The following is a 115,343-nucleotide window of genomic DNA, read 5'->3' on the forward strand; positions in this document are numbered from 1 at the left end:
CGCCTGCCCCTTCGACACGATGAAGCCGAGCCCGCGCACGATCTCCATCGTCGCGAGCGTCGTGATCAGCGCGTTGATGCGCAGATACGCGATCACCGCGCCGTTCACGAAGCCGATCGCCGCGCCGGCCGCGACCGCCGCGACGATCGCGACCAGCGTGTTGTCGGTCGCGTTCAGCACCATCGCGCACAGCACGCCGGAGAACGCGACGGTCGAGCCGATCGACAGGTCGAAGTCGCGCGACGCGAGACAGAACATCATCGTGCACGCGACCATCCCGATCTGCGAGATCGACAGCGCGAGGCCGAGCATGTTGTCGATCGAGAAGAAGTGATCGACCGTCAGCGACATCGTGATGAACATCACCGCGAAGATCGCGATCAGGCTGTATTCGGTGAGGTGCTGCCACCACTTCTGGCGATCGCTCTGCTGCGGCACCAGCGCGTCGGCCGACGGCTTCACGGCTGCGCTCGCGAGGTTTTCCCTGACTTGCATGGTTGTGTCTCCTGCTCCTGCTTCGCGCGGCCCGTGCCGCGCGTGATCGATTCGAATGTCCCGGCCGCGTGCGGCCGCCTCAGGCCGCCTGCGCGGCGCTCGTCTGCGGCAGAGCGAGGCTCAGCACCGCATGCTCGTTCGCGCGCTCGCGCGGCAGCTCGCCCGCGATGCGCCCTTCGCGCATCACGACGATGCGATCGGACACGCCCAGCACTTCGGGCAGCTCCGACGACACCATCACGATCGCGCAGCCGCGCTCGGCAAGCCGGTAGATCACGTCGTAGATCTCGTGCTTCGCGCCCACGTCGATGCCGCGCGTCGGCTCGTCGAGGATCACGACCTTCAGGTCGGGCTCCGCGAGCCAGCGCGACAGGATCGCCTTCTGCTGATTGCCGCCCGACAGGAAGCGGATCTTCTGCCGGCGGTTCGGCGTCTTGATCTTCAGCCGCTGGATGAAGCGGTCGGCCGTTTCGATTTCGGTCTTGCGGTCGATGAACAGCCCCGCGCGCAGCGAATGGCGGCGGCAGCTGATGTTGATGTTCTCCGCGACCGACGCCATCGCGATGATCCCTTCCTCCTTGCGGTCCTCCGGACACAGCACGATGCCGTGACGGATCGCGTCGCCGGTGCGCTTCACGTCGATGCGCCGGCCGTCGAGCGTCAGCACGCCCGCGCGCCGGCGGTCCGCGCCGTACACGAGCCGCATCAGCTCGCTGCGTCCCGCGCCCACCAGCCCGAAGAAGCCGACGATCTCGCCCGCGCGCACCGAGAAGCTCGCCGGCTCACGCAGCGCCGGGCCATCGACGCCTTCGGCCGAAAACCGCACGTCGCCGAGCGCGCGCGGCGCGTAGTGGTAGATGTCCGCGATCTCGCGCCCGACCATCTCGGCGACCAGCCGCTCGCGCGGCACGTCGGCAAGCGCTTGGTGCGACGCGATCTTGCGGCCGTCGCGGAAGATCGTGCACGCGTCGCACAGCCGGTAGATCTCGTCCATCCGGTGCGAGATGTAGATCAGCGCGCGGCCCTGCGCGCGCAGATCGTCGACGAGCTTGAACAGCACTTCCGTCTCGCGATGCGACAGCGAGCTGGTCGGTTCGTCGAGCGCGATCACGCGCGCGTTGCGCATCAGCGCCTTGCAGATCTCGACCATCTGGCGCTGCGCGATCGACAGCCGCCCGAGCTTCGCGTCGGGGTCGAGATCGACGCCCATCGCGGCGAGCCGCTCGCGCACGTGGCGCTTCGCCTCGCCCTTCTTCACCCAGCCGAGCGCGTTCGGCAGCCGGCCGAGCAGCAGGTTCTCCGCGACCGTCAGGTCGGGCACGTACTGCAGTTCCTGGTGAATCACCGCGATGCCGGCCGCGATCGACGCGGCCGCACTCGAAAAATGCACGGGCTGGCCGTCGACCAGCACGCTGCCCGCATCGGGCTGGTATTCGCCGCCGAGAATCTTCAGCAGCGTCGACTTGCCCGCGCCGTTCTCGCCCATCAGGCCATGCACCTCGCCCGCATGCACGTCGAACGAGATGCCGTCGAGTGCGCGCACGCCGGGAAATACCTTGCCGATATTGTCAAAACGCAGTGCCGCTGACACGTCGTCTCCCCACTTCCAGATCGATCGATCGCCGGCCGCCGCATCGCCGCGGCGGCCGGCATCCCGCTTGCTCGCTTACTTCGACGCGAGTCCCATCTCCTCGCGCACCTTCGCCACGTTCTCGCGCGTCGCGAGCATGCCCGTCGTCAGCGTGAGCGGCGGCGGCGCCTTGCCCTGCGTGATCCACGCGTACATCAGCTCCGAGGTTTCCTCGCCGTGGCGCTTCGGGCTGATGATCACGGTGCCGTAGAAGCCGGTCGGCTGCGGCTTCTTGAACTCGTTCAGCGCCGACTCCGAGCCGCCGATGCCGATCCCGATCATGTTGTCGGCCTTGAAGCCGCGCCCTTCGGCCGCGCGCACCGCGCCGAGCACGGCCTCGTCGTTCAGGCCGTAGGCGACCCAGTGCTTGAACTGCGGGTTCTTGGTGAGCGCGATGTTCGCCGCGTTGAACGCGTTCTCGGTGTCGGTCTTCGCCTGCGGCGCGGCGATCACGTTGGCCTTCGGGAAGCCGGCGGCGACCAGCGCGTCGGTCGCGCCGCTCGTGCGGTCGTGCGCAGTCGGCAGCTGCTCGTAGGTGATGTCGATCGCGCCGACTTCCTTCATGTTCCAGCCGCGCTTCTTGATCTCCGCCGCGATGCCGTCGCCGACCTGCTTGCCGATGTTGTACGCGGAGATGCCCATGTGCGGCACCGATTCGATCGGCTTGCCCGCGCCGTCGACGAGGCGGTCGTCGACCGTCATCATCTTCAGGTTGTGCGACTTCGCCTTGGCGACGATGCCCGGCCCGAGCTTCACGTCGGGCGTGCAGATGATGAAGCCCTGCGCCTTCTGCGCGGACAGGTTGTCGATCGCGCTCATCACCTTCTCGCCCGACGGCGCGCCGATCTTCACGAGCGTGAAGCCCTTGTCCTTGGCGGCGATCTCGGCGAACTTCCATTCGTCCTGGAACCACGGCTCTTCCGGCTGCTTCACGAGGAAGCCGATCTTGACCGGATCGGCCGCCTGCGCGAGCGGGCTGCCGAGCACCACCGCGGCCGCCGCGGCCAGCGTTACGAAGGTTCTGCGTTTCATGTCCAGTGTCTCCTTGTCTTCATCGAACGGGATGCAGCCGCTTGTTGGTTTCGACGCAGCGTGCGCGCGGCCGTCGCACGTGCGGTCTTTCGAATCGTTACGTCAGGCGCCTCAGTCGTGGTACAGCGCCGCGCGCCCGCCGTCGACGGTGATGCACGTGGCATTGATGAACGGCGCCTCGTCGGACGCGAGGAACACGGCCGTCATCGCGACTTCGTCCGGCTGGCCGATGCGCTTCATCGGCTGCAGCGCGAGCGTCTGCGCGCGTGCCGCCGCCGGGTCGTCCTGCGCCTCCCACCAGTCGCGGGTGAGCTGCGTGTCGATGTAGCCGGGCGCGATCGCGTTCACCCGCACGTTGTGCGCCGCGTATTCGATGCCGAGCGCACGCGTGAGCCCGAGCACGCCGTGTTTCGCGACCGGGTACGGAAAGCAGCCCGGAATGATGCTGAACGCATGCGTCGACGCGATGTTCACGATGCAGCCGCGGCCACGTTCGACCATGCCCGGCAGCGCCGCGCGGCTGCCGTGCCACACGCCGTCGAGGTCGACCGCGAAGCAGCGGCGCCAGTCGTCGTCGCTCATCGTCAGCGGATCGGCGAACACGTTGATGCCCGCGTTGTTCACCAGCACGTCGAGCGGGCCGAATTCGGCTTCGGTGCGCGCCAGCGCAGCGCGCACCGAGTCCTGGCGCGTGACGTCCGCATGCAGCGCGAGCACGCGCGCGCCGTCGACCTCGGCGGCGATCGCGGCGGCGGTGCGCTGCGCGTGCTCGACGTCGACGTCGAGTAGCGCGACGCACGCGCCCTCGCGCGCGAAGGCATGCGCGATCGCCGCGCCGATGCCGCGCGCAGCTCCCGTCACCGCGGCGACCTTGCCGGCCAGCCGCGCCATCACGTGGCTCCGCCGCGCGCCGCGCGCAGGCCGGCCTGGAACGCGCGCGCGTTCGCGGCCGTCGCGTCCGCCGTCTGGCCCGGCCGATACAGCGCCGAGCCGAGCCCGAAGCCGTTCGCGCCGGCCGCCAGGAACGGCTGCATGTTGTCCGGCGTGACGCCGCCGACCGGAATCAGCGGCACCGCGCGGTCGATCACCGCGCGCCACGCCTTCACGACCGGCACGCCGAGCTGCTCGGCCGGGAACATCTTCAATACGTCGGCGCCGTTCGCGAGCGCGGCGAACGCCTCGGTCGGCGTCGCGACGCCCGGCGCGCTGGCGAGGTCCAGCTCGCGCGCGCGGCGGATCACGGCGGCGTCCGAGTGCGGCATCACGATCAGCGCGCCGCCCGCGTCGCGCACGCGCTCGACGAATTCGGCGCGCAGCACGGTGCCTGCGCCGACGATCATGTCGTCGGGCAACGCGCGGCGCAGCGCGGCGATGCTGGCGAACGGTTCGGGTGAATTGAGCGGCACCTCGACGATCCGGAAGCCGGCTTCATGCAGCGCGAGCCCGTGATCGACGGCTTCCGCGGGCGTGATGCCGCGCATGATGGCGATCAGCGGACACGCGTCGAACGCACGCATCAAGGCGGGGTGCGGCGTGTACGGTGCGGGCAGCGTGAGGTCGGACGGCATGGACGGTTCCTCTTCAATCGGTTCGTTGGTCGGCGCACGCGTGCTCGCCGTCGGCGCGCACCAGCCCGGCGCGCGCGGCGATCCACCACAGGCCGCGTTCGGTCGCCTGCGCGACGACGCGCGCATGGGTGCAGCCGAACCCGCGCAGCGCATCGACGTAGCGGGCGCACAAGCCGTCGTCGCCGATCAGCAGCAGCGGCTGGTTCGCGAGCGCGACGCCGCGCTCGGCGAGCATCGCGTCGAGCGCATTCAGTTCATGGCCGATCAACAGGCCGGACAGGTAATCGCCCTGCGCATCGGGCGCAAGCCGCCCGGTCAGGCCGAGCGTGCGCGTGCTGAAGACGGTCGCGAGCAGCCCCGTGTGCGCCGCGCCGCGCGCGACCGCGACGCCGCGCTCGAACGCCGCGCGGTCGGGCGACGCGCTCGCGCGCATCGTGCGGCCGAGGATCGTGTGATCGCGCAGCGCCGCGTACAGCTCGCCGGTCATGAAGGTCTGGAAGCGCTCGATCAGCCCGTCCTTCACCCACGCCCACTTCGCATGCGTGCCCGGCAGCCCGATCAGTAGGCCTGAACGATCGGCATCAAGCAATGGATCGTTCGCGAGTGCGCCGAAGATCTGGGTTTCCTCGCCGCGCATCACGTCCGGCAGTTCGCCCGTCGCGATCACGCCCGGCACGATCGCCACCGTCGTGCCGCGCGCGGTGCTCACCGTGACGAGGCCGGCGACGAGCGCATCGGCGCCGGCCGGCACCGCGACGTACGGCGCCTCGCGCCAGCCCTGCGCGCTGCCGACCATCCCGGCGGCCAGCACCGGCACGCCGGGCGCGCGGTCGAGCCAGTCGCCGCACGCCTCTTCGAACACGTCGTCGAACGCACGCGCGCCGTCGGCGGGCACGTGCATCACGCCTGCCGCGCGGCTGCGCGTGTCGATGAGCGCGCCGTGCGCGTCGAACAGATAGGCGCGCAGCGACGTCGTGCCCCAGTCGAGCGCGATCAGCGACGGTGCGGAGTCCGGAGCGGTCCCGGTCGAATTGGTCATCGTTTGATCCTGCGGGTACCCTGCGGCGGGCTCCAGCCCAGCTCCGCGGAAATGGCTCGCGCTTCGCGCTGCACGAGCGGAATCAGTTCGTCCATCCGGTCGTGCGGCATGTACGGAATCGTGCTGGCAACCGACACGGCGGCGACGATCGCGCCCGATGCATCGCGGATCGGCGCGGCCACGCAGCGGATCGACGCCTCGTTTTCCTCGAGGTCGAACGTGTAGCCGCCGGCCGCGTAGTGCGCCATGCGCTGCAGGAACGCGCTCGTCTCCGGCCGGTTGTCCGGCTTGAAATTCACGCCGGCCAGCGCGCGCCGCGCGGCTTCGAACAGCGAGCGCCACAGGTCCGGGTCGAGGTCGAGCATCATCGCCTTGCCGATGCCGGTCGACGCGAGCGGCATCCGGTGGCCGACGCGCGAACGCATTTCCAGCCCGCGCGTGCCGGGGATCTTGTCGATGTACAGCACGTCGTCGCCGTCGCGCACGCCGAGATGGATCGTGTCGAGCGTCGCTTCGGCGAGCGCTTCGAGATGCGGGCGCGCGACCGCCGTCAGCGGCATCTGCTCGAGGGCGATCGTGCCGAGCTCGATCAGCTTCGGCCCGAGCAGATAGCCGCCCTGCACCTGACGCAGGTAGCGCGCCTGCACGAGGCTGCTGACGAGACGGTGCGTCGTGCTGCGCGTCGTGCCGAGCGCGGCGCCGATCGAACGCATGTCGCGCGCGCCGTTCGCGATCGCTTCGAGGATCGCGAGGCCGCGCAGCAGCGTCTGCGTGCCGGCCTGCTGCGCGGCGAGGTCGAGCGGCGTGCTGGTCGCGCCGATGCTGTCGGTCAGCGGCGCATCGTCCGGCGTCGCGCGCCGGGCGTCGAGAGCAAGGGTGTCGGGCATGTTGGTCATGGAACGGGCTTCGTCAACGGAATCGGTGAAGCCGCCGTCGCGACGCGCAAGCGAGCGCGGGCGTCGCGGCGACGCGGCGGTCGATGCACCGAGGAAAGCGCCCGGCGAAGGTCATGGAAGGTGTCTCCGTATGCGTCGGGCGCCGCGCGGTGCGTGGGTCCGAAGCTGTCGATGTGCTTCGGATTGTAGGAGCGCACGCACTCGTCTCCAATATTTGAATGCGTTGTCCAGATAATGAGAAGTACGCGCCGCCGTGCTGCCGGCGGCGCGATGCGCACGGGGGCGGAGCCCGCGCACCGCAGGCTCCGCCCCCGTTATTCGCCTGCGCCGCGCTTACTGCTGGCTCGTGCTGCGCGCCTGCATGTAGCGCTGCACGTCGGCGAACGACACGCGGCCGCTGCCGCTCGAATCGATCTGCCGGAAGTGGTTCGCGACGTAGCCGAGGCCGGCCGCGCGCGCCTGCGCTTCGGTGATCGAACCGTTGTTCTGCGTGTCGGCCGCGCCGAACTGCCGCGCGAGCTTGCGCACGACCTGCGCGTGCAGCGCGGCGCCGGTGGTCTGCGTGCCGGCGGTCGGCTTGCGCGCGGCCGGCGGCACGTACGGATCGCCGAGCTGCGCCTGGCGGGCCCGCGCGGGCGCGGCGGCCTCGCCGGCCTGCGCGAATGCGGCAGCGGTTGCTGACGCCGCCGCGCATGCGAGCGCGACGGCCACCACGAGGAAACGTTTGTTCATGTCAGGCTCCAGTCTGGAATGAGGTCGTCGACGGCCGGCGCCGTGCGCCGGCCCCGCACATCGCATCAGTGCGCGGCCGCGCCGTAGAAAGTCACGAGGTCGGCTTTCTCCTGCGGACGCGACGTGTCGTCGAGATAGACCATGTGCCCGCCCTGATAGTCCTTGATCGTCAGGTTCGGTTGCGTGCCGAGCCGCGCGAGGTCGAGCTCGGTCTGATAGAACGGCGTCGCGATGTCGTGATAGCCGTTCAGCGACAGCACCTTCAGCGACGGATTCAGCGTCAGCGCGGTCGCGAGATCGGGAATCGTGTCGGGCATCGCGAGGCCGTCGTGGGTCCAGTCCCACGTCTGGATCGCGTCGCTGCTCACCGAATACGCGGACTGCGCGCTGTACTTCAGCACGTTCGGCAGGTAGCTGCCGATCGTGTCGGTGAACGGCTTCGTGATGAAGGTGCTCGACGGATCGCCGTCCGCCGCGAGCGGACTCGACGACGGCACGTTCACGCGCGCGTCGTAGCGGCCGATCAGCGTGCCCGGGATCAGCGACACCTGGAAGCTGTTGTCGAAGAAGGTCGGCACCACGTTGAAGTCCGCGTTCCACAGCGCCTGCTTGACGCCGGTAGCATTGACCATCGTCGTGACGAGCGACGACGGCGGCGGCGTATGGCTCGCGAGATACGCGTTCACCGCGGGCGCGTAGCTGCCGGCGGTGAGCAGGCGCATCTGGTCCGCGTACTGCGGCAGGTTCGACGGGTTCGGATTGTCGAGCTGGTAGTACGCGCCGACGGTGCCGTAGGACGGCACGAAGCCCGCGCAGCTCACCGGGCTCGCGCCGTTGTTCGAGTTGCCGACATAGTCGCTCGCCATGTCGCAGTTGGTGTTGTAGTTCAGGATCGACGACTGCAGCACGATGCCGTCGAGCTTCACGCCGGCCGTCTCGAGCAGGTTCGCGAGCACGTCGGTGCGCGGCGTGCCGTACGACTCGCCGAACAGGTATTTCGGCGAAGCGTTGCGCTGGTTCACCGTGAGGTAGCGCGTGACGAAGTCGCGGAATGCGCCGGCGTCCTGATCGACGCCCCAGAACGTCTGGTTCGTGTTCGGCGCGATCGCCTCCGAGAAGCCGGTGCCGATCGCGTCGACGAACACGAGGTCGGTGGTGTCGAGCAGGCTCTCGGCGTTGTCGACGAACGGAAAGCTCGACGTGTTCGCGTTCGGATCGCCGGTCTGAATCCGCTTCGGGCCGAACGAGCCGAGATGCAGCCACACCGATGCGGAGCCGGGGCCGCCGTTGTACAGGAACGTGACCGGACGCTTCGCGGCGGGCTGGTTGTCGGCGGTGTAGGCGACGTAGAAGAACGACGCTTCGGGCGCGCCCGTCTGCGGATTGCGGGCGACGAGGTGACCGGCGCTGGCCGTGTAGCGGATGGTCTGGCCGTTCAGCGTGATCTGGTGATGGGTGACGGCGGCCTTTTCGACCGCGGCGGATGCGTCGAGCGACGCGCTCGCGCTGGACGAATAGCTGTTCGGATCGTTGTACGGCTGGTCCGTCTGGGCGGCGGGATCGGCCGAACTGGCGGCGCCTGCTGCGGCTGACGACGTCACGTCGTCGTTGCAGGCCGTCAGAATCAGCGAAGAGAACACGACCCCCAACAACAGCTTCGCTTTGCTCGCTGGCATCGTTGCTTTCCTTCTCTCGAATGTTTTTTGTGTCGAGCAGCCCGGTAAGCCGCCCCCCGCCTCGCTTGCGGCCGATGAGCCGAGGCGCTGGCCAATATACGCGAGCGTTCCGGCTTTGAAAAATTTGGAAATATTCGCCTGAAGTTCGGTGCGGCGCACACCTTTCATCAACGCTTCGATTACCGAACTGTCCGATTTCGTGCAGCTTTCAACGGCGTTCGCGCTGCGGACAAACTAGGAGAGGCGCACGGATTGCGTGCGACGCCCGCAACGAACGTCGCGGTGCGGAGGAGATTGCTCGGAAAAGCGAAATAGACGGATTCGTCTAACGGATTGCGCCCGGCCTACCGGCGGCCTGCTTGCGCTGCGCCGCAGCATCGGCGCATGAACGCCATGAGCGGCGCTGCGGCGGCGCGAGCGCGCCGCTTACTGCGATTGCGGCAGCTCGGCCGCGCCCATCCGGCGCGCGATGATTGCGGCGCGCTGCGCCTGATAGGCCGAGCCGCGATGCGCGTCGAACCAGCGCGGCTTCGGCAGCATCACCGCGAGGCGCGCCGACTGCCACGCGCCGAGCCGGCTCGCGGGGATCCGGTAGTAGTAACGGGCGGCGGCCTCGGCGCCGTAGACGCCGCGGCCCCATTCGACCGAATTCAGGTAGATCTCGAAGATGCGCTCCTTGTCGAGCACCGTTTCGAGCATCCACGTGATGATCAGCTCCTGCCCCTTGCGGATGTAGCTCTTCTCGCGCGACAGGAACAGATTGCGCGCGAGCTGCTGCGTGATCGTCGAGCCGCCGGCGACGATGTGGCCGCGCGCCTTGTTCTTCTCCCACGCCTGCAGGATCGCGTCGACGTCGTAACCGTTGTTGGTCGCGAAGGTCGCGTCCTCCGATGCGATCAGTGCGCGCTTCAGGTTGCGCGAGATCTGGTCGTACGGCACCCATTGATGCTGGATCTGCGCAGGCGGCTTGTCGTGCGACAGCCACCATGCGTCGGTGCGCATGAACGCGGTCGAACCGGGGTTGATGAACGACCACAGCGCGATCTGCACCAGATAGAACAGCTGCGTCGCGAGCCACGCGCCGGCGAATACCGAGCCCGCATAGACGATCCAGCGGGCCAGGCCCACCGTGCGCGTGCGCTGCGTACCGCTTGCCGCCACCATCTGCCGCGCCCCGTTCAGCCCGCCGCGAGCGCCTGGCGCAGCGCGGCCAGCACCGGCGCGCCGTCCGGCCGCACGCCGCGCCAGATGTAGAACGATTCGGCGGCCTGCTCGACCAGCATCCCGAGCCCGTCGGCCGTGCGCGCGCCGAGCGACGCCGCGTGCTGCATGAACACCGTCGGCTGCGCGCCGTACATCATGTCGTACGCGAGCGTGTGCGGCCCGAACGCGGCCGGGTCGCACGCCGGCAGCGCCGCGTCGAGGCTGCCGGCCGTCGCGTTGACGATCACGTCGTACGGTTCGGCGCGCACGACGTCCGGCCCGCCGCCCGACAGCACGCAGCCCGCGTCGTGCGCGGCCTGCGCGAACTGGCCGACCAGCGCCTCGGCCTTGCTCGCGGTGCGATTGACGATCGTGATCGACAGCGGCGCGCGCTCGAGCAGCGGCAGCACGACGCCGCGCGCGGCGCCGCCGGCGCCCAGCAGCAGGATGCGCGCGCCGGCGAGCGACACGCCGAGATTCGACTCGATGTCGCGCACGAGGCCGACGCCGTCGGTGTTGTCGCCGAAAATCCGGCCATCGGCATCGATGCGCAGCGTGTTCACGGCGCCCGCGGCTGCCGCGCGCGGCGACAGCGTGTCGGCGAGCGCATGCGCGTCGAGCTTGAACGGCACCGTCACGTTCGCGCCGCGGCCGCCTTCGGCGACGAACGCGCGCACCGCCGCCTCGAAGCCGTCGACCGGCGCGAGCCGGTGTTCGTAGACGAGCGCCTGGCCCGTCTGCGCGGCGAACTGCGCGTGGATGAACGGCGACTTGCTGTGCGCCACCGGGTTGCCGAACACCACGTAGCGGTCTGCCCCGCTCGTCGACGCCGTCGCGCTCATGATGCGCGTCCCGGTGCGCTTTCCGGCTCGCTTTCGTGCTCGCCGCCGGTTGCGGCGTCGCCGCCTTCGGCCACGGCGCCGTCCGATTCGGCCAGCGCCTCGGCTTCCGATTCCGCCGACGCATCCTGCGCGTCGACCAGCGTGTCGTCGCCGCCTTCGCCTTCGGCGTCGTCTTCTTCGTCGGCCCCATCGCCGCTCGTCACGGTCGGCGCGTCGAGCACGCTCAGCGGCCGCACCGACGCCTCGATCGTCAGCTCGTCGAGCGACATCACCTCGAGCAGCACGCGCGTGCCGCGCGCATGCACGCCCAGCCCCGGCACGTGCAGCAGCAGCGGAATTTCCTCGAGGCGCACGAGATCGCCCTTCACGACGCTCGCGACTACCTGCTTCTTCTGCTCCTGCGCGAGCCAGCGCAGGCACCAGAAGTATTCCATCCGGCGCTGGTAGTCGGCGTAGGCGCTATAGGTGTCGTCGAAGCCCTGCACGACCGCGTACAGGTCGGCGTCCTTCGGCTTGAACGGCGCGGCGAGCTTCGCGGTGACGCCGTGCTGCACGCAGGCGAGCAGCTGCCACTGGTTCACGAGGTCGACGTAGCGGCGCAGCGGCGACGTGCTCCACGCATACTGCGCGACGCCGAGCCCTTCGTGCGGCGCGGCCGTCGTCTGCATCCGCGTGCGCTTCGGGCCCGGCGCGCCGAAGCCGCGCTGCGAGCGGTAGATGCCCGGCACCGTGTGATCGTGCAGGAACGCGCCCCAGGTCGAGTTCGCGAGGATCGCCAGCTCCGACACGATCAGGTCGAGCGGCGAGCCGCGGCGGCGCGGCGTGATCGTCACGTGCTCGCCTTCGACGTAGAAGTTGTAGTCGGTATTGCGCTGCACCTCGCGCTTCAGGCCGTAGCCCGCGCGCGCGACCTGGCGCTTCTCGAACAGCGCCTGCGCGAGCGGCCACAGCACCGCGATGTCGTCCTTGTGCGGGTAATCGCCGGTGCCGGCCGCGAGCGTCTCCTCGTTGACCAGCTCGTCGAGCGTGTTGTGGCGCAGGTTGTTCTTCACGTACACGAGCTCGGCGCGCGTCTCGTTCGCGACGATCTCCTGCGTATCGCGATCGACGATGATGTACAACGACAGCGCCGGGCGGTAGTCGCCCTCCTTTAGCGTGAAGACGTCGACCACGTCGTCCGGCAGCATCGTGATCTTGTCGCCCGGCATGTAGACCGTCGACAGACGCGCGCGCGCGATCGCGTCGACCGCGTCGCCGCGCACGATGCCCAGCGCCGGCGCCGCGATGTGTACGCCGATCCGCACGCGGCCGTCTGCCAGATGCTCGACCGAGAACGCGTCGTCGATTTCGGTCGTCGTGATGTCGTCGATCGAGAACGCGTTGACGTCCGCGCGCGGCAGGTCGTCCGGCAGCGGGCCGACCGCGACGGGCGGAAAGCCCGTGCCGTGCGGGAAGAACTCGGCGAGAAAGCGCGCCTCGTGCAGCGCGCGGGCGGACTCGATGCCGCCGCAGTCGAGCATCAGCCGCGCGGGCGACACGCCGCGCGCCCCGGCCGCCGCCTCGAGCGCCTTGTATTCGATCGAATTCTTGTCCGGTCGCGTCAGCAGCGCGAGCACCTTGCCGGCGAACGCTTGCGGCAGCTTGCCTTCCTTCAGCTCCTCTTCGTACTGCGCCTGCACCAGCGCCTGCTGGCGCTTGCGCTCGAGCGACGCGAGCGCCATCTTCAGCTGCTCTTCCGGCGCGCGCTGATATTGGCCGCGGCCTTTGCGGCGGAAGTACACGGGCGAGCCGTGCAGCCGTAGCACCAGCGCCGCGCGCTCGACCGGGCCGTAGCCCGCGCCGAAGTATTCGGCGGCCAGCGTCGTATAGGCGAATTCCTCCGCCGGCGCGCATTCCCACAGGAAGTCGAGGTCGATCTGCTGCGCGGCCGTGTCGGCTTCCTGCATCAGCTCGCTCGCGGCCGGCTTCTCGAACTCGATCAGCACGTCCTTTGCGCGCACCTTCGCGCGCCGCCCGCCGGGCAACTCGACCTGAAACGCGTCGCCCTGGCGCGACAGCACGCTGCCCGCCTTGAAACTGCCCGATTCCTCGAAGAAAACGTTCACTCAGTACTCTCGTTCAGACTGCCGGGCGCCGCATCGGCGGCGCCGGATGATGATGGAAATTCGATCGGCATGACGCCGGATTCAAGACGTTTTTTGATCGCAAAAGGCGAGAACGTCGTCGACGTAGTCGGCAAATTCGCTGATCCCGTGATCGCTGCCTTCGATCACGCGGGTTTTCGCGCCCGGGTAATGGGCGAGCATCTCGCGGTAGTCGAGCACTTCGTCGCCGGTCGCCGCGAACAGATAGTAGCGTTCGGGCCGCGAAATCGCCGGCACGCGCAGCGCGTCGAGCTCCTGCAGATGGCGGCGCTCGACGACGATCGACCCGCCGCCGTGCCACAACGGCTGCTCGCCGAGATACTGTTCGAGATCGCGTTGCGGGACGATCGCCGGGTTCAGCAGCACCGCCTTCCAGCCGTGCCGTTCGGCGAGCCAGGTCGCGTAGTAGCCGCCGAGCGAGCTGCCGATCACCGTCACGTCCTGCGCGCCGGCCACCGCGGCCTCGGCGACGGCGATCGCCTCGAGCGGCGACACCGCCAGCGACGGACAGCGCCACTCCGCCGTGCGGCCCAGCGCCGCCATGCGCGCGGCCAGCAGCCGCGACTTCTGCGACTCCGGCGACGAGCGGAAGCCGTGCAGGTACAGGATCACGCGCGGCTCCCGAGCGCGTCGAGCAGCTGCTGGTGCACGCCGCCGAAGCCGCCGTTGCTCATCACCAGCACGTGGTCGCCCGGGCGGGCGGCGGCGGCGACGGCCTTCACCAACAGATGCAGGTCGTCGAACGCGTGCGCCTTCGCACCGAGCGGCGCCAGTGCGTCGCCGAGGTTCCAGCCGAGCGCGTCGCGCCCGCTCGGCGCGCCGTAGCCGAACACGAGGTCGGCATCGGCGAGGCTGGCCGGCAGCTGCGCCTTCATCACGCCGAGCTTCATCGTGTTCGAACGCGGCTCCAGCACCGCGAGGATGCGGGAATGTTCTCGGCCGATGCGCGCACGAAGGCCGGCGATCGTGGTTTCGATCGCGGTCGGATGGTGCGCGAAGTCGTCGTAGACGGTCACGCCGTCGACGCTGCCGCGCACTTCCATGCGCCGCTTCACGTTACGGAACGATGCGAGCGAGGCGGCCGCCTGCGCGGGCGGCACGCCGACATGGCGCGCGGCCGCGATCGCGGCCAGCGCGTTCATCCGGTTGTGGTCGCCCTGCACCTGCCACGCGACTTCGCCGACGCGCTGGGCCTGCGAATACACCGCGAAGCGCTCGTCCACCGGCACGCCGTCCTCGGCCGGCAGCGCCTGCCAGCCGCCGTCGACGCCGAAACGCTCGACTTCGCTCCAGCAGCCGCGCGCCAGCACGCGCTCCAGCGCGTCGGAACGGCCGTTCGTGACGATCCGGCCGACCCGCGGCACCGTGCGCACGAGATGGTGGAATTGCGTTTCGATCGCGGCGAGATCCGGGAAGATGTCGGCGTGATCGTATTCGAGATTGTTCAGGACGGCCGTGCGCGGCCGGTAGTGGACGAACTTCGAGCGCTTGTCGAAGAACGCCGTATCGTATTCGTCGGCTTCGATCACGAAGAAGCTCGAATCGGTCAGCCGCGCCGACACGCCGAAGTTCAGCGGCACGCCGCCGATCAGGAAGCCCGGATTCAGGCCGGCGTCTTCCAGCAGCCACGCGAGCATCGACGAGGTGGTCGTCTTGCCGTGCGTGCCCGCGACCGCGAGCACCCATTTGCCGGCCAGCACGTGTTCGCCGAGCCATTGCGGGCCGGACACGTAAGGCAGGCCGCGATCGAGGATCGCCTCCATCAGCGGATTGCCGCGCGTGACGACGTTGCCGATCACGAACAGGTCGGGTTTGAGGTCGATCTGCTCGGCGCCGTAGCCTTCGATCAGCGTGATGCCCTGCGCCTCGAGCTGCGTGCTCATCGGCGGATAGACGCCCGCGTCGCAACCCGTCACCGTGTGGCCCGCCTCGCGCGCGAGCACGGCGAGACCGCCCATGAAGGTGCCGCAGATGCCAAGAATGTGGATGTGCATAGATGAATGCTTTCGCGCCGCCGGGCGCCGTCGATTCGGAAAGGGACGTGTGCGGCATGCCGGACGCGCCGTCCGGGCCAGCGCTTTCGCCGCGCCACAAAGATCGTCATTGTAACTGACGGCCCGGGCCGAACGACGGCGCGCGAGGCCGTCCGGCGCGGCGGGCGGCACGCAGCCGCACCGCGGTCTGCCGCGGCGGCGATCGAGTATGATTGCCGGATCATGTCTCGCAAACCTCTTGTCGATCCGCGGCGTGCCCGCGAGGAAATCGCCCAGTCCGCCGCCCGCCTGATCGCGGAGGACGGCCTCGATTACGCCAGCGCGAAGCGCAAGGCCGCCCGCCAGCTGTTCGGCGATACGCGCGTAGCGGGCGAATGGCTGCCCGATAACGACCTGATCGAAGAAGAACTGCGCGAATACATCGCGTTGTTCCAGAGCGATACGCAGCCCGACGAGCTGCGCCGGCTGCGCGAAGCGGCGCTCGACTGGATGCGCCGGCTCGCCGAATTCAATCCGTACGTGACGGGCGCGGTGCTGAACGGCACCGCGAACGCGCATTCGGACATCCATTTGCAGATATTCACCGACAACCCGAAGGACGTCGCCATCTACCTGCTGAACCAGAACGTTCAGTACGACGTGTCCGAGACCCGGCATTTCGCCGGTCGCGCCGACGTCGAGACGCTCAGCTTCCTGTGGCGCCCGCGGCGCGACATGGACGCCATCGGCGTGCACGTCGCGCTCTATGCGAGCGACGATCTGCGCGGCGCGGTCAAGGCCGACGCGCGCGGGCGCGTCGCGCGGGCCGACGCCGCCGCGTTGCGCGCGCTGCTCGAAGCCGGCGACGCGCCTTCCGAACCGGAATGATTCCACGATGATGATGAAACGCATGTTGGCGGTGGCGCTCGTCGCGGCCGCGGCGATCGGCGGCGGGCTCGCCGCCGGCCATTGGTTCCGCGGCGGCAGCGCCGACGACGGTGTGGCGGCCGCCACATCGGCCACATCGGGCTCATCGGCCGCGCCGGCTCCGTCCGGCAGCCCGGTCGAGCAGCTGTGGGCCGCGGCGCTGACCGATGTAGACGGCAAGCCGGCGACGCTCGCGTCGTTCAAGGGCCAGAAGGTCGTGGTGAATTTCTGGGCATCGTGGTGCGGCCCGTGCGTCCAGGAGATGCCGGAACTCGTCGCGCTGTCGCATCAATATAAGGAGAAAGGCATCCGCTTCATCGGCATCGGCGTCGACTCCGACCAGAACGTGAAGAACTTCCTGCAGAAGGTGAAGGTCGACTATCCGGTATTCGTCAGCGGATATGCAGGTGCCGATCTGGCGCGTAATTTCGGCAATACGGCTGGTGCGCTGCCGTTCACTGTGGTCATCGACCAAACGGGCAAGATCCGCGAAACAAAATTGGGGCAAATCCAGCCCGCCGAGCTCAAAAAGACCCTCGACGCGTTGTGACATGCGCGAATGGGCGCCCGCACGTTCGCGGTGTTTTGCAGGTCGATCGCCGCAGTTTCACCGGAATTCGCGAATACTTCGCTTAGCTCCCGGTAATTCTTGCAGGCCCGGCGCCGTTGGCCGTTCGGCAAAACTAGACAAATTTCTCTAAATAGCGCTAAAGTTCGCGCAATTCCGCAGAAATAGAAGCGACCATGACACGATTGCTGGTGCTGCACGGCCCCAACCTGAACCTTCTCGGCACCCGGGAACCGGAGGTGTACGGCCGCGTCACGCTCGCGCAGATCGATCAGGCGCTTGCCGCGCGGGCGCAGGCTGCCGGCGCCGAACTGTCGTCGTTCCAGAGCAACCACGAAGGCGCGCTCGTCGACCGCATCCAGGCCGCGCGGGAGGAACAGACCGATTTCATCCTGATCAATCCGGCCGCGTACACGCATACGAGCGTCGCGATCCGGGACGCGATCGCCGGCGTTGGCATCCCGTTCGTCGAAATTCATTTGTCGAACGTGCACCGCCGCGAAGCGTTCAGGCACCACTCCTACTTTTCCGACCAGGCCGAAGGCGTGATCTGCGGGCTCGGCTGGAAAGGTTATCTGTACGCGCTCGAATACGCGCTCGACAAGCTGCAAGGCGCGTCGCGCGGCTGATTTCGCGATCTAGATTCAGCGCCGGTCTGACCGGCGCTTTCACGTATTGAAAGGGGAACTCCCGATGGATCTTCGTAAGCTGAAAACTCTGATCGACCTCGTCTCCGAATCCGGCATCTCCGAGCTGGAAGTGACGGAAGGCGAAGGCAAGGTGCGTATCGTCAAGAACGCGCCGCCGGTCTATGTCCAGCCGACGGGCGGATTTGCCCCGCAGGTCAGCGCCCCGGCCCCGTCGGTCGCGCTGCCGGCCGAAGGTGCGGCAGCCGCACCGGCCGCAGGCGCCGCGGCGCCCGCCGTGCCGCAAGGCCACGTCGTGACGTCGCCGATGGTCGGTACGTTCTATCGCGCGCCGTCGCCGGGCGCGGATCCGTTCGCGCAGGTCGGCGACACGGTCAAGGAAGGCCAGACGCTGTGCATCATCGAAGCGATGAAGCTGCTGAACGAGATCGAGTCGGACAAGGCCGGCGTGATCAAGGAAATCCTCGTCGAGAACGGCCAGGCCGTCGAATACGGCCAGCCGCTTTTCGTGATCGGCTAAGCCCGCCGCGCGGCCGTCCGGCCGCGCGCCGCCGATGCTCTCCAGGCGCCGTTCGCGCGCCCCTCGAAGAGACGAATACTCGCTATGTTTGAAAAAATCCTCATTGCCAACCGCGGTGAAATCGCGCTGCGCATTCAGCGCGCGTGCCGCGAGCTCGGCGTCAAGACGGTAGTCGTCTACTCGGAAGCCGACAAGGAAGCCAAGTACGTGCGCCTCGCGGACGAAGCCGTCTGTATCGGCCCGGCCCCGTCGAACCTCAGCTACCTGAACATGCCGGCGCTGATCAGCGCCGCGGAAGTCACCGACGCCGAAGCGATCCACCCCGGCTACGGCTTCCTGTCGGAAAACGCCGATTTCGCCGAACGCGTCGAGCAGTCGGGCTTCACGTTCATCGGCCCGCGCCCGGACACGATCCGCCTGATGGGCGACAAGGTCACGGCAAAGCAGACGATGATCAAGACCGGCGTGCCGTGCGTGCCGGGCTCGGAAGGCGCGTTGCCGGACGATCCGAAGGAGATCGTGAAGATTGCGCGCGCAATCGGCTATCCGGTCATCATCAAGGCGGCCGGCGGCGGCGGCGGACGCGGCATGCGCGTCGTGCACACCGAGGCCGCGCTCGTGAACGCGGTCAACATGACCCGCGAGGAGGCCGGCCGTGCGTTCGGCAACCCGCAGGTGTACATGGAGAAGTTCCTCGAGAACCCGCGCCACATCGAGATCCAGGTGCTGTCGGATGCGCACAAGAACGCGATTTGGCTCGGCGAGCGCGATTGCTCGATGCAGCGCCGTCACCAGAAGGTGATCGAGGAAGCGCCGGCGCCGGGCATTCCGCGCCGCCTGATCGACCGCATCGGCGACCGCTGCGCGGACGCTTGCAAGAAGATGGGCTATCTCGGCGCCGGCACGTTCGAATTCCTGTACGAAAACAACGAGTTCTACTTCATCGAGATGAACACGCGCGTGCAGGTCGAGCATCCGGTATCGGAGCTGATCACCGGCGTCGACATCGTGCAGGAACAGATCCGCATCGCGGCCGGCGAGAAGATGGCGCTGCGCCAGCGCGACGTGCAGTTCCGCGGACATGCGATCGAATGCCGGATCAACGCTGAAGATCCGTTCAAGTTCACGCCGTCGCCGGGCCGCATCACGTCGTGGCATACGCCGGGCGGGCCGGGCGTGCGCGTCGACTCGCATGCGTACAACGGCTATTTCGTGCCGCCGAACTACGACTCGATGATCGGCAAGCTGATCACCTACGGCGCGACGCGCGACCAGGCGATCCGCCGGATGCGGATCGCGCTGTCGGAAATGGTCGTCGAAGGCATCCAGACCAACATCCCGCTGCACCGCGAGTTGATGATCGATTCGAAGTTCGTCGAAGGCGGCACCAGCATCCACTACCTCGAACACCGGCTCGCGCAGAAGCAGCAGGTCGCACCGGAAGAAGCGTAAGCATGAGCTATCGCGAACTCGTCGTCGAACTGGCCCGCGAGCATGCGGAGGCGTTGTCCGACGCACTGCTCGACCTCGGCGCGCTGTCGGTGTCCGTCGAGGACGCCGACGCCGACACGCCCGACGAGCAGCCGCTCTTCGGCGAGCCCGGCCTGGTTCCGGAGCGCACCGCGTGGCAGCACTCGCGCGTGGTCGCGCTGCTGTCGCCCGATCTCGAACCGGCCGTGCTGCTCGCGGCGGCCGCGAACGAGATCGGCATTGCCGATACGCCGAAGTTCGACGTGCGTGAAGTCGAGGAGCAGGACTGGGTGCGGCTCACGCAGTCGCAGTTCGAGCCGATCCCGATCGGCGAACGGATCTGGGTCGTGCCGTCGTGGCACGATGCGCCCGATCCGGATGCGCTGATCCTCGAGCTCGATCCGGGCCTCGCGTTCGGCACCGGCAGCCACCCGACCACGCGCCTGTGCATGGAATGGCTCGAGCAGACGGTGAAGCCCGGCCAGTCGGTGCTCGACTACGGTTGCGGCTCGGGCATCCTCGCGATCCTCGCGCGCAAGTGCGGCGCGGACCCGGTGATCGGCATCGACATCGATCCGCAGGCGGTCGAATCGGCGCGGCAGAACAGCGAACGCAACCATGCGGACGTCACGTACGGGCTACCCGACGCGTGCCCGGACGGGGAATTCGACATCGTCGTCGCGAACATTCTGTCGAATCCGTTGAAGCTGATGGCATCGATGCTGGCGTCGAAGGTGAAGCCGGGCGGCCGCATCGCGCTGTCGGGCGTGCTCGCGCGCCAGGCGGACGAAGTCGCGGCGGTGTACGCGCGCTACGTCGACATCTCGGTATGGCGCGAGCACGAAGGTTGGGTTTGCCTCGCCGGAACGCGGCGGGAAAGCCATTAGAATAGCGCTGTCCTTCACTCTGGCCAGCAGGCCGCCCGGCTCGACATGCTTCTTGCGACGCGCTGCCCTCATTGCGAAACCGTCTTCCGGCTGCAGCAGGAGCAGCTGACGCTGCATGACGGGCTGGTGCGCTGCGGACACTGCCGGCAGGTGTTCGACGCGACGCGCTCGCTCGTTCCCGAGCCGACGGTGAGGGAAGCGGCGGGTGGAACGGCTTCGGTTGGAACGAGTCCGGTTGAAGCGGCTCCGGGTGAAGCAACACCGATCGAAGCAACGCCGGTTGAGGCAGCGCCGGCCGAAGCAGCGCAGGTTGAAGCAACACCGGTCGAATCAGCTCCGATTGAAGCAGCGCCGGCCGAAGCAGCGCCGGCCGAAGCAGCGCCGGCCGAAGCAGCACCGGTCGAAGCGGCGCCGATTGAAGCAACGCCAGTCGAATCAGCGCAGGTTGAAGCGGCACCGATTGAAGCGGTGCCCGTCGAATCAGCTCCGGTTGGAGCAACGCCGGTCGATACGGCCCCGCTCGAAGCACCGCAGTCCGCATCAACGCCAGCCGCGTCGGCACCGGTCGACTCAGCACCGCCCGAACCAACGCCCACCGCACCAGCGCTGGACGAAGCAACACCGGCCGACGCCGTCAGCGACACGCCCTCCCCGACCTCACCGGCGCGGCTCTTCACCGCCGACCTGCCGGCGCACGCGGCGACGGATGGCAACTTCAGGCCTGCGGGCTGGGACATGTGGGCGCCGTGGCTCGACGCCGGCGTCGATCCGTCGCTGCTGCACAACGCGCACACCATTCGCGCCGAACCGCTCGTGCCGGTGACGCGGCAAGAAACCACGGACGCCGGCACCGTTCGCCAGACCGGCACGCCCGCGCCGATTTCGACGGATGCTGCCGAACGCCGCGTCGTCGAAGCGGCCGCATGGCCGGCCGAACCGGCTGCGGCACCGCACGACACCGACGCGTCTACCCTGCCAGCCGCAGAAACCGACCCACGCGAACCGCGCTTCATCGCACCTGCGCAATCGATCGAGCAAGCGGGCGCCGATCCCGTCGACCCGACCGCGCCCGCAAACGCGGACGCGCACACGCACACGCACTTTCCGGAACCCGACGACGTTCCCCGCGAACCGCGGTTCGCCTTTACGCCGGCGCCGTCCGACGCAGCGCCCGACGCCAGCCACGCTGCCGAGCGTGGCGTCGCGGCCGCGGGCGAACCTGCAAACGCGCCCGACGACGCCCAATCGGCGGCAAAGCCACCCGCCCAACCGGCCGTCCCGTTCCCCGCCGCACTCACCGAAGACGACCGCCCCCACTTCGAGGTGACGCGCGAGACCCGCGCGCCGCAACGACGCGGCATGCTCGCCGGTTTTTTCGGCGGCGTCGTCGCGGCCACGCTCGGCGTGCTGCTGTTCGCGCAGCTGGCGTGGTGGCAGCGCGAATCCGTGATGATCTACTGGCCGGTCACGCAGAGCTGGTACCGTCAGGCGTGCGCGGCGCTCGGCTGCAAGGTCACGCCGCCGCGCGCGATCGACGGGCTGCGGCTCAACGCGACCGACCTGCGCCAGCTCGACGGGCCGCGCGTGCTCGAGCTGAAGGCGCCGCTGACGAACCGCTATCGCGTCGCGCTCGCATACCCGTCGCTCGAGCTGACGCTGCTCGACGACACCAATCACGTCACCGTGCGCCGCGTGCTCGCGCCGCGCGACTACGTCCGCCCGGGCACGCCGATCGACGCAGGGCTACCGCCCGGCACGACGCAGACGATGGTCGTGCGGCTCGACACGAACGGCGCGAGCGCATCGAATTTCCGCGTCCAGATCTTCTATCCGTGACGCATCGCGCGCGCGCATGCGCGCCGTCTCAACCCGCGCGCCGCACCGGCGCGCTATTTCGGAGCACGAACATGAGCAAAGTTACGCTGGGTGGCAACCCGATCGATATCGCCGGCACGTTCCCGGCCGTCGGCTCGCAAGCCCCCGACTTCAAGCTGGTCGGCAAGGACCTCGCCGATCTGACGCTCGCCAGCTTCGCCGGCAAGCGCAAGGTGCTGAACATCGTGCCGAGCCTCGACACGCCGACCTGCGCGACGTCGACGCGCAAGTTCAACGAAGCCGCGTCGTCGCTCGACAACACGGTCGTGATCGTCGTGTCCGGCGACCTGCCGTTCGCGGCCACGCGCTTCTGCACGACCGAAGGCCTCGCGAACGTCGTGACGGCGTCCACCTTCCGCGGCGGCCGCGCGTTCGCGAACGCGTACGGCGTCGACGTCACGAGCGGCCCGCTGAACGGCCTGACGGCCCGCGCGGTCGTCGTGCTCGACGCGCAGGACAAGGTGATCCACGCGCAACTCGTCGGCGAAATCAAGGACGAGCCGAACTACGACGCAGCACTCGCCGCACTGAAGTAATCCGCAGCCGCCCGGCCGCCGCGCGCAGCCCGACGGGCTCGCCGCGGCCGCCGGGCCGGCCGCTTTCCCTTTGCCCTCTACAGGAACCCACGCCTTGACTACGCTGATTTGCGGCTCGCTCGCCTACGACAACATCATGACCTTCGAAGGTCGGTTCCGCGAGCACATCCTGCCCGACCAGGTTCACCTGCTGAACGTGAGCTTCCTCGTGCCGACGATGCGTCGCGAATTCGGCGGTTGCGCGGGGAACATCGCGTACGCGCTGCACCTGCTCGGCGGCGACGCACGCATCATGGCGACGGTCGGCGCCAACGACGCGGACCGCTATCTCGAGCGTCTCGACAGCCTCGGCCTGTCCAAAGCCAACGTGCGGGTCGTGCCCGACGCGCACACCGCGCAGGCCATGATCACGACCGATCTGGAGAACAATCAGATCACCGCATTCCACCCCGGCGCGATGATGGAATCGCATCTGAACCGTGCGGACGAGGTGCCCGGCGTGAAGCTCGGCATCGTCGCGCCCGACGGCTTCGACGGGATGGTCCAGCACGCCGAACAATTCGCCAAGGCCGGCATCCCGTTCATCTTCGATCCGGGTCAGGGCCTGCCGCTGTTCGACGGTGCGACGCTGCGCCGCATCATTGAACTCGCGACCTTCGTCGCGGTCAACGACTACGAGGGCAAGCTCGTCAGTGACAAGACGGGGTGGTCCGAGAAGGAAATCGCCAGCCGGGTTCAAGCATTGATCGTCACGCGGGGCGAACACGGCGCTACCATTCTTCACAAGAACGGCGAAGAACAGATTCCGGTCGTGCAGGCAGAGCGGATCGTCGATCCGACCGGTTGCGGCGACGCCTTCCGTGGCGGCCTGCTGTACGGCATCGAGAACGGTCTGGACTGGGCAACCACCGGCCGCCTCGCGAGCCTGATGGGCTCGATCAAGATCGCCCATCAGGGCCCCCAGACTTACGCACTGACGCGCGCCGATGTCGACGCGCGCTTCGAGGCCGCCTTCGGTTACAGTCTCAAATAAATACTGTTGGAGAGCAAAGATGTTGACGAAGAAAACCCTCACGCTCGCGGCGATGCTGACGGCCACCCTGACTCTCGCGGGCTGCTTCACCGCGCCCGGTTCGGCCGACGTCTATAGCGTCGGCCAGGCGCAGCGCGAACAGACGGTTCGCATGGGCACGGTCGAAAGCGTGCGTGCGGTGCGCATCCAGTCGGACGGCGGCGGCAGCGCGATCGGCACGCTCGGCGGCGGCGCACTCGGCGCGGTCGCGGGCAGCGCGATCGGCGGCGGCAAGGGCTCGATCCTGACGGCGATCGCAGGCGGCCTGGTCGGCGCGGTGGCGGGCAACGCGGTCGGCGAAAACCTCAGTACCGCGAACGGCGTCGAAATCACCGTTCGCCTCGACAACGGCGACCTGCGCTCGATCACGCAAGCAGCCAGCGGCGAAGTCTTCCGCGCAGGCGAGCGCGTACGACTGCTGTCGAGCGGCGGCGTCACGCGCGTCACGCACTAACGAGCATCCTCAGCACGCGGCGCAAGCCGCGGTCGAACGCATGTGCGAAGTCGCACATGCGTTTTTTTTCGTCCACGCTCCGCGCATCACGTCCATGCCCGGCCGCGTACGGGCGAAAAAAATCCCGCCATCCAGGCCAGATGGCGGGACCGATTGAGTAGCGCTACTCAACCCGCGGACACCACATGAGTGTCCGGGTGATGCTGGTCAGCCGCGATTACGGACGGCTGCCCGTCGGGAACGGCCATGCCGCTGCCGGGTTGAGCGCCGTCTTCACGCCCGATGCCGGCGCAACCGATGCGGTCGACGCGGTGGTTGCCGGCGCGGCCTTCTTCACGACGGCCTTCTTCGGAGCAGCGGCCTTCTTCGCCGGAGCAGCAGCCTTCGGTGCGGCGGCAGCCTTCGGCGCAGCGGCCTTAGGTGCAGCAGCCTTCGGTGCGGCAGCCTTCTTCGCAGGCGCAGCCTTCTTGGCCGGCGCTGCCTTCTTCGCAGCAGCCTTCTTCGCCGGTGCGGCCTTCTTCGCTGCAGCCTTCTTGGCCGGTGCTGCCTTCTTTGCAGCAGCCTTCTTCGCCGGTGCGGCCTTCTTCGCAGCAACCTTCTTCACTGCGACCTTCTTGGCTGCAACCTTCTTCGCAGCGGCCTTCTTCGCCGGTGCTGCCTTCTTCGCAGCAACCTTCTTCACCGCGACCTTCTTGGCTGCAACCTTCTTCGCAGCGGCCTTCTTCGCCGGTGCTGCCTTCTTCGCTGCAGCCTTCTTCGCCGGCGCTGCCTTCTTCGCTGCAACCTTCTTCACCGCGACCTTCTTCGCAGCGACCTTCTTCACTGCAGCGGCCTTCTTCGCCGGCGCAGCTGCCTTCTTCGCAACGGTCTTCTTAGCAGCAGCCTTCTTGGCAGCCGGTTTCTTCTTGGCAGTAGCCATGTTGTTCTCCTTCAGGTTCAGATGAGAGTCAGTTCAAACTACACCCTTCGTCAAAACCCGCTTCCCGCGGACGCTGTTCAGGACGTGCGCTTCGAAGCGGGCTATTCATCGGCGTACGCGGATACTGCGCGCTTACGCTAATGAATACGGTATGGCGCGCGTGACCCCATGGCCTCGCGCGCCAAATCAAGTCGGTAGCCGGCGCACCCCGCGCCGCTACCCCTAATCGCTTGATCAAGCTGACGGCCACACGGCCGTCCGCTTTTTCCGGAGGGAAGTTTGCCCATCCCACTGAAGGGTTCGCAAAGTGCCGATGATGTCGTTGGGCCGTTAAGGCACCGGGCATGCTTTGCATCAGGCGTTCTTGCTCCTAAACCTTGGGCCGGGGCCGAGAGGCCGCCGGCTACTCCATCATGTGACGGGTTCGCTGCTGCGGGTTATTCCCAGGACAGCGCGCCGCCCGTCTGATACTCGATCACTCGCGTCTCGAAGAAGTTGCGTTCCTTCTTCAGGTCGATCATTTCGCTCATCCACGGGAACGGGTTTTCTTCGTTCGGGTACAGCGGATCGAGGCCGATCTGCTGGCAACGGCGGTTGCTGATGAAGCGCAGATAGCTCTTGAACATCGACGCGTTCAGACCCAGCACGCCGCGCGGCATCGTGTCCTCGGCGTAGCGGTATTCGAGTTCGACTGCATGCTTGAACAGCTCGCGGATCTCCGCGCGGAATTCGGCGGTCCACAGATGCGGGTTCTCGAGCTTGATCTGGTTGATCAGGTCGATGCCGAAGTTGCAGTGCATCGACTCGTCGCGCAGGATGTACTGATATTGCTCCGCAGCACCCGTCATCTTGTTCTGGCGGCCGAGCGCGAGGATCTGCGTGAAGCCGACATAGAAGAACAGGCCTTCCATGATGCACGCGAACACGATCAGCGACTTCAGCAGCTTCTGATCCGCTTCGAGCGTGCCGGTCTTGAAGGCCGGGTCGGTCAGCGTATGGATGAACGGAATCAGGAACTCGTCCTTCGCGCGGATCGACGCGACCTCGTGGTACGCGTTGAAGATCTCGCCTTCATCGAGGCCGAGCGATTCGACGATGTATTGATACGCGTGCGTGTGGATCGCCTCTTCGAACGCCTGGCGCAGCAGGAACTGCCGGCACTCGGGCGCCGTGATGTGGCGGTACGTGCCGAGCACGATGTTGTTCGCAGCGAGCGAATCGGCGGTCACGAAGAAGCCGAGGTTGCGCTTGACGATGCGGCGCTCGTCCTCGGTCAGACCGTTCGGATCCTTCCACAGTGCGATGTCGCGGGACATGTTGATTTCCTGCGGCATCCAGTGGTTCGCGCAACCGGCCAGATACTTTTCCCACGCCCACTTGTACTTGAACGGCACCAGCTGATTGACGTCAGTCTGGCCGTTGATGATGCGCTTGTCCGCAACGTTGACCCGCGCTTCCGAACCGCCGGCGGGAACAGCCGGTGCTTGCGGCGGCACCGCAAGATCGCCTTCGAAAATGTCACGGACCTGATGGGCGGCAGGCGTTGCAGCCTGCAGTCCGACGGCCATCCCTGCGGAGGTGCGCATCGCGTTTTGCTGCGCTCCGCTCGCGGGGGTTACGGCAGTCTTCTCGTCATCCCAGTTGAGCATAAATTGTCACCATCAATTTAGAACGGTTTGTACCATCTTTTCCTGAGCGATAAAAGGGTTCGCTCACGAAAAATCCTTTTTTCGATTCGCGTTGCGACCTCGATACAACACTTTGAGCAACGCATCGTCGTTCATGCAGAGTGCGACGCGTATCGCGCATGTATCGCGAGGTGCGCTCGACGCATCGAACGCTGATCGAAACGCGACGTCGTCGGGGATGTTTCGATCGCTTGTCGCTGCCTGCAACGCATGTGCCGCGTTGCAGATTCCTTATCATTTTTTTAGTAGAGAGCGACGCACACTTCAACCTCGATCGGCTGTCGTGCGCGTCGCCCGAACTGCTTCAACTCATGCGCGCCGCGTTACTGGCAAGCTTCGCATTCGTCGAAGCCGGGGTCGCCCGGACGCATCGTGCACACCGGGCCGTCTGCTTCGACCGGCGCGAGCGCTGCTGCGTTGAGCCCACCCGACGACACGTCGCCGCCCGCCGCACCGAAGCCGCCCGCTGCGCCTTGCGCGCCGCCGCTGCTCGAGCCGCCGCTCGTCGGCACCGCGTTGAGCGCGCCGTGCGCGACCGTCGACTTCTCGACGTGCGTCGCTGCCATCGTGCGCAGGTAGTAGGTCGTCTTCAGACCGCGCAGCCATGCGAGCTTGTAGACCTCGTCGAGCTTCTTGCCCGACGCGCCGCCCATGTAGATGTTCAGCGACTGCGCCTGGTCGATCCACTTCTGGCGACGCGATGCTGCTTCGACGAGCCACGTCGGATCCACTTCGAAGGCGGTCGCGTAGATCGCGCGCAGGTCGGCCGGGATGCGGTCGATGCGCGACAGCATGCCGTCGAAGTACTTCAGGTCGGCCACCATCACTTCGTCCCACAGGCCGCGCTCCTTCAGGTCGCGCACGAGGTACTCGTTCACCACCGTGAATTCGCCCGACAGGTTCGACTTCACGTAGAGGTTCTGGAAGGTCGGCTCGATGCAAGCCGACACGCCGATGATGTTCGAGATCGTCGCCGTCGGCGCGATCGCGACGCAGTTCGAGTTGCGCATGCCGTGCGCCGCGATACGCGAACGCAGCGTCGACCAGTCGAGCGACTCCGACGTGTCGACTTCGACGTAGCCGCCGCGCGCTTCGGCGAGCAGCTTCAGCGTGTCCTGCGGGAGGATGCCGCGATCCCACAGCGAGCCGCGGTAGCTCGAGTAGCGGCCGCGCTCCTCGGCCAGCTCGGTCGACGCGTAGTACGCGTAGTAGCAGACCGCTTCCATCGAACGATCGGCGAACTCGACGGCCGCTTCCGACGCGTACGGCGTGCGCAGCAGATGCAGGCAGTCCTGGAAGCCCATGATGCCCATGCCGACCGGACGGTGCTTCAGGTTCGAGTTACGCGCCTTCGGCACCGCGTAGTAGTTGATGTCGATCACGTTGTCGAGCATGCGCATCGCGACGCTGATCGTGCGCTTGAGCTTGTCGTGGTCGAGCGCGTAGCTGCCGTCGGCCTGCTTCACCAGGTGGGCGACGAGGTTCACCGAGCCGAGGTTGCACACCGCGATTTCGGTGTCGCTCGTGTTCAGCGTGATTTCCGTGCACAGGTTCGACGAGTGGACGACGCCGACGTGCTGCTGCGGCGAGCGCACGTTGCAGGGATCCTTGAACGTGATCCACGGGTGGCCCGTCTCGAACAGCATGCCGAGCATCTTGCGCCACAGCTGCTGCGCCGGAATCTTCTTGAACAGCTTGATCTCGCCGCGCGCGACCTTGTCTTCGTAAGCCGTGTAAGCCTTCTCGAAATCGGCGCCGAACTTGTCGTGCAGGTCCGGGCAGGTCGACGGCGAGAACAGCGTCCAGTCACTGCCTTCCATCACGCGCTTCATGAACAGGTCGGGAATCCAGTTCGCCGTGTTCATGTCGTGGGTGCGGCGACGGTCGTCACCGGTGTTCTTGCGCAGCTCGAGGAATTCCTCGATGTCGAGGTGCCACGATTCGAGGTACGCGCACACCGCGCCCTTGCGCTTGCCGCCCTGGTTGACCGCGACGGCCGTGTCGTTGACGACCTTCAGGAACGGCACCACGCCTTGCGACTTGCCGTTCGTGCCCTTGATATGCGAGCCGAGCGCACGCACGCGGGTCCAGTCGTTGCCGAGGCCGCCGGCGAACTTCGACAGCAGCGCGTTTTCCTTCAGCGCTTCGTAGATGCCGTCGAGGTCGTCCGCGACCGTCGTCAGGTAGCACGACGACAACTGCGAACGGTGCGTGCCCGAGTTGAACAGCGTCGGCGTCGAGCTCATGAAGTCGAAGCTCGACAGCACGTTGTAAAACTCGATCGCGCGCGTTTCGCGGTCGATCTCGTTCAGCGACAGGCCCATCGCGACGCGCATGAAGAATGCCTGCGGCATTTCGATGCGGGTGCCGTCGACGTGCAGGAAGTAGCGGTCGTACAGCGTCTGCAGGCCGAGGTAGCCGAACTGCAGGTCGCGATTCGCGTCCAGCGCTTCGCCGAGACGCTTCAGGTCGAACTGCAGCAGCTTGTCGTCGAGCAGGCCGGCGTCGACGCCGCGCTTCAGGAACTGCGGGAAGTACTCCGCGTAGCGCGCCGACATGTCGGCCTGGACGACTTCCTCGCCGAGGATCTCGCGACGGATCGTGTGCAGCAGGATGCGGGCCGTGACCTGGCTGTACGCCGGATCCTTCTCGATCATCGTGCGCGCAGCGAGGATCGCCGAGTCGTAGACCTGGCTCATCGGCACGCCGTCGTACAGGTTCTTCACCGTCTCGGCGACGATCGGATCAGCGTTTACCGCAGTGCCCAGGCCGTCGCAGGCCGACACGATCAGCGCGCGCAGCGCGTTCATGTCGAGCGGACGCGTGACGCCGTTGTCGACGACGTTGATGCCGGTGTTCGACTCGGCGCCCGCTGCCGCCGCTTCCTCGCCCGCGTGCTGGCGCTCGAGGTGACGCTTCTCGCGATACAGCACGTACGCACGCGCGACGTTGTGCTCGCCGCCGCGCATCAGCGCGAGCTCGACCTGATCCTGAATGTCTTCGATATGGAACGTGCCGCCGTTCGGACGGCTGCGCACCAGCGCACGCACGACGTTGTGCGTGAGCTGCTCGACGAGTTCGCGCACGCGCGCCGATGCCGCGCCCTGCCCGCCATTGACGGCCAGGAAAGCCTTGGTCACCGCGATCGCGATCTTCGAAGGCTCGAACGACACCACGCTGCCATTGCGGCGGATCACCTTGTAGTCGGCGAACGTGGCCTGCGGCGCGAGCGCCTGCGCGCCCTGTTCGGTCCCGCCGAGCGGACGGCTCGAGGCGCTCTCGTACTGGGACGTCGCGTTGTCGGTGGTTTGCATGTGCAAAGCTCCTGGTGTGGGATGGTGCGGAGAGAACCGCGGATTAGAACGAACGCTGCGCAATGCGGTGCGCGAGCGGTAAGAGGCGAGCGATGCGTCGGGAAAGCCGGTTCGGCCGATGCGCGACAACCGAGCCGGTCGTGTGCTTCGTCATGTGTACTCCGCCCCGTCGAAGTTCGCTGCGCTTGATCGCGACGCCCGGACCGCCCGGCCTGGCCGCCGCCCTGAGAACCCTGCCCGCCGGCTTGGCCAGCCGGCCGGTGCCGCTCGGGTTATCCCTGCGGCACACACTATATCTAGTACAGAACTACTCAACAGGCACCAAGTATAGTGGACATTCGAACGACGTCCAAACGGATAATTTGCGCCTGAGGTCTTGACATCACACCCGCGCCGCGCAGGCGCAGACGTGACAAGGCATTGGTCCGGAAAAAAAATTTCTCCGGTTCAAAAACCCTGCGCTCAGTGCTGACGGAAAGGAAAGTATTCGGCGGGAAAGCCGGCATCGCCTGCGAAGCGTTGCCAATCGAAATGCGGGCCGGGGTCGGTTTTGCGGCCGGGCGCGATGTCGGCATGCCCGGCCACCGCAGCGATTGGATAACGCGCGGCCAGCGTGCGCGCGAGCGCGCCGAGCGTCGCATACTGCGCGGCGTCGAACGGCACGTCGTCCGCGCCTTCGAGCTCGATGCCGATCGAAAAGTCGTTGCAGCGCGGGCGGCCAAAGAACTCGGACGCGCCCGCGTGCCACGCGCGCTCGTCGCACGACACGAACTGGACGAGCTCGCCGTCGCGGCGGATCAGGAAGTGCGCGGACACGCGCACGCCGCGCAGGTGACTCTGGTAATAGGGGTGCGCATCGCAATCGAGCCGGTTCAGGAACAGCGCCTCGATGGCGTCGCCGCCGAATTCGCCGGGCGGCAGGCTGATGTTGTGGACGACGAGCAGCGTCGGCACCGCACCCGCCGGCCGCGCCTCGAAGTTCGGCGAGCGCGCATGGCGCGCTTCGCGCACCCAGCCGTCCGCGTCGACCGACAACCGTACTGCGTCGCTCATCGTGCGCCGCTCATCGTGCATCGGTGTCGCTCGCGCGGGCGCGATGGCGCTGCGCATGCTCGGCGCTGCAGAAGTATTCGCCGCCCCCCGCGACCGCATCGCCCTTCGGCGCATGCACGCCGCACTCGGCGCAGCGCACCATCGGCTCGGGCAGCGAGCGCGTGTCGGCGCCCGGGCCTGCCTGGCCGCCGCCGTAGCCGGCGCCGCGGCCGGTGCGCGCGTGCGCGTGATCCTGGGCCTGGCGCAGCTTGCGCGCGAGCCACGAGCCCGCGAAGAAAAGAAGGATCAGGAGGAGAATCTGTCGCATCGGTAACCTGCGTTCAAACCACGGAACGGTGCAGCAGCACCTCGAAAACGAACCGGCTGCCGACATACGCGAGCAGCAGCGCGCCAAACGACACGAGCACCCAGCGCGCGGCGCCGCGCCCGCGCCATCCGGACGTCTTGTGCGCGACCAGCAGGCCGCCGAACATCAGCCACGACAGCACCGCGAACACGGTCTTGTGGTCGAGCCGCATCGCTCGCGCATCGATCTGCTCGCTGAACAGAATGCCCGACGCGAGCGTCAGCGTAAGCAGCACGAAGCCGGCGCCGATCAGGCGGAACAGCAGCTTCTCGAGCGTGAGCAGCGGCGGCAGCGTTTCGAGCCAGCTCGCGATCCAGCCGGTCGAGCCGTCGCGCCCGCCGTTGCGCAGCGATTGCAGGCGCCGCTCGACCATCAGCATCAGGATCGCGTGCAGCGCGGCGATCGCGAACAGCCCGTACGCGATGTTGGCGATCAGGAAGTGCAGCTTGAACAGCGGCGCTGCGGCATAAGGCAGCACCCGCACGCCGCCGAACACGAGCGGCAGCAGCGACGCGCCGCAGGCGAGCGGCAGCACCAGCAGGCGCAGGCTGTCGAGCGGGAAGAAGAAGCTCTCGATCCAGTAGATGCCGGCGCCGAGCCAGAACATCGCGGACAGCGCGAACGCGAAGCCGAAGACCATCGCGTCGTGCGGGAAGATCGTCATGTGCAGCAGCACGCCGTGCGCGACGAGCGCGGCAAGCAGCAGCGCGCGGCCGGCGGCGCTCATCCCCGAGGCGGCGGACGCCGGAACCGGCACGGCCGGCACGCTCGCGACGAGCGGCGCGGCGGCCTGACGGTGCGTGCGCCAGCCTGCGACGGCCAGGCCGCCGTACAGGAACGCGGTGAGGGCATACAGTACAATATCCATGTTCGAAGTTTACACTAGGCCCCCTCCTCGCGACGGTCCGTTCATCCGGTTTCCGTCGCGCCTTCGGGCCCCCACTGTCCAACGCTCCCCATGCTCGACAATCTCACTCAACGGATGGCGCGCGTCGTCAAGACGCTGCGCGGCGAAGCCCGGCTTACCGAGGCGAACACCCAGGAGATGCTCCGCGAGGTGCGTCTCGCGCTGCTGGAGGCCGACGTCGCGCTGCCCGTCGTCCGCGAATTCATCGCCAAGGTCAAGGAAAAGGCGCTCGGCGAGGAAGTGATCAGCAGCCTGTCGCCGGGGCAGGCGCTCGTCGGCGTGGTCCAGAAGGAACTCACCGCCGTGATCGGCGGCGACTACGAAGGCAAGGCCGCCGAGCTGAACCTCGCCGTCACGCCGCCCGCCGTGATCCTGATGGCCGGCCTGCAAGGCGCCGGCAAGACCACGACCGTCGGCAAGCTCGCGAAGCTGCTGCGCGAGAAGTACAAGAAGAAGGTGCTGACCGTCTCGTGCGACGTCTATCGCCCGGCCGCGATCATGCAGTTGAAAACGGTGAGCGAACAGGTCGGCGCCGATTTCTTCCCGTCGACGCCGGACCAGAAGCCCGTCGACATCGCGCTTGCCGCCGTCGACTGGGCGAAGCGCCACTACCATGACGTGCTGATCGTCGACACGGCCGGCCGTCTCGGTATCGACGAAGCGATGATGCAGGAGATCGCCGCGCTGCACGGCGTGCTGAAGCCGGCCGAAACGCTGTTCGTCGTCGACGCGATGCTCGGCCAGGACGCCGTCAACACCGCGAAGGCGTTCAACGACACGCTGCCGCTCACGGGCGTCGTGCTCACCAAGCTCGACGGCGATTCGCGCGGCGGCGCCGCGCTGTCGGTGCGTCACGTGACCGGCAAGCCGATCAAGTTCGTCGGCGTCGCCGAAAAGCTCGACGGTCTCGAAGTGTTCCACCCGGACCGGATGGCGAACCGGATCCTCGGCATGGGCGACATCCTCGCGCTGGTCGAGGAGGCGCAGCGCGGCGTCGACGTGCAGGCCGCGCAGAAGCTCGCCGACAAGGTGAAGAAAGGCGGCGACTTCGACCTGAACGATTTCCGCGCGCAGATCTCGCAGATGAAGAACATGGGCGGCCTGTCGTCGCTGATGGACAAGCTGCCCGCGCAGTTCCAGCAGGCGGCGGCCGGTGCCGACATGGGCCAGGCCGAGAAGTCGATCCGCCGGATGGAAGGCATCATCAACTCGATGACGCCCGCCGAGCGCGCGAAACCCGAGATCATCAAGGCGACGCGCAAGCGCCGCATTGCGGCCGGTGCCGGCGTGCCGGTGCAGGAAGTCAACCGGATGCTGAACCAGTACGATCAGATGCGCACGATGATGAAGAAGCTGAAGGGCGGCAACATGCACAAGATGATGCGCGGCCTGAAGGGCATGATGCCCGGCATGCGCTGATCGCGCCCGTGGGCCGGCGCGCGGGTTTTTGCCGTAGCGCGCGCCGCCCGTTCTGCTTCATCCTTATTTGTATACCGACTCCGTCCCGCCAGAAGCCATGAACCGCGAAGAAGCCCTCCACATTTTCGACCACTCCGAAGAGATCGTCTCCGCTGACGCCGTCAACGCGTCGATCTCCAGCATGGCCGACGCGATCCGCGCCGAGATCGGCGATGCGTTCCCGCTCGTCCTGTCGGTGATGGGCGGCGCCGCCGTGTTTACCGGGATGCTGCTGCCGCACCTCGATTTCCCGCTGGAGTTCGACTACATCCACCTGACCCGCTACCGCAACACGACGCAGGGCAGCCCGGAGATGCACTGGCGCGTCGCGCCGCGCGAATCGGTGAAGGACCGCATCGTGCTCGTGCTCGACGACATCCTCGACGAAGGCGAGACGATGGCCGCGATCCGCGATCGCATCCTCGAGATGGGCGCGAAGCGCTTCATGTCGGCCGTGCTGTGCGAGAAGACGCTCGCGAAGGCCAAGCCGCTGCACCCGGACTTCTGCGGCTTCGCCGTGCCCGACCGCTACGTGTTCGGCTGCGGGATGGACGCAAAGGGCTATTGGCGCAACCTGCCGACGATCCGCGCGCTGACCGCGAACGTCTGATCGCCCCGTCGTAAAGAAAAAGCGGCGCACCGGGAACCCGGTGCGCCGCTTTTTTTCGTCGGCACGCGCCGCCGGCGTTACAGCTGATGCACGAAGGCGCGCACGCCGGCCAGCAGCATCTCGACCGAAATCGCGACGAGCACGAGCCCCATCAGCCGCTCGAACGCCGCGACGGTCCGCTCGCCGAGCCACTGCTGGATGCGCTCGGCGAGCACCAGCGTGACCGCACAGACGAGCATCGTGACCGTCAGCGCGCCGACCCATTCGAACATCTTGCCGGGCGCCTGCGACGTGAGCAGCATCACAGTCGCGAGCGCGGACGGCCCGGCGAGCGCCGGAATCGCGAGCGGCACGATGAACGGCTCGCCGCCCGCGCGCGGATCGCTGCCGAGCGCGCCGTCCGGATGCGGGAAGATCATCCGCAGCGCGATCAGGAACAGCACGATCCCGCCGCCGAGCCGCAGCGACAGGTCGGTGAGGCTCATCATCCGCAGGAAGCGGTCGCCGACCACCATGAAGAACAGCAGGATCACGAACGCGATTCCCACTTCGCGCAGGATCAGCTTCACGCGCCGCTCGCGCGGCACGTCGCGCATCGCCGTGATGAACAGCGGGATGTTGCCGAGCGGATCCGTGATCAGCACGAGCAGCACGGTGGCCGACAGGAAGGTGTATTCCACCGCGCGCTCCCGCCGTCGCGCTTAGTGCGCGAGCGCGGCGCGGATCTTCTCCGTCACCGTCGCAGCAGCCGCATCGGCCGGCAGCAGCGTGGCTTCGGCGTCGCGGCGGCCCTGGTACTCGACCTTGCCGTCCTTCAGCCCGCGCTCGCCGATCACCAGGCGATGCGGCACGCCGATCAGTTCCCAGTCGGCGAACATCACGCCCGGGCGCTCGCCGCGATCGTCGAGGATCACGTCGACGCCGGCCGCCGTCAGTTCCGCGTACAGCTTGTCGGCGGCCTCACGCACCATCTCGCTGCGGTCATAGCCCATCGGGCACAGCACGAGTTCGAACGGGGCGATCGACTCGGGCCAGATGATGCCCTTGTCGTCGAAGTTCTGCTCGATCGCCGCGCCCAGGATGCGCGTGACGCCGACGCCGTAGCAGCCCATCAGCATCGGCTGCGGCTTGCCCGACTCGTCGAGGAACGTCGCGCCCATCGCTTCCGAGTACTTGGTGCCGAGCTGGAACACGTGGCCGACCTCGATGCCGCGGCAGATGTCGATCACGCCCTTGCCGTCCGGCGACGGATCGCCCTTCTTCACGTTGCGCACGTCGGCGACGTCCGGCTCCGGCAGATCGCGGCCCCAGTTCACGCCCGCGATGTGATAGTCGACCTCGTTCGCGCCGACCACGAAGTCGCTCATGTTCGCGACCGTGCGATCGGCAATCACCTTCACCGGCTTCTTCGTGCCGACCGGGCCGAGATAGCCCGGCGGCGTGCCGAACCACTCGACGATTTCCTGCTCGGTCGCGAAGCGGTGGTTCTTCAGGCCCGGCAGCTTCGACACCTTGATCTCGTTCAGATCGTGGTCGCCGCGCAGCATCACGAGCCAGATGGTCGGCTCGGCGCCTTCGTTGTCGGTCGCGAGCACGATCGACTTGATCGTGCGCTCGAGCGGGATCGCCAGCAGCTCGGCCACCGCTTCGCACTTCGCCTTGCCGGGCGTCGCGACCTTCTCCATCGCCTGGGCCGGCGCCGCACGTTCGGCGATCAGCGGCAGCGCTTCAGCGGCTTCGATGTTCGCCGCGAATTCGGAGGTCGGGCAGTATGCGATCGCGTCCTCGCCGGTATCGGCGATCACGTGGAACTCGTGCGAGAAGTTGCCGCCGATCGAGCCGCTGTCGGCCGCGACCGCACGGAATTCGAGGCCGAGGCGCGTGAAGATGCGCACGTACGCGTCGTACATCTTGCGGTACGACTCGTTAAGGCCGGCCGCGTCCTTGTCGAACGAATACGCGTCCTTCATGAGGAATTCGCGGCCGCGCATCACGCCGAAGCGCGGGCGGATCTCGTCGCGGAACTTCGTCTGGATCTGATAGAAGTTCACCGGCATCTGCCGGTAGCTCTTGATCTGGTTGCGCGCGATATCGGTGATCACTTCCTCGTGCGTCGGCCCGATCACGAAGTCGTTGTCCTTGCGATCCTTGAAGCGCAGCAGCTCAGGGCCGTACTGCTCCCAGCGCCCCGATTCCTGCCACAGCTCCGCCGGCTGCACGGCCGGCATCAGCAGCTCGAGCGCGCCGGCCCGGTTCATTTCCTCACGCACGATCGCCTCGACCTTGCGAATCGAACGCAGGCCGATCGGCAGGTAGTTATAGATGCCACCGGCGACACGACGAATCATGCCGGCGCGCACCATCAGCTTGTGGCTGACGATCTCTGCGTCGGCCGGTGCCTCTTTGAGGGTGCCGATAAAGAAACGGGAAGCTTTCATGCGGACGGTTCCAAATACGGCGCCCAGGCGGGGCGCCCGAAAAAGTTTCAAGGTGAAAAAGCTGCGCGCGGCGAACGACGGTGGCGCAGACGACTTAGCAGACAAATCAGGGACACTTCGGCCGGCAAACCCCGCGCGGATTCGCTCCGTCACGGTGCGCAGCGCCCGTTATCTGTTTATAATCAAAGCAATTTTAAAGGATTCGAAGGTGGTTGTATGCTGGATCGTGAAGGCTTTCGCCCGAACGTCGGCATCATCCTCTTGAACGCGCGCAACGAGGTGTTTTGGGGCAAGCGGCTCCGCGAGCATTCCTGGCAGTTTCCTCAAGGTGGGATCAAGTACGGCGAGACCCCCATGCAGGCGATGTACCGGGAACTGCACGAGGAGACGGGCCTGCATCCGGAACACGTCAAGATAATCGGCCGCACCCGCGACTGGTTGCGTTACGAGGTGCCTGACAAGTTCATCAAACGCGAAGTACGCGGCCATTACCGCGGCCAGAAGCAGATCTGGTTCCTGCTGCGGATGGTCGGACGCGATTGCGATATTTGCTTGCGCGCGACCGATCACCCGGAGTTCGATGCATGGCGCTGGAACGAGTACTGGGTGCCGCTCGATGCGGTGATCGAGTTCAAGCGGGATGTCTATCAGTTGGCGCTGACGGAGTTGTCGCGCTTCCTGCGCCGCCCGGCGCAGCGAGCCGAGAAGCCGCGCGGGCCGCGCCCGTTGCGCTATCCGCGCATCGGCGGCGCGCCGGCCCAGCAGACGCTGACGATTGTCGACACATCGGTGGTCTGTTCCGAGATCGAAGTGGAGGCGCGCACGCTCGACGAGATGCCGCCCCGCGTGATCATCGGCAAATGACGAGTTGGACTGCATGACCGGGCGCGACCTTGGTGTCGCGCCCTTTTTTTACGAGGAATGCATATTGAAAGCGATTGCTCTCGCGCTCGCGTCGATCGTCGCGGCGGCCGCGCTGGCCGGCTGCGCCCACTCGAACGCGCCGACCAACAAGGACGACAGCGCGTTCGTGTATCTGCTGGACCGTCAGGGCGAATGGAAGGAAAACGCGGTCGACACGCTGCCGCCGCTTCCGCAAGCCGCCGATCTGCTGCCGTTCAACGTGTCGCAGAACACGCCGCTGAAGTTCTTCGTCGATGCCAAGTCGCTCGCGGTCGGCACCGACGGCGTCGTGCGCTATGCGGTGGTCATCACGAGTCCGGCCGGCGCGCGTAACGTGAACTACGAAGGCATCCGTTGCGACACCTACGAATGGCGTCAGTATGCGGGGCTGAATTCGGATCACGACGGCTGGGACCGCACGGTCGAGAACGACTGGCGCCGCATCGAGAACGGCGAGCTGAACTCGTACCACTCGGCGCTGTACCAGGATTATTTCTGCGCGAACAAGATGCCGCAGGGCACGACCCGCCAGATCCTCGAGAACATCAAGTTCCACCGCACCGCGATGAGCCAGTTGCGCTGAGCGCAGGACACGGGCCGCTCAGGCGGCTTGCGGCGTCGTACAGAAGCCCGCGTCCGCGCGGGCTTTTTCATGCACGGCTGCGGCCGGTCGTGCGCCGGACGATCAGACCAGCACGAGGTTGTCGCGGTTAATCAGCTCGGGTTCGAGCATGTAGCCGAGCACCGTCTCGATCTCGCCGCTCGGCTTGCGGTGAATCAGCTTCGTTTCCGCGCTGCTGTAGTTCGTGAGGCCGCGCGCCACTTCACGCCCGTCCGGGCCGACGCACGCGATCACCTCGCCGCGTGCAAACGCGCCCTGCACGTCGATCACGCCGATCGGCAGCAGGCTCTTGCCGCCGTCCCTGAGCTTCTCGACTGCGCCCGCATCGATCACGACGTGCCCGCGCACCTGCAGATGATCGGCCATCCATTGCTTGCGCGCGGCCATCCGCGCGGTCCGTGCGATCAGTTGCGTGCCGATCGCCTCACCCGCGGCCAGCCGCACCAGCACGTCGGCCTCGCGGCCGCTCGCGATCACGGTGTTCGCGCCACTGTGCGCGGCGCGCTTCGCTGCGAGGATCTTCGTCAGCATCCCGCCGCGGCCGAGGCTCGACCCCGCGCCGCCCGCCATCGACTCGAGCTCCGGCGCGCCCGCGCTCGCTTCCGCGACGAGCGTTGCGTTCGGATCCTTGCGCGGATCGGCGGTGAACAACCCCGTCTGGTCGGTCAGGATGATCAGTGCATCGCCTTCGATCAGGTTCGCGACGAGCGCGCCGAGCGTGTCGTTGTCGCCGAACTTGATTTCGTCGGTGACCACCGTGTCGTTCTCGTTGATGATCGGCACGACGCCGAGGCGCAGCAGCGTGAGCAACGTCGAGCGCGCGTTCAGATAGCGCTCGCGATCGGCCAGGTCGGCATGCGTGAGCAGGATCTGCGCGGTGCGAATGTGATGCTCGGTGAAGCGGCTTTCGTAGACTTGCGCGAGCCCCATCTGCCCGACCGCCGCGGCGGCCTGCAATTCGTCGATTTCGCGCGGACGCTTGTTCCAGCCGAGACGCTGCATCCCCTCGGCGATCGCGCCCGAGCTGACCAGCACCACTTCCTTGCCCTGCGCGCGCAGCGCAGCGATCTGCGCCGCCCAGCGGCCGATTGCCGCATGATCGAGGCCCTTGCCGTCGTTGGTCACGAGGCTTGAACCCACCTTCACCACCAATCGCTTCGAATCCGCGATGATCGAACGCATCGTGCGCTGTCTCCTGTCTGATGCATGCCCCGGCCGGGCGCGATGAATTTCCGGCACCGGGCGCAGCGCCCGGTGCGTGACGGGCTCGCTCAGGCGTCGCCGCCTGAGGTTGCGCCGCCGTCGCTCGGCGGCGCATCGCGGAAGCGCACGTCCGCGGCCAGATCTTCCTCTTCCGCCGCGCGATGCGCGTCCGAATGCTCGGCAAGGTAATCGTAGATCGCATAGCACAGGGCTTCGCAGCCCTGGCCGGTCAGGGCCGAAATCTGGAACACCGGGCCGTCCCAGCCGAAACGCTCGAGGAAGTCGGCAACGCGCGCGTCGCGCTCGTCTTCCGGCACCATGTCGAGCTTGTTCAGCACGAGCCAGCGCGGCTTTTCGTAGAGCGCCTCGTCATACTTGCGCAGTTCGCCGACGATCGCCTTCGCTTCCGCGACCGGATCGACGCTTTCGTCGAACGGAGCGAGGTCGACGAGATGCAGCAGCACGCCGGTGCGCTGCAGGTGCCGCAGGAACTGGTGGCCGAGGCCCGCGCCTTCGGCCGCGCCTTCGATCAGCCCAGGGATATCGGCAATCACGAAGCTCTTGCTCGGGCCGACCCGCACGACGCCCAGGTTCGGCGCGAGCGTGGTGAACGGGTAGTCGGCGATCTTCGGCTTCGCGTTCGACACCGATGAAATGAAGGTCGACTTGCCGGCGTTCGGCATGCCGAGCAGCCCGACGTCGGCGAGCACCTTCAGTTCGAGCCGCAGCATGCGCCGCTCGCCGGGCTTGCCGTCGGTCTTCTGACGCGGCGCCCGGTTGGTGCTCGACTTGAAATGCAGGTTGCCGAGGCCGCCGGAGCCGCCCTTCGCGAGCATCACCTGCTGATCGTGTTCGGTCAGGTCGGCAATCAGCTCGCCGGTGTCCATGTCGGTCACGACCGTGCCGACCGGCATGCGCAGCGTGATGTCGTCGCCGCCCTTGCCGTAACAATCGGAGCCGCGACCGTTTTCGCCGTTGCGCGCCATGTGCTTCTTCGCGTAACGGTAGTCGATCAGCGTGTTGATGTTGCGGTCGGCGATCGCGTAGACGTTACCGCCCCGGCCGCCGTCGCCGCCGTCCGGCCCGCCGAACGGAACGAACTTCTCGCGGCGCATCGACGCGCTGCCATCGCCTCCGTCGCCGGCGATGACTTCGATTCGTGCTTCGTCAATGAACTTCATTCGTCACTCCGACCAGTATTTCCGCTATTGTGCCGCGCGCCGGCACGCTTGAACAATCTGCCGTTCGGCCGATTGCCCGCCGTTCGCGACAGCCGCCGGCGCGCACCTGCGCGCGGCGGCCAAATAAAAAAAGGCCCCGCGAAGACTGCGGGGCCTTTCGGCTACGAAGCCCGTGGTGCCTTGACTTAGGCAGCCGCCGGGACAACGATGACCAGATGCTTCTTGTCCGCGCCCTTGGTCGCGAACTTGACGTGACCGTCGACCAGCGCGAACAGGGTGTGATCCTTGCCCATGCCGACGTTCTCGCCAGCGTGCATGCGCGTACCGCGCTGACGCACGATGATGCCGCCAGCGTTGATCGCCTGGCCGCCGTACACTTTCACGCCGAGACGTTTCGACTCGGAGTCGCGGCCGTTCCGGGAAGAGCCGCCTGCCTTTTTGTGTGCCATCTGATTGCTCCTTTACCGAGGCGCTTACGCGTTGATCGCGTCGATGCGCAGCTCAGTGTAGTTCTGGCGGTGGCCGCCGTGCTTTTGGTAGTGCTTCCGGCGACGCATCTTGAAGATGGTGACCTTGGCATGACGACCGTGCGACACGACGGTGGCCTTGACGGAAGCCCCACTGACCAGCGGCGTACCGAACTTAATCGATTCGCCTTCGCCCACTGCGAGAACCTGGTCGAGCGTGATTTCAGCGTCAATGTCAGCCGGTATCTGTTCTACTTTGAGTTTTTCGCCAACGGCAACCTTGTACTGCTTGCCGCCGGTTTTTATGACCGCGTACATTGAGAACCTCACTCTGGATCCAATTTTTCCGCACACCACGCGCGGAAAACACGTGATTATACATGGGGTTAGCGGCCGAGTCAAAGCCGATCCACGATTGCCGCGCGCAAGCCCTGGCCGGATGGCCAAAATCGCGGGCCGCTCACGTCGGACAGACCGGCATATGGCGGATTCGACTTATAATCCGCCGCATCACCCATTTCGATCATCATGTCGTCGTCCACCGCCTCCCCCACCCTCAGCGCCGCCCACCTGCTCGCTCCGATCGCCAGCGACATGGAGCAGGTCAATCGCGTTATCCGGCAAAGCCTCGCGTCCGACGTGCTGCTGATCAACCAGATCGCCGAGTACATCATCGGTGCGGGCGGCAAGCGGCTGCGTCCGGCGCTGCTGTTGCTCGTGGCCGGCGCGCTCGGCGAGACCTCGCACCAGCGGCACGTGCTGGCCGCCGTCGTCGAGTTCATCCATACGGCCACGCTGCTGCACGACGACGTCGTCGACGAATCCGAACTGCGGCGCGGCCGGCAGACGGCCAACGCGCTGTTCGGCAACGCGGCCAGCGTGCTGGTCGGCGACTATCTGTACTCGCGCTCGTTCGAGATGATGGTCGGCGTCGGCAAGATGCGCGTGATGGAAATTCTGTCGGAAGCGACGACGATCATCTCGGAAGGCGAAGTGCTGCAGTTGCTGAACATGCACGACGCGGACGTCGACGAGTCGCGCTACATGCAGGTGATCCGCTACAAGACGGCGAAGCTCTTCGAGGCATCGGCCCGGCTGGGCGCGGTGCTCTCGGGTGCCGATGCGCCGACCGAAGCCGCGGCGGCCGAATACGGCCGCCGCATCGGCACCGCATTCCAGATCATGGACGACTGGCTCGACTATGCGGGCACCGCCGAAGCGATGGGCAAGAATGCCGGCGACGATCTGCGCGAAGGCAAGCCGACGCTGCCGCTCATCTATCTGATCGAACGCGGCACGCCCGAGCAAGCGGCGCTTGCGCGCGAGGCGATCGAGCAAGGCGGCACGGATCGCTTCGACACGATCTTCGAGGCGATCACGCGTTCGGGCGCACTCGACCATACGCTCGAATGCGCACGCCAGGAAGCGCAGGCTGCCGCCGCCGCGATCGCCACGTTTCCCGACTCCATCTACAAGGAAAGCCTGCTCGGGCTGTGCTCGTACTCGACGTCGCGGCAGTCGTAAAACACGCCGCGCACGGGACGCAATACCCTGCCCCGAAAAAATTTCTTCGCCAGGGTATTCCCTTTTAGAAAAAACATCGTTATAGTTACGTTCTTGCTTGAGACGACGCAGCGATCTTCACCAAGAAAGCGAAGTCGGACCAGCAGAAATTCGGGGTGTAGCTTAGCCTGGTAGAGCGCTACGTTCGGGACGTAGAGGCCGGAGGTTCGAATCCTCTCACCCCGACCAGAATTTGGTTAAAGTCAGCGACTGGAAAGTATCGCCGTCGTTGCAGCACTACAGCAGCATACATAGTGCAAACCTTTGATAAAGCCTTGCGAATCCATTCGGTTCGTGAGGCTTTTTTCATTGATCCGCCGCCATCGTATCGATACCGTCAACGACGCGCCCAGACACCGTCCGCGCGATCTGCTCATCCGAACGTCGTAACCCGGACCATACAATCGGCGGCAATCGCCGAACGCCACGCGCAGCCCACCGCTCAATCACTCGCATTGACCAGCATCCCGCTTGCCATCCGGCGCCCGCACCGACCGGTATTAAGTTTGGCTCGCACAATGCCGATAATCATCGACATAGCGACTGAACGGACTTGATGCGCGAGACGATCTTCGTCTCGCCGCCCCCGTTCGACGCCCAGCCGGACAGTCGATCGAAGAGCGCAACGCTCGATACGGGAAGGTCAAGTGGATATCAGTAGCTGGAAGAATCAGGCAAAACAGGCGCTCGCCGGAAACGTTGGTGCGCACGCTGTCATTGCGCAACTGGGCAACGAGCAGATCGACGGTTCAGATCATGAAGCGAATCTCCTTCTCGGCATTCTTTATGGCCAGACGGGGCAGCTAGACCTTGCTGTCGAGCATCTTCGGCAATCGCTCATCCAGGACCAGCGGAATCCGGATGCAATCTTCTTTCTCGGTTGCTTCGATGCGTTGCGGTATCCCGGCCTCCACAAGAGTTGGGCGATTCGGCGAGACCATGCAAAAAACGCACTTCGTCTCGTCGAGAATACGCCGCAGGCCGCGGCCTGGCCGCAACTGAAAGTCTGCCTGGAGATCCTGGCGACAGCGGCAAGCTATGTCGGGCCGCCGGAGGATGCGGAGTTCGCCTATCGCTGGCTCATCAAGATCGATCCGGCGAATGCCGATCACTACGCAAAGCTCTCGCAACTCCGCGCTGACGACGATCTTGAAGAAGCCGTCGCGCTTATCGATCACGCACGAACGCTCAACCCCGCCATCGTCAACAAGACCGATGTCGAGCTTTCCCGCAAAGTGCTTTCGGACGGCACCCGGCGAAAGAGCATTGCACGAGCGAAGTATCCCAGCACGCGTGAAATGAGGGGCGACCTTTCGGCCGTAATCCGGACGAGCTTGCTGGATGGCTTGCCGAAGCAACGCTTCATCGACAAGGAAACCCGCTTTTTTACTCTGGGCTCGTGCTTTGCGAGAGAGATCGCCGTACGTCTCATCGAACGGGGCTATCAGGCCGATTTCTTCGAAGTCGTCGAACACATCAATTCGAGCTTCGCAAACCGCAAGATGGTGGACTGGGCGTTGGGCCAATGCACCGGCCAAAGCAAGGAGCGCCTCGACGAGCTCTTTGCGTCCCTCAACATCACCCCGGAGAATCTCCGGGTGCGTCTGGCCACCGCGAAGGTGTTCGTCTACACGCTGGGCGTTGCGCCCGCCTTCTTCGACCGGCAATCCGGCGAATTCGTGATGCCTTCCAGTTCGGCACTGGGCTCGCGAGCATTCGCAGAGATGTACGACTTCCGGACTACCACCGTCGGCCAAAATCTGGACAATCTCGACTACATCGTCGCGAATATCAAGGCGTTGAACCCCGACGTCAAGGTCGTGCTTACGGTCAGCCCCGTACCGTTGAAAACCACGTTCGAGTTCAAATCCGCGATACAGGCCGATTGCATTTCCAAATCGACGCTCCGTGTCGTCGCCCACGAATTCGTTACGAGCAATCCCGATGTCATCTATTGGCCGAGCTTCGAAATCGTGCGCTGGCTCGGCGGCCATGTGGGACCGTTTTACGGCAACGACGACGATGCAGCGCTTCATGTGGGCGACCATGTCGTCAAGGCCATCACCGATTCATTCATCGAGCACTTTTCGTAACGACCGCATGACGTCGGGCCGCTGGAGATGCGCGCACTGAATGCGCGCTACCCGGAAGCAAAGGCCGACCTCCGGCTCGGGCGACAAGTGGTCCGGCCTTCCGAACCGCGCTTCGCAGTGAAAATGGGCTGAATCGTCGGTTTACGGCTTGTACGCGGGACGACTCCGACGACCGCGGCTGCAGCGCAATCGAATGCCCGCGGCCCGACCGCGATTTGACCGGACGTGCACCGCGTACGTCTTCCGACTCCTTTTTCGCCGTTCACACGAACCGGCGTGCCGCGCGCGACACATCCCCGCCGTCGGCCTCTGCTATATTCCCTCCATCCCTGTCTTCACTGCCCTTTCCGACGCGTGGACCAAATTCCCTTATGGGCGCAAATCGGCGCCGTCTTCCTGCTTCTCCTCTGTTCCAGCTTCTTTTCCATTTCCGAGACCGCGATGATGGCGCTCAACCGCCATCGGCTGAAGCATCTCGCCAGCCAGGGCGCGCTCGGCGCGAAAACCACGCAAGGCCTGCTGACGCGCACCGATCTGCTGCTCAGCGTGATCCTGATCGGCAACAACCTGTTCAACACGATCATCCCGGTGCTCACGACGTCGCTCGCGCTGCACACGTTCGGCCGTAACAACCTCGCGCTGTCGATCGCGACCGGGATCGTCGCGTTCCTGATCATCGTGTTCGCGGAAATCGCGCCGAAAATCGTCGGCGCGACCTTTCCCGAGCGCATCGCGCTGCCGGCGAGCCTCGTGATCGCGCCGTTGATGCGCGTGTTCAAGCCGGTCGTGTGGTTCGTCAACGCGCTCGCCAACGGCGTGCTGTGGGTGCTGCGCATCAACACGAAGAGCGGCCGCGACCAGCGCATGTCGGCCGACGAACTGCGCGCGATCGTGCTCGAATCGAGCAGCTTCATGCCGACCAAGCACCGCAGCATCCTGCTGAACCTGTTCGACCTCGAGAACATCACGGTGGACGACGTGATGGTGCCGCGGCGGCAGATCGAGTCGCTGAACTTCTACGCGCCGTTCGACGAAGTCCTGCATCAGATCGAGACCTGCTATCACAACCGTCTCGTCGTGTATGAAGGCGACATCGACAAGGTGCTCGGCGTGCTGCACGTGCGCAAGACGCTGACGGCGCTGCACAACCAGGACTTCGACCGCGAAATGCTGCGCACGCTGCTCGCCGAGCCTTACTACGTGCCGTCCGGCACGCCGGTCGTCCAGCAGCTCCAGTACTTCCAGGAAAGCCGGCAACGCACCGCGCTGGTCGTCAACGAGTACGGCGAACTCGAAGGGCTCGTGACGCCCGAGGACATCATCGAGGAGCTGATCGGCGAATTCACGACGTCGATGCCGCGCGGCGAACGCGCGGGTGGCTGGAACGAGAGCGGCGAATGCATCGTCGCCGCCAGCATGCCGCTGCGCGAACTGAACCGCTGGCTGCATCTGCAACTGCCGACCGACGGGCCGAAGACGCTCAACGGGCTGATTCTCGAGATCCTCGAGGAGATTCCGGAAGGCGACGTATGCGTGAAAATCGGCGGCGTGATGCTCGAGGTGATGCGCAGCGACGATCAGGCCGTGCGCACCGTCAAACTGTTCAAGCCGCGCGTCACGCGCGCCCGCGCGGTGCGCTAGCCGAACGGCCTACTGTCGGCGCCGCTCGCGATACGCGACCATTTCCCGGTCACGATCAACAGGCGGCCCAGCGCCGGCTCACATGCAATCGCCCCCTCCCGCGGCGCCGCTGCACATGCAGCGGCCGCCGCTCTCCTCCGCCGCGTCGTCGGCCGCGCCGCCGCGCTCGCTCGATGCCGCGCAGCTCGACGACTCCCCCGCGGTACGGCTGCTCACCGATACGCTGCATGCCGCGCGCGTACGCGACGCGTCCGACATCCACGTCGAACCGTTCGAAACGGGCTGGCGCATCCGGCTGCGCATCGACGGCGTGCTGCACGAGCACCTGCGCCCGCCGGTTCATCTGCGCGACGCGGTCGTCACGCGGATCAAGGTGCTCGCCCGGATGGACATCGCCGAGCGGCGGCTTCCGCAAGACGGCCGGCTGCGCATTGCGATCGACGCCGGCAAGCGCGGCGACTACCGGGTCAGCTCGTTGCCCACGCTGTTCGGCGAGAAGCTCGTGCTGCGCCGCCTCGAGACGCTGCCGCCCGACCTCACGCTCGCGCGCCTCGGTTTCGACGCGCGTCAGGCCGCGGCGATGGAGGCCGCGATACGTGCGCCGCACGGCCTCGTGCTCGTGACCGGGCCGACCGGCAGCGGCAAGACGCTGTCGCTCTATTGCGCGCTGCAGATGCTCGATCGGGACGCGCACAACGTCTGCACGGTCGAGGATCCGGCCGAGATCCAGCTCGACGGCATCAACCAGGTCGGCGTCGCGGAAAAGGCCGGCCTCACCTTCGCCACCGCACTGCGTGCGCTGCTGCGACAGGATCCGGACGTCATCATGGTCGGCGAGATTCGCGATGCGGAGACGGCCGACGTCGCGCTGAAGGCCGCGCAGACGGGCCACCTCGTGCTGTCGACCCTGCATACGAACGACGCCCCGGCAGCGGTCGCACGGCTGCTCGACATCGGCGTCGCGCCGTACAACCTTGCGGCCGCGTTGCGCCTCGTGACCGCGCAGCGCCTCGTCCGGCGCCTGTGCACCGCGTGCCGCGTGCGTTCCGATGCACCGGCAAGCGTGCTGCGCGAAGCCGGTTGCGATGCCGCCGCGCTGGCGTCCGGCTGGCGGCCGTTCGTCGCGCGCGGTTGTGCCGCCTGCCACGGCATCGGCTATCGAGGGCGGATCGGTCTGCATCAGACGATGCCGGTGTCGGCCGAGATGGCGGAGCGCATCGTCGCGCGCGCAAGCGTCGGTGCGCTGGCGCAATGCGCCGCGGCCGAAGGCGTGCGCAACCTGCGCGACGCGGCGCTCGCGCACGTTCGCGACGGCACGACGAGTATCGCGGAAGCGCTTGCCGCGACGCCGGACGCATGACCGCGATGCGCGCGCCCCGTCAGGAAACCCGGTTCGCATGGCGCGGCCGTCGTCGCGACGGCAGCGCGTGCCGCGGCCACGTCATCGCGTTCGACGCGGCCGCCGCGCGTGCCGCGCTCGCGCGGGACGGTATCGCGGTGCTCGCGCTCGACGCGCGCGGCGCCGCGCGGCCGCCCGCCGCCGGCACACGCGACGTGACGCGCTTCACGCGTCAGCTCGCGAGCTTGCTGCAAGCCGGGCTGCCGCTCGCACCGTCGCTCGAGATGCTCGCGCGCATCCGCACGCGTGACGGGATGCCGCGCATCGCTGCGGGTCTCGCGCGCGAGATCGTCGGCGGGCAGCGTCTGGCCGTCGCCCTCGGGCGCTATCCGTCGCAGTTCGGCACGCTGTATCGGCAGCTGATCGAAGTCGGCGAGGCATCAGGCGCGCTCGGCACCGTGCTCACCCGCGTCGCCGAGCACCGCGAGCGCGCCGACGCACAGTGGCGCAAGGCACGCGCCGCCCTCACGTACCCGGTCGCCGTCATCGCGTTCGCGCTCGCGATCTCGGCGGCGTTGATGGTGTGGGTCGTCCCGACCTTCCGGCAGATCTTCGACGGCTTCGGCGCCGCACTGCCCGCACCGACCCGCGCGCTGCTCGCCGTTTCGTCCGCGACCTCGGCCTGGGGCGGCACGTTCGTCGCCGTTGCGACCGCGCTGGCGCTCGCTGCGCGCCACGCGCTGCGGCGCTCGCCACAACTGCGCTACACGGTCGCGCAGCGGATGTTGAACGCGCCAGTCGTCGGCAGTGCGCTCGCGCGGTTCGCGGCCGCGCGCTGGTGTCGCTCGCTCGCGACGCTGCTCGGCGCCGGCGTGCCGCTCGCCGACGCATTCGCGACGCTCGAACGCGCGTCCGGCCATCCGGTGTTCGAGCGCGCCACCGAGCAGATCGCGGCCCGCGTGCTGCGCGGCGTACGGCTCGCCGATGCGATGCACGCGGCCGGGTGCTTTCCGGACGACGTCGTGCAGCCCATCGCCGTCGCCGAGGAAACCGGCGCGCTCGACACGATGCTGGCCGATATTGCGTCGCTCTGCGAGCGTCAGCTCGACGCGCGCCTCGATGCGCTCGCGGCGCTCGGCGAACCGTTGATCGTGATCGTGCTGGGCGCACTCGTCGGCGCGCTCGTGATCGCGATGTATCTGCCCATCCTTCAGCTCGGCAACGTGGTGTAGCATCGCATCCGATTCCGTCGCCTACCGAACCCTGACCCGATGACGCGCGCGCCCATGTTCCCCGTTCCCGATTCGCCCGCCGGCACGTTGCTCGCGCTGGCGCTGCTGCCGCCCGCGGTGCAGTATGCGTTCGCCGTCGTGATCGGTCTGTGCGTCGGCAGCTTCATCAACGTCGTCGCGCACCGGGTTCCGGTGATGATGCAGCGCGCGTGGCGCGCCGAAATCGCCGAAGCGACCGGCAACGCAGACGCGGCGCCCGACGACGGCTATCCGCAGCGCTACGATCTGTGGCGCCCGCGCAGCGCATGCCCGCACTGCGGCCACGTATTGCGCGCATGGGAAAATGTCCCGCTCCTCAGCTACGTGATGTTGCGCGGGCGCTGTCGTCAGTGCGGTCACGCCATCGGCATCCGCTATCCGCTCGTCGAACTCGCCGGCGCCCTGCTCGCCGCCGGTTCGCTCGCAGCGTTCGGCCCGACCGGCGCAGCAATCGCCGCGTTCGGCCTATGCGCCGCGCTGCTCGCGATGAGCGCGATCGACATCCGGACCGGCTACCTGCCCGACTCGATGACGCTGCCGCTGCTGTGGGCAGGCCTCGCGTTGAACCTCGCGGGCATGTTCACGTCGCTGCAGTCGGCCGTGATCGGTGCGATGTCCGGATACCTGTTCCTGTGGTCGATCTACTGGCTGTTCAGATGGCTGCGCGGCATCGAAGGCATCGGCTTCGGCGATCTGAAGCTGCTCGCGGCGCTCGGTGCATGGATGGGCTGGGCCGCGCTGCCGCAGGTCGTGCTGTTCGCCGCGGTGACCGGCGCGATCGTCGGGCTGGTCGCGACGTGGCGCGGCCGCATGCGCTTTGAGGAGCCGATTCCGTTCGGTCCGTTCCTCGCGGCCGGCGGCGTCGCGACGCTGTTTTTCGGTACCCCTTTCTATTCGGCGCTCGGCGGCTGACATGGTGCGACGCCCGTGTCCGCCTCGTTCGCGTTCGCTACGTCGCACGCAGCCGTCGCGCTTGATCGCGGCGGCGCGGCGGAGGCTCGTATGTATGCAATAGGACTCACCGGCGGGATCGGCAGCGGCAAGACGACCGTCGCCGACCTGTTCGCCGCACGCGGCGCATCGCTGGTCGATACCGACCTGATCGCGCACCGCATCACCGCGCCGGCCGGTCTCGCGATGCCGGCGATCGAGCAGACGTTCGGGCCCGCGTTCGTCGCGGCCGACGGCTCGCTCGACCGCGCACGGATGCGCGCACTCATCTTCAGCGACGAAGACGCGCGCAGGCGGCTCGAAGCGATCACGCATCCGCTGATTCGCGCGGAGACGGAACGCGAGGCCCGCGACGCGCAGGGCCCGTACGTGATTTTCGTCGTGCCGCTGCTGGTCGAGTCGCGCAATTGGAAGGCGCGCTGCGATCGCGTGCTCGTCGTCGACTGCCCGGTCGACACCCAGATCGCGCGCGTGATGCAGCGCAATGGCTTCACGCGCGAGCAGGTCGAGGCGATCATCGCGCGACAAGCGACGCGCGAAGCGCGCCTGGCCGCTGCCGACGACGTGATCGTCAACGACGCGGCGACGCCCGACGCGCTGGCCGTGCAGGTCGATGCATTGCACCAACGCTACCTCGCATTCGCGGCTGCAAAACACTGAACGCGGCGCTCGCGCGCGATGGTGCACGAAATTGGCGCGTTGCTAGGGTAGAGAGGGGGCATTAGAATGTCCTGCATTGTTTCTATCCCTACCCGAGAGGCGAGCGCGCTTGATTCTTTACGAGTATCCGTTCAACGAGCGAATCCGCACGCTGCTGCGCCTCGAGGACCTGTTCGAGCGCTTCGCGTTCTTTTTGGCTCAGGAGGACCCGCGCGAACATCACGTCGCGTTGACGACGCTGTTCGAGATCGCCGAGGTCACCGGCCGCGCGGACCTGAAATCGGATCTGATGAAGGAGCTCGAACGTCAGCGCCAGACGCTCGCGCCGTTCCGCGGCAATCCGGGCATCGAACAGAATGCGCTCGAAGCCGTGCTCGGCGAAATCGAGCAGACGCTCGCCAATCTTGCGCAGATGCAGGGCAAGACGGGACAGCATCTGGTCGACAATGAGTGGCTCGCCAGCATCCGCAGCCGTGCGGTCATTCCGGGCGGCACCTGCAAGTTCGACCTGCCGTCGTACTACGCGTGGCAACAATGGCCGGCCGAACAGCGGCGCCAGGACATCGCGAAATGGGTGGCGCCGCTGCTGCCGCTGCGCGACGCCGCGGCGATCGTGCTGCGGCTCGCACGCGAATCGGGCCAGGCGTCGAAGGTGATGGCGATGCAGGGCAGCTATCAGCAAATGCTGTCCGGGCGCACCTATCAGCTGATGCAGGTGCGCGTGCCGCCGGAGCTGCACGTGATCCCCGAAGCGAGCGCCAACAAATACATGCTGTGGGTGCGATTCACCATGCAGGACGGCGATGTGCGTCCGCGCGCAGTCGACATCGACGTACCGTTCCATCTGACACTCTGCAACCTGTAACGGCCGCGTGCCGGTTTTACGCTTTCGTATGGTTACCGTTGTGAAATGCCCGTCGTGCGGCGCCGAAGTGCGCTGGACACACGAAAACAAGTTCCGACCGTTCTGTTCGGCCCGCTGCAAGCAGCTCGACCTCGGCGCATGGGCTGCGGAAAAGTATCGGATCGGCGGTTCGTCCGACGAAGGTCCGTCGTCCGAGGAAGACGGCGGCGACACGCGCCGCGACGTCTGACTCCGAACGGCCGGCCAACCCCGGCCGATATGGCCCGCCTTTTCAGTCGGCGGGCCGCGACGGCGTCATTGCGACGCCGCTTCCTTCTCAAGCAATTCGAGCACCGGCAGCGCGGCGGGCAACAGCGGCGCGACGTCGACCGGCAGCGGCTGCCACGCGAACGCCTGCCCTTCCTTGCCGTGCAGCTCGCCCGTCCAGCCCGTCACCTTGCAGAAATAGAGCCGCACGTACGCATGCGGATAATCGTGCTCGAGCGTGTGCCAGCGCTCGCTCGCCGTGACGACGATGCCGAGCTCCTCGTGCAGTTCGCGCGCGAGCGCCTCCTCGACGCTCTCGCCGGCCTCGAGCTTGCCGCCCGGGAACTCCCAGTAGCCTTCATAGGGCTTGCCCTGCAGCCGCTGCGCGAGCAGATAGCGGCAGCCGCCGGGCGTCCCGTCGGACTGCACCATCACGCCGACCGCGACTTCCGTCACCTTGCGGCCGTCGGGCGCGCGCCCGGCGTCCGTTGCATGCGCCGTGCTCATGCTTGCTCCTTGCGGCCCGACCAGTCGCGCGCGAACTGCCACGCGACGCGCCCCGAACGCGAACCGCGCTCGAGCGCCCACACGAGCGCGTCGCCGCGCGCCGTGTCGATCTCGGTGTCCGCGCAACCGAAATGGCGCAGCCAGTGCGCGACGATGTCGAGGTAGTCGTCCTGCTTGAACGGGTAGAAGCTGACCCACAGGCCGAAGCGCTCAGAAAGCGAGATCTTCTCCTCGACCACTTCGCCCGGGTGGATCTCGCCGTCCGGCAGGTGCTTGTACGACTCGTTGTCGCTCATGTACTCGGGCAGTAGATGGCGGCGGTTGGAAGTCGCGTAGATCAGCACGTTGTCCGACTGCGCGGCGATCGAGCCGTCGAGCGCGACCTTCAGCGCCTTGTACCCCGATTCGCCGTCCTCGAACGACAAGTCGTCGCAGAACACGATGAAGCGCTCCGGGCGCTGCGAGATCAGCTCGACGATGTCGCCGAGATCGTGCAGGTCGTCCTTGTCGACTTCGATCAGGCGCAGCCCGTCGTTCGCGTACGCGTTCAGGCACGCCTTGATCAGCGACGACTTGCCGGTGCCGCGCGCGCCGGTCAGCAGCACGTTGTTGGCCGGCTTGCGCTGCACGAACTGACGCGTATTTTGCTCGATCAGCCCTTTTTGCCGGTCGATGTTGTGAAGATCGTCGAGCGTGATCGTCGACGCCGCCGGCACCGGCTGCAGATAGCCGCGCCCCTGGCGCTTGCGCCAGCGGAACGCGGTGGCCGCATTCCAGTCGACGTCCGCCGGCGCGGGCGGCAGCAGCCCCTCGAGGCGGCCGAGCAGCGCTTCCGCACGCGTCAGAAACTGTTCGAGCTTGTCCATGTCGTTCGAGCGCCCGCGATCAGGAGCGGTAGTCCGCGTTGATGCTCACGTAGTCGTGCGACAAATCGCACGTCCACACCGTCGCCTGCGCATCGCCGCGGCCAAGCAGCACGCGGATCGTGATTTCGCTCTGCTTCATCACGCGCTGACCATCTTCTTCCTGGTAGGCCGGGTTGCGGCCGCCGGCCTTGGCGACCAGCACGTCGTCGAGATAGAGGTCGATCTTGCCGACGTCGAGATCGGCGACGCCCGCATAGCCGATCGCAGCCAGGATCCGGCCCAGATTGGGGTCGGACGCATAGAAGGCCGTCTTCACCAGCGGCGAATGGCCGATCGCGTAGGCGATCTGGCGGCACTCGGAGACGCTCTTGCCGCCCTCGACCTGCACGGTCATGAATTTCGTCGCACCTTCGCCGTCGCGCACGATCAGCTGCGACAGCTGCTGCGCGACCTGCGTGACCGCGTCCCGCAGCGCCGCATAGGCCGGCGTATCGGTCGACGTGATCGCGGGCAGCTCGCTCTTGCCCGACGCGATCAGGATGAACGAGTCATTCGTCGACGTATCGCCGTCGATCGTGATGCAGTTGAACGAGCGGTCGGCGACTTCCTTCACGAGCGTGTCGAGCACCGGCTGTGCGACCTTCGCGTCGAAAGCGAGGAAGCCGAGCATCGTCGCCATGTTCGGCTTGATCATCCCGGCGCCCTTACTGATGCCGGTCAGCGTGACCGTGTGGCCGTCGATCGTCACCTGGCGCGACGCGGCCTTCGGCAGCGTGTCGGTCGTCATGATCGCCTGCGCGGCGTCGTACCAGTTCGCCGCGTTGCGGTTCGCGAGCGCGGCCGGCAGCCCTGCCTTCAGGCGGTCGATCGGCAGCGGCTCGAGAATCACGCCGGTCGAGAACGGCAGCACCTGCGCGGCGTCGAGGCCCGCGAGGCGCGCGAGCTCCGCGCAGGTTTCGCGGGTGTTCGCGAGGCCCGGCTCGCCGGTGCCCGCGTTCGCATTGCCGGTATTCACGACCAGCGCGCGGATGCCCGCGCCGCCCGCACGAACCTTCGCCAGATGCTCGCGGCACACGATCACCGGCGCGGCGCAGAAGCGGTTCTCGGTGAATACGCCGGCAACCGTCGCGCCTTCGTCGACGGAAATGACCAGCACGTCCTTGCGATTCGGCTTGCGGATGTTCGCTTCCGCCCAGCCGAGCGTGACGCCGGCGACGGGATGCAATTGGGCGGGATCGATCGACGGAAAATTGACAGCCATGGGGCACACCTGCCGGATGGAAAATGCCGGCACGCGCCGGCATCGATTGGAAGAACCGGCGGCCGCGGGAACGGGCCGCCGCAACTCACATCACTGACTCGAAGCTGCGAACGATGCGGCACGCGCATGCGCGCCGCCGCCGATCATGACAGCTTCCCGTGACATTGCTTGTACTTCTTGCCGCTGCCGCACGGGCACGGGTCGTTGCGGCCGACCTTCGGCATCTCGCCGCCGGCGCCGCCGTGGGTCATCGCGCTGCCGACCATGTCGGCCGTGGCGGCCGCCGCAACCGCGACGTTCGCCACCGGCGCGCCCGATTCGGCGTAGTCGGCGTGCTGGAACTCGACGTTCTCGAGATGGCCGCCCTGCTCCTCGATCTGCTCGGCGGCTTCCTCGAGCTGCTCCGGCGACTGGATCTGCACGTTCATCACGATGCGCGTGACTTCCTGCTTGATCGCGTCGAGCATCGCGGCGAACAGCTCGAACGCTTCGCGCTTGTATTCCTGCTTCGGGTTCTTCTGCGCATAGCCGCGCAGATGGATGCCCTGGCGCAGGTGATCGAGCGCGGCCAGATGCTCGCGCCACAGGCGGTCGACCGTCTGCAGCATGACCGAACGCTCGAACGCGCTGAACGACTCGCGGCCGACCATCGCGACCTTCGCTTCGTACTGCTCGTCCGCGGCGCTCGTCACGGCCTCGAGAATCTCCTCGGCCGTGATCGACGACGACTCGTTCACCATTTCCTGGATCGCGAGATCGAGCTGCCAGTCGTTGCGCAGCACTTCCTCGAGCTCCGGCACGTCCCACTGTTCCTCGATGCTGCCTGCCGGCACGAACTGGTGCACGACTTCGGTGATCACGCCATGACGCATCGCCGAAATGGTTTCGGTGATGTCGTGCGCTTCGAGCAGCTCGTTACGCTGCTGATAGATCACCTTGCGCTGGTCGTTCGACACGTCGTCGTATTCGAGCAGCTGCTTGCGGATGTCGAAGTTGCGCGCTTCGACCTTGCGCTGCGCGGATTCGATCGAGCGCGTGACGATGCCGGCCTCGATCGCCTCGCCTTCCGGCATCTTCAGGCGATCCATGATCGAGCGCACGCGGTCGCCCGCGAAGATGCGCAGCAGCGGATCGTCGAGCGACAGGTAGAAGCGCGACGAGCCCGGATCGCCCTGGCGGCCCGCACGGCCGCGCAGCTGGTTGTCGATCCGGCGCGATTCGTGGCGCTCGGTGCCGATGATGTGCAGGCCGCCCGCGGCCTTCACCTGCTCGTGCAGCGTTTCCCACTCGTCGTGCAGCTGCTTGATGCGGCGCGCCTTTTCGTCCGGCGGGATCGAATCGTCGGCCTCGAGGAACGCCGCCTGCTTCTCGGCGTTCCCGCCGAGCACGATGTCGGTGCCGCGGCCGGCCATGTTGGTCGCGATCGTGATGCGCTTCGGACGGCCGGCTTCGGCGACGATCGCCGCTTCGCGCTCGTGCTGCTTCGCGTTCAGCACTTCATGCGGCAGCCCGGCCTGCGTCAGCAGGTGCGACAGCAACTCCGAATTCTCGATCGACGTCGTGCCGACCAGCACCGGCTGGCCGCGCTCGTAGCATTCGCGAATGTCGCGGATCACCGCGTCGTAACGCTCCTTGGCCGTCTTGTAGATCTGGTCCTGCTTGTCGATCCGCTTCGGCGGACGGTTGGTCGGGATCACGACCGTCTCGAGGCCGTAGATCTCGTTGAATTCGTATGCTTCGGTGTCGGCGGTGCCGGTCATGCCCGCGAGCTTCGCGTACATCCGGAAGTAGTTCTGGAACGTGATCGACGCGAGCGTCTGGTTCTCGCTCTGGATCTTCACGTGCTCCTTCGCCTCGACCGCCTGGTGCAGGCCGTCGGACCAGCGGCGGCCGGCCATCAGGCGGCCGGTGAATTCGTCGACGATCACCACTTCGCCGTTCTGCACGACGTAATGCTGATCCTTGTGGAACAGCGTGTGGGCGCGCAGCGCCGCGTACACGTGGTGCATCAGCGTGATGTTCTGCGGCGCGTACAGGCTCTCGCCTTCACCGATCAGGCCCCACTCGGCGAGCAGGCGCTCGGCCTTCTCGTGACCCGATTCGGTCAGGAACACCTGGCGCGACTTCTCGTCGAGCGTGTAGTCGCCCGGCTTCTCGACGCCCGTGCCGTCGGCCTTCTCCTCGCCGATCTGGCGTTCGAGCAGCGGCGGCAGCGCGTTCATCCGCACGTACAGTTCGGTGTGGTCTTCCGCCTGGCCCGAGATGATCAGCGGGGTACGCGCCTCGTCGATCAGGATCGAGTCGACTTCGTCGACGACGGCAAAGTTCAGCGCCCGCTGCACGCGCGCATCGGTCTCGTAGACCATGTTGTCGCGCAGGTAGTCGAAGCCGAACTCGTTGTTCGTGCCGTACGTGATGTCGGCCGCGTAGGCCTGCTGCTTCTGGTCGTGCTCCATGCCGGACAGGTTGATGCCGACCGACAGACCGAGGAAGTTGTAGAGGCGCGCCATCCATTCGGCGTCGCGCTGCGCGAGGTAATCGTTGACGGTCACCACGTGCACGCCGCGGCCTGCCAGCGCGTTCAGGTACACCGGCAGCGTCGCGACGAGCGTCTTGCCTTCGCCAGTGCGCATTTCGGCGATCTTGCCGTAGTGGAGCACCATGCCGCCGATCAGCTGCACGTCGAAGTGGCGCATCTTGAGCACGCGGCGGCTCGCCTCGCGGCACACCGCGAACGCCTCGGGCAGCAGCTTGTCGAGCGACTCGCCGGCCGCGATCCGCTGACGGAACTCGTCCGTCTTGCCGCGCAACTGGTCGTCCGTCAGCTTTTCGATCTGCGGTTCGAGCGCATTGATCGCCGCGACGGTCTTTTGGTATTGCTTGACGAGCCGTTGGTTGCGGCTGCCAAAAATTTTCTGGAGAAAACCGGTTGTCATCGGATCGGATCCTGCGTCGCAGCACCGGCGCCCGGCACGCGTTGCGCGCCCTCGACGCCCGAGCCTCGGCGGCTTAGCGAATTAGTGGAATCAAACGAGGAATTTTAGCACGCGGGAAAGCACGCGCCGGTGTCGGCGCGGCACGCGCGCCGCGCGCGGCAACGGTTCCGGCGAGCCGCCGCGCGCGGCCGAAAGCCGCCCGTGCGTGCGCCGGCGCGGGTACAATCGGCGTCAACCTCCGCGCGCGTGCGCGCCCGAAGAATGCCTCGATGAACCGATTTTCCAAGCGTTTCGGCTCGCTCTCCACGTATCGCCCGCAACCCGTGTCCGAAGTGCTCAACCGCACCGACGCGTTCGCGGCGCTGCGTGCCGGCGTCGAACAGGTCGCGTCGCTGCAGCGCGACCTCACCGCGCTGCTGCCCGACTATCTCGCCAGTCATGTCGAACCGGGCTCGATCAAGGACGGTACGCTGACCCTTTTTGCCGCGCACAATGCGCTCGCCGCGCGGCTGCGTCAGGTCGAGCGCCGGCTGCTCGCCGATCTGCAAAAGCGCGGCTGGCCGGTGGACGCGCTGCGGGTGCGCGTGCGGCCGAAGGATGCGCCGGAACCGCCGCACGTGAAGCAGGCGCGGATGACGTCGGTCGGCGTGGCGGCGCTGCGCGAGCTCGCCGACCATCTCGAACCGTCGCCGCTGCAGGCGGCGCTCGCGCGGATGGCCGCGCGCCACGGCCCGAAATCGCCGCGTTGAAGCGCGCCGCCGCGGCGCGTGCCGACAATGAAAAAGCGACCCGAAGGTCGCTTTTTCATCGCGCGTGCCTGCCGCCGATCATGCGAAGGCCGTCTGCGTATCGAACGCGAACCCCTTCGGTGCGGATTGCGGATCGTCGAACGTGACGATCTCGTAGGCGTCTTCGTGCGCGAGCAGTTCGCGCAGCAGCGCGTTGTTCAGCCCGTGGCCCGACTTGTAAGCCGTGTACGATGCCAGCAGCGGATGGCCGACCACGTACAGGTCGCCGATCGCGTCGAGCATCTTGTGCTTCACGAACTCGTCGTCGTAGCGCAAGCCGTCGTTGTTGAGGATCCGGTATTCGTCGAGCACGATCGCGTTGTCCATGCTGCCGCCGCGTGCGAGGCCCAGCTCGCGCATCATCTCGACCTCGTGCGCGAAACCGAACGTGCGCGCACGCGCGATCTCGCGCACGTACGACGTATTCGCGAAATCGACCTCGAGTTCCTGGCCGGTCTTGTCCACGGCCGGGTGACGGAAGTCGATCGTGAACTTCAGCTTGAAGCCGAAAAACGGGTCGAGGCGCGCGAACTTGTCACCATCGCGGATTTCGACCGGCTTCGTCACCTTGATGAAGCGCTTCGGCGCGTTCTGCTCCTCGATGCCCGCCGACTGGATCAGGAACACGAAGGACGCGGCGCTGCCGTCCATGATCGGAATTTCCTCGGCCGTCACGTCGACATAGAGATTGTCGATGCCCAGGCCCGCACACGCGGACATCAGGTGCTCGACGGTCGACACGCGCGCACCGTCCTTCTGCAGCACAGACGCGAGCCGCGTATCGCCGATCGACATCGCGGAGGCCGGGATGTCGACGGGCGTCGGCAAATCGACGCGCGAGAACACGATCCCCGTGCCCGGCGCGGCCGGGCGGAGCGTCAGTTCGACCTTGCGGCCCGAGTGCAGACCGATACCCACGGTCTTCACGATCGATTTGATGGTGCGCTGCTTCAGCATGGTGTTCTTCTGCTTGATTGAGAATATCAATCAGGAGTTATATTCGATAGGTGAGATTATAGCGTAATTCCCTATTCGACGCTGGTTGAAACTGCGTATCAATCTGTTTCGACTGTTTACCCGCGCGAATACGGGACGGGCCGATGCCCGGAACGGAGGCGTTTCCGGTCATCGGCCCGTGTTACAACTGGCCTGGCGGTGCTGCTCGGCGTTGCCTCACGGCAACGGTGCACGCCCGATCAGGACCTCAGTGTCGCGAGCACACTCGCTGCATCGCTCACTTCGAATTTGCCCGGCGCTTCGACGGCCAGCGTCTTGACCACACCGTCGTCGACCACCATCGCGTAGCGCAGGGAACGGATTCCCATGCCACGCGCGGACAAATCCTGCGTCAGCCCCAGCGCATGAGTGAAAGCAGCGCTGCCGTCCGCGATCATGCGCACCTTGCCCGCGGTGTGCAGATCACGTCCCCATGCGCCCATCACGAATGCGTCGTTGACGGACACGCACCAGAGCTCGTCGATGCCGGCCGCGCGCAACTGCTCGGCATGCTCGACGTAGCCCGGCACATGCTGCGCCGAACAGGTCGGCGTGAAAGCACCCGGCAATCCGAAGATCACCACGCGCTTTCCCGCCACCTGCTCGCGCACGCTGACGGCGTTCGGCCCCAGCGTGCAGCCTTCGCGCGCGTCGTCGACGTATTCGAACAATTGCGCGTCGGGCAGCGCTTCGCCCACTTGAATCATGGCTGGTCCCTCATAGCGATACGGTTTTGCGGCGTGTTGCGGACAGCGCGGCCCATCCCGCTTCGCTCACGCGAAGAGGGCACGTCTCCCGGCCCGGCGTCGCTTCGACGCGACCTGTCGTGGTCCGTGGCATCCGTCACGCCGGCGTTACCGCGGCAGCTCGCCGCGGCTTCGCCTCAGTGTGCCGTCAGTCGGCCTGCTTGCGCAGGAAAGCCGGGATGTCGTAGGTGTCGACACCCTTTTCCTGCAGCGCCTGCACGTGCGATGCCGCGGTTTCGCGCGAATTGCGCCACACCGCCGGCGTATCGAGCGCGCCGTAGTCGGCCGTGCTGACGTGCTGCGGCTGCGCATAGCCGTGCGACACCGCGCTGACCGGCTGGTTGTCGGTGCCGGTGCGCAGCAGCGTCATCGGCGCCGATTGCTGCTTCTTCGCCGCACGGCCGAGGCCCGTTGCGACGACCGTCACGCGCAGCGCATCGCCCATCGCGTCGTCGTACACCGCACCGAAGATCACCGTCGCGTCTTCCGCCGCGTAGCTCTTGATCGTGTTCATCACTTCGCGCGTTTCCGACAGGCGCAGCGAGCGGCTCGACGTGATGTTGACCAGCACGCCGCGCGCGCCCGACAGATCGACGCCTTCGAGCAGCGGGCTCGCCACGGCCTGTTCCGCCGCGAGGCGCGCGCGATCGACGCCGGCGACCGTCGCCGTGCCCATCATCGCCTTGCCCTGCTCGCCCATCACCGTCTTCACGTCTTCGAAGTCGACGTTCACGAGGCCGTCGACGTTGATGATTTCGGCGATGCCTGCGACCGCGTTGTTCAACACGTCGTCCGCGCACTGGAAGCACTTGTCCATCTCGGCGTCATCGCCCATCACGTCGAACAGCTTGTCGTTCAGGACGACGATCAGCGAGTCGACGTGATCCTCCAGTTGCTGCGAGCCTGCTTCTGCGACGCGCATGCGCTTGCCGCCTTCGAATTCGAACGGCTTGCTGACGACGCCGACCGTCAGGATGCCCATCTCCTTCGCGATCTGCGCGACGACCGGCGCCGCGCCCGTGCCCGTGCCACCGCCCATGCCGGCCGTGATGAACACCATGTGCGCGCCGCGCAGTGCGTCGGCGATGCGCTCGCGCGCCTCTTCGGCCGCCGCCTTGCCCATCTCCGGCTTCGCGCCGGCGCCGAGGCCGGTGTTGCCGAGCTGGATCACGGACGGTGCGCGTGCACGCGACAGCGCCTGTGCGTCGGTGTTCATCACGATGAAGTCGACGCCCTGCACGCCCCGGTTGATCATGTGCTGAACGGCATTGCCGCCAGCGCCGCCAACGCCGACCACCTTGATGATGGTGCCGTTGGTTTCGGTTTCCAGCATTTCGAATTCCATTGTTGCCTCCGTCAAGAAAATAAGACTACGCGGCCGTTATTCGGCAGGAGATCGGGCAACCCCCTGTCGCGCGCCGGCCGCCGGCACCGGCGCGAATTTCGATTCGGTTGGTCAGAAGTTGCTCAGGAACCACTCCTTCATCCGCGAGAAGATCTGCCCCGCGTTGCCGGACTGCACGGCGACCTTGCGGCCGCGCATGCGCTGCGCACTGCCTTCGACCAGCAAGCCCATCGCCGTCGAGTAGCGCGGATTGCGCACCACGTCGGCGAGGCCGCCTGCGTATTCCGGCGCGCCGATGCGCACCGGTTTCAGGAAAATGTCTTCGCCGAGCTCGACCATGCCGGGCATCATCGACGCGCCGCCGGTAATGACCACGCCGGAGCTCAGCAGTTCTTCGTAGCCCGACTCGCGCACGACCTGCTGCACGAGCGAGAACAGTTCTTCGACGCGCGGCTCGATCACCGCCGCGAGCGCCTGGCGCGACAGCGTGCGCGGCCCGCGTTCGCCGAGGCCCGGCACTTCGACCATCTCGTCCGGATCGGCGAGCGCCTGCTTCGCGATCCCGTAGCCGACCTTGATGTCTTCCGCGTCCGGCGTCGGCGTGCGCAGCGCCATCGCGATGTCGCTCGTGATCTGGTCGCCGGCGATCGGAATCACCGCGGTATGGCGGATCGCACCTTCCGCGAAGATCGCGATGTCGGTCGTGCCGCCGCCGATGTCGACCAGCACCACGCCGAGATCCTTCTCGTCTTCGGTGAGCACGGCGAGCGACGACGCGAGCGGCTGCAGGATCAGGTCGTTCACTTCGAGCCCGCAGCGGCGCACGCACTTGACGATGTTCTGCGCGGCGCTGACCGCGCCCGTCACGATGTGCACCTTCACCTCGAGGCGGATGCCGCTCATCCCGATCGGCTCGCGCACGTCTTCCTGGCCGTCGATGATGAATTCCTGCGTGAGGATGTGCAGCACCTGCTGGTCGGTCGGGATGTTGATCGCCTTCGCGGTCTCGATCACGCGCGCGACGTCCGTCTGCGTGACTTCCTTGTCCTTGATCGCGACCATCCCGCTCGAGTTGAAGCTGCGGATGTGGCTGCCCGCGATCCCCGTGAACACGTTCGTGATCTTGCAGTCGGCCATCAGCTCGGCTTCCTCGAGCGCGCGCTGGATCGACTGCACGGTGGCCTCGATGTTGACCACCACGCCCTTCTTCAGACCTTTCGATTCGCTCTGGCCGAGGCCGATCACCTCGTAATGGCCCTCGCCCTTCAGCTCGGCGACGATGGCCACCACCTTCGACGTGCCGATGTCGAGGGAAACCAGCAGATCCTTGTAGTCTTTGCTCATAAAGTGCTCTTGCGTGTGATCTCTCGTTACTGCTTGCGCTTGTCGGTATCGGTCAGGAACCGCATGCCTGCCGCACGTATCGCGAACCCGTTCGGATAACGCAGGTCCGCGTACTCGATGTCGTTACCCCAGCGCTGCGTGACGGCCGGCCACGCGGCGACGAGGCGCTGGCTGCGGTCGTGCAGGGTTTCGCTGGTGCGCTCCTTGCCCAGCTCGACCTGCATGCCGTTCGACAGCTTCACCGTCCACGCGTAACGCGCCGACAGCGTCACTTCTTCAGGCGCCGCCTTCAGCGGCGCAAACCAGTTCATGAAGTCGCGATAGCGCGCGACGACTTCCCTTGCACTGCCCTCCGGACCGTCGAACGCGGGCAGCTCCTGATCCAGCTCGCCCTGGTTCGCGGTGAACAGCTCGCCGTCGACGCTGACGAGCTGCGCGCTGCCCCACGTTCCGAGCGGTTTGTACTCCTCGAGCGTGACAGCCAGCGCATTCGGCCACACGCGGCGCACGCTCGCGTGGCGCACCCACGGCATCTGCTCGAACGCGGCGCGCGCCGTGTCGAGATCGACCGTGAAGAAGTTGCCCTTCAGCCGGCCGACCACCCCCGCGCGCACCGTCGGCGAGTTGATGTGTTCGGTGTCGCCGTCGATCCGGATCTCGCGCAGCGCGAACGTCGGACGCTGGATCAGCCAGTAGCAGCCGGCCGCCGCCAACACGAGCAGCAGCAGCGCGTACAGCGCGCTGGCGGCAAGGTTGAGTTGGCGAACGTTGTTCCACATACGTCGTTCCGTTCCTGCGTCAATCGTTGAGCGTAAGCGACAGCACCTTCACGACCAGCTCCGAATAGCTGATGCCGATCGAGCGTGCAGCCTTCGGCGGCAGCGAATGATCGGTCATGCCGGGCGCCGTGTTCACTTCGAGGAAATACGCGTTGCCGGCCGCGTCCAGCATGAAGTCCGCGCGGCCCCAGTCGGTGCAGCCGAGCACGTCGAACGCGCGCCGCGCGATGCGCTTCAGCTCCGCTTCCTGCGCCGCCGGCAGGCCGCACGGGATCAGGTACTGCGTATCGTCGGCGACGTACTTCGCGTGATAGTCGTAGAACTCGCCGGCCGGCACGATCTTGATCAGCGGCAGGTCGAGATCGCCGGCGATGCACGCGGTGTACTCGCCGCCGCCTTCGATGCTCTTCTCCACAATCACGATCTTGTCGTGCGTCGCGGCTTCCGACAGTGCGGCGGGCAACGCGTCGGCCGTCTTCACCTTCAGCACGGCGACGCTCGAGCCTTCGCTCGCCGGCTTCACGAACAGCGGCAGGCCGAGCTTCGCGACGATCTCCGTCGCGCGCGCCGCGTAGTCGTCGCCGCGCAGCACCGTTTCGAACGGCGGCGTCGGCACGCCCGTCTGCTGCCACACGAGCTTGGTGCGGAACTTGTCGAGGCCGAGCGCCGAGCCGAGCACGCCGCTGCCCGTGTAGCGGATCCCGTAGAAGTCGAGCGCGCCCTGGATCTGGCCGTTCTCGCCGTAGCCGCCGTGCAGCGCGTTGAACGCGCGCACGAAGCCTTCGTCCTTCAGCGCCGACAGCGGCCGCTCGGCCGGGTCGAACAGATGCGCGTCGATGCCTGCGTCGCGCAGGCCCTGCAGCACGAGACGGCCCGAGGTGAGCGACACCTCGCGTTCGGCCGACTCGCCGCCGAACAACACCGCCACCTTGCCGAAACGTTTCGGATCGATCCCGCTCATGTCATCCCTTCTGTTGCGTGTTCTGCACGATCTTCGCCGGCACGCCGCCGATCGAACCCGCGCCCATCGTGATCACCACGTCGCCGTTGCGCGCGACCTTGGCCAGAGCGTCCGGCACGTCGTCGACCGTCGCGACGAACACCGGGTCCACCTTCCCTACCGTGCGCAGCGCACGCGACAGCGCGTCGCCGTTGGCCGTCGCGATCGCCGCCTCGCCCGCCGCATAGACTTCCGTCAGCACCAGCGCGTCGACCGTCGACAGCACGTTGACGAAATCGTCGAAGCAGTCGCGCGTGCGCGTGTAGCGGTGCGGCTGGAACGCCAGCACGAGGCGGCGGCCCGGGAACGCGCCGCGCGCGGCCGCGATCGTCGCCGCCATCTCGACCGGGTGGTGGCCGTAGTCGTCGATCAGCGTGTACTGGCCGCCGTCCGCGCTCGGCACCTCGCCGTAGCGCTGGAAGCGCCGGCCGACGCCGTTGAATTCCGCCAGCGCGAGCTGGATCGCGTCGTCCGACACGCCGAGATCGGTCGCGATCGCGATCGCCGCGAGCGCGTTCTGCACGTTGTGCAGGCCCGGCAGGTTCAGCACCACCGCGAGCGGCGAGCGGCCTTCGCGGATCACCGTGAAGTGCATGCGGCCGTCGCGCGCGTCGATGTTCTCCGCGCGCACCTGCGCGTCGGCCGACAGCCCGTAGCGCACGACCGGCTTCGAGATGAACGGGATGATCTGGCGCACGTTCGGATCGTCGACGCACACGACGGCGCTGCCGTAGAACGGCAGGCGCTGCGTGAATTCGATGAACGCCTGCTTGAGCCGCGCGAAATCGTGGCCGTAGGTGTCCATATGATCGGCGTCGATGTTCGTGATGACTTCGATCACCGGATACAGGTTCAGGAACGACGCGTCCGACTCGTCGGCCTCCGCGACGATGAAGTCGCCGGTGCCGAGCCGCGCGTTCGCGCCGGCGCTGATCAGCCGCCCGCCGATCACGAAGGTCGGATCGAGGCCGCCGGCCGCGAGCACGCTCGCGACGAGGCTCGTCGTGGTGGTCTTGCCGTGCGTGCCGGCGATCGCGATGCCCTGCTTCAGGCGCATCAGCTCCGCGAGCATCACCGCGCGCTGCACGATCGGCACGCGCTGGTGGCGCGCGGCCAGCACTTCCGGGTTGTCCGAGCGCACGGCCGTCGACACGACGACCGCGTTCGCACCTTCGATGTTCGCCGCGTCGTGCCCGATCGCGATGCGCGCGCCGAGCGCCGCGAGGCGATCGGTCACCGCATTGCGCGACAGGTCCGAGCCGCTTACCTCGTAGCCGAGATTGACGAGCACTTCGGCGATGCCGCTCATGCCCGCGCCGCCGATCCCGACGAAATGAATATGTTTGACGATGTGTTTCATTGCAATTGTTCCAGGTTCGCGCCGGCCACCTTCGCGCAGACGCGCGCGACTTCATCGGTGGCCTCGGGCTTTGCCAGCGAGCGCGAACGCTCGGCCATCGCCGCGAGCGACGCCCGCGACTGGCCACGCAGCCAGTCGGCGAGCAGTTGCGCCGAGAGGTCGCGCTGTTGCACCAGCACCGCCGCGCCCGCATCGGCGAGAAACGCGGCGTTGGTCGTCTGGTGATCGTCGACCGCGTACGGGAACGGCACGAACAGCGCGGCCACGCCCACCGCCGCGATCTCCGACACCGTCATCGCGCCGGAGCGGCAGATCACGAGATCGGCCGCCGCGTACGCGCTCGCCATGTCGTCGATGAACGGCACGAGCCGCACGTCGTCGCCGCCCGCAAAGCCGGCCGCTTCGTAATTCGCCTTCAGCGCATCGATGTGCTTCGCGCCCGCCTGATGGACGATGCGCGGACGCTCGCCCGGCGCGAGCAGCGCCAGCGCGCGCGGCACGACTTCGTTCAGCGCGGCGGCACCGAGACTGCCGCCGACCACGAGCACGTGCAACGGGCCGCTGCGCGATGCATAGCGTGCTTTGGGTGCTTCCGTGCGCGCAAGTTCCGCGCGGATCGGGTTGCCGGTCCATTCGGCGTGCGGCAGTGCGTCGGGGAATGCGACCAGCACCCGCTTCGCGAACTTGGCGAGCACCTTGTTCGCGAGGCCGGCGATCGAATTCTGTTCGTGCAGCACGAGCGGCCGGCCCGACAGCGCGGTCATCACGCCCGCCGGAAAGGTGATGTAGCCGCCCATCCCGAGCACGACGTCCGGCCGCACGCGGCGCAGCGCGCCGAGGCTTTGCCAGCACGCGCGCAGCAGGTTGAACGGCAGCGTCAGCTTGGTCTTCAGCCCCTTGCCGCGCAGCCCGCCGAAGCGCACGTATTCCATCGGAATGCCGTGCTTCGGCACGAGCGTCGCTTCCATCCCGGCCGGATTGCCGAGCCATACGACGCGCCAGCCCGCCGCTTCCATCCGGTGCGCGACCGCGAGCCCCGGGAACACGTGGCCCCCGGTGCCGCCTGCCATCACCATCAGCGTGCGTCGCGACGCGGTCATACCTTTCCTCCGCGCATCGGCAAGCATGAACGAACGTTTTGGCTACGGCCGCTGCGCTTAACTTCGCGCGCTTCGCGCACGAAGTTAGCCTTCGCCGAAATCGCGTACTGACGCAGGGAGGTCATACCTTCCCTCCCCGCATCAGTACGAATGAACGAGGGTTTTGGCTACGGCCGCTGCGCTTAACTTCGCGCGCTTCGCGCACGAAGTTAGCCTTCGCCGAAATCGCGTACTGACGCAGGGAGGTCATACCTTCCCTCCCCGCATCAGTACGCGATTTTCATAATCGACCCGCAGCAGCACCGCCAGCGAGACACAGTTCAGCAGAATGCCCGAGCCGCCGTAGCTGACGAGCGGCAGCGTGAGGCCCTTGGTCGGCAGCAGGCCGAGGTTCACGCCCATGTTGATGAAGGTCTGCGCGCCGAACCAGATGCCGATGCCCTTAGCCATCAGGCCCGCGAACGTGCGGTCGAGCGCAAGCGCCTGACGGCCGATCTCGAACGCGCGGCGCACGATCCAGTAGAACAGCAGGATCACCACCAGCACGCCGACGAAGCCGAGCTCCTCGCCGATCACCGCGAGGATGAAGTCGGTATGCGCTTCGGGCAGGTAGTTGAGCTTCTCGACGCTGCCGCCGAGGCCGACGCCGAACCACTCGCCGCGGCCGAACGCGATCAGCGAGTGCGTGAGTTGGTAGGCCTTGCCCTGCGCGTAGCGTTCGTCCCACGGATCGAGATACGCGAAGATCCGCTCGCGACGCCACGGCGACAGCCACACGAGCATCGTGAACGTGCCGATCGCGGTCGCGACCAGCCCGCCGAACAGCTTGCCGTTCACGCCGCCGAGGAACAGCACGCCCATCGCGATCGCCGCGACCACCATGAACGCGCCCATGTCGGGCTCGAGCAGCAGCAGCGCGCCGACCAGGCCAACCGCGAACGCCATCGGCAAGAAGCCCTTCGCGAAGCTCTGCATGTACTCCTGCTTGCGCACCGTGTAGTTCGCCGCGTAGATCGTCACCGCGAGCTTCATGATTTCCGACGGCTGCATGTTCGTGATGCCGAGCGGAATCCAGCGGCGCGCGCCGTTCACGCCCTTGCCGACGTGCGGGATCAGCACGATCACGAGACCCACCAGCGCCATCAGGAAAAGATGCGGCGCGTATTTGTCCCAGGTCGACACGGGCACGCGGAACGCGACCACCGCCGCGACGAACGCGACGACGAGCGACACGCAGTGGCGCATCAGGAACGCGTAATCGTGATACGACGCGTATTTCGGCGAGTCGGGCATCGCGATCGATGCCGAATAGACCATCACGACGCCGAGCCCGAGCAGCGCGATCGCGACCCACAGCAGCGAGTAGTCGAAGTCGAGCATCCGCGAGCGGCTCGGCCGCACGCCGTTGACGACGCTCGCGAGGCCGCCCGTCGCGGCGCGCGTGGCCGAGGCGGCGCGTCCGCCCGCGGCATTGCCGCCGGTGTCGCGCCGATCGTTGAAGCGGGAGACGAGGCGATCGGACCAGCTCATGGCGTCGCTCCTTTGTCGATGGCGATTTCATCCACCGCCGCGCGGAACACGTCCGCGCGATGGGCGTAGTTGCGGAACATGTCGAGGCTCGCGCAGGCAGGCGACAGCAGCACCGCATCGCCCGGCTCGGCGAGGTCGGCGGCCGCACGCACCGCGCCTTCGAGCGTCGCGTGGTCGGCGAGCGGCACGCCGGTGTCGGCGAGCGTCGCGCGCAGCGCCGGCGCGTCGCGGCCGATCAGCATCACCGCACGGCACCAGCGCGCGACCGGCGCGACGAGCGGCGCGAAGTCCTGGCCCTTGCCGTCGCCGCCGGCGATCAGCACGATCTTCTGCGCGAGGCCGTCGAGCGCGGCCACCGTCGCACCGACGTTCGTGCCCTTGCTGTCGTCGACGTAGTCGACGTCGTCGATCGTCGCGATCACCTCGACGCGATGCGCTTCGCCGCGGTATTCGCGCAGCGCATGCAGCAGCGGCGCGGCCGGCAGGTCGATCGCACGCGCGAGCGCGAACGCGGCCAGCGCGTTCGCCGCGTTGTGCAGCCCGCGGATGCGCAATGCGTCGACCGGCATCAGCCGCTTGTGCGCGATATCGGGCGTATGCGCGCCGTCGCGCTTGCGCCGGCGGGTCGTCGTCGTTTCGTCCGGCGCGTCGCGGTCGATCGCTTCGACGAGCCACGCGATGCCGTTGTCGCGCGACAGCCCGTAGTCGCCGTCCCGCGTCGGCTCGCCGAGGCCGAACGTCACCGTGCGCGCCGCATCGGCGGCGCCCGCGGCCGGCGCGAACTTCATCACGGCCGCGTCGTCGCGGTTCAGCACGCGCGTGGTCGTCGCGCCGAAGATGCGGCCCTTCGCCGCCGCATAGGCGTCGAAGCTGCCGTGCCAGTCGAGATGGTCCTGCGTGATGTTCAGAATCGCGGCGGCGTCGGGCGCGAACGTACGCGCGGTCTCGAGCTGGAAGCTCGACAGTTCGAGCACCCAGACGTCGGGCAGCGCCGTCTCGTCGATCGCGCTCGCGAGCCGGTCGAGCATCGCCGGGCTGATGTTGCCGGCGACGGCGACCTTCTTGCCCGCGCGCTGGCACAGCAAGCCGGTGAGGCTCGTCGTCGTGGTCTTGCCGTTGGTGCCGGTGATCGCCAGCACCTTCGGCTGGTAGCCGCTCGTGCCGAGCGCGCGCAGCGCCTGCGCGAAGAATTCCAGTTCGCCCCACACCGCGATCGCGCGTTCGCTCGCGGCCGCGAGCAGCGCGGCGAGCGCCGGCTCGAGCGGCGACAGGCCGGGGCTCAGCCCGACGATGTCGATGCCGCCGTCGAGCAGCGCAGGCGTGAACGGGCCGCCGACGAATTCGGCGTCGATGCCTTCGGCCTGCAGCGCGGCAAGGTTCGGCGGCGCCTCGCGGGTATCGGCAATCCGCAGCCGGCACCCGTGCCTCGCGCACCACCGCGCGATCGCGAGGCCCGATTCCCCAAGCCCCAGCACGAGCACCATCGGCCTTTGCCGATCTCCAAACATCTCGCCAGACATCCTTGTTACCTTTCCTTTACCGCAGCTTGAGGGTGGACAGACCGAACAGGCACAGCATCAGCGTGATGATCCAGAAACGCACCACCACCTGCGTTTCCTTCCAGCCGGACAATTCGAAATGGTGATGCAGCGGCGCCATCTTCAGCAGGCGGCGCCCTTCGCCGTAACGTTTTTTCGTGTACTTGAACCACGACACCTGCAGCATCACCGACAACGTTTCCGCGACGAAGATGCCGCCCATGATGAACAGCACGATTTCCTGGCGCACGATCACCGCGACGGTGCCGAGCGCGCCGCCGAGCGCGAGCGCGCCGACGTCGCCCATGAACACCTGCGCGGGGTGCGTGTTGTACCAGAGGAACGCGAGCCCTGCCCCGCCCATCGCCGAGCAGAAGATCAGCAATTCGCCCGCGCCCGGAATATGCGGGAACAGCAGGTACTTCGAATAGACCGAGCTGCCCATCACGTACGCGAACACGCCGAGCGACGCGCCGACCAGCACGACCGGCATGATCACGAGGCCGTCGAGGCCGTCGGTCAGGTTCACCGCGTTGCTCGCGCCGACGATCACGAAATAGGTCAGCACGATGAAGCCCCACACGCCGAGCGGGTAGCTGATCGACTTCAGGAACGGCAGCATCAGGTCGGCCCGCGCGGGCAGCCCCATCGACAGCCCGCTCCTCACCCACGCCATGAACAGGTCGAGCACGCGCACGTTGTTCGCCTCGGACACGCTGAACGCCAGGTAGACGGCCGCGAACAGGCCGATCACCGACTGCCAGAAATACTTCTCGCGCGACGACATCCCGCGCGGGTCCTTGTGGACCACCTTGCGGTAATCGTCGACCCAGCCGATCACGCCGAAGCCGAACGTGACGAGCATCACGATCCAGATGAAACGGTTCGTCAGGTCGCCCCACAGCAGCGTCGCGACCGCGATGCCGATCAGAATCAGCACGCCGCCCATCGTCGGCGTGCCGGACTTGACGAGATGACTCTGCGGGCCGTCCTTGCGCACGGCCTGCCCGACCTTCATTTGCGTCAGCTTGCGGATCACCCACGGTCCGCACACGAGCCCGATGCCGAGCGCGGTGATGGTAGCCATCACCGCACGGAACGTCAGGTACGTGAACAAGCGCAAAAAGCTTGCGTCTCCTTGCAGCCATTGCGCCAGCGCCAGCAGCATGCTTCCTTCCTTCTACTCAGTGAGCGGCGGGCACCGTGCCCGCCGCAGGTTGGTTCGTCAGCGCGTCGACCACGCGCTCCATCTTCATGTACCGCGAGCCCTTGACCAGCACCGTCGCGTGCGCGCCGTAGCCGGCCGCGAGCAAGGCGGTCAGCAGCGCGCCGACGTCGCCGAAATGGCGGGCCGTGTCGCCGTACGCCGCGCATGCGTCGCGCGACGCATCGCCGAGCGCGAACAGCGCGTCGATGCCGCGCTCGCGCGCATAAGCGCCGATCTCGCGGTGAAAGGCCGGGCCTTCGTCGCCGACTTCGCCCATGTCGCCGATCACCAGCACGCGCGGCGCCGCCTGTGCGGCCAGCACGTCGATCGCCGCGCGCATCGAGTCGGGGTTCGCGTTGTAGGTGTCGTCGACGACCGTCGCGCCCGCGAGGCTGCCGACGTCCGCACGCCGCACCTGCAAGCGGCCCTTGACCGGCTCGAACGCTTCGAGCCCACGCCCGATCGCGGCCAGCTCGACGCCGGCCGCGAGCCCCGCGGCCGTGGCCGCCAGCGCGTTGCGCGCGTTGTGCTCGCCGAGCGCGCGCAGCCGCACGGTCAGCGCGCCGGACGGCGTGTCGATCGCGAGTTCGCCGCCGTGCAGACGGCCCGTGACTTGCGCGTCGACCTGCCGCTGCGCGTCGTGCAGCGCGAAATCGAGAATCCGGTTGCCGGTCGCCGCGACGCGCCAGATGCCCGCGTACGCATCGTCGGCCGGGAACACGGCGACGCCGTCCGGCGCGAGCGCGTGGATCACCGCCGCGTGTTCGAGCGCGACCGCCTCGACCGTCGCCATGAACTCCTGGTGCTCGCGCTGCGCGTTGTTGACGAGCGCGACGGTCGGCGCGGCGAGGCGCGCGAGCACGTCGGTCTCGCCCGGATGGTTCATGCCGAGCTCGATCACCGCGAGGCGGTGCGCGGCCGACAGCCGCAGCAGCGTCAGCGGTACGCCGATGTCGTTGTTCAGGTTGCCGGCCGTCGCGAGCCGTGCGTCGGCGCCGACCGCTGCCGCGAAGATCGACGCGATCATTTCCTTGACGGTCGTCTTGCCGTTGCTGCCCGTCACGGCGACGAGCGGCAGCGCGAAGCGCTTGCGCCAGCCATGCGCGAGCGCGCCGAGCGCGGCGCGCGTCTCGCCGCCTTCGACGACCGGCATCGCGAGGCCCGCCGGCACGTGCGCGACCAGCGCCGCGGCTGCGCCGCGCGCGGCCACGTCGCCGAGGAAGTCGTGCGCGTCGAAGCGCTCACCCTTCAGCGCGACGAACAGGTCGCCGGGGCCGGCCGTACGGCTGTCGGTCGATACGCGCTCGAACGTCGTGGCCGGATCGCCGTGAACGACGGCGCCGGGAATCAGGCGCGCGGCTTCGCCGAGACTGAGCATCGTCATTCGCCGCCTCCCTTGCCGTGGGTCGCGCGCGCCGCCAGCGCGAGCCGCGCGTGATCCTGATCCGAGAACGTGCGCTTCTTGCCCATGATTTCCTGCGTCGCTTCGTGGCCCTTGCCGGCCAGCAGCACGACGTCTTCGCGCGCGGCGCCGCGCACGGCCTGCAGGATCGCGCTCGCACGATCCTCGATGCGGCGTGCGCGATCGGGCGCCGTCATGCCCGCGACGATCTGGTCGATGATGCGCTGCGGATCTTCGCTGCGCGGGTTGTCGCTCGTGACGACGACTTCGTCGGCGAGCCGCTCGGCGATCGCGCCCATCAGCGGGCGCTTCGTCGCGTCGCGGTCGCCGCCGCAGCCGAACATGCAGACGAGCCGGCCGCCGCGCGCCGCCGCGATCGGGCGCAGGGCTTCGAGCGTCTTGTCGAGCGCGTCCGGCGTGTGCGCATAGTCGATCACCACCAGCGGCTCGTCGTTCTGCGGCCGACCGCCGAGCCGCTGCATGCGGCCGTTGACGGACTCGAGCCGCGCGATCTCGGCAACCGCCGCGTCGAACGGCACGTCGGCCGCGAGCAGCGAGCCGAGCACCGCGAGCAGGTTGCTGACGTTGAACGTGCCGAGCGTGCCGACCTCGACGTCGGCCTCGCCCCACGACGAGCGCAGCCGGAACGCGGTGCCCGCGGCAGTCGCGCGCACGTCGGTCGCGACCAGCTCGCGGTCGGCGCCGGCCGACGGCGCGTCGCCGATGCCGTACGCGATCGTGCGCACGCGTCCGGCCAGCTTCTCGAGCAGCCGGCGGCCCGCCGCGTCGTCGCGATTGACGACCGCCGCGCGCAGCCCGCGCCACGCGAACAGCTTCGCCTTCGCCGCCTCGTACGCGTCGAACGTGCGGTGATAGTCGAGATGATCCTGCGTGAGATTCGTGAACACCGCGATGTCGAACGCGGTGCCGTTCACGCGGCCTTGATGCAGCGCGTGCGACGACACTTCCATCGCGACGGCCTTCGCGCCCGCATCGCGCAGGCGCGCGAGGCTGCGCTGCAACTGCGGCGCGTCGGGCGTCGTGAAGCCGGTCGGCACGAGCTGGCCCGGCATGCCGCTGCCGAGCGTGCCGATCAGCGCGCAGGGCTGGTGCAGCGCCGTCAGCGCGGCGGCGATCCATTGCGTGCACGACGTCTTGCCGTTCGTGCCGGTCACGCCGATCGCGAGCAGAGCGTCGCTCGGATCGCCGTACCAGCCGCTCGCGATTTCGCCGGCGAGCTGGTCGAGGCCAGGCACCGCGAACGCGACCGGAACGGCCGGCGCGGCAGCGAGGCCTTCCGGTTGATACAGCACGGCGGCCGCGCCGCGGGCCACCGCATCGGCAATGAACGCGCGATTGTCGGCCCCGTCGACCGCATAGCCGAGAAACACGTCGCCGGCCTGCAGGCTGCGCGTGTCGGCATGCAGCTGCGCCGCGGGGGCCACATGCTGGCGCAGCCACGCAAGCGCGGCTGCGATCTGCTGATGCGCCGGATGAGAACTGCGAGCGGCGCTCATCGAACAACTCCTGGTGAATTACGTGTAGTGCTGGAAACGATCATATGCTTCGCGTGGCCGCTGCCGGCGAGCTTTTGCGGCCCCGACGCGGCGGGCGCCGCCGGCGCGGCGTCGCCCGATACGACGAGCTGCTTGATCGGCATGTTCGGCGGCACGTTCAGCGCGCGCATCGTATCACCCGCGATCGCCGAAAATACGGGGCCCGAGACCTGCCCGCCGAAGTGGCTGCCCGCGGTCGGCTCGTCCACCGACACCGCGACCACGATGCGCGGATTCGGCATCGGCGCCATCCCGACGAACGACGCGCGGTACTTGCGCGTGTAGCCATGACCTTCGTGCTTGTAGGCGGTACCGCTCTTGCCGCCGACGCGATAGCCGGGCACCGCGGCGTCCGGCGACGTGCCGCCCGGCGCAACGACGGTCTCGAGCATCGCGCGCACTTCGCGCGCGGTGGTCGGCGTGAATACCTGCGTGCCCGTGATCTGCTGATTGGGGTCGGTCTTGAAAATGGTCACCGGCATCAGTTCGCCGTCGTGCGCGATCGCGGTGTACGCGCGCGCCAGCTGGAACAGCGATACCGACAGCCCGTAGCCGTACGACATCGTCGCCTGCTCGATGCGGCGCCAGCTCTTCCACGGGCGCAGCCGGCCGGCCGCGGCGCCGGGGAAGCCGACCTTCGGCGCCTGGCCGAGGCCGATGCTCGTATACATGTTCCACATTTCCTCGGGCCGCATCGTCATCGCGATCTTGGTCGCGCCGATGTTGCTCGACTTCTGGATCACACCGCCGACCGTCAGCGTGCCGAAGCCCGCATCGTCGGTGATCGGCGCGCCGTCGAGCACGAAGTGCCCGTTGCCCGTCTCGACGAGCGTGTTCGGCGTCACGCGATGCAGGTCGAGCGCGAGCGACACGGTGAACGGCTTCATGATCGAGCCCGGCTCGAACACGTCGGTCAGGATCCGGTTGCGCAGCTGCTCGCCGGTCAGGCGCGTGCGGTCGTTCGGGTTGTAGGTCGGATAGTTGACCAGCGCGAGCACTTCGCCGGTGCGCACGTCGACGACCATCGCCGCGCCGGCCTTGGCCTTGAACTTCTCGACGGCGGCCTTCAGGTTCGCGTACGCGATGTACTGGATCTTGCTGTCGATCGACAGGTCGACGTCGGTGCCGTTGTGCGGCGGAATCTGTTCGGCGACGTCCTCGACGATGTGCCCCATCCGGTCCTTGATCACGCGACGCACGCCGGACGTGCCGGACAGCGACTTCTGGTCGCCGAGCTCGACGCCCTCCTGCCCTTCGTCCTCGACGTTCGTGAAGCCGATCAGATGGGCGGTGATCTCACCTTCCGGATAGAAGCGCTTGTACTCGTTGCGCTGATAGATGCCCGGGATGTCGAGCGCGGCGACCTTGTCGGCGACGTCGAGCGGCACCTGACGCTTCACGTAGACGAAGCCCTTGTCTTCCGACAGCTTGATGCGCAGCTCCTTCGGCGTCATGCCGAGCAGCTTGCCGAGCTGGTTGATCTTGGCGGCGTCGAGATCGTCCGGCACGGCGTCGGGAATGGCCCAGATCGCGCGCACGGGCAGGCTGGTCGCGAGCACGAGCCCGTTACGGTCGAGGATCTTGCCGCGCGTGGCCGGCAGCTCGATCGTGCGCTGATAGCGGCTCTCGCCCTGCTTCTGGTAGAACGCGTTGCCGGGGCCCTGGATCCAGAACGCGCGCGCGGTCAGCGCGACGAACGCCATGAACAGCAGGAACACGACGAGCTTCGAGCGCCACATCGGCAGGTGCACGCCGAGCACGGGGCTCGACGAGAATTTCACGTCCTGGCGCTTGTGCGACGGCTTCATCGTGCGCCCCCGCGGCCCTTCGCGCCGGCATCGGCCGACGCGGGAATCGGTGCGTCGATCGCCTTCGCGGCGCCCGGCGGCAGCGTCAGGTACTGCGTGCGGCCGGTCGTGATCGGCTGCATCTTCAGCGTATCGTTCGCGAGCTGCTCGATGCGGGAGGTCTTCGACAGCGCGCTCTGCTGATATTGAAGCTGCGCGTAATCCTGCTGGAGCTGACGCTCCTGCGACTGCGCGCGCTGCAGCTGGATGAAGATCTGGCGCTGCTGGTTCGTCGAATTGACGACCGACAACGCGCAACCCATCACGATGATCAGCAGGAAGATGTTGAAGCGGCTCATGGCGTGACGCGCTCCGCAATGCGCATCACGGCCGACCGGGCGCGCGGATTCGCGGCGACTTCCGCTTCGCTCGGAAACTGACGGCTGATGATCTTCAGAGGCGGGCTCGGGAGGTCGACGGCGCGAATCGGCAGGCGACGGTCGACCGCAGGCGCACTCGCGTGCGCCTGCATGAATCGCTTGACGATTCGATCCTCGAGTGAATGAAAGCTGATGACCACCAGCCGCCCCCCTTGCTCCAGCAACGACAATGCCGCGTCTAGTACGACTTGCAGGTCCGCAAGCTCTTGATTGACGTGAATCCGTATAGCCTGAAAGGTGCGGGTTGCCGGATCCTTGCCCTTCTCACGGGTTTTGACGACGTGACCCACGATTTGGGCAAGCTCGCCCGTGGTGTCGAGAGGCCCAAGACGGTCGGACTCTGCCCGGCGAGCAACAAGCGCCTTTGCAATCTGAAAAGCAAACCGTTCTTCCCCATAATCTCGTATCACCTCCGTCAATTCCTGCACCGAAGCCCGCGCGAGCCACTCGGCCGCCGACTCGCCGCGCGTCGGATCCATTCGCATGTCCAGCGGGCCATCGGCGCGGAAGCTGAAGCCGCGCGCTGGATCGTCCACCTGCGGCGAGGACACGCCCAGGTCCAGCAACACCCCCGACACCTTCTCGACACCGCGCGCCGCAAGCGCGTCGCGCATCGATGCAAAGCTGTCGTGCACGATCGAGAAGCGCGCATCCTCGATGCGCTGCGCCGTCTCGATCGCCCTCGGATCCTTGTCGAACGCGATCAGCCGCCCGCCCGGCGCGAGCCGCGCGAGCACCGCGCGGCTATGGCCGCCGCGCCCGAACGTGCCGTCGACATAAATGCCGTCCGGTCGCGTCACGAGCGAGTCGACCGCTTCGTCCAGCAATACGGTCCGATGCTGCAATTCGTTTCCCATCGCGGGCGTCTCCGTCACCGCAATCAGAACGTGAAATTCTTCAGCGCGTCGGGCATGCCCTGCGCCATCGCTGCCTGCTCCTTCGCGATGTAGGTCTGCGAATCCCACAGCTCGAAGTGACTACCCATTCCCAACAACATGACTTCCTTTTCCAGTCCGGCTGCCATTCGCAGCTCGGGCGATACGAGAATCCGGCCCGCGCTGTCGAGATCGACGTCCATCGCGTTGCCGAGAAAAATACGGCGCCACCAATGGGCGTCCATCGGCAGCGCGGCGATCTTGGCGCGAAACACTTCCCATTCCGGGCGCGGAAACAGCAACAGGCAGCCGTCCGGGTGCTTGGTCACAGTCACCCGTCCTTCTGCCTGTCCTTGCAGCGCTTCGCGATAGCGGGCCGGCACCGACATCCGGCCTTTCGCATCGAGCGTCAGCGCCGACGCCCCTTGGAACACGTTCCGCTCTCCCGTTCAGGGCACCGAAGCACCCGCCCAACGCTCAAGAATTTAGCCCGAATGGCCCGCCAAATCACACAAAAATACACTTTCTCACACTGTCTCCCACTTTAGAGGAAGGGTTTGGCACGGTCAAGGGAGCGGCCCGCTTTTTTGACGAATTTTGTTATTCAGAACAAGGACTTACGCGCGGTTGCTCATGCGGCCCTGCAAACTAAAAATCGTTATAAATGAATGGGCTAGTGCAACTTGTGAAGGTGATACGTGAGAAAGGCGGGCCAGACTGGCGTGCGGGCGGGGCTTTCGGGGGCGGGAAAACGCGGAAAAAGCGGGCGGTATCGTCGGCGGTGAACCGGAGCCGCGTCGTGCGCGGCCCCGGCCCGAAGATCACAGATAGTACGCAGTGCTGGTCATGACTTTCGAGGCGGCGCGCATCAGCATCCGAGCAGGCAGCGGCAATTCCACTCCGCCGGCATCGGTCGCTGCCTTGCCGTGCTTCACCTCGTCGATGCGCATCTGATCGACGATCGCGCGCGACGCGGTGTCCGCGGCCGGAAGCTCGGACAGGTGGCCTTCGAGGTGATTCTCCACCTGGCGCTCGGTCTCGGCCATGAAGCCCAGGCTGACCTTGTCGCCGAGCGTGCCGGCAGCCACGCCGATCGCCAGCGCACCCGCATACCAGAGCGGATTCAACAGGCTCGGGCGCGAGTCGAGCTCCTTCAGGCGGTGCGCGGTCCATGCGAGATGGTCCTCTTCCTCGCGCGCGGCTTCCTCGAACATCGCCTTCGCGGAGGCGGTGCGCGCGGTGAACTTCTGCGCCTGATAGAGCGCCTGCGCACAAACCTCGCCGACGTGGTTCACACGCATCAGCCCGGCGGCGTGCGTGCGCTCCGCGGGCGTCAGTTCGGCAGCCGGCGGCTGCGCGGGCACCGGCACCGGCCGGCTCATCCGGCTAATGCCGGTCAGCGACCTGAGGCCACGGTCGAATTCGCTGATCAGTTCGTCCAACACCATCCTGTTCTCCTGTCTGCGTGTGCTGCCGCGGGCGGCAAAAGGCACGTGCTCCGCTGCGTAACCGACTTGATTATTCAGCGGAAATTGCGGTTAACCCGTGATTTTAACCATTGTTGCATAAAGGAAACATGGCGACCTTGAGCCACGGCATTTCGCTTTGTCGGAAAAAGTGGCTTTGCTACATTACGAGCGACTTCTTGCGAAGTTGAAGGGGCTCGTCGACACAACATAACTATCCGCCCCGCCAAAAAAATTCAGTGATTCTTGGAGATCCGTTAATGAAAAAGTCGCTTCTCGCGCTCGTCGCGCTGGGCGCGTTCGCTGGCGCAGCCCATGCGCAAAGCAGCGTGACCCTTTACGGCATCATCGATGAAGGCTTCATCTTCAACAACAACGCGAAGGGCGGCCATCTGTACGGTCTGGCCAGCGGCGTGATGCAAGGCAGCCGCTTCGGCCTGCGCGGCACCGAAGATCTGGGCGGCGGCCTGAAGGCGATCTTCGTGCTCGAAAATGGTTTCGACGTGAACTCCGGCAAGCTCGGTCAAGGCGGCCTGATGTTCGGTCGTCAGGCTTACGTCGGCCTGTCGAGCCAGTACGGCACGGTCACGCTGGGTCGCCAGTACGACTCCGTCGTCGACTTCGTCGGCCCGCTCGAGGCAGGCGACCAATGGGGCGGCTACATCGCCGCTCACCCGGGCGACCTCGACAACTTCAACAACGCTTACCGTGTGAACAACGCGGTCAAGTACACGAGCGCAAACTACGGCGGCTTCACGTTCGGCGGCTTGTACAGCTTCGGCGGCCAAGCCGGCCAGTTCTCGAAGAATCAGGTCTGGTCGCTCGGCGCGGGCTACAACAACGGCCCGCTGGTCCTGGGCGTCGGCTACCTGAACGCACGTACGCCGGCGAACTACGGCGGCATCTTCAACACCGGCTCGTCCGATCCGGCGGCAAGCGGCAAGCCGGTCGTCTCCTCGCCGGTTTACGGCACGTACGCGAACAGCGCGAACACGTACCAGGTCATCGGCGCGGGCGGTGCATACACGTTCGGCGCGGCAACGATCGGCGCGACGTACTCGAATACGAAGTTCAAGGGCTTCTCGGCCGGTCAATACACGAACCAGACCGCGACGTTCAACAACGGCGAACTCAACTTCAAGTACCAGTTGACCCCGGCGTTGATCCTCGGCGCCGCGTACGACTACACGCAAGGCAGCAAGATCGACGGCAACTCGGCGGCCAAGTATCACCAGGGCTCGCTGGGCGTCGACTACTTCCTGTCGAAGCGCACCGACGTCTACGTGATCGGCGTGTATCAACACGCGTCGGGCAACGTGCTCGATTCGAAGGGCAACGTCGTTCAGGCAACCGCCGCGATCAACGGCCTCGACGCGTCGAGCACCAGCAACCAGGTCGCAGCCCGCGTCGGCATCCGTCACAAGTTCTAATCAGCTTGCCTGACAAGCCGCAGTGTCTTGAAGGCGCCTTCGGGCGCCTTTTTCTTTTTCGGTTGGGCGCGGTCGGCGTGTGGCGCGCGCGGCGCGAGCGCTTGCGTGCGCTATGCGCCGGCGACGCGGTTCGACGTGAGCGCTGCCTGAACGGCGCCGACGTTCGCTAGGCACCTGTCATTCGAAGCGAAGCGGGTGCATGGAATGGTCGCGGCCGCGCCGGCGGCCACCGCCCTCGGGGTCGAACGACCATCGTGGCGACGGCCACGTCCCGACGATATCTGCAGCGCGACGCGTCGCCCGCCCAAAATTAAAAAGCCCGGCACAAGGCCGGGCTCGCAGGTTCGAACGTCGACGTTACGCGCGGCCGTCGCGCAGTTCGCGCCGCAGGATCTTTCCGACGTTCGTCTTCGGCAGTTCCGTGCGGAATTCGACCAGCTTCGGCCGCTTGTAGCCGGTGAGCCGCTCCTTGCAGTACGCGAGGATGTCCTTGTCGGTGAGCGCCGGGTCCTTCTTCACGACGAACAGCTTCACCGCTTCGCCCGAGTGTTCGTCCGGTACACCGACGGCCGCCACCTCGAACACGCCCGGATGCGACGCCACCACGTCCTCGACCTCGTTCGGATACACGTTGAAGCCGGACACGAGGATCATGTCCTTCTTCCGGTCGACGATCTTCACGTAACCGCGCGCGTCCATCACGCCGATGTCGCCGGTCTTGAAGAAGCCGTCGGGAAACATGACCTTCGCCGTTTCATCCGGACGGTTCCAGTAGCCGGCCATCACCTGCGGCCCGCGAATGCAGATCTCGCCCGGCTCGCCGAGCGCGACGTCGTTGCCCGCATCGTCGCGGATCGCAATCTCGGTCGACGGCAGCGGCAAACCGATCGTCCCGCTGTATTCGGTGGCCGTCACCGGGTTGCAGGTCGCCACCGGCGACGTCTCCGACAGGCCATACCCTTCGACGATCGCCGTATGGGTTTTTTCGTACCAGCGCTTCGCGACGCCTTCCTGGATCGCCATCCCACCGCCGTTCGCGATCGCGAGCTTCGACAGGTCGAGCTGGCCGAAATCCGGATGGTTCAGCAGCGCGTTGTACAACGTGTTGACTGCCGGAATCGTCGAGATCTGGTAGCCCTTCAGCTCCTTGATCATGCCGCCGATGTCGCGCGGGTTCGGGATCAGGATGCCCATGCCGCCCGTGCGCATGGTCAGGAACCCGCAGACGGTCAGCGCAAACACGTGATAGAGCGGGAGCGCGACGACGGTGATGAACTGCTTCACGTCGGGGAATTTCTCATGCGCCGGATGGTGCCACGCGCCGGCTTGCAGCACGTTCGACACGATGTTGCGGTGCAGCAGCGTCGCGCCCTTCGCGACCCCGGTGGTGCCGCCCGTGTACTGGAGGAACGCGACGTCGTCCGGCGCGAGCTTCGGCGGTTTGAAGGTCTGCCGTGCGCCCTCCGACAGCGCGGCGTTGAAGCGCGTATACGACGGCAATTGCCACGGCGGCACCATCTTCTTTACGCGCCGCACGACATAGTTGACGAGCCAGCCCTTGATGCCCAGCAGGTCGCCCATCGATGCGACGACGACATGCTTGATCCCGGTGTTGGCGATCACGGCCTGAAGCGTCGACGCGAAGTTCTCGAGAATGACGATCGCCTCTGCGCCGCTGTCCTTCAGCTGATGCTCGAGCTCGCGTGGCGTATAGAGCGGGTTGACGTTGACGACCGTATAGCCGGCGCGAAGCACCGCGACGATCGCCACCGGGTATTGCAGCACGTTCGGCATCATCAACGCGACGCGCGCGCCGCGCTTCAGCCCGCGCGACTGCAGCCACGCGCCGAAATGTCGCGACAGCGCATCGAGTTCGCCGTACGTGATGCGCTTGCCCATGCAGACGAACGCGCTGCGATCACGATACTGGCGGAAGCTCTCGTCGAGCAGATCCGGGATGGATGGGTAGGGGGACGCGTCAATTTCGGCTGGAACGCCGGGTGGGTACGATTTCAGCCAAATTTTTTCCATGCCGCGCGTCTCCTCACTGATTTTCGAATGGTCGTGCTAAAACGCATCGTAGCGGCTCGCCCGTCCCGAGACAACAGGGTTAGATACCCACTTCCAACTTTCGATTGAATTCGTCAGATCATATCGCGATGTTCGGTCAAATCCGTTCTACTTCTACCAGGCAATCGTAAAACGTCGCCGAATTGCCGAGATCGGTCAGCGCCTGACTCGTCACTTCATTTGCGTTTCGGCCGTCCGCGGACAACTTCTTCCACCAGATCGACAAGCCCACGACCAGCCCCGCGCGCGCACGATCCGTGACCCTCGCGACGGCCTGCATCGAGCCGCGGTCGTTGAAGATTCGCACCATGCCGCCATCGCCGATGCCGCGCGACTCGGCGTCCGCGGGATGGATGTCGAGGTGCGGCTCGCCTTCCGTGTTGCGCAGGCTCTCGACGTTGACGAACGTGCTGTTCAGGAAGTGACGGGCCGGCGGCGAAATCATCGCGAGCGGGTAACGCGCGGCCAGTTCCGGCGACGCCTCGGCCGACTCGTACGGCGGCAGATAATCCGGCACCGGATCCAGGCCCATTTGCTCGAGTCGCGCGCTGTGGAACTCGCATTTTCCGGACGGCGTGCGGAAGCCGCCGTTTGCAAACGGCGCATCCGCGAGCTTGAGCTTCACCCAGCCCGCGTGCTTCAAGGTGTTCCAGTCGCTATCGAGCGTCGGGTCGTCCCAGCGGAGCGCCGCCTGAGCGACTTCTTCGTCGCTGTGATAGAGCGCCGGCTCGTCGAGCCCCATGCTGCGCGCGATGCCGCGGAAAATCTCCGTGTTCGGCCGCGCCTCGCCGACCGGCGGGATCGCGGGCAGGTTCGCCATCACGTAGGTGTGACCATACGATTTGTGGATGTCGAGATGCTCGAGTTGCGTCGTCGCGGGCAGCACAATGTCGGCGAAATCGACTGTATCCGTCTGGAAGTGCTCCAGAACGACTGTGAACAGGTCCTCGCGCGCGAACCCCGCTGCTACCTTCGACGAGTCCGGCGCGACGGCCACCGGGTTCGAGTTGTAGACGATCACCGCTTCCACCTTCGGCCCGAAGGCATCGTCGCCCGGATGCAGCAACGCGTCGCCAATCGCGTTCATGTTGATGATGCGCGGCAACTTGTGCGGCCAGCCGGGGATGAGATCCGGGCGCAACAAGGCGGCATGATCGATCGGCGCGAATTCCGACGACGACAGCAACAGCCCGCCGGCCCGATCGCGCCATGCGCCCGTGAGTGCGGGCAGGGATGCGATTGCACGCACTGCATTGCCGCCGCCGCGCACGCGCTGCATGCCGTAATTGAGGCGAATCGATGCCTTGCGCGTCGCGCCGTAGCGGCGCGCGAGCTCGATCAGTTCCGACGCGTCGATCCCGCAAATTTGGGCGACGCGTTCGGGCGGATAGGACAGCGCTCGCGCCTTCAGCGCCTCGAAGCCGACCGTATGGCGCGCGATGTAGTCGTGATCGAGCAGGTTCTCGGTAATTAGCACATTCATCATGCCCAAGGCGAACGCGCCGTCGGTGCCCGGCTTCAGCGCGATGTGCTGATGACACTTCTCCGCAGTCAACGAGCGATACGGATCGATCGCGACCAGGCGCGCCCCGCGACGCTTGGCTTCCTGCGCGCGTGTCCAGAAATGCAGACTCGACGCAATTGGATTGGCGCCCCAGATGAGGATCAGCTCGCTTTCCTCGAAATGTTCGAGGTGCATGCCGATATTTCCGCCATACGTGTAGCGCAGCCCTGCCGTGCCGGCCGCCGCGCAGATTGTGCGCTCGAGCCGCGACGCGCCGATTTTGTGGAAGAACCGTTGAGCAATGCCTTCGCCCTGCACGAGGCCCATCGTTCCCGCATAGCTGTACGGCAGGATCGACTCCGGCGAGCGCGCGGCGATTTCGCCGAGGCGGCGGCCGATCTCGTCGAACGCTTCGTTCCAGGTGATCGGCGCAAAACGCCCTTCCCCCTTCGCGCCGATGCGCTTGAGCGGAACGGTCAGACGGTCAGGATGATGAACGCGATCGGCATATCGGCTGACTTTCGTGCACAGCACGCCTTGGGTCGGCGGATGCTCGGGGTCGCCGGTGACCTTGATTGCCTTGCCGTTTTCGACGGTTACGCGCATCGCGCATGTGTCGGGACAATCGTGCGGGCAAACGGCCCGAGCTATCTGGGTAGCTCCGTTCATCGTTCTGGATCCTGCATCGGGGGAGATTGGCAGATTCTACGTGGACGCCCTTGATCAGGCTTCACTTCATCCGAATTTCCTGATTGTCCGTCGGAAATCGGGAAGGGGGATGGAATTTTGTTGGTATGGGATAGGGCTTCGGTACCGACCTAGACACGGCGTTACACCACTGAAATGATGGCTTTAGTCGCGGTGAGATCGTATTTTCAGAGCCACAAATGCAAAAACCCCCGCCTTTCGGGCGGGGGTTCTTGGCTTAGGGAGCCTGACGATTACCTACTTTCACACGGGAATCCGCACTATCATCGGCGTAGAGTCGTTTCACGGTCCTGTTCGGGATGGGAAGGGGTGGGACCGACTCGCTATGGTCATCAGGCAAAGAGGGTTGTTCTGCTGGCGTGGCCAACAGAACCAATCTGGGAAGAAGCAGTAATCTTGAGTTGTGTGTATCACACACGAGAATCCAACATGTCGCTCTGGATCGCGACCAGTGCTTTCGCACGGCGCCGATCTACAAGGCAGACTTGTTATAGGATCAAGCCTTACGGGCAATTAGTATCAGTTAGCTGAACGCATTACTGCGCTTACACACCTGACCTATCAACGTCCTGGTCTCGAACGACCCTTCAAGGGGATCTAGTCCCCAGGGATATCTCATCTTAAGGCGAGTTTCCCGCTTAGATGCTTTCAGCGGTTATCTCTTCCGAACATAGCTACCCGGCGATGCCACTGGCGTGACAACCGGTACACCAGAGGTTCGTCCACTCCGGTCCTCTCGTACTAGGAGCAGCCCCCTTCAAATATCCAACGCCCACGGCAGATAGGGACCAAACTGTCTCACGACGTTTTAAACCCAGCTCACGTACCTCTTTAAATGGCGAACAGCCATACCCTTGGGACCGGCTACAGCCCCAGGATGAGATGAGCCGACATCGAGGTGCCAAACACCGCCGTCGATATGAACTCTTGGGCGGTATCAGCCTGTTATCCCCAGAGTACCTTTTATCCGTTGAGCGATGGCCCTTCCATACAGAACCACCGGATCACTATGACCTGCTTTCGCACCTGCTCGACTTGTCGGTCTCGCAGTTAAGCACGCTTATGCCATTGCACTATCAGCACGATTTCCGACCGTACCTAGCGTACCTTCGTACTCCTCCGTTACGCTTTGGGAGGAGACCGCCCCAGTCAAACTGCCTACCATGCACTGTCCCCGACCCGGATCACGGGCCAAGGTTAGAACCTCAAACAAACCAGGGTGGTATTTCAAGGACGGCTCCACCGAAACTAGCGTTCCGGTTTCATAGCCTCCCACCTATCCTACACAGATCGGTTCAAAGTCCAATGCAAAGCTACAGTAAAGGTTCATGGGGTCTTTCCGTCTAGCCGCGGGTAGATTGCATCATCACAAACACTTCAACTTCGCTGAGTCTCGGGAGGAGACAGTGTGGCCATCGTTACGCCATTCGTGCAGGTCGGAACTTACCCGACAAGGAATTTCGCTACCTTAGGACCGTTATAGTTACGGCCGCCGTTTACCGGGACTTCAATCAAGAGCTTGCACCCCATCATTTAATCTTCCGGCACCGGGCAGGCGTCACACCCTATACGTCCACTTTCGTGTTTGCAGAGTGCTGTGTTTTTATTAAACAGTCGCAGCCACCAGTTTATTGCAACCCCTTCACCCTCCTGGCGCAGGCCAGTCAAGCTACAAGGGCGTACCTTATCCCGAAGTTACGGTACCAATTTGCCGAGTTCCTTCTCCCGAGTTCTCTCAAGCGCCTTAGAATACTCATCTCGCCCACCTGTGTCGGTTTGCGGTACGGTCATCGTTAGACTGAAGCTTAGAGGCTTTTCTTGGAACCACTTCCAATTGCTTCGCTCCCGAAGGAGCTCGCGCCACACCCTTGAATTGCGCACCCGGATTTGCCTAAGTGCCTTCTCCAATGCAGCGACCGGGACTTCCAACACCCGGACAACCTTCCGCGATCCGTCCCCCCATCGCATCTAACAATGGTGCAGGAATATTGACCTGCTTCCCATCAGCTACGCATTTCTGCCTCGCCTTAGGGGCCGACTCACCCTACGCCGATGAACGTTGCGTAGGAAACCTTGGGCTTACGGCGAGGGGGCCTTTCACCCCCTTTATCGCTACTCATGTCAGCATTCGCACTTCCGATACCTCCAGCACCCTTTACAAGGCACCTTCGCAGGCTTACGGAACGCTCTCCTACCATGCGTGCAAAGCACGCATCCGCAGCTTCGGTATATAGCTTAGCCCCGTTACATCTTCCGCGCAGGACGACTCGATCAGTGAGCTATTACGCTTTCTTTAAAGGGTGGCTGCTTCTAAGCCAACCTCCTGACTGTTTTAGCCTTCCCACTTCGTTTCCCACTTAGCTATATTTGGGGACCTTAGCTGGCGGTCTGGGTTGTTTCCCTCTTGACACCGGACGTTAGCACCCGATGTCTGTCTCCCGTGATTGCACTCTTCGGTATTCGGAGTTTGCTATGGCGGGGTAATCTGCAATAGACCCCCCAACCATGACAGTGCTCTACCCCCGAAGGTGAGACACGAGGCACTACCTAAATAGTTTTCGGAGAGAACCAGCTATTTCCAGGTTTGTTTAGCCTTTCACCCCTATCCACAGCTCATCCCCTAACTTTTCAACGTTAGTGGGTTCGGACCTCCAGTACGTGTTACCGCACCTTCATCCTGGCCATGGATAGATCACCTGGTTTCGGGTCTACGCCCAGCAACTGAACGCCCTATTCGGACTCGCTTTCGCTACGCCTGCCCTATACGGTTAAGCTTGCTACTGAACGTAAGTCGCTGACCCATTATACAAAAGGTACGCCGTCACCCCTTACGAGGCTCCGACTGTTTGTATGCATGCGGTTTCAGGATCTATTTCACTCCCCTCCCGGGGTTCTTTTCGCCTTTCCCTCACGGTACTGGTTCACTATCGGTCGATCACGAGTATTTAGCCTTGGAGGATGGTCCCCCCATCTTCAGACAGGATTTCACGTGTCCCGCCCTACTTGTCGCACACCTAGTTCTTTCATACTGTTTTCGCCTACAGGGCTATCACCTGCTATGGCCGCACTTTCCAGAGCGTTCGGCTAACAATACAAATAAAGAGTGCAAGGCTCATCCCATTTCGCTCGCCACTACTTTGGGAATCTCGGTTGATTTCTTTTCCTGCGGTTACTTAGATGTTTCAGTTCACCGCGTTCGCTTCTCTGGACCTATGTATTCAGTCCAGGATGACCCAAAAGGGCCGGGTTTCCCCATTCGGACATCTACGGATCAAAGCTCGTTTGCCAGCTCCCCGTAGCTTTTCGCAGGCTACCGCGTCCTTCATCGCCTGTGATCGCCAAGGCATCCACCACATGCACTTGTTCGCTTGACCCTATAACGAGTCTGTCTCATCGACAGTCGCTACAGGTTGAGTTCTCGCGTTGTGCCGTATTCCAATTAGAGCCGAACATGAAGTTCGAATCATCTTGAGATACATCGATACAATCACAACCCGGATAGTTTTCACGTCCATCTCAAGACGCTTCCACTATCCAAATTACTTACTTCTTCCAGATTGTTAAAGAACGACAGCCGATATGGTGTTACTCATATCACTCTGACTGGCTCAATCGCCAATGACAAAAGCTCGACGCGTCGAACGCTTGTCATTGAGGATTGGTGGAGGCAGACGGGATCGAACCGACGACCCCCTGCTTGCAAAGCAGGTGCTCTCCCAGCTGAGCTATGCCCCCATGAGTACAGATGCCTCAGGGTGTTACCGCCAGACAAATGGTGGGTCTGGTTGGATTCGAACCAACGACCCCCGCCTTATCAAGACGGTGCTCTAACCGACTGAGCTACAGACCCCTGAGTCTGTCTTTAAATTTACAGCCGATAAGCGTGAGCGCTCAACTTTGCGAGAAGCTCTGGAAAGGAGGTGATCCAGCCGCACCTTCCGATACGGCTACCTTGTTACGACTTCACCCCAGTCATGAATCCTACCGTGGTGACCGTCCTCCTTGCGGTTAGACTAGCCACTTCTGGTAAAACCCACTCCCATGGTGTGACGGGCGGTGTGTACAAGACCCGGGAACGTATTCACCGCGGCATGCTGATCCGCGATTACTAGCGATTCCAGCTTCATGCACTCGAGTTGCAGAGTGCAATCCGGACTACGATCGGTTTTCTGGGATTAGCTCCCCCTCGCGGGTTGGCAACCCTCTGTTCCGACCATTGTATGACGTGTGAAGCCCTACCCATAAGGGCCATGAGGACTTGACGTCATCCCCACCTTCCTCCGGTTTGTCACCGGCAGTCTCCTTAGAGTGCTCTTGCGTAGCAACTAAGGACAAGGGTTGCGCTCGTTGCGGGACTTAACCCAACATCTCACGACACGAGCTGACGACAGCCATGCAGCACCTGTGCGCCGGTTCTCTTTCGAGCACTCCCGAATCTCTTCAGGATTCCGACCATGTCAAGGGTAGGTAAGGTTTTTCGCGTTGCATCGAATTAATCCACATCATCCACCGCTTGTGCGGGTCCCCGTCAATTCCTTTGAGTTTTAATCTTGCGACCGTACTCCCCAGGCGGTCAACTTCACGCGTTAGCTACGTTACTAAGGAAATGAATCCCCAACAACTAGTTGACATCGTTTAGGGCGTGGACTACCAGGGTATCTAATCCTGTTTGCTCCCCACGCTTTCGTGCATGAGCGTCAGTATTGGCCCAGGGGGCTGCCTTCGCCATCGGTATTCCTCCACATCTCTACGCATTTCACTGCTACACGTGGAATTCTACCCCCCTCTGCCATACTCTAGCCTGCCAGTCACCAATGCAGTTCCCAGGTTGAGCCCGGGGATTTCACATCGGTCTTAGCAAACCGCCTGCGCACGCTTTACGCCCAGTAATTCCGATTAACGCTTGCACCCTACGTATTACCGCGGCTGCTGGCACGTAGTTAGCCGGTGCTTATTCTTCCGGTACCGTCATCCCCCGACTGTATTAGAGCCAAGGATTTCTTTCCGGACAAAAGTGCTTTACAACCCGAAGGCCTTCTTCACACACGCGGCATTGCTGGATCAGGCTTTCGCCCATTGTCCAAAATTCCCCACTGCTGCCTCCCGTAGGAGTCTGGGCCGTGTCTCAGTCCCAGTGTGGCTGGTCGTCCTCTCAGACCAGCTACTGATCGTCGCCTTGGTAGGCCTTTACCCCACCAACTAGCTAATCAGCCATCGGCCAACCCTATAGCGCGAGGCCCGAAGGTCCCCCGCTTTCATCCATAGATCGTATGCGGTATTAATCCGGCTTTCGCCGGGCTATCCCCCACTACAGGACATGTTCCGATGTATTACTCACCCGTTCGCCACTCGCCACCAGGTGCAAGCACCCGTGCTGCCGTTCGACTTGCATGTGTAAGGCATGCCGCCAGCGTTCAATCTGAGCCAGGATCAAACTCTTCAGTTTAAACCTGTTACTGTTTTCGGTTCCGTTAAGAACCGGTCGCTCACTCAAAGCTGACAGGTATATGAATCTCTTCATAAACCTGACTTACTTTAGTGTGAGACTCTTGATACTTTCGCTTTCTGATCCGAAGATCAGCCCGCTTCCATCAAGCGCCCACACTTATCGGCTGTTAATTTTTAAAGAGCATTTCTGCGAGGAACTTCGTGTTTCTCAGCAGCGCTGCGTTTTCAGCAGCAGAGAAGCGAGATTATGAACCGTCTTTCTTCACTCGTCAACAACTTTTTGAACTGCTTCGTTGTGACGGTGAGGGGTTCAGCTTCGTGTGCGTTCGGGTCACTACAACCACCCCAACCGCACCGCTTCCCTTCTTCTCCCGCGCCGCGTTTCCGGTAGCGCGAAAGAGGCGTGATTCTATGCACCCGCCCCTCGCAATGCAACCCCTTTTGTGAAAATATTTTGAAAAAGCCCCGCACGCTGCCGCGTGCGGGGCTTCAGGTCCGACACGTCGGATACCGCTGATTGCGTTCGTTAGGCAGCGCGTGGCGCTGCCGTCGCCCGAGTCAGCGGTTCTTGAATACCGGCTTCCGCTTCTCGACGAATGCCGCCATCCCTTCCTTCTGATCTTCCGTCGCAAACAGCGAATGGAACAGGCGGCGCTCGAAGTGGACGCCCTCGGCCAGCGTTGTCTCGTACGCGCGATTCACCGACTCCTTCACCATCATGACTGCCGGCAGCGAAAACTCGGCGATCGTCGTCGCAGCCGCAACCGCTTCGTCGAGGAGTTTGTCGGCCGGCAGCACACGCGACACGAGCCCGGCGCGCTCGGCTTCGGCCGCATCCATGAAACGTGCAGTCAGGCACATGTCCATGGCCTTCGCCTTCGAGACCGCGCGCGGCAGACGCTGCGTGCCGCCGGCGCCAGGCATCACGCCCAGCTTGATCTCCGGCTGGCCGAACTTGGCCGTATCGGCCGCGAAGATGATGTCGCACATCATCGCGAGTTCGCAGCCGCCACCGAGCGCAAACCCCGCCACGGCCGCAATGATCGGCTTGCGGATCTCGCGGACGGTCTCCCAGTTACGCGTGATGTAGTCGCCGCGGTACACATCCATATACGAATAGGTGGCCATCATGCCGATGTCGGCGCCGGCCGCGAACGCCTTCTCGCTGCCCGTCACGACGATCGCGCCGATTTCGTCGTCTGCGTCGAACGCCTTCAGCGCCGCACCCAACTCATCCATCAACGCATCGTTCAGCGCATTGAGCGCCTTCGGACGGTTGAGCGTGATCAATCCGACTCGCCCTCGGGTCTCCACCAGGATGTTCTCGTAAGACATCTATTTCTCCTCGATCAATGAAATGAGAAACGCCTCGCACACGCGAATAGTTTGATGCTAACATTCTCCGACCAACCGGTCGGTTAATTAATCGATCCAACCCTTCTCACTGTCCATCAGGCTGCCGTCATGACCCATGCACTGTTCACGAAGCACGAAGACACGCTGAAACACGCCCTCGCCGCCATCGAGAGCCGCGGGTACTGGAGCCCGTTTGCGGAAATGCCGAGTCCCAAAGTGTACGGGGAAAGCGCGAACGCCGATGGCGAAGCCGCGTTCAAAGCGCATCTCGGCAGCGTGTTCGAGCTCGACCAGCCGGCGTCCGGCGGGACCGTCGGCGCGGAGCAGTCGCCATACGGGATCCCGCTCGACATCCGCTATCCAAAATCGACGCCCGACGAGTTGATCGCCGCGGCAGCCGCGGCCCAACGTCAATGGCGTGAAGCCGGCGCGAGCGCATGGATCGGCGTCAGCCTCGAAATCCTGGCACGGCTGAATCGCGCGAGCTTCGAGATCGCCTACAGCGTGATGCATACGACGGGCCAAGCCTTCATGATGGCATTCCAGGCCGGCGGCCCGCACGCGCAGGATCGCGCGCTCGAAGCGGTCGCCTATGCCTGGGACGAGCTGCGCCGCATCCCCGCCGATGCGCATTGGGAAAAGCCGCAGGGCAAGAACCCGCCGCTCGCGATGCACAAGCGCTATACGATCGTCCCGCGCGGCACCGGCCTCGTGCTCGGCTGCTGCACGTTCCCGACCTGGAATGGCTACCCCGGCCTGTTCGCCGACCTCGCCACCGGCAACACGGTGATCGTCAAGCCGCACCCGGGCGCGATCCTGCCGCTCGCGATCACGGTCCGCATCGCCCGCGACGTGTTGCGCGAAGCCGGCTTCGATCCGAATGTCGTCACGCTGCTCGCGACCGAGCCGAACGACGGCGCGCTCGTGCAGGACCTCGCGCTGCGCCCCGAAATCAAGCTGATCGACTTCACCGGCAGTACGCAGAACGGCACGTGGCTCGAACGCCATGCTCACCAGGCGCAGGTGTACACGGAGAAAGCCGGCGTCAACCAGATCGTGATCGACTCGACCGACGACCTCAAGGCCGCGGCCAAGAACATCGCGTTCTCGCTGGCGCTGTACTCCGGCCAGATGTGCACGGCGCCGCAAAACATCTACGTACCGCGCGACGGCATCCAGACCGCGGATGGCCATGCGAGCTTCGACGACGTCGCCCAGGCCATCGCCGGCGCCGTGCAGAAGCTGACCGGCGACGCTGCACGCTCCGTCGAGCTGATCGGCGCGATCCAGAACGAAGGCGTGAGCGCGCGCATCGACGACGCCCGCAAGCTCGGCCGCGTGCTCGCCGACAGCCAGACGCTCGTGCATCCCACCTTCGCCAACGCTCGCGTGCGCACGCCGCTCGTGATGCACCTCGACGTGGCTGACCGCGCGAAGTTCACGCAGGAGTGGTTCGGCCCGATCTCGTTCGTGATCGCGACCGACTCGACCGCGCAGTCGCTCGATCTCGCCGGCGAGATCGCTGCCCAACACGGCGCGCTGACGCTGTCCGTCTACAGCACCGACGCCAACGTGCTCGACGCTGCGCACGAAGCGGCGATTCGCGGCGGCGTCGCGCTGTCGATCAACCTGACGGGCGGCGTATTCGTCAACCAGTCGGCCGCGTTCTCGGACTTCCACGGCACCGGCGCGAACCCGGCCGCCAACGCGGCACTGGCCGACCCGGCGTTCGTCGCCAACCGGTTCCGCGTCGTGCAAAGCCGAGTGCATGTTGCACCGAAGGCGGCGCCCGCGGAAGCTGGCCATACGGCATAAGCCGAACGGCCGAGGTGCAAATTCGGCCACGTTCTCTACCATGAACGAATCCGCCAACCGGCGGGTTCGTTGCACATCGACACGCCCGACACTCCCATGACCGACGCCTACATCTGCGACGCGATTCGCACCCCCATCGGCCGCTACGGCGGCGCCCTGAAAGACGTTCGAGCCGACGATCTCGGCGCGGTGCCGATCAGCGCGCTGATCGAACGTAACCGCGACGTCGACTGGACCGCGCTCGACGACGTGATCTACGGTTGCGCGAACCAGGCCGGCGAAGACAACCGCAACGTCGCGCGCATGTCGGCGCTGCTCGCCGGCCTGCCGAGCGCCGTGCCCGGCACGACGCTGAACCGGCTGTGCGGCTCCGGCATGGACGCCGTCGGCACGGCCGCGCGCGCGATCAAGGCCGGCGAGGCGCGCCTGATGATCGCGGGCGGCGTCGAAAGCATGACGCGCGCGCCGTTCGTGATAGGCAAGGCCGCCAGCGCGTTCGCCCGCCAGGCCGACATATTCGACACGACGATCGGCTGGCGTTTCGTCAATCCGCTGATGAAGCAGCGATACGGCGTCGATTCGATGCCGGAGACGGCCGAGAACGTCGCGGTCGATTACGACATCAGCCGCGCCGACCAGGATCTGTTCGCGTTGCGCAGCCAGCAGAAGGCCGCGCGTGCGCAGCAGGACGGCACGCTCGCGGCGGAAATAGTCGCGGTGACGATTCCGCAGAAGAAGGGCGACGCCGTCGTCGTGTCACGGGACGAGCACCCGCGCGAAACGTCGCTCGACGCGCTTGCCAAGCTCAAGGGCGTCGTCCGTCCCGACGGCTCGGTGACGGCCGGCAACGCGTCCGGCGTCAACGACGGCGCCTGCGCGCTGCTGCTCGCCAACGCGCAGGCCGCCGATCAATACGGGCTGCGCCGCCGCGCACGCGTCGTCGGCATGGCGACGGCCGGCGTCGAGCCGCGCGTGATGGGGATCGGTCCGGCGCCCGCGACGCAGAAGCTGTTGCGTCAGCTCGGCATGTCGATCGACCAGTTCGACGTGATCGAACTGAACGAAGCATTCGCGTCGCAAGGTCTTGCGGTGCTGCGCATGCTCGGGGTCGCCGACGACGATCCGCGCGTGAACCCGAACGGCGGTGCGATCGCGCTCGGCCATCCGCTCGGCGCATCGGGCGCCCGGCTGGTGACCACCGCGCTTCATCAACTGGAGCGCATCGGCGGCCGCTTCGCGCTCTGCACGATGTGCATCGGCGTCGGCCAGGGCATCGCGATCGCGATCGAACGCGTGTAACCGGCTCGCCGCGCGCCTATAACGAAGTCATGAAGGAGACACTGCATGTCATATGACGCGATCCAGCTGGAGTTCGATCGGGCCGCGAACGTGGCCACGGTCACCCTCAACCGTCCGGACAAGCTGAACAGCTTCACGCGCGCGATGCATCGCGAATTGCAGGCCGCGCTCGATGAGGTCGAGAAAGCCGGCGCCCGCGCGCTGATCCTGACCGGCGCGGGCCGCGGCTTCTGCGCGGGCCAGGACCTTGCCGATCTCGACTTCACGCCCGGCGCTTCGACCGATCTGGGCGCGCTGATCGACGAGCATTTCAATCCGCTGATCCGTCGCCTGCAGCGCATGCCGATTCCGGTCATCGCGGCCGTGAACGGCACGGCCGCCGGCGCGGGCGCGAACCTGGCGCTCGCGTGCGACCTGGTGTTCGCCGCCCGCTCGAGCAGCTTCATCCAGGCGTTCGTGAAGATCGGCCTCGTGCCCGACTCGGGCGGCACGTGGTTCCTGCCGCAGCGCATCGGCATGGCGCGCGCGCTCGGATTGGCACTGACAGGCGACAAACTCGGCGCCGAGCAGGCCGAGCAATGGGGCTTGATCTGGCGCGCGGTCGACGACGATACGCTTGCCGCGTCGGTCCGTCAGGTCGCTAACCAGCTCGCCCAGCAGCCGACGCTCGCGATCGCATCGATCAAGCAATCGATGCGCGACAGCATCAGCAACACGCTCGACCAGCAACTCGACGTCGAGCGCGACCTGCAGCGCAAGCTCGGCCAGTCGTACGACTATTCGGAAGGCGTCAAGGCGTTCATCGAGAAGCGCGCGCCGCGCTTCGAGGGGCGTTGACATGACAGCCGCCCTTCACCCACTCGACCCCGATGCGCTCGCGCGCGCGACTGCGCAGGCCATGTACGAGACGGACGCCTGCAGCCGTGCGTTCGGCATGGAAATCGCCGAGGTGCGCGCCGGCTACGCACGTCTGCACATGCGCGTGCGGCCGGAATTCCTGAACGGGCATCAGACCTGCCACGGCGGCATCATCTTCACGCTCGCCGACTCGACGTTCGCGTTCGCATGCAATTCGTACAACCTGAATACCGTTGCGGCCGGCTGCTCGATCGAGTACCTGCGGCCGGTCCACGGCAACGACGTGCTGACGGCCGAGGCAACCGAGCAGACGCGCAGCGGCCGGCACGGCATCTACGACGTGCGCGTCATGAATCAGGCCGGCGAGACCGTCGCGATGTTTCGCGGCAAGTCGGCGCAAATCAAGGGCACGGTGCTGCCTGAAGATCGCTGACGCCCGCGGCTCGCACATAACAAACACTGGAGACACGCATGACTACCGCGCTACCGCTCGAGCCGATCGAGACCGCCTCACGCGACGAACTGACTGCGCTGCAGCTCGACCGCCTGAAATGGTCGCTTCGGCACGCCTACGAAAATTCCCCGGTCTATCGCAGCAAGTTCGACGAAGCGGGCGTTCATCCGGACGATCTGAAAACGCTCGCCGATCTGGTGCGCTTCCCGTTCACGACCAAGAGCGACCTGCGCGACAGCTATCCGTTCGGGATGTTCGCGGTGCCGCAAGACCAGATCTCGCGCATTCACGCGTCGTCGGGCACGACCGGCAAGCCGACCGTCGTCGGCTATACCGCGCGCGACATCGATACGTGGGCCGATCTCGTCGCGCGCTCGATCCGCGCGGCCGGCGCCCGCCGCGGCGACAAGGTCCACGTCAGCTACGGCTACGGCCTGTTCACCGGCGGCCTCGGCGCGCATTACGGCGCCGAACGCGCGGGCCTCACGGTGATTCCGTTCGGCGGCGGGCAGACCGAAAAGCAGGTGCAGCTGATCCAGGACTTTCGGCCCGACATCATCATGGTGACGCCGAGCTACATGCTGTCGATCGCCGACGAGATCGAGCGCCAGGGCCTCGATCCCGCGCAGAGCTCGCTGCGCATCGGCATCTTCGGCGCGGAACCGTGGACCAACGACATGCGCACGGCCATCGAGCAGCGCATGGGCATCGACGCGGTCGATATCTACGGGCTGTCCGAGGTGATGGGCCCGGGCGTCGCGTCGGAATGCGTGGAGACCAAGGACGGCCCGACCATCTGGGAAGACCATTTCTATCCGGAAATCATCGATCCGGACACCGGCGCGGTGCTGCCGGACGGCGAACTGGGCGAGCTGGTGTTCACGTCGCTGACGAAGGAAGCGCTGCCGATCATCCGCTACCGGACGCGCGACCTCACGCGCCTGCTGCCCGGCTCCGCACGCACGATGCGCCGGATGGAAAAAATCACCGGCCGCTCGGACGACATGATGATCGTGCGCGGCGTGAACGTGTTCCCGACGCAGATCGAAGAGCAGCTGCTGAAACAGCGCGCGCTCGCGCCGCACTACCAGATCGTGCTGACGAAGGAAGGCCCGCTCGACGTGCTGACGCTGAACGTCGAGCCGTGCCCGGAGACGGCTCCCGACACCGCGGCGATCCGCGCGGCGAGCCACGCGCTCGCGCACGACATCAAGTCGCTGATCGGCGTGACCGCGGTCATCAACGTGCTGCCGGTCAACGGGATCGAGCGCTCGGTCGGCAAGGCCCGACGCGTGATCGACAAGCGCAAGGGCTGAACCCGCAGCGCGGCTTCGTGACGGGCCGCGCGCGCACGGATGCCGGCGCCGCTCGCCGCAGCCCAGCCCGCTCGCCACGTTCCGCGATGAAAAACACCCCAAAGGCCGGATCGACGATCCAGCCTTTGGGGTGCAGCAATTCGAGGCCGTGTCGGCACGCCGGCTACAGCTTTACGTCGGCGCGGTCGCGCATCACGAATTCGGGAACAGCAGCCACATCCGGCCAACCTGCTTCATCCGGCCGGCCTGGTCGCCCGCATCGTCGCCGAGCCCCCAGAAATAGTCGGCGCGCACGCCGCCGCGGATCGCGGAACCCGTGTCCTGCGCGAACACGAGCCGGTTCATCGGTGTATTCGTCAACGGGCGTGTGGTCTGCAGGAACACCGGCGTGCCGAGCGGGATCGACGACGGATCGACCGCGATCGAGCGCTCCGGCGTGAGCGGCACCCCGAGCGCGCCGATCGGGCCTTCCGCGCCACCGTGCGGTGCATCTTCCTTGGTCGGCATGTCGCGGAAGAACACGAAGCGCGGGTTCGTGTCGAGCAGCGCGTCGACGCGTGCCGGATTCGCCTTCGCCCATGCCTTGATGCCCTGCATCGTCGCCTGCGCGGGCGTCAGCTCGCCGTGATCGATCAGCCATTTGCCGATCGAGCGGTACGGCTGGTTGTTGGTGCCGCCGAAGCCGACGCGCATCACCGAACCGTCGTCCAGCAACACGCGCCCCGAACCTTGGACCTGCAGGAAGAACGCCTCGATCGGATCGTCGACCCACACGAGTTCGTTGCCGTTCAGAATGCCCGCGCGCTCGAGCTGCGCGCGCGCCGGCAGCGCGGTGCCCGCGCGATAGCCGGCCGGCCAGCGGTACAGCGCGTACTGGTAAGGACCGCGACGCACCCGCGAGCCGTGCAGCAGCGGTTCGTAATAGCCGGTCACGAGACCGTCCAGCGTACCGTCGGTATTGGCGAACTGAAACGGCGTGAAATACGTTTCGAAGAATGCGCGCGCGCTGCTCACGTCCAGCTCGTCGAGCCGGTTGGCGGCTGCGCACGCGCGTTGCCAGGCCGGCTGGCGCGCGAGCCGCACGCAGTTCTGCCGCAACGCGGCCGTCGCACCGATCAGCGCATCGTCCTGCCAGCCCGGCACCTGCTGCCAGGCCACCGGCGTCAGTCGCTGCGCGGCGACCTGCCCCGGCACGATCGCCGCGCCCGTCGGCGGCTTGAGCGCCGACGTCCGCGTCGGCGCGCTGCCGCATGCCGCGAGCAGCGCGGCCGCCGCGGCGGCGGCCAGCCAGCCGGCCGCCCGGGCGCCAAACCACATACAATGTCCGTTCTTGATGGAAACCGCCATGTCAGATTTTCTCGACCAATATCCGATGCTCATCTTCGGGCTCGAAGCTTTCGTCGCGCTTGCGCTGCTGATCTTCATCGTCGTGTGGACGTCGTCGGGCAGAAAGAAACACGCACGCGACAACGACCGCCAGCCGCGCTGAGCGCCCGCCGCACGCTCAATGCAGCGTGCGCGGCATGTGCAGCGCAAATTCTTCGACGGGCGCCTCGAACCGCTCACCGTCTTCCGCCACGCAGAAATACGCGCCGCGCATCGTGCCGACCGGCGTCGCGATCACGGCCCAGCTCGTGTACTCGAAATGTTCGCCCGGCTGCAGCAGCGGCTGGTGCCCGACGACGCCGAGCCCCTTCACTTCCTGCACGTGATTTTCGCTGTCCGTGATGATCCAGTGACGGGCGATCAGTTGCGCTGCAACCTGCCCCGTATTGCGGATGGTCAGCGTGTACGCGAATGCGTATTGACGTCGATCCGGGTCGGATTGTTCCGGCAAGTAACTGGTTTTCACCGAAACGGTGAACTGATACTGACTCATGGTGTTTCCGCTGTAGGTAACCGCCCGCGCCATCTGTAGCGCCGGGCCGCGGCGCGCCGCACTGGTTCGGCATTCTATGCGCAATCGGGCCGCCACCGCACGGCTCGCCGCCGCGCACGCGGTCGCCGGACGGTAGAATGGCGGTTTTGCGCCGCAGCGTCCCCCGCTCCCCTGTCATGACCCAATTCCGCATCGCTCCCAGCATCCTGTCGGCCGACTTTGCACGGCTCGGCGAAGAAGTCCGCAACGTGGTCGCCGCCGGCGCCGACTGGATTCACTTCGACGTGATGGACAACCATTACGTGCCGAACCTGACGATCGGCCCGCTCGTCTGCGAAGCGATCCGCCCGCACGTGCAGGTGCCGATCGACGTGCATCTGATGGTGCGCCCGGTCGATCGTATCGTGCCCGATTTCGCGAAAGCCGGCGCGAATCTGATCAGCTTCCACCCGGAAGGCTCGGACCACATCGACCGGACGCTGTCGCTGATCCGCGACCACGGCTGCAAGGCCGGCCTCGTGTTCAATCCGGCCACGCCGCTGAACTATCTCGACCACGTGATGGACCGCCTCGATTTCGTGTTGCTGATGTCGGTGAACCCCGGCTTCGGCGGCCAGTCGTTCATCCCGGAAACGCTGAACAAGCTGCGCGAAGCGCGCGCGCGCATCGACGCGTACACCGAACGCACGGGCCGCGAGATCCTGCTCGAGGTGGACGGCGGCGTGAAGACCGACAACATCGCGGAGATCGCGGCAGCCGGCGCCGACACGTTCGTCGCGGGCTCGGCGATCTTCGGCAAGCCCGACTATCGCAAGGTGATCGACGAGATGCGCGCGGCACTCGCGACGGTCGAGCGGAGCTGACGCCGTGGCCGATTCCTCGCTCGACGCTTGCGCGCCGCCCGACACCGGCGCCCCGATCCGTTTCGCGGCGCCGCGCATCGATGCGGCGCTGATCGACCTCGACGGCACGATGGTCGACACGGCCGACGATTTCACGGCCGGGCTGAACGGGATGCTCGCGCAGCTCGGCGCGCCGGCCACGTCGCGCGACGAGGTGATCGGCTACGTCGGCAAGGGCTCCGAGCATCTGATCCAGAGCGTGCTGGCGCCGCGCTTCTCGCAGGCCGACGCGCAAGCGCGCTTCGACGATGCGCTCGCGATCTACCAGGCCGAGTACGCGAAGATCAACGGCCGGCACACGCGGCTCTATCCGGAAGTGACCGCCGGCCTCGATGCGCTGCATGCGGCCGGCATCCGGCTCGCGTGCGTGACGAACAAGCCGCACCGCTTCGCGCTCGAGCTGCTCGAGCAATACGGGCTGATCGATCGTTTCGGCATCGTGCTCGGCGGCGACAGCGTCGCGCGCAAAAAGCCCGATCCACTGCCGATGCTCGCGGCATGCGACGCGCTCGGCGTGGCGCCGCACACGGCGGTCGCGATCGGCGACTCGGAGAACGATGCGCTGGCGGGCCGCGCAGCCGGGATGGCGACGCTGACGGTGCCGTACGGCTACAACCACGGCAAAGCTATACAAACGATAAATTCGGATGGTATAGTCGATTCGTTGCTGGTCGCAGCACGCGCGATCGCCGCGCACAACGCCGGCCGGCCAACCATCTGATTATTTCTTCCATCCGCATGTTTCTGAATAAAAAACGGAGTCTGAGCAGCATCGACCGGGGAGCCTGGCCCTGGCGTCGCTGGTCGCGCTGACCTCTTCGATGAGGTACGCTGAAGCCCGTCTTCAGCGCCGTTTTTTATCTCGCTGCGCATCCGCGCGCCGATCGTCGCACCACCTCCGAGTTCTACCGCATCCGAACGCCTGCGTTCAGGATCGGCCGCAGGCTCGCGACGCTCACGCCCGGAGTGCCGGCCGGCAACAGGCACTTCTCGATCGACCGCCCTTTCGCCGACGGCAGCCGCGCAGCGTCAAGTGATCCCTGGCGCACGCCGCCGCTCGTCCCGAACAGGACCGGAACATGACCGAACTCGAATTCCAATCGCTTGCGAACGAAGGCTACAACCGCATTCCGCTGATCGCGGAAGCACTCGCCGACCTCGAAACGCCGCTGTCCCTCTACCTGAAGCTGGCGCAGCCCGAACGCGCGGGCGCCAACTCGTTCCTGCTCGAATCGGTGGTGGGCGGCGAACGCTTCGGCCGCTACTCGTTCATCGGCCTGCCGGCACGCACGCTGGTGCGCGCCCGCAACGGCGTGTCCGAAGTCGTGCGCGACGGCGAGGTGATCGAAACGCACGACGGCGACCCGTTCGCCTTCATCGAGTCGTTCCAGGCGCGCTTCAAGGTCGCGCAGCGCCCGGGCCTGCCGCGCTTCTGCGGCGGCCTGGCCGGCTATTTCGGCTACGACGCCGTGCGCTACATCGAGAAGAAGCTGGCGAACACCGCGCCGCGCGACGATCTCGGCCTGCCCGACATCCAGCTGCTGCTCACCGAGGAAGTCGCGGTGATCGACAACCTCGCCGGCAAGCTGTACCTGATCATCTATGCCGACCCGGCGCAGCCCGAGGCGTACACGAAGGGCAAGCAGCGCCTGCGCGAACTGAAGCAGCGCCTGCGCACGACGGTGCAGCCGCCCGTCACGTCGGCGAGCGTGCGTACCGAGACGTTCCGCGAATTCAAGAAGGAAGACTATCTGGCCGCCGTGCGTCAGGCGAAGGAATACATCGCGGCCGGCGAGCTGATGCAGATCCAGGTCGGCCAGCGGCTGACCAAGCCGTACCGCGACAATCCGCTGTCGCTGTATCGCGCGCTGCGTTCGCTGAACCCGTCGCCGTACATGTATTACTACAACTTCGGCGATTTCCACGTGGTCGGCGCATCGCCGGAAATCCTCGTGCGCCAGGAAAAGCGCGGCGACGACCAGATCGTCACGATCCGGCCGCTGGCCGGCACGCGCCCGCGCGGCAACACGCCCGAGCGCGACGCCGAACTCGCGACCGAATTGCTGAACGACCCGAAGGAAATCGCCGAGCACGTGATGCTGATCGACCTCGCGCGCAACGACGTCGGCCGCATCGCGCAGATCGGCTCGGTGCAGGTGACCGACAAGATGGTGATCGAGAAGTACTCGCACGTGCAGCACATCGTCAGCTCGGTCGAGGGCAAGCTCAAGCCCGGCATGACGAACTACGACGTGCTGCGCGCGACGTTCCCGGCCGGCACGCTGTCGGGCGCGCCGAAGGTGCGCGCGATGGAGCTGATCGACGAGCTCGAGCCGGTCAAGCGCGGGCTGTACGGCGGCGCGGTCGGCTACATGTCGTTCTCGGGCGAGATGGACCTCGCGATCGCGATCCGCACGGGCCTGATCCACAACGGCAACCTGTACGTGCAGGCGGCGGCGGGCGTCGTCGCCGACTCGGTGCCCGAATCCGAATGGCAAGAGACCGAAAACAAGGCGCGCGCGGTGCTGCGTGCGGCCGAACAGGTCCAGGACGGCCTCGATAGCGACTTCTGACCGGAGACTGACCATGCTGCTCATGATCGACAACTACGACTCGTTCACCTACAACCTGGTCCAGTACTTCGGCGAACTGGGCGAGGACGTGCGCACCTACCGCAACGACGAAATCACGCTCGACGACATCGCGCGCCTGAACCCCGACACGATCTGCCTGTCGCCCGGCCCGAGCAACCCGCAGCACGCGGGCATCACGCTCGACGTGCTGCACGAGTTCGCGGGCAAGAAGCCGATTCTCGGCGTGTGCCTCGGCCACCAGGCGATCGGCGAAGCGTTCGGCGGCCGCGTCGTGCGCGCGAAGACCATCATGCACGGCAAGGTGAGCCGGATCGAAACCGACGGCCGCGGCGTGTTCGCCGATCTGCCGAAGCATTTCGACGTCACGCGCTACCACTCGCTCGCGATCGAGCGCGAATCGCTGCCCGACTGCCTCGAAGTGTCCGCGTGGACGGACGACGGCGAGATCATGGGCGTGCGCCACAAGACGCTGCCGATCGAAGGCGTGCAGTTCCATCCGGAATCGATCCTGTCCGAGCATGGCCACGCGCTGCTCGAGAACTTCCTGAAACAGCATCGCGCAGCCGCCCGCGCGAGCGCGCCGGCCGCCTGACCGGAGACGCACGATGACGATTACCCCGCAGGAAGCGCTGCAGCGCACGATCGAACACCGCGAAATCTTCCACGACGAGATGCTGCACCTGATGCGGCTCATCATGCGCGGCGACATGTCGCCCGTGATGGCGGCCGCGATCATCACCGGCCTGCGCGTGAAGAAGGAGACGATCGGCGAAATCGCCGCCGCCGCGACCGTGATGCGCGAGTTCGCACACCACGTCGAGGTGCCGGACAACTCCAACTTCGTCGACATCGTCGGCACGGGCGGCGACGGCGCGCACACCTTCAACATCTCGACCGCGTCGATGTTCGTGACGGCCGCGGCAGGCGCGAAGGTCGCGAAGCACGGCAACCGCGGCGTGTCGAGCAAGTCCGGCAGCGCCGACGTGCTCGAGGCGCTCGGCGTGAACATCGACCTGCAGCCGGATCAGGTTGCCGCGTCGATCGCCGAAACCGGCATGGGCTTCATGTTCGCGCCGAACCATCATCCGGCGATGAAGAACATCGCGGCCGTGCGCCGCGAGCTCGGCGTGCGGACGATCTTCAACATCCTCGGCCCGCTGACCAATCCGGCCGGCGCACCGAACCAGCTGATGGGCGTATTCCACGCCGACCTCGTCGGCATCCAGGTGCGCGTGATGCAGCGCCTCGGCGCGCAGCACGTGCTGGTCGTGTACGGCAAGGACGGGATGGACGAAGTGTCGCTCGGCGCGGCCACGCTGGTCGGCGAATTGCGCGACGGGCAGGTGCACGAATACGAGATCCATCCGGAGGACTTCGGGCTCCAGATGGTGTCGAACCGCACGCTGAAGGTCGAAAATGCCGACGAATCGCGCGTGATGCTGCTCGGCGCGCTCGACAACCAGCCGGGCGTCGCCCGCGAGATCGTCACGCTGAACGCCGGCACCGCGCTCTACGCGGCCAATGTCGCCGCGTCGATCGCGGACGGCATCCAGCTCGCCCGCGAAGCGATCGCGAGCGGCAAGGCGCGCGCGAAAGTCGACGAACTCGTGCGCTTCACGCAGCAGTTCAAGCGCTGACTCCCCTCACGAATCCAGCAGGAACCCACATGAGCGACATTCTCGACCGAATCATCGCAGTCAAGCGCGACGAAGTCGCGGCAGCCATGCGCAGCACGCCGCTCGAGGCGCTGAAACTCGAAGCATCGGCGCGCGACCTGCGCGACTTCGTCGGCGCGCTGCGCGCGAAGCAGGCCGCCGGCCAGCCCGCGGTGATCGCCGAAGTGAAGAAGGCGAGCCCGTCGAAGGGCGTGCTGCGCGAGCATTTCGTGCCGGCCGACATCGCGCGCTCGTACGCGACGCACGGCGCTGCATGCCTGTCGGTGCTGACCGACGAACAGTTCTTCCAGGGCAGCGTGCGCTACCTCGAGGAAGCGCGCGCGGCCTGCACGCTGCCGGTGCTGCGCAAGGACTTCATCGTCGACGCGTACCAGATCCTCGAGGCGCGCGCGATGGGCGCCGACGCGATCCTGCTGATCGCGGCCGCGCTCGACACGCCGCTGATGCAGGAACTCGAAGCGTATGCGCACTCGCTCGGCCTCGCGGTGCTGGTCGAGGTTCACGACCGCAACGAGATGGAACAGGCGCTCACGCTGAAGACGCCGCTCGTCGGCATCAACAACCGCAACCTGCGCACCTTCGAGACGACGATCCAGACCACGCTCGACATGCTCGACATGGTTCCGGCCGACCGCATGGTCGTAACCGAGTCGGGCATCCTGTCGCGCGCGGACGTCGACACGATGCGCGCGGCGAACGTGAACGCGTTCCTCGTCGGCGAAGCGTTCATGCGCGCGGACGAGCCGGGCGCGGCACTCGCGCGGATGTTCTTCTGATGGCGATCGAACGGGAGATCAAGCTCGCGCTGCCGGCCGGTCAGGCCGAGGCCGCGCGGCACTTTTTCGAAACGCTGACCGGCGAAACCGGCCAGACCATCACGCTCGCGAACGTCTATTACGACACGCCCGAGCTCGCGCTCGCCCAGTCGAAGAGCGCGGTGCGCGTGCGCCGCACGCCGCACGGCTGGCTGCAGACGTTCAAGACGGTCGGCATCGCCGAGGCCGGCCTGCATCGCCGCCATGAATGGGAGCTGCCGGTCGCCGGCGACGCGCTCGAAATCGACGCGCTCGTCGCCGCCTGCGACGTGCCGGAAGCCGCGACCGCATTGCGCGACGCGGCGCCCGCCCTGCACGCGCTGTTCCGCACGGATTTTTCGCGTACGCTGTGGCGCGTCGCAATCGGCGGCGCGACCGTCGAGGCGGCGGTGGACGTCGGCGAGATCGTCGTTCAGACGCAAAGCGATACGCGCCGCGAACCGATCAGCGAAATCGAACTCGAACTGATCGACGGCCCGGAAGCGGCGCTCGCGACGCTCGCCGCCGAATTGCAGCAGGCGCTGCCGGGCCTCGCCCCCGAAAACATCAGCAAGGCGCAGCGCGGCTACCGGCTGCGCGCGCAATAACCCGCATCACGCATGGCAACCCGCAAGACTCTCCGTACGCCGCAACAGGCGTCGCTGTTCGACGATCCCGCGCCGGAACCGGCGCAGCACGATGTTCCCGCCGCCGCACCCACGCGTGCGCGCACCGGCAAGAAGGCCGCGGAAGCGGCTCCGGCGCGCGCCGCACAGCCGCAGGCCGGCGCCGCCGACGTCCCGCACCTCGCCGCCCAATTCGACGCGCTGCCGGCCGTCTGGCGCGACGTGCTGAAGCCGTTCACCGACAGCGACGCGTATGCGCCGCTGTGTCGCTTCGTCGACGACGAGCGCGCCGCCGGCAAGACGGTCTATCCGACCGACGTGTTCCGCGCGCTGCGCCTGACGAGCCCGGACGACGTGAAGGTCGTGATCCTCGGCCAGGACCCGTACCACGGCGACGATCGCGGCACGCCGCAGGCCCATGGCCTCGCGTTCTCGGTGCCGCCGGCCGTGCGCACGCCGCCGTCGCTGCGCAACATCTTCAAGGAAATCGCGGCGAACTTCGGTCACGACACGCCGCGCCACGGCTGCCTCGACACGTGGGCACGCCAGGGCGTGCTGCTGCTCAACACCGTGCTGACGGTCGAGCGCGGCGCCGCCGCGAGCCACGCGAAGCGCGGCTGGGAGCAATGCACGGACACGCTGATCCGCGAGCTGGCCGGCCGTCATCGCGGCCTCGTGTTCATGCTGTGGGGCGCGCATGCGCAGGCGAAGCGCGCGCTGTTCGATGCGAACGCCCATTGCGTGCTCGAGGCGCCGCATCCGTCGCCGCTGTCCGCGCACCGCGGCTTCCTCGGCTGCCGTCACTTCGCGCTCGCGAACGAGTATCTGGTCGAAGCGGGCCGCGAACCGATCGACTGGCGGCTTCCGGAGATCGCCGAAACGCTCGCCTGACGCACGTCGCCGGCTTGGCGTGGGCGCCGGCCGCAACGCAAAAACGCCGCGCCCTGTCGGGACGCGGCGTTTTCGTTTGACGACGCAGCGCGGCACGGCCGCGCATCTGCGCACCTCTGCGCACCTCTCCGCATTACACGGCGGCGATCGCCTCGCGTGCACCGGCGAGCGCGGCGCTCTGCGCATCGGGCCCGAGGTTCAGGCCTTCGGCGTGGATGAAGCTTACGTCGGTCAGGCCGATGAAGCCGAGGAAGGTGCGCAGGAACGGCGTCTGGCTGTCGTTCGGCGTACCGAGGTACTTGCCGCCGCGCGCGGTGACCACGTGCACCTTCTTGCCCTTGATGAGGCCTTCCGGACCGTTCTCGGTATAGCGGAACGTGACGCCGGCACGGGCGATCCAGTCGAAATACGTCTTCAGTTGCGACGACACGCCGAAGTTGTACATCGGAGCGGCGATCACGACGATGTCGGCCGCCTGCAGTTCGGCGATCAGTGCATCGCTCTTCGCGACGATCGCATTCTGTTCCGCGCTGCGCTGGTCGGCCGGCGTGAAGAACGCGCCGAGCACCGTTTCGTCGAGGTGCGGCAGCGCGTCGGCCAGCAGGTCGCGCACGACGACCTGGGCGCCGGGGTTCGATTGTCGCAGCTTTGCCGTCAGTTCGCTGGCCAGCAGCGTGGACTGCGCACCTTGCGAGCGCGCCGCGGAATTGATTTGCAGAATGGTCGTCATGTCAGGCTCCAGTTGGATTGCGCTTGGTCAGCGCGAGTGACGCCATTGTGCGTGGCCACATCGTCGCGAAAAAGCGGGGCTCCGGCGACGGATTGTTGCATCAGCAGAACAATCGGCCGCCGGTTGGGCGCAGCCCGCCTGCGCTCAGCCGTTCAGCCAGGCTTCCCGGGCGTTGCGCGCGGCGGCCGGCTTCGCGGCCGCGGTCAGCCGGTAGCGCGTGACGTCCGGGCCGTCGAGCTTCAGCTTCACGGTCCGCAGCTCGTCGCGCCGGAACGCGTGGATCTCGACCTTGTCGCCCGGCCGGTAGCGCGCGAGCAGCGCGTCGAGGTTCGTGCCGGTGATGCGCAGGCCGTCGAGCGCGATCAGCGTGTCGCCGGCCGACAGCCCTGCGCGGTGCGCGCCGCCGCCTTCGTAGACGGCCGCCAGCGTGCAGTCCGCGCCGCCGCGCAGGCGCGCGCCGATGCTCGGCTTCGCGGCCGCGCCGTTCGCGACTTCCGGCACGAGCGTCACGCCGAACGGCGCGAACAGTTCGGCGAGCGGCAGGTCGCGCGTGCCGTGCACGGCGTCGGCGAACAGGCGGCCGAGCGCGACGCCGGTGGCTTCCTCGATCAGCGCGTCGACTTCGTCCTCGCCGACGCCCGCCTGCTTGCCGCGATAGAAGTCGCGCCCGTAGCGCTGCCACAGCAGGCGCATCACGTCGTCGAGCGACTTGCGGTTGCGCGTTTGCGCGCGAATCGCCAGATCGAACGCGAGCGCGACGAGCGAACCCTTCGTGTAGTAGCTGACGATCGCGTTGGTCGCGTTCTCGTCCTGCCGGTAATACTTGATCCACGCGTCGAACGAGCTGTCGGCGACGCTCTGCTTCAGGCGGCCCGTGCCGCGCAGCACGCCGCCGATGGTGCGGCCGAGCGCGGCGAAGTATTCGTCCTGCGACATCAGCCCGCTGCGCACCAGCATCAGGTCGTCGTAATACGACGTGAAGCCCTCGAACAGCCACAGCAGCGACGTGTAGTTTTCGCGCCCGAGGTCGTACGGCACGAACGCGGCCGGCTTGATGCGCTTCACGTTCCACGTGTGGAAGTATTCGTGGCTGCACAGGCCGAGGTAGGTACGATAGCCTTCGGTCGTTTCCGGCCGTCCCTTCACCGGCAGGTCGGTGCGGTTGCAGATCAGCGCGGTCGACGCACGGTGCTCGAGGCCGCCGTAGCCGTCGCTGACCGCGAGCGTCATGAACACGTAGCGGTCCATCGGCGCCTTCTTCGACTTCGGCTCGAACAGCGCGATCTGCGCTTCGCACACGCGCTTGAGGTCGGTACGCAGGCGCTCCATGTCGAGCTGCGTCACACGCCCGGCGATCACGATGTCGTGCGGCACGCCGTGCGCTTCGAACGTCGCCAGCGCGAATTCGCCGATCGTGACCGGATGGTCGGCCAGTTCGTCATAGTTCGCCGCGCGATAGGCGCCGAACCCGTACCGCCGCGTGCCGCGCGCCTCGGGCAGCGACGTGCCGACGCGCCACGTGCGGAACGCCGGGCCGGCCGGCTTCGCGATGTCGACCTCGCACGGTGCGTCCTCGCGGCCGGCAACGCTCAGAAACACCGCGGTGGCGTTGAAGAAGCCGCCCGCTTCGTCGAGATACGCGGAGCGCACCGACAGGTCCCACGCATAGACGTCGTAGCGCAGCGTCAGCGCGCCGCTCACCGGCGCGGCCTGCCACGTGTTCTTGTCGGTCTTGGCGATCCGCACCTTGCGGCCGGCGTCGTTGAACGCGGCGAGCGTGACGATGTTGCGCGCGAACTCGCGCACGAGATAGCTGCCCGGAATCCAGACCGGCAGCGCGAAGCGCTGGCCTGCGGGATCGGGGTCGGCGACCGTCACCGAGACTTCGAACAGGTGCGCGGCAAGATCTTTCGGGGCAATCGAATAGCGGATCGGCTGGGTCATCGTGGCAATCGGTCGGAAATCGGTCGGAGATCGAACGGGATAAGGCGGCGAAAACGACGAGAGGCGCCGGCGGGTGTCGCGGGCGCCCCTCGCTGGCCGGGCGCTGCGGCCCGGCGTGTCGGTCGGTTACTTGCTCGACGCGAGCGCCTGGTTCAACTGCTCGGCCGAAACGGCGCCCGGCAGGCGGCGACCGTCCGGCAGGAAGATCGTCGGCGTGCCGGTGACGTTCATCCCGTGGCCGAGCGCGAGGTTCTTGTCGAGCGCGGTGGTGTCGCAGGTGCCGGCGCCGGACGGCGCGCGATGGTCGATCATCCAGCTTTCCCACGTCTTCGCGCGATCGCTCGCGCACCAGATCGCCTTCGACTTCGCGGTCGAATCCGGCGACAGCACCGGGTACAGGAACGTGTAGACGGTCACGTTGTCGATCGACTGCAGCGTCGTCTCGAGCCGCTTGCAGTACGGGCAGTTGGGGTCGGAGAACACCGCGATCTTGCGTGCGCCGTTGCCCTTCACGACCTTGATCGCGTTCGCGAACGGCAGGCTCGCGAAATCGATCCGGTTCAGATCGGACAGGCGTGCGTCGGTCAGGTTCTTGTGCGTCTTGGTGTCGACGAGATCGCCGAGCAGCACGTAGTCGCCCGCTGCGTCGCTATAGATGATCTGCGAGCCGAGGTTCACCTCGTAGAGGCCCGCGACCGGCGATTTCGACACGCTCTTGATCGGCGCGTCGCTGCCGAGACGCGCCTGCAGCGTGGCTTTCAGCTTGTCGGTGGTTTGGTCGGCCTGCGCGGTACAGCCAAGCGTCGCCATCGTGACGGCGAGCGCCAGCGAGGCGATGCGGATCGTTCTTTTCATCGGGTTGGTCCTTCAGCTCAATCGAAGTGCACGTCACAGTGTACGCCGTAACGGGCACCTGTCCGACAGGACCGCCATGCGAGGGTTCGATCAGCCGAGCGCGGCCGACACCAGCCAGCGCTTCACGAGCGGCTGCGCGCCGACGAACGCCATGCCCGCGTTGCGCACCGCCTTCGCGAGCGGGCCGGGCACCGAGAACAGCCGCTGCAGCCCGTCGGTCGCGACCATCAGCGCGCGGATGTCCTCGCGGCGCGCGCGCTCGTAGCGGCGCAGCAGCACCGTATCGCCGAGATTGCGGAAGCTCTCCTTGCTCGCGATCGCATCGGCGAGCGACGCGACGTCGCGCAGCCCGAGGTTCATCCCCTGCCCCGCGAGCGGGTGGATCAGATGCGCGGCGTCGCCGACGAGCGCGACGCGCGGCGCGATCAGCTTGTCGACCGTCTGCAGCGCGAGCGGGAAACCGGCCGCCGGCGTCACGCATTCGAGCGTGCCGACCTGACCGTGCGACACGCGTTCGACTTCGGCGGCGAGCTGCGCGGGATCGAGCGCGAGCAGCTGATCGGCGTGCGCGGTCTGCGCGGACCACACGAGCGACACGTGGCCGTCGGGCAGCGGCAACAACGCGATGATCTCGCCTTCGTGGAACCACTGGTACGCGGTCTCGCGGTGCGGCAGCGACGCCTTGAAGTTCGCGACGACGCCCGTCTGCCGGTAATCGCGGCGCTCGACCTTGGCGCCCATTTGGGAGCGCACCCACGAATGGGCGCCGTCCGCGCCGACCACGAGGTCCGCCTCGACCACGTGCCCGGACGACAGCGTCAGGACGGCCGCATCGTCGCGCACGTCGAAGCCCTGTGCGCGCGCGTCGAACCACGTGAGATTCGGCTGGAACCGCAGCGCGGCGTCGAGCGACGTCTCGATCAGCGACGATTCGACGATCCATGCGAGCTGCGGCACCGACGCCTGGTACGCGGAGAAATGCAGCTCCGCGTGGGCATCGCCGTACACGCGCATGTCGTACACCGGCGCGAGCCGCCCGTGGTCGAGCGCCTGCCAGACCCGCAGCCGTTCGAGCAACGCCTGCGAACTGGAGGACAGCGCGTAGATGCGCGTATCGAACGCGAGATCGGCGGGGCGCGGGGTCGCCGGCTGGGCGAGCAACGCGGTCTTGTAGCCGGACTGGGTCAGCGCGAGCGCGGCCGTCTTGCCGACGAGCCCGCCGCCGACCACGGCGACGTCGAAGGTGTGGTGGGCAGTCATGGCGCGCATTATAGCCGCGGGGCCGAGCCCTTACGCGGCCGGACTTTGCGGGAAATCAGCAGAATCGCCCGCGGCTGCGCCGATGCGGCGGCCGGTCGCGTCGGGGCGTTCCGGCCAAGGCCGGAAACCGGGGCGTCGGCACGGTACAATAGCGCCTTTGAACGTCGGCTCGCCGCGCCTCGCGCGCCGGCCGTCCCTATTTTCCCGCGCCGCCGCGCTCCGTCCGGCCGCGCCGCCCCACCCGTCCGAAGGATTCCATGAGCCTCAAATGCGGCATCGTCGGCTTGCCCAACGTCGGCAAGTCCACACTGTTCAATGCGTTGACGAAGGCCGGCATCGCCGCCGAGAACTACCCGTTCTGCACGATCGAGCCGAACGTCGGCATCGTCGAAGTCCCCGACACGCGCCTGAAGGCGCTGGCCGAAATCGTCAAGCCCGAGCGCGTCCTGCCGGCCGTCGTCGAATTCGTCGACATCGCGGGCCTCGTCGCCGGCGCGAGCAAGGGCGAAGGCCTCGGCAACCAGTTCCTCGCGAACATCCGCGAAACCGACGCGATCACGCACGTCGTGCGCTGCTTCGAAGACGACAACGTGATCCACGTCGCCGGCAAGGTCAACCCGATCGACGACATCGAAGTGATCAACACCGAGCTCGCGCTCGCCGATCTCGGCACCGTCGAGAAGGCGCTCACGCGCTACTCGAAGGCCGCGAAGTCGGGCAACGACAAGGAAGCGGTGAAGCTCGCGGCGGTGCTCGAGAAAGTGCGCGCGCAGCTCGACCAGGGCAAGGCCGTGCGCAGCCTCGACCTGTCGGACGACGAGCAGGCGCTGCTCAAGCCGTTCTGCCTGATCACGGCGAAGCCCGCGATGTACGTCGCGAACGTGAAGGACGACGGCTTCGACAACAACCCGCACCTCGAAGCGGTGCGCAAGTACGCGGAAAGCGAGAACTCGCCGGTGGTCGCCGTGTGCGCCGCGATCGAGGCGGAAATCGCCGATCTCGACGACGCCGACAAGGAAGCGTTCCTCGCGGACATGGGCATGGAAGAGCCGGGCCTCGACCGCGTGATCCGCGCGGGCTTCAAGCTGCTGGGCCTGCAGACCTACTTCACCGCGGGCGTGAAGGAAGTGCGCGCGTGGACGATCCATATCGGCGACACGGCGCCGCAGGCGGCCGGCGTGATCCACACCGACTTCGAGCGCGGCTTCATCCGCGCGCAGACGATCTCGTTCGACGACTTCGTCGCGTACAAGGGCGAACAGGGTGCGAAGGAAGCCGGCAAGATGCGCGCGGAAGGCAAGGAATACGTCGTGCACGACGGCGATGTGATGAACTTCCTGTTCAACGTCTGATACCTGACCGCCGATGCCGGGCGAGCGCCCCGGCATCGCGCCACGCGAACCGTCGCGAAAAGCAAATGGGCCGATCGGCAAGTGCCGATCGGCCCATTTTTCATCACGCGGCCTGCCCGCGTGCCGGCGGCGGGCAGCGCGCCCGCCATCCGGTCGTCACGTCGTCAAGTCGCCGAGACTCGCCCGCCGGCCACCGCGCGCGCATCGCGCGCACGCTTGTTCAGCCACGAAGCGAACAGCACCAGCAGCGCCAGCACGGCCGTCGCGCCCACTTCCATCCGGTGCGCCTCGCTCACGAACATCACGGTCAGCGTGCCGCAGATGAACAGGATCACCGCCCACGTGAGCCACGGGAACAGCCACATCCGCAGCGTCAGGTCCGCGCCCGTCGATTCGAGCGTCTTGCGCATCCGCAGCTGCGAGATCGCGATCACGAGATACACGAGCAGTGCGATCGCGCCCGAGGTCGCGAGCAGGAAGCCGAACACCTGCTCCGGCATCAGATAGTTCGCGATCACCGTCAGGAAGCCGAACGCGGTCGACGCCAGCACAGCCGCGCGCGGCGTGCCGGTCGAATCGGTGCGGTGCAGGAACGCGGGCGCGTCCTTGCGCTTGGACAGCGAGAACAGCATCCGCGACGCCGTGTACAGCGCCGAATTCAGGCAGCTCGCGACCGACACCAGCACGATCACGTCGATGATCGCCTTCGCGTTCGGCACGCCGATCAGCTCCATCGCACGCTGATACGAGCCGTGCTTCGGCAGCAGCGGATCGTTCCACGGCACGATGGCGGCGACGACGAGAATCGAGCCGAGGTAGAACAGCGTGATACGCCAGATCACCGAGTTCGTCGCGCGGACGATCTGGCGCTGCGGGTTGTCCGATTCCGCGGCCGCGATCGTCACGATCTCGGTGCCGAGAAACGAGAACATGGTCGTCAGCATCGCAGCCAGCACCGCGCCCGCGCCGTTCGGCATGAAGCCCTGGTGCGCGAACAGGTTCGACACGCCCGACACCGCCGGCGCCGGAACGATGCCGAGGATCGCGGCACCGCCGATGCACAGGAACACGACGATCGCGACCACCTTGATCAGCGCGAACCAGAATTCGAATTCGCCGTAGTTCTTGACCGAAAAGAGATTGGTGATCGTCAGCAGCAGCGTGATGCCGAGCGCGAAGATCCAGGTCGCGACGCCGGGGAACCACGCATTGAGAATGGTTGCGGCGGCCGTTGCCTCGATCGGAATCACCAGCACCCAGAACCACCAGTACAGCCAGCCGATCGAGAAGCCGGCCCAATGGCCGATCGCGCGATCGGCATAGGTCGAGAACGAACCGCTGTCCGGATGCGCGACGGCCATCTCGCCGAGCATGCGCATCACCAGCACGACCAGCACGCCCGCGATCGCATACGCGAGGATGGAAGCCGGGCCGGCCTCCGCGATGGCGTGGCCGGAGCCCACGAACAAGCCCGCGCCGATGACGCCGGCAATCGACATCATCGTCACGTGCCGCTGTTTCAGACCCGTGCCGAGGCCTGTGTTGCTTCCACTCATATGTCTCTCTCCAAAAAACGGTGCCGGTACGACCGGTTGTGGCATGAAGGCGGCGAGGGAGTTGTCGTTGTTGTATCCGCTGCCCGCCGCGCATGCGTCGCATGCGGACCAGGAGCCGGATCGGGCCGGTCTGGTCGGTGCGCGACGCAGTCTGCGAAGCTGCGGGTGCGATGCGGCGCTCAGCGCGCCGGCGCATCGCGTGCGCCCGTTCCGTCGGCCGTCGGTCGGCCGCCTTCGAAGCGAAGGAGTGTAAGCATCAAACGGTTCTGAACTAAGAACCAATTGAAGAATTTCGATGGAACCACTGGTTGCATCGATGGTCGTCGATGCAACGCTTGGTGTCGGTTCGGCGGCCGGGCGAGCGGCGCGAGCGCGCTATCGGGCGCTCGCCATGGGGCCGTCACCCTATCGGGCGGCAGACGGGCGACGCGAGCGTTGCCGCGTGCCGGTTCGCGGCAGCGGCGACGGCCTTCGCGTAGCATCGCGGCGTCGGCGCGCGGTCCGCGGCAATGCTTCGCGCCCCGCCCGCTCGACCTGCGAGCCGCCATCGACCACCTCATCCGGAGAACCACCATGTCCGCCACGCTGCGCCGCGCCACCCGCATCGCGACCGTCGCGGCCGCGCTGTTCGTCGCGTGCACCGCGCTGCCGCCCGCCGCACACGCGTATCGCGCGTCGCCCGGTTACGGCAGCGAAGCGGATCTCGACCGGCACGACACGTACCGCAATCGCGACGGCGACACCGTGCACGCGCCCGCGCATTCGAGATCGGGCCGCGTGCCCGACGGCGCGAGCGCACGTTGCCGCGACGGCACGTACAGCTTCAGCCGCCATCGGCGCGGCACGTGTTCGGGGCACGGCGGCGTCGCCGCATGGTTGTGAAGGCGGGTCGGCCGAATGGCCGGCGCCGCGCCAGCGGCAGGCGGCGGCGAAGTACAATACGCGCTCGCGCCGCCGCCACGCGGCGCCACGGCCGCGCCGCGCGCCGCGCGCTCCGTACCGACTCATCCGACGCCACGCTCGCCCATGCGCCGCGCGGCAGTCTCAACCCTCTGACTTTCACACCCAAATGGCCCAATACGTTTTCACGATGAACCGGGTCGGCAAGATCGTGCCGCCCAAGCGCCAGATCCTGAAGGACATCTCGCTGTCGTTCTTTCCGGGCGCGAAGATCGGCGTGCTCGGCCTGAACGGCTCGGGCAAGTCGACGCTGATCCGCATCATGGCGGGCGTCGACAAGGACATCGAAGGCGAAGCGACGCCGATGCCGAAC

100 protein-coding genes, 3 tRNA genes and 3 rRNA genes (2 of these 106 cut by a window edge) are annotated in these 115,343 nt (G+C 66.1%); 42 read left to right on the forward strand and 64 right to left on the reverse strand.

The annotated features are described in order from the left end of the window. The 14 genes from araH to mpl all read right to left on the reverse strand — a co-directional run. Positions 1-495: the beginning of an L-arabinose ABC transporter permease AraH gene (gene araH, locus AK36_RS10990; RefSeq protein WP_011883237.1), read on the reverse strand. It extends 522 nt beyond the left edge of the window; 495 of the gene's 1,017 nt are visible here — the first part of the coding sequence; the start codon lies at positions 493-495; its stop codon lies off the left edge, out of view. Between the two features lie 79 nt (positions 496-574). Then, positions 575-2,086 carry an L-arabinose ABC transporter ATP-binding protein AraG gene (gene araG / locus AK36_RS10995; protein ID WP_014722425.1) on the reverse strand — a complete coding sequence of 504 codons (1,512 nt, stop codon included), beginning with the start codon at positions 2,084-2,086 and terminating at the stop codon, positions 575-577. 75 nt (positions 2,087-2,161) lie between these two features. After that, positions 2,162-3,157, reverse strand: a complete 996-nt coding sequence (locus tag AK36_RS11000) for an arabinose ABC transporter substrate-binding protein (RefSeq protein ID WP_045578538.1) — start codon at positions 3,155-3,157, stop codon at positions 2,162-2,164. 111 nt (positions 3,158-3,268) lie between these two features. Next, positions 3,269-4,048, reverse strand: coding sequence for an SDR family oxidoreductase (locus tag AK36_RS11005; RefSeq protein ID WP_045579407.1), 780 nt, complete (start codon positions 4,046-4,048; stop codon positions 3,269-3,271). Then, entirely contained in the window at positions 4,048-4,725 is a 678-nt protein-coding gene (locus AK36_RS11010) for a 2-dehydro-3-deoxy-6-phosphogalactonate aldolase (protein ID WP_034194171.1), read from the reverse strand. The genes AK36_RS11005 and AK36_RS11010 overlap by 1 nt, the downstream gene beginning before the upstream one ends. Positions 4,726-4,738: 13 nt before the next feature. Continuing rightward, on the reverse strand, positions 4,739-5,764 hold the full coding sequence (locus AK36_RS11015; RefSeq protein WP_045578539.1) for a 2-dehydro-3-deoxygalactonokinase: 1,026 nt from the start codon (positions 5,762-5,764) through the stop codon (positions 4,739-4,741). After that, positions 5,761-6,660 carry an IclR family transcriptional regulator gene (locus AK36_RS11020; protein ID WP_011883231.1) on the reverse strand — a complete coding sequence of 300 codons (900 nt, stop codon included), beginning with the start codon at positions 6,658-6,660 and terminating at the stop codon, positions 5,761-5,763. Before AK36_RS11020 ends, AK36_RS11015 begins: the two co-directional genes overlap by 4 nt. A gap of 333 nt (positions 6,661-6,993) precedes the next feature. Then, positions 6,994-7,392, reverse strand: coding sequence for an EF-hand domain-containing protein (locus AK36_RS11025; RefSeq protein ID WP_045578540.1), 399 nt, complete (start codon positions 7,390-7,392; stop codon positions 6,994-6,996). A 65-nt stretch (positions 7,393-7,457) separates the two neighbouring features. Beyond that, positions 7,458-9,068, reverse strand: a complete 1,611-nt coding sequence (locus AK36_RS11030) for a S10 family peptidase (protein WP_034194173.1) — start codon at positions 9,066-9,068, stop codon at positions 7,458-7,460. Between the two features lie 426 nt (positions 9,069-9,494). Next, positions 9,495-10,232 (reverse strand): monofunctional biosynthetic peptidoglycan transglycosylase, encoded by a 738-nt coding sequence (gene mtgA, locus AK36_RS11035; RefSeq protein ID WP_014722419.1) that lies wholly within the window; start codon positions 10,230-10,232, stop codon positions 9,495-9,497. 14 nt (positions 10,233-10,246) lie between these two features. Then, entirely contained in the window at positions 10,247-11,113 is an 867-nt protein-coding gene (gene aroE / locus AK36_RS11040; RefSeq protein ID WP_034194174.1) for a shikimate dehydrogenase, read from the reverse strand. Continuing rightward, on the reverse strand, positions 11,110-13,218 hold the full coding sequence (locus AK36_RS11045) for an RNB domain-containing ribonuclease (RefSeq protein ID WP_011883225.1): 2,109 nt from the start codon (positions 13,216-13,218) through the stop codon (positions 11,110-11,112). Before AK36_RS11045 ends, aroE begins: the two co-directional genes overlap by 4 nt. Before the next feature lie 81 nt (positions 13,219-13,299). Next, positions 13,300-13,869, reverse strand: coding sequence for a YqiA/YcfP family alpha/beta fold hydrolase (locus AK36_RS11050; protein WP_045578541.1), 570 nt, complete (start codon positions 13,867-13,869; stop codon positions 13,300-13,302). Further along, positions 13,866-15,251: a UDP-N-acetylmuramate:L-alanyl-gamma-D-glutamyl-meso-diaminopimelate ligase gene (gene mpl / locus AK36_RS11055; RefSeq protein WP_045578542.1), complete on the reverse strand. Its 1,386-nt coding sequence runs from the start codon at positions 15,249-15,251 to the stop codon at positions 13,866-13,868. The genes AK36_RS11050 and mpl overlap by 4 nt, the downstream gene beginning before the upstream one ends. A 222-nt stretch (positions 15,252-15,473) precedes the next feature. On the opposite strand from mpl, the gene AK36_RS11060 reads away from it, so the two are divergent. From AK36_RS11060 to AK36_RS11105, 10 genes are all read left to right on the forward strand, one after another. Further along, positions 15,474-16,118, forward strand: coding sequence for a UDP-N-acetylmuramate--alanine ligase (locus AK36_RS11060; RefSeq protein WP_014722418.1), 645 nt, complete (start codon positions 15,474-15,476; stop codon positions 16,116-16,118). A 7-nt stretch (positions 16,119-16,125) separates the two neighbouring features. Continuing rightward, entirely contained in the window at positions 16,126-16,707 is a 582-nt protein-coding gene (locus AK36_RS11065) for a TlpA family protein disulfide reductase (RefSeq protein WP_045578543.1), read from the forward strand. A gap of 194 nt (positions 16,708-16,901) precedes the next feature. After that, positions 16,902-17,354, forward strand: coding sequence for a type II 3-dehydroquinate dehydratase (gene aroQ, locus AK36_RS11070; protein ID WP_034194178.1), 453 nt, complete (start codon positions 16,902-16,904; stop codon positions 17,352-17,354). Between the two features lie 64 nt (positions 17,355-17,418). After that, positions 17,419-17,892: an acetyl-CoA carboxylase biotin carboxyl carrier protein gene (accB, locus tag AK36_RS11075; RefSeq protein WP_011883219.1), complete on the forward strand. Its 474-nt coding sequence runs from the start codon at positions 17,419-17,421 to the stop codon at positions 17,890-17,892. Positions 17,893-17,976: 84 nt separating this feature from the next. Beyond that, complete coding sequence (accC, locus tag AK36_RS11080; RefSeq protein ID WP_011883218.1) at positions 17,977-19,344, forward strand: acetyl-CoA carboxylase biotin carboxylase subunit; 1,368 nt, start codon at positions 17,977-17,979, stop codon at positions 19,342-19,344. Positions 19,345-19,346: 2 nt separating this feature from the next. Continuing rightward, positions 19,347-20,249 (forward strand): 50S ribosomal protein L11 methyltransferase, encoded by a 903-nt coding sequence (gene prmA, locus AK36_RS11085; RefSeq protein ID WP_011883217.1) that lies wholly within the window; start codon positions 19,347-19,349, stop codon positions 20,247-20,249. A gap of 45 nt (positions 20,250-20,294) precedes the next feature. After that, the gene (locus tag AK36_RS11090) at positions 20,295-22,085 is read left to right on the forward strand and encodes a DUF3426 domain-containing protein (RefSeq protein ID WP_045578544.1); all 1,791 of its coding nucleotides are present in this window, start codon (positions 20,295-20,297) and stop codon (positions 22,083-22,085) included. 71 nt (positions 22,086-22,156) lie between these two features. Beyond that, on the forward strand, positions 22,157-22,660 hold the full coding sequence (tpx, locus tag AK36_RS11095; RefSeq protein WP_045579408.1) for a thiol peroxidase: 504 nt from the start codon (positions 22,157-22,159) through the stop codon (positions 22,658-22,660). 94 nt (positions 22,661-22,754) lie between these two features. Beyond that, a complete protein-coding gene (locus tag AK36_RS11100) occupies positions 22,755-23,693 on the forward strand; it encodes a carbohydrate kinase family protein (protein ID WP_011883214.1) in 939 nt (312 codons plus the stop codon). Positions 23,694-23,712: 19 nt separating this feature from the next. Further along, positions 23,713-24,186: an outer membrane lipoprotein gene (locus tag AK36_RS11105; protein WP_011883213.1), complete on the forward strand. Its 474-nt coding sequence runs from the start codon at positions 23,713-23,715 to the stop codon at positions 24,184-24,186. A 217-nt stretch (positions 24,187-24,403) separates the two neighbouring features. Here the strand turns inward: AK36_RS11105 and AK36_RS30970 are convergent, their stop codons facing one another. The 7 genes from AK36_RS30970 to AK36_RS11135 all read right to left on the reverse strand — a co-directional run bounded on the left by AK36_RS30970 (position 24,404) and on the right by AK36_RS11135 (position 32,374). Continuing rightward, positions 24,404-25,105, reverse strand: a complete 702-nt coding sequence (locus AK36_RS30970; protein ID WP_011883212.1) for a histone H1-like DNA-binding protein — start codon at positions 25,103-25,105, stop codon at positions 24,404-24,406. Positions 25,106-25,133: 28 nt separating this feature from the next. Further along, entirely contained in the window at positions 25,134-25,460 is a 327-nt protein-coding gene (locus AK36_RS30975; RefSeq protein WP_011883211.1) for a hypothetical protein, read from the reverse strand. 82 nt (positions 25,461-25,542) lie between these two features. Further along, complete coding sequence (locus tag AK36_RS11115; protein ID WP_011883210.1) at positions 25,543-26,754, reverse strand: ribonucleotide-diphosphate reductase subunit beta; 1,212 nt, start codon at positions 26,752-26,754, stop codon at positions 25,543-25,545. A 362-nt stretch (positions 26,755-27,116) separates the two neighbouring features. Beyond that, the gene (locus AK36_RS11120; RefSeq protein ID WP_011883209.1) at positions 27,117-30,107 is read right to left on the reverse strand and encodes a ribonucleoside-diphosphate reductase subunit alpha; all 2,991 of its coding nucleotides are present in this window, start codon (positions 30,105-30,107) and stop codon (positions 27,117-27,119) included. A 462-nt stretch (positions 30,108-30,569) separates the two neighbouring features. Next, positions 30,570-31,160, reverse strand: a complete 591-nt coding sequence (gene ampD / locus AK36_RS11125; protein ID WP_034194192.1) for a 1,6-anhydro-N-acetylmuramyl-L-alanine amidase AmpD — start codon at positions 31,158-31,160, stop codon at positions 30,570-30,572. 10 nt (positions 31,161-31,170) lie between these two features. Further along, entirely contained in the window at positions 31,171-31,467 is a 297-nt protein-coding gene (locus AK36_RS11130) for a PP0621 family protein (protein WP_011883207.1), read from the reverse strand. A gap of 13 nt (positions 31,468-31,480) precedes the next feature. Beyond that, complete coding sequence (locus tag AK36_RS11135; RefSeq protein ID WP_011883206.1) at positions 31,481-32,374, reverse strand: cytochrome C assembly family protein; 894 nt, start codon at positions 32,372-32,374, stop codon at positions 31,481-31,483. A gap of 90 nt (positions 32,375-32,464) precedes the next feature. Between AK36_RS11135 and ffh the strand changes: the two genes are divergently transcribed. Together ffh and AK36_RS11145 are read left to right on the forward strand one after the other, a co-directional pair. Beyond that, positions 32,465-33,832, forward strand: a complete 1,368-nt coding sequence (gene ffh / locus AK36_RS11140; protein ID WP_011883205.1) for a signal recognition particle protein — start codon at positions 32,465-32,467, stop codon at positions 33,830-33,832. Between the two features lie 97 nt (positions 33,833-33,929). Continuing rightward, positions 33,930-34,481, forward strand: coding sequence for a hypoxanthine-guanine phosphoribosyltransferase (locus AK36_RS11145; protein WP_011883204.1), 552 nt, complete (start codon positions 33,930-33,932; stop codon positions 34,479-34,481). 77 nt (positions 34,482-34,558) lie between these two features. On the opposite strand, the gene AK36_RS11150 is transcribed toward AK36_RS11145, so the two are convergent. Together AK36_RS11150 and AK36_RS11155 are read right to left on the reverse strand one after the other, a co-directional pair. Next, entirely contained in the window at positions 34,559-35,161 is a 603-nt protein-coding gene (locus tag AK36_RS11150) for a MarC family protein (protein WP_011883203.1), read from the reverse strand. 21 nt (positions 35,162-35,182) lie between these two features. Continuing rightward, positions 35,183-36,919, reverse strand: a complete 1,737-nt coding sequence (locus AK36_RS11155; RefSeq protein WP_011883202.1) for a proline--tRNA ligase — start codon at positions 36,917-36,919, stop codon at positions 35,183-35,185. A 216-nt stretch (positions 36,920-37,135) separates the two neighbouring features. Here AK36_RS11155 and AK36_RS11160 point away from each other — a divergent pair, with 216 nt between their 5' ends. Both AK36_RS11160 and AK36_RS11165 read left to right on the forward strand, forming a co-directional pair. Beyond that, positions 37,136-37,783 (forward strand): RNA pyrophosphohydrolase, encoded by a 648-nt coding sequence (locus tag AK36_RS11160; protein ID WP_011883201.1) that lies wholly within the window; start codon positions 37,136-37,138, stop codon positions 37,781-37,783. Positions 37,784-37,796: 13 nt separating this feature from the next. Then, a complete protein-coding gene (locus AK36_RS11165) occupies positions 37,797-38,405 on the forward strand; it encodes a CNP1-like family protein (protein WP_011883200.1) in 609 nt (202 codons plus the stop codon). 102 nt (positions 38,406-38,507) lie between these two features. Here the strand turns inward: AK36_RS11165 and proB are convergent, their stop codons facing one another. The 4 genes from proB to rplU form a co-directional block, all read right to left on the reverse strand. Next, complete coding sequence (gene proB / locus AK36_RS11170; RefSeq protein WP_045578546.1) at positions 38,508-39,626, reverse strand: glutamate 5-kinase; 1,119 nt, start codon at positions 39,624-39,626, stop codon at positions 38,508-38,510. 89 nt (positions 39,627-39,715) lie between these two features. After that, positions 39,716-40,828 (reverse strand): Obg family GTPase CgtA, encoded by a 1,113-nt coding sequence (gene cgtA / locus AK36_RS11175; protein ID WP_011883198.1) that lies wholly within the window; start codon positions 40,826-40,828, stop codon positions 39,716-39,718. 185 nt (positions 40,829-41,013) lie between these two features. Next, on the reverse strand, positions 41,014-41,277 hold the full coding sequence (rpmA, locus tag AK36_RS11180) for a 50S ribosomal protein L27 (protein WP_006476999.1): 264 nt from the start codon (positions 41,275-41,277) through the stop codon (positions 41,014-41,016). 24 nt (positions 41,278-41,301) lie between these two features. Beyond that, positions 41,302-41,613 (reverse strand): 50S ribosomal protein L21, encoded by a 312-nt coding sequence (rplU, locus tag AK36_RS11185; protein ID WP_006025184.1) that lies wholly within the window; start codon positions 41,611-41,613, stop codon positions 41,302-41,304. A 210-nt stretch (positions 41,614-41,823) separates the two neighbouring features. On the opposite strand from rplU, the gene AK36_RS11190 reads away from it, so the two are divergent. From AK36_RS11190 to AK36_RS11235, 10 genes are all read left to right on the forward strand, one after another. Next, positions 41,824-42,819 (forward strand): polyprenyl synthetase family protein, encoded by a 996-nt coding sequence (locus tag AK36_RS11190; RefSeq protein ID WP_011883197.1) that lies wholly within the window; start codon positions 41,824-41,826, stop codon positions 42,817-42,819. A gap of 151 nt (positions 42,820-42,970) precedes the next feature. Then, positions 42,971-43,047 (forward strand) — tRNA-Pro (locus tag AK36_RS11195). 458 nt (positions 43,048-43,505) lie between these two features. Beyond that, positions 43,506-44,951, forward strand: coding sequence for a GSCFA domain-containing protein (locus AK36_RS11200; RefSeq protein WP_014722403.1), 1,446 nt, complete (start codon positions 43,506-43,508; stop codon positions 44,949-44,951). 354 nt (positions 44,952-45,305) lie between these two features. Continuing rightward, on the forward strand, positions 45,306-46,592 hold the full coding sequence (locus AK36_RS11205) for an HlyC/CorC family transporter (RefSeq protein ID WP_011883195.1): 1,287 nt from the start codon (positions 45,306-45,308) through the stop codon (positions 46,590-46,592). 82 nt (positions 46,593-46,674) lie between these two features. Beyond that, positions 46,675-47,952, forward strand: coding sequence for a GspE/PulE family protein (locus tag AK36_RS11210; RefSeq protein ID WP_043290764.1), 1,278 nt, complete (start codon positions 46,675-46,677; stop codon positions 47,950-47,952). Further along, positions 47,949-49,163 carry a type II secretion system F family protein gene (locus AK36_RS11215; RefSeq protein ID WP_045578547.1) on the forward strand — a complete coding sequence of 405 codons (1,215 nt, stop codon included), beginning with the start codon at positions 47,949-47,951 and terminating at the stop codon, positions 49,161-49,163. The genes AK36_RS11210 and AK36_RS11215 overlap by 4 nt, the downstream gene beginning before the upstream one ends. Positions 49,164-49,202: 39 nt before the next feature. Beyond that, positions 49,203-50,114 (forward strand): prepilin peptidase, encoded by a 912-nt coding sequence (locus AK36_RS11220; RefSeq protein WP_011883192.1) that lies wholly within the window; start codon positions 49,203-49,205, stop codon positions 50,112-50,114. A gap of 90 nt (positions 50,115-50,204) precedes the next feature. After that, complete coding sequence (gene coaE / locus AK36_RS11225; protein WP_011883191.1) at positions 50,205-50,813, forward strand: dephospho-CoA kinase; 609 nt, start codon at positions 50,205-50,207, stop codon at positions 50,811-50,813. A gap of 109 nt (positions 50,814-50,922) precedes the next feature. Further along, complete coding sequence (gene zapD / locus AK36_RS11230) at positions 50,923-51,678, forward strand: cell division protein ZapD (RefSeq protein WP_011883190.1); 756 nt, start codon at positions 50,923-50,925, stop codon at positions 51,676-51,678. A gap of 28 nt (positions 51,679-51,706) precedes the next feature. Then, positions 51,707-51,907 (forward strand): DNA gyrase inhibitor YacG, encoded by a 201-nt coding sequence (locus AK36_RS11235; protein ID WP_011883189.1) that lies wholly within the window; start codon positions 51,707-51,709, stop codon positions 51,905-51,907. Between the two features lie 65 nt (positions 51,908-51,972). On the opposite strand, the gene AK36_RS11240 is transcribed toward AK36_RS11235, so the two are convergent. The 4 genes from AK36_RS11240 to secA all read right to left on the reverse strand — a co-directional run bounded on the left by AK36_RS11240 (position 51,973) and on the right by secA (position 57,494). After that, positions 51,973-52,431, reverse strand: a complete 459-nt coding sequence (locus AK36_RS11240; protein WP_011883188.1) for an NUDIX domain-containing protein — start codon at positions 52,429-52,431, stop codon at positions 51,973-51,975. Further along, positions 52,428-53,297 (reverse strand): ATP-binding protein, encoded by an 870-nt coding sequence (locus tag AK36_RS11245; RefSeq protein WP_011883187.1) that lies wholly within the window; start codon positions 53,295-53,297, stop codon positions 52,428-52,430. The genes AK36_RS11240 and AK36_RS11245 overlap by 4 nt, the downstream gene beginning before the upstream one ends. A 19-nt stretch (positions 53,298-53,316) precedes the next feature. Further along, on the reverse strand, positions 53,317-54,558 hold the full coding sequence (gene argJ, locus AK36_RS11250) for a bifunctional glutamate N-acetyltransferase/amino-acid acetyltransferase ArgJ (RefSeq protein WP_045578548.1): 1,242 nt from the start codon (positions 54,556-54,558) through the stop codon (positions 53,317-53,319). A gap of 143 nt (positions 54,559-54,701) precedes the next feature. Beyond that, positions 54,702-57,494, reverse strand: a complete 2,793-nt coding sequence (secA, locus tag AK36_RS11255; RefSeq protein WP_014722396.1) for a preprotein translocase subunit SecA — start codon at positions 57,492-57,494, stop codon at positions 54,702-54,704. A gap of 269 nt (positions 57,495-57,763) precedes the next feature. On the opposite strand from secA, the gene AK36_RS11260 reads away from it, so the two are divergent. Further along, a complete protein-coding gene (locus AK36_RS11260; RefSeq protein WP_011883184.1) occupies positions 57,764-58,243 on the forward strand; it encodes a DciA family protein in 480 nt (159 codons plus the stop codon). Positions 58,244-58,321: 78 nt separating this feature from the next. On the opposite strand, the gene lpxC is transcribed toward AK36_RS11260, so the two are convergent. The 18 genes from lpxC to coq7 all read right to left on the reverse strand — a co-directional run bounded on the left by lpxC (position 58,322) and on the right by coq7 (position 78,735). After that, positions 58,322-59,239, reverse strand: coding sequence for a UDP-3-O-acyl-N-acetylglucosamine deacetylase (lpxC, locus tag AK36_RS11265; protein ID WP_011883183.1), 918 nt, complete (start codon positions 59,237-59,239; stop codon positions 58,322-58,324). A 239-nt stretch (positions 59,240-59,478) separates the two neighbouring features. Next, positions 59,479-59,985: a peroxiredoxin gene (locus tag AK36_RS11270; RefSeq protein WP_014722392.1), complete on the reverse strand. Its 507-nt coding sequence runs from the start codon at positions 59,983-59,985 to the stop codon at positions 59,479-59,481. 187 nt (positions 59,986-60,172) lie between these two features. Further along, a complete protein-coding gene (ftsZ, locus tag AK36_RS11275; RefSeq protein WP_011883181.1) occupies positions 60,173-61,369 on the reverse strand; it encodes a cell division protein FtsZ in 1,197 nt (398 codons plus the stop codon). A gap of 111 nt (positions 61,370-61,480) precedes the next feature. Beyond that, on the reverse strand, positions 61,481-62,713 hold the full coding sequence (ftsA, locus tag AK36_RS11280) for a cell division protein FtsA (RefSeq protein ID WP_006752447.1): 1,233 nt from the start codon (positions 62,711-62,713) through the stop codon (positions 61,481-61,483). Between the two features lie 26 nt (positions 62,714-62,739). Further along, positions 62,740-63,492, reverse strand: a complete 753-nt coding sequence (locus AK36_RS11285; RefSeq protein WP_011883180.1) for a cell division protein FtsQ/DivIB — start codon at positions 63,490-63,492, stop codon at positions 62,740-62,742. 19 nt (positions 63,493-63,511) lie between these two features. Continuing rightward, positions 63,512-64,453 carry a D-alanine--D-alanine ligase gene (locus AK36_RS11290; protein WP_011883179.1) on the reverse strand — a complete coding sequence of 314 codons (942 nt, stop codon included), beginning with the start codon at positions 64,451-64,453 and terminating at the stop codon, positions 63,512-63,514. A 1-nt stretch (position 64,454) separates the two neighbouring features. Next, the gene (murC, locus tag AK36_RS11295) at positions 64,455-65,852 is read right to left on the reverse strand and encodes a UDP-N-acetylmuramate--L-alanine ligase (RefSeq protein ID WP_011883178.1); all 1,398 of its coding nucleotides are present in this window, start codon (positions 65,850-65,852) and stop codon (positions 64,455-64,457) included. Continuing rightward, the gene (murG, locus tag AK36_RS11300; protein WP_011883177.1) at positions 65,849-66,952 is read right to left on the reverse strand and encodes an undecaprenyldiphospho-muramoylpentapeptide beta-N-acetylglucosaminyltransferase; all 1,104 of its coding nucleotides are present in this window, start codon (positions 66,950-66,952) and stop codon (positions 65,849-65,851) included. Before murG ends, murC begins: the two co-directional genes overlap by 4 nt. 246 nt (positions 66,953-67,198) lie before the next feature. Further along, positions 67,199-68,482, reverse strand: a complete 1,284-nt coding sequence (gene ftsW, locus AK36_RS11305; RefSeq protein WP_011883176.1) for a putative lipid II flippase FtsW — start codon at positions 68,480-68,482, stop codon at positions 67,199-67,201. Continuing rightward, positions 68,479-69,990 (reverse strand): UDP-N-acetylmuramoyl-L-alanine--D-glutamate ligase, encoded by a 1,512-nt coding sequence (gene murD, locus AK36_RS11310; protein ID WP_045578549.1) that lies wholly within the window; start codon positions 69,988-69,990, stop codon positions 68,479-68,481. Before murD ends, ftsW begins: the two co-directional genes overlap by 4 nt. A gap of 28 nt (positions 69,991-70,018) precedes the next feature. After that, complete coding sequence (gene mraY, locus AK36_RS11315; protein WP_011883174.1) at positions 70,019-71,188, reverse strand: phospho-N-acetylmuramoyl-pentapeptide-transferase; 1,170 nt, start codon at positions 71,186-71,188, stop codon at positions 70,019-70,021. Between the two features lie 16 nt (positions 71,189-71,204). After that, positions 71,205-72,611: a UDP-N-acetylmuramoyl-tripeptide--D-alanyl-D-alanine ligase gene (locus tag AK36_RS11320; RefSeq protein WP_045578550.1), complete on the reverse strand. Its 1,407-nt coding sequence runs from the start codon at positions 72,609-72,611 to the stop codon at positions 71,205-71,207. Next, positions 72,608-74,146 (reverse strand): UDP-N-acetylmuramoyl-L-alanyl-D-glutamate--2,6-diaminopimelate ligase, encoded by a 1,539-nt coding sequence (locus AK36_RS11325; protein ID WP_014722389.1) that lies wholly within the window; start codon positions 74,144-74,146, stop codon positions 72,608-72,610. Before AK36_RS11325 ends, AK36_RS11320 begins: the two co-directional genes overlap by 4 nt. Next, a complete protein-coding gene (locus tag AK36_RS11330) occupies positions 74,143-75,993 on the reverse strand; it encodes a peptidoglycan D,D-transpeptidase FtsI family protein (RefSeq protein ID WP_011883171.1) in 1,851 nt (616 codons plus the stop codon). The genes AK36_RS11325 and AK36_RS11330 overlap by 4 nt, the downstream gene beginning before the upstream one ends. Beyond that, positions 75,990-76,331 (reverse strand): cell division protein FtsL, encoded by a 342-nt coding sequence (gene ftsL, locus AK36_RS11335; RefSeq protein WP_011883170.1) that lies wholly within the window; start codon positions 76,329-76,331, stop codon positions 75,990-75,992. Before ftsL ends, AK36_RS11330 begins: the two co-directional genes overlap by 4 nt. After that, on the reverse strand, positions 76,328-77,269 hold the full coding sequence (gene rsmH / locus AK36_RS11340; protein ID WP_011883169.1) for a 16S rRNA (cytosine(1402)-N(4))-methyltransferase RsmH: 942 nt from the start codon (positions 77,267-77,269) through the stop codon (positions 76,328-76,330). The genes ftsL and rsmH overlap by 4 nt, the downstream gene beginning before the upstream one ends. Positions 77,270-77,292: 23 nt before the next feature. Further along, positions 77,293-77,721, reverse strand: coding sequence for a division/cell wall cluster transcriptional repressor MraZ (gene mraZ, locus AK36_RS11345; RefSeq protein WP_006400450.1), 429 nt, complete (start codon positions 77,719-77,721; stop codon positions 77,293-77,295). Positions 77,722-78,108: 387 nt separating this feature from the next. Beyond that, on the reverse strand, positions 78,109-78,735 hold the full coding sequence (gene coq7 / locus AK36_RS11350; RefSeq protein WP_014722385.1) for a 2-polyprenyl-3-methyl-6-methoxy-1,4-benzoquinone monooxygenase: 627 nt from the start codon (positions 78,733-78,735) through the stop codon (positions 78,109-78,111). Positions 78,736-79,013: 278 nt separating this feature from the next. Here coq7 and AK36_RS11355 point away from each other — a divergent pair, with 278 nt between their 5' ends. Continuing rightward, positions 79,014-80,183, forward strand: coding sequence for a porin (locus tag AK36_RS11355; protein WP_011883167.1), 1,170 nt, complete (start codon positions 79,014-79,016; stop codon positions 80,181-80,183). Between the two features lie 357 nt (positions 80,184-80,540). On the opposite strand, the gene AK36_RS11360 is transcribed toward AK36_RS11355, so the two are convergent. From AK36_RS11360 to AK36_RS11395, 8 genes are all read right to left on the reverse strand, one after another. Continuing rightward, positions 80,541-82,214 (reverse strand): long-chain fatty acid--CoA ligase, encoded by a 1,674-nt coding sequence (locus tag AK36_RS11360; RefSeq protein WP_014722384.1) that lies wholly within the window; start codon positions 82,212-82,214, stop codon positions 80,541-80,543. A 136-nt stretch (positions 82,215-82,350) separates the two neighbouring features. Beyond that, positions 82,351-84,426: a molybdopterin-containing oxidoreductase family protein gene (locus AK36_RS11365; RefSeq protein WP_011883165.1), complete on the reverse strand. Its 2,076-nt coding sequence runs from the start codon at positions 84,424-84,426 to the stop codon at positions 82,351-82,353. 263 nt (positions 84,427-84,689) lie between these two features. Then, positions 84,690-84,802: ribosomal RNA gene (gene rrf / locus AK36_RS11370) — 5S ribosomal RNA — on the reverse strand. 155 nt (positions 84,803-84,957) lie between these two features. Further along, positions 84,958-87,839: ribosomal RNA gene (locus AK36_RS11375) — 23S ribosomal RNA — on the reverse strand. Positions 87,840-88,124: 285 nt separating this feature from the next. After that, positions 88,125-88,200: transfer RNA gene (locus AK36_RS11380), tRNA-Ala, on the reverse strand. Positions 88,201-88,238: 38 nt separating this feature from the next. Further along, a tRNA-Ile gene (locus AK36_RS11385) sits at positions 88,239-88,315 on the reverse strand. 63 nt (positions 88,316-88,378) lie between these two features. Next, positions 88,379-89,911 (reverse strand): 16S ribosomal RNA (locus tag AK36_RS11390). Together the 16S, 23S and 5S rRNA genes with 2 tRNA genes alongside form the textbook arrangement of a ribosomal RNA operon. 560 nt (positions 89,912-90,471) lie before the next feature. After that, a complete protein-coding gene (locus AK36_RS11395) occupies positions 90,472-91,248 on the reverse strand; it encodes an enoyl-CoA hydratase (protein WP_011883164.1) in 777 nt (258 codons plus the stop codon). A gap of 129 nt (positions 91,249-91,377) precedes the next feature. Between AK36_RS11395 and paaN the strand changes: the two genes are divergently transcribed. The 5 genes from paaN (at position 91,378) to paaK (ending at position 97,011) form a co-directional block, all read left to right on the forward strand. Next, complete coding sequence (gene paaN, locus AK36_RS11400; RefSeq protein WP_011883163.1) at positions 91,378-93,084, forward strand: phenylacetic acid degradation protein PaaN; 1,707 nt, start codon at positions 91,378-91,380, stop codon at positions 93,082-93,084. A gap of 96 nt (positions 93,085-93,180) precedes the next feature. Beyond that, positions 93,181-94,383, forward strand: a complete 1,203-nt coding sequence (gene pcaF / locus AK36_RS11405; RefSeq protein WP_011883162.1) for a 3-oxoadipyl-CoA thiolase — start codon at positions 93,181-93,183, stop codon at positions 94,381-94,383. 45 nt (positions 94,384-94,428) lie between these two features. Beyond that, the gene (gene paaG, locus AK36_RS11410) at positions 94,429-95,220 is read left to right on the forward strand and encodes a 2-(1,2-epoxy-1,2-dihydrophenyl)acetyl-CoA isomerase PaaG (protein WP_045578551.1); all 792 of its coding nucleotides are present in this window, start codon (positions 94,429-94,431) and stop codon (positions 95,218-95,220) included. Between the two features lies 1 nt (position 95,221). After that, entirely contained in the window at positions 95,222-95,674 is a 453-nt protein-coding gene (gene paaI / locus AK36_RS11415) for a hydroxyphenylacetyl-CoA thioesterase PaaI (RefSeq protein ID WP_045578552.1), read from the forward strand. A gap of 38 nt (positions 95,675-95,712) precedes the next feature. Beyond that, entirely contained in the window at positions 95,713-97,011 is a 1,299-nt protein-coding gene (gene paaK, locus AK36_RS11420; protein ID WP_045578553.1) for a phenylacetate--CoA ligase PaaK, read from the forward strand. A 192-nt stretch (positions 97,012-97,203) separates the two neighbouring features. On the opposite strand, the gene mltA is transcribed toward paaK, so the two are convergent. Both mltA and apaG read right to left on the reverse strand, forming a co-directional pair. After that, on the reverse strand, positions 97,204-98,436 hold the full coding sequence (gene mltA, locus AK36_RS11425; RefSeq protein ID WP_011883158.1) for a murein transglycosylase A: 1,233 nt from the start codon (positions 98,434-98,436) through the stop codon (positions 97,204-97,206). 79 nt (positions 98,437-98,515) lie between these two features. Further along, positions 98,516-98,890, reverse strand: coding sequence for a Co2+/Mg2+ efflux protein ApaG (gene apaG, locus AK36_RS11430; RefSeq protein WP_011655875.1), 375 nt, complete (start codon positions 98,888-98,890; stop codon positions 98,516-98,518). Between the two features lie 176 nt (positions 98,891-99,066). On the opposite strand from apaG, the gene rpe reads away from it, so the two are divergent. The 8 genes from rpe (at position 99,067) to AK36_RS11470 (ending at position 106,373) form a co-directional block, all read left to right on the forward strand. Then, a complete protein-coding gene (gene rpe, locus AK36_RS11435; protein ID WP_011883156.1) occupies positions 99,067-99,753 on the forward strand; it encodes a ribulose-phosphate 3-epimerase in 687 nt (228 codons plus the stop codon). 4 nt (positions 99,754-99,757) lie between these two features. Continuing rightward, positions 99,758-100,513: a phosphoglycolate phosphatase gene (locus AK36_RS11440; RefSeq protein WP_045578554.1), complete on the forward strand. Its 756-nt coding sequence runs from the start codon at positions 99,758-99,760 to the stop codon at positions 100,511-100,513. A 358-nt stretch (positions 100,514-100,871) separates the two neighbouring features. Beyond that, on the forward strand, positions 100,872-102,365 hold the full coding sequence (trpE, locus tag AK36_RS11445; protein WP_011883154.1) for an anthranilate synthase component I: 1,494 nt from the start codon (positions 100,872-100,874) through the stop codon (positions 102,363-102,365). A gap of 13 nt (positions 102,366-102,378) precedes the next feature. Further along, entirely contained in the window at positions 102,379-102,978 is a 600-nt protein-coding gene (locus tag AK36_RS11450) for an aminodeoxychorismate/anthranilate synthase component II (protein WP_011883153.1), read from the forward strand. Between the two features lie 13 nt (positions 102,979-102,991). Next, complete coding sequence (gene trpD / locus AK36_RS11455) at positions 102,992-104,023, forward strand: anthranilate phosphoribosyltransferase (RefSeq protein WP_011883152.1); 1,032 nt, start codon at positions 102,992-102,994, stop codon at positions 104,021-104,023. Between the two features lie 29 nt (positions 104,024-104,052). Next, a complete protein-coding gene (trpC, locus tag AK36_RS11460) occupies positions 104,053-104,838 on the forward strand; it encodes an indole-3-glycerol phosphate synthase TrpC (RefSeq protein WP_011883151.1) in 786 nt (261 codons plus the stop codon). Then, the gene (locus AK36_RS11465; RefSeq protein WP_045578555.1) at positions 104,838-105,464 is read left to right on the forward strand and encodes a CYTH domain-containing protein; all 627 of its coding nucleotides are present in this window, start codon (positions 104,838-104,840) and stop codon (positions 105,462-105,464) included. Before trpC ends, AK36_RS11465 begins: the two co-directional genes overlap by 1 nt. A gap of 12 nt (positions 105,465-105,476) precedes the next feature. Continuing rightward, positions 105,477-106,373: a uracil-DNA glycosylase gene (locus AK36_RS11470; RefSeq protein ID WP_045578556.1), complete on the forward strand. Its 897-nt coding sequence runs from the start codon at positions 105,477-105,479 to the stop codon at positions 106,371-106,373. A 133-nt stretch (positions 106,374-106,506) separates the two neighbouring features. Here AK36_RS11470 and AK36_RS11475 read toward each other — a convergent pair whose 3' ends face one another. From AK36_RS11475 to AK36_RS11490, 4 genes are all read right to left on the reverse strand, one after another. Further along, the gene (locus tag AK36_RS11475) at positions 106,507-107,103 is read right to left on the reverse strand and encodes an FMN-dependent NADH-azoreductase (protein WP_045578557.1); all 597 of its coding nucleotides are present in this window, start codon (positions 107,101-107,103) and stop codon (positions 106,507-106,509) included. A gap of 144 nt (positions 107,104-107,247) precedes the next feature. After that, the gene (locus AK36_RS11480) at positions 107,248-109,047 is read right to left on the reverse strand and encodes a M61 family metallopeptidase (protein WP_011883147.1); all 1,800 of its coding nucleotides are present in this window, start codon (positions 109,045-109,047) and stop codon (positions 107,248-107,250) included. A gap of 126 nt (positions 109,048-109,173) precedes the next feature. Next, complete coding sequence (locus tag AK36_RS11485; RefSeq protein ID WP_034193974.1) at positions 109,174-109,902, reverse strand: DsbC family protein; 729 nt, start codon at positions 109,900-109,902, stop codon at positions 109,174-109,176. A 90-nt stretch (positions 109,903-109,992) separates the two neighbouring features. Next, positions 109,993-111,171: a UbiH/UbiF family hydroxylase gene (locus AK36_RS11490; protein WP_011883145.1), complete on the reverse strand. Its 1,179-nt coding sequence runs from the start codon at positions 111,169-111,171 to the stop codon at positions 109,993-109,995. 248 nt (positions 111,172-111,419) lie between these two features. Here AK36_RS11490 and ychF point away from each other — a divergent pair, with 248 nt between their 5' ends. After that, entirely contained in the window at positions 111,420-112,514 is a 1,095-nt protein-coding gene (gene ychF / locus AK36_RS11495; RefSeq protein WP_045578558.1) for a redox-regulated ATPase YchF, read from the forward strand. Positions 112,515-112,678: 164 nt separating this feature from the next. On the opposite strand, the gene gabP is transcribed toward ychF, so the two are convergent. Further along, a complete protein-coding gene (gene gabP, locus AK36_RS11500) occupies positions 112,679-114,070 on the reverse strand; it encodes a GABA permease (RefSeq protein ID WP_034193975.1) in 1,392 nt (463 codons plus the stop codon). Between the two features lie 573 nt (positions 114,071-114,643). On the opposite strand from gabP, the gene AK36_RS11505 reads away from it, so the two are divergent. Then, on the forward strand, positions 114,644-114,952 hold the full coding sequence (locus AK36_RS11505) for a DUF3761 domain-containing protein (protein ID WP_045578559.1): 309 nt from the start codon (positions 114,644-114,646) through the stop codon (positions 114,950-114,952). A 187-nt stretch (positions 114,953-115,139) separates the two neighbouring features. Beyond that, positions 115,140-115,343, forward strand: the 5' end (the start) of a protein-coding gene (gene ettA / locus AK36_RS11510) for an energy-dependent translational throttle protein EttA (protein ID WP_014722364.1). 1,464 nt of this gene lie beyond the right edge of the window; 204 of the gene's 1,668 nt are visible here — the first part of the coding sequence; the start codon lies at positions 115,140-115,142; its stop codon lies beyond the right edge, outside the window.

Source organism: Burkholderia vietnamiensis LMG 10929 (assembly GCF_000959445.1).
GTDB lineage: Bacteria > Pseudomonadota > Gammaproteobacteria > Burkholderiales > Burkholderiaceae > Burkholderia > Burkholderia vietnamiensis.

Coding starts and splice junctions, on each gene's coding strand:
- paaK (WP_045578553.1), top strand. CDS start 95,713: ATGACTACCGCGCTACCGCTCGAGCCGATCGAGACCGCCTCACGCGAC.
- AK36_RS11015 (WP_045578539.1), bottom strand. CDS start 5,764: ATGACCAATTCGACCGGGACCGCTCCGGACTCCGCACCGTCGCTGATC.
- AK36_RS11260 (WP_011883184.1), top strand. CDS start 57,764: ATGAACCGATTTTCCAAGCGTTTCGGCTCGCTCTCCACGTATCGCCCG.
- ychF (WP_045578558.1), top strand. CDS start 111,420: ATGAGCCTCAAATGCGGCATCGTCGGCTTGCCCAACGTCGGCAAGTCC.
- rpmA (WP_006476999.1), bottom strand. CDS start 41,277: ATGGCACACAAAAAGGCAGGCGGCTCTTCCCGGAACGGCCGCGACTCC.
- secA (WP_014722396.1), bottom strand. CDS start 57,494: ATGACAACCGGTTTTCTCCAGAAAATTTTTGGCAGCCGCAACCAACGG.
- mltA (WP_011883158.1), bottom strand. CDS start 98,436: ATGAAGATCAGCAGCGCAAGCGCGACGAAAGCTTCGAGCCCGAAGATG.
- rpe (WP_011883156.1), top strand. CDS start 99,067: ATGACCCAATTCCGCATCGCTCCCAGCATCCTGTCGGCCGACTTTGCA.
- AK36_RS11235 (WP_011883189.1), top strand. CDS start 51,707: ATGGTTACCGTTGTGAAATGCCCGTCGTGCGGCGCCGAAGTGCGCTGG.
- lpxC (WP_011883183.1), bottom strand. CDS start 59,239: ATGCTGAAGCAGCGCACCATCAAATCGATCGTGAAGACCGTGGGTATC.
- proB (WP_045578546.1), bottom strand. CDS start 39,626: ATGCGTTCGATCATCGCGGATTCGAAGCGATTGGTGGTGAAGGTGGGT.
- AK36_RS11485 (WP_034193974.1), bottom strand. CDS start 109,902: ATGAAAAGAACGATCCGCATCGCCTCGCTGGCGCTCGCCGTCACGATG.
- prmA (WP_011883217.1), top strand. CDS start 19,347: ATGAGCTATCGCGAACTCGTCGTCGAACTGGCCCGCGAGCATGCGGAG.
- AK36_RS11120 (WP_011883209.1), bottom strand. CDS start 30,107: ATGCAAACCACCGACAACGCGACGTCCCAGTACGAGAGCGCCTCGAGC.
- ampD (WP_034194192.1), bottom strand. CDS start 31,160: ATGAGCGACGCAGTACGGTTGTCGGTCGACGCGGACGGCTGGGTGCGC.
- AK36_RS11365 (WP_011883165.1), bottom strand. CDS start 84,426: ATGAACGGAGCTACCCAGATAGCTCGGGCCGTTTGCCCGCACGATTGT.
- AK36_RS11395 (WP_011883164.1), bottom strand. CDS start 91,248: ATGTCTTACGAGAACATCCTGGTGGAGACCCGAGGGCGAGTCGGATTG.
- mraY (WP_011883174.1), bottom strand. CDS start 71,188: ATGCTGCTGGCGCTGGCGCAATGGCTGCAAGGAGACGCAAGCTTTTTG.
- AK36_RS11505 (WP_045578559.1), top strand. CDS start 114,644: ATGTCCGCCACGCTGCGCCGCGCCACCCGCATCGCGACCGTCGCGGCC.
- AK36_RS11240 (WP_011883188.1), bottom strand. CDS start 52,431: ATGAGCACGGCGCATGCAACGGACGCCGGGCGCGCGCCCGACGGCCGC.
- gabP (WP_034193975.1), bottom strand. CDS start 114,070: ATGAGTGGAAGCAACACAGGCCTCGGCACGGGTCTGAAACAGCGGCAC.
- AK36_RS11285 (WP_011883180.1), bottom strand. CDS start 63,492: ATGTGGAACAACGTTCGCCAACTCAACCTTGCCGCCAGCGCGCTGTAC.
- AK36_RS11215 (WP_045578547.1), top strand. CDS start 47,949: ATGACCGCGATGCGCGCGCCCCGTCAGGAAACCCGGTTCGCATGGCGC.
- trpE (WP_011883154.1), top strand. CDS start 100,872: ATGACCGAACTCGAATTCCAATCGCTTGCGAACGAAGGCTACAACCGC.
- accC (WP_011883218.1), top strand. CDS start 17,977: ATGTTTGAAAAAATCCTCATTGCCAACCGCGGTGAAATCGCGCTGCGC.
- paaN (WP_011883163.1), top strand. CDS start 91,378: ATGACCCATGCACTGTTCACGAAGCACGAAGACACGCTGAAACACGCC.
- AK36_RS11490 (WP_011883145.1), bottom strand. CDS start 111,171: ATGCGCGCCATGACTGCCCACCACACCTTCGACGTCGCCGTGGTCGGC.
- AK36_RS11475 (WP_045578557.1), bottom strand. CDS start 107,103: ATGACGACCATTCTGCAAATCAATTCCGCGGCGCGCTCGCAAGGTGCG.
- aroQ (WP_034194178.1), top strand. CDS start 16,902: ATGACACGATTGCTGGTGCTGCACGGCCCCAACCTGAACCTTCTCGGC.
- AK36_RS11190 (WP_011883197.1), top strand. CDS start 41,824: ATGTCGTCGTCCACCGCCTCCCCCACCCTCAGCGCCGCCCACCTGCTC.
- pcaF (WP_011883162.1), top strand. CDS start 93,181: ATGACCGACGCCTACATCTGCGACGCGATTCGCACCCCCATCGGCCGC.
- AK36_RS11000 (WP_045578538.1), bottom strand. CDS start 3,157: ATGAAACGCAGAACCTTCGTAACGCTGGCCGCGGCGGCCGCGGTGGTG.
- cgtA (WP_011883198.1), bottom strand. CDS start 40,828: ATGAAGTTCATTGACGAAGCACGAATCGAAGTCATCGCCGGCGACGGA.
- AK36_RS11160 (WP_011883201.1), top strand. CDS start 37,136: ATGCTGGATCGTGAAGGCTTTCGCCCGAACGTCGGCATCATCCTCTTG.
- AK36_RS30970 (WP_011883212.1), bottom strand. CDS start 25,105: ATGGCTACTGCCAAGAAGAAACCGGCTGCCAAGAAGGCTGCTGCTAAG.
- argJ (WP_045578548.1), bottom strand. CDS start 54,558: ATGGCTGTCAATTTTCCGTCGATCGATCCCGCCCAATTGCATCCCGTC.
- rplU (WP_006025184.1), bottom strand. CDS start 41,613: ATGTACGCGGTCATAAAAACCGGCGGCAAGCAGTACAAGGTTGCCGTT.
- AK36_RS11020 (WP_011883231.1), bottom strand. CDS start 6,660: ATGACCAACATGCCCGACACCCTTGCTCTCGACGCCCGGCGCGCGACG.
- ftsA (WP_006752447.1), bottom strand. CDS start 62,713: ATGAGCAAAGACTACAAGGATCTGCTGGTTTCCCTCGACATCGGCACG.
- tpx (WP_045579408.1), top strand. CDS start 22,157: ATGAGCAAAGTTACGCTGGGTGGCAACCCGATCGATATCGCCGGCACG.
- AK36_RS11130 (WP_011883207.1), bottom strand. CDS start 31,467: ATGCGACAGATTCTCCTCCTGATCCTTCTTTTCTTCGCGGGCTCGTGG.
- apaG (WP_011655875.1), bottom strand. CDS start 98,890: ATGAGTCAGTATCAGTTCACCGTTTCGGTGAAAACCAGTTACTTGCCG.
- ffh (WP_011883205.1), top strand. CDS start 32,465: ATGCTCGACAATCTCACTCAACGGATGGCGCGCGTCGTCAAGACGCTG.
- mtgA (WP_014722419.1), bottom strand. CDS start 10,232: ATGGTGGCGGCAAGCGGTACGCAGCGCACGCGCACGGTGGGCCTGGCC.
- AK36_RS11165 (WP_011883200.1), top strand. CDS start 37,797: ATGACCGGGCGCGACCTTGGTGTCGCGCCCTTTTTTTACGAGGAATGC.
- AK36_RS11450 (WP_011883153.1), top strand. CDS start 102,379: ATGCTGCTCATGATCGACAACTACGACTCGTTCACCTACAACCTGGTC.
- AK36_RS11145 (WP_011883204.1), top strand. CDS start 33,930: ATGAACCGCGAAGAAGCCCTCCACATTTTCGACCACTCCGAAGAGATC.
- mpl (WP_045578542.1), bottom strand. CDS start 15,251: ATGCACATCCACATTCTTGGCATCTGCGGCACCTTCATGGGCGGTCTC.
- AK36_RS11480 (WP_011883147.1), bottom strand. CDS start 109,047: ATGACCCAGCCGATCCGCTATTCGATTGCCCCGAAAGATCTTGCCGCG.
- AK36_RS11090 (WP_045578544.1), top strand. CDS start 20,295: ATGCTTCTTGCGACGCGCTGCCCTCATTGCGAAACCGTCTTCCGGCTG.
- AK36_RS11320 (WP_045578550.1), bottom strand. CDS start 72,611: ATGACGATGCTCAGTCTCGGCGAAGCCGCGCGCCTGATTCCCGGCGCC.
- AK36_RS11270 (WP_014722392.1), bottom strand. CDS start 59,985: ATGATTCAAGTGGGCGAAGCGCTGCCCGACGCGCAATTGTTCGAATAC.
- AK36_RS11010 (WP_034194171.1), bottom strand. CDS start 4,725: ATGCCGTCCGACCTCACGCTGCCCGCACCGTACACGCCGCACCCCGCC.
- murG (WP_011883177.1), bottom strand. CDS start 66,952: ATGACCGCGTCGCGACGCACGCTGATGGTGATGGCAGGCGGCACCGGG.
- AK36_RS11135 (WP_011883206.1), bottom strand. CDS start 32,374: ATGGATATTGTACTGTATGCCCTCACCGCGTTCCTGTACGGCGGCCTG.
- rsmH (WP_011883169.1), bottom strand. CDS start 77,269: ATGGGAAACGAATTGCAGCATCGGACCGTATTGCTGGACGAAGCGGTC.
- AK36_RS11115 (WP_011883210.1), bottom strand. CDS start 26,754: ATGCTCAACTGGGATGACGAGAAGACTGCCGTAACCCCCGCGAGCGGA.
- ftsL (WP_011883170.1), bottom strand. CDS start 76,331: ATGAGCCGCTTCAACATCTTCCTGCTGATCATCGTGATGGGTTGCGCG.
- coq7 (WP_014722385.1), bottom strand. CDS start 78,735: ATGGTGTTGGACGAACTGATCAGCGAATTCGACCGTGGCCTCAGGTCG.
- AK36_RS11065 (WP_045578543.1), top strand. CDS start 16,126: ATGATGATGAAACGCATGTTGGCGGTGGCGCTCGTCGCGGCCGCGGCG.
- paaG (WP_045578551.1), top strand. CDS start 94,429: ATGTCATATGACGCGATCCAGCTGGAGTTCGATCGGGCCGCGAACGTG.
- AK36_RS11025 (WP_045578540.1), bottom strand. CDS start 7,392: ATGAACAAACGTTTCCTCGTGGTGGCCGTCGCGCTCGCATGCGCGGCG.
- aroE (WP_034194174.1), bottom strand. CDS start 11,113: ATGAGCGCGACGGCGTCGACGAGCGGGGCAGACCGCTACGTGGTGTTC.
- ftsW (WP_011883176.1), bottom strand. CDS start 68,482: ATGAGCTGGTCCGATCGCCTCGTCTCCCGCTTCAACGATCGGCGCGAC.
- AK36_RS11470 (WP_045578556.1), top strand. CDS start 105,477: ATGGCAACCCGCAAGACTCTCCGTACGCCGCAACAGGCGTCGCTGTTC.
- AK36_RS11245 (WP_011883187.1), bottom strand. CDS start 53,297: ATGGACAAGCTCGAACAGTTTCTGACGCGTGCGGAAGCGCTGCTCGGC.
- AK36_RS11330 (WP_011883171.1), bottom strand. CDS start 75,993: ATGAAGCCGTCGCACAAGCGCCAGGACGTGAAATTCTCGTCGAGCCCC.
- accB (WP_011883219.1), top strand. CDS start 17,419: ATGGATCTTCGTAAGCTGAAAACTCTGATCGACCTCGTCTCCGAATCC.
- AK36_RS11005 (WP_045579407.1), bottom strand. CDS start 4,048: ATGGCGCGGCTGGCCGGCAAGGTCGCCGCGGTGACGGGAGCTGCGCGC.
- murC (WP_011883178.1), bottom strand. CDS start 65,852: ATGAAACACATCGTCAAACATATTCATTTCGTCGGGATCGGCGGCGCG.
- coaE (WP_011883191.1), top strand. CDS start 50,205: ATGTATGCAATAGGACTCACCGGCGGGATCGGCAGCGGCAAGACGACC.
- AK36_RS11210 (WP_043290764.1), top strand. CDS start 46,675: ATGCAATCGCCCCCTCCCGCGGCGCCGCTGCACATGCAGCGGCCGCCG.
- AK36_RS11220 (WP_011883192.1), top strand. CDS start 49,203: ATGACGCGCGCGCCCATGTTCCCCGTTCCCGATTCGCCCGCCGGCACG.
- murD (WP_045578549.1), bottom strand. CDS start 69,990: ATGTTTGGAGATCGGCAAAGGCCGATGGTGCTCGTGCTGGGGCTTGGG.
- AK36_RS11030 (WP_034194173.1), bottom strand. CDS start 9,068: ATGCCAGCGAGCAAAGCGAAGCTGTTGTTGGGGGTCGTGTTCTCTTCG.
- AK36_RS11325 (WP_014722389.1), bottom strand. CDS start 74,146: ATGAGCGCCGCTCGCAGTTCTCATCCGGCGCATCAGCAGATCGCAGCC.
- AK36_RS11355 (WP_011883167.1), top strand. CDS start 79,014: ATGAAAAAGTCGCTTCTCGCGCTCGTCGCGCTGGGCGCGTTCGCTGGC.
- AK36_RS11465 (WP_045578555.1), top strand. CDS start 104,838: ATGGCGATCGAACGGGAGATCAAGCTCGCGCTGCCGGCCGGTCAGGCC.
- AK36_RS11360 (WP_014722384.1), bottom strand. CDS start 82,214: ATGGAAAAAATTTGGCTGAAATCGTACCCACCCGGCGTTCCAGCCGAA.
- AK36_RS11155 (WP_011883202.1), bottom strand. CDS start 36,919: ATGAAAGCTTCCCGTTTCTTTATCGGCACCCTCAAAGAGGCACCGGCC.
- AK36_RS30975 (WP_011883211.1), bottom strand. CDS start 25,460: ATGCAAAGCATGCCCGGTGCCTTAACGGCCCAACGACATCATCGGCAC.
- AK36_RS11060 (WP_014722418.1), top strand. CDS start 15,474: ATGTCTCGCAAACCTCTTGTCGATCCGCGGCGTGCCCGCGAGGAAATC.
- AK36_RS11290 (WP_011883179.1), bottom strand. CDS start 64,453: ATGAGCGGGATCGATCCGAAACGTTTCGGCAAGGTGGCGGTGTTGTTC.
- trpC (WP_011883151.1), top strand. CDS start 104,053: ATGAGCGACATTCTCGACCGAATCATCGCAGTCAAGCGCGACGAAGTC.
- ftsZ (WP_011883181.1), bottom strand. CDS start 61,369: ATGGAATTCGAAATGCTGGAAACCGAAACCAACGGCACCATCATCAAG.
- trpD (WP_011883152.1), top strand. CDS start 102,992: ATGACGATTACCCCGCAGGAAGCGCTGCAGCGCACGATCGAACACCGC.
- paaI (WP_045578552.1), top strand. CDS start 95,222: ATGACAGCCGCCCTTCACCCACTCGACCCCGATGCGCTCGCGCGCGCG.
- AK36_RS11105 (WP_011883213.1), top strand. CDS start 23,713: ATGTTGACGAAGAAAACCCTCACGCTCGCGGCGATGCTGACGGCCACC.